Source organism: Streptomyces sp. NPDC001401 (assembly GCF_042895385.1).
Lineage (GTDB): Bacteria > Actinomycetota > Actinomycetes > Streptomycetales > Streptomycetaceae > Streptomyces.
The window spans coordinates 400,482-512,936 of sequence record NZ_JBIAWI010000004.1; the positions used below are offsets into that span (position 1 = coordinate 400,482).

100 protein-coding genes and 2 pseudogenes (1 of these 102 cut by a window edge) are annotated in these 112,455 nt (G+C 70.0%); 41 read left to right on the forward strand and 61 right to left on the reverse strand.

Annotated elements, in window-relative coordinates; all coding sequences use genetic code 11:
* Positions 1–144: 144 nt before the first annotated feature.
* Positions 145–1,299 (reverse strand): cystathionine gamma-synthase, encoded by a 1,155-nt coding sequence (locus ACFY10_RS17125; RefSeq protein WP_390665930.1) that lies wholly within the window; start codon positions 1,297–1,299, stop codon positions 145–147.
* Positions 1,300–1,462: 163 nt separating this feature from the next.
* On the opposite strand from ACFY10_RS17125, the gene ACFY10_RS17130 reads away from it, so the two are divergent.
* Positions 1,463–2,581 carry a hypothetical protein gene (locus ACFY10_RS17130; protein ID WP_390665931.1) on the forward strand — a complete coding sequence of 373 codons (1,119 nt, stop codon included), beginning with the start codon at positions 1,463–1,465 and terminating at the stop codon, positions 2,579–2,581.
* Positions 2,582–2,621: 40 nt separating this feature from the next.
* On the opposite strand, the gene msrA is transcribed toward ACFY10_RS17130, so the two are convergent.
* Both msrA and ACFY10_RS17140 read right to left on the reverse strand, forming a co-directional pair.
* A complete protein-coding gene (gene msrA / locus ACFY10_RS17135; protein ID WP_384159226.1) occupies positions 2,622–3,134 on the reverse strand; it encodes a peptide-methionine (S)-S-oxide reductase MsrA in 513 nt (170 codons plus the stop codon).
* Between the two features lie 124 nt (positions 3,135–3,258).
* Complete coding sequence (locus ACFY10_RS17140) at positions 3,259–4,716, reverse strand: FG-GAP-like repeat-containing protein (protein ID WP_390665932.1); 1,458 nt, start codon at positions 4,714–4,716, stop codon at positions 3,259–3,261.
* A 173-nt stretch (positions 4,717–4,889) separates the two neighbouring features.
* On the opposite strand from ACFY10_RS17140, the gene ACFY10_RS17145 reads away from it, so the two are divergent.
* The gene (locus ACFY10_RS17145; RefSeq protein ID WP_390665933.1) at positions 4,890–5,996 is read left to right on the forward strand and encodes a serine hydrolase domain-containing protein; all 1,107 of its coding nucleotides are present in this window, start codon (positions 4,890–4,892) and stop codon (positions 5,994–5,996) included.
* Positions 5,997–6,051: 55 nt separating this feature from the next.
* Here ACFY10_RS17145 and ACFY10_RS17150 read toward each other — a convergent pair whose 3' ends face one another.
* A complete protein-coding gene (locus tag ACFY10_RS17150; protein ID WP_390665934.1) occupies positions 6,052–6,813 on the reverse strand; it encodes an SDR family oxidoreductase in 762 nt (253 codons plus the stop codon).
* Positions 6,814–6,989: 176 nt separating this feature from the next.
* Here ACFY10_RS17150 and ACFY10_RS17155 point away from each other — a divergent pair, with 176 nt between their 5' ends.
* The gene (locus tag ACFY10_RS17155; RefSeq protein ID WP_390665935.1) at positions 6,990–7,736 is read left to right on the forward strand and encodes a Type 1 glutamine amidotransferase-like domain-containing protein; all 747 of its coding nucleotides are present in this window, start codon (positions 6,990–6,992) and stop codon (positions 7,734–7,736) included.
* Positions 7,737–7,766: 30 nt separating this feature from the next.
* Here ACFY10_RS17155 and ACFY10_RS17160 read toward each other — a convergent pair whose 3' ends face one another.
* A complete protein-coding gene (locus ACFY10_RS17160) occupies positions 7,767–8,150 on the reverse strand; it encodes a VOC family protein (protein WP_390665936.1) in 384 nt (127 codons plus the stop codon).
* A 148-nt stretch (positions 8,151–8,298) separates the two neighbouring features.
* On the opposite strand from ACFY10_RS17160, the pseudogene ACFY10_RS17165 reads away from it, so the two are divergent.
* Positions 8,299–8,437 (forward strand): annotated as a pseudogene (locus ACFY10_RS17165) (iron chelate uptake ABC transporter family permease subunit); the annotation flags it as partial.
* Between the two features lie 48 nt (positions 8,438–8,485).
* On the opposite strand, the gene ACFY10_RS17170 reads toward ACFY10_RS17165, so the two are convergent.
* Positions 8,486–9,526 carry an NAD(P)-dependent alcohol dehydrogenase gene (locus ACFY10_RS17170; protein WP_390665937.1) on the reverse strand — a complete coding sequence of 347 codons (1,041 nt, stop codon included), beginning with the start codon at positions 9,524–9,526 and terminating at the stop codon, positions 8,486–8,488.
* Between the two features lie 171 nt (positions 9,527–9,697).
* Between ACFY10_RS17170 and ACFY10_RS17175 the strand changes: the two genes are divergently transcribed.
* Positions 9,698–10,609: a helix-turn-helix domain-containing protein gene (locus tag ACFY10_RS17175; protein WP_390665938.1), complete on the forward strand. Its 912-nt coding sequence runs from the start codon at positions 9,698–9,700 to the stop codon at positions 10,607–10,609.
* 150 nt (positions 10,610–10,759) lie between these two features.
* Here the strand turns inward: ACFY10_RS17175 and ACFY10_RS17180 are convergent, their stop codons facing one another.
* The 6 genes from ACFY10_RS17180 to ACFY10_RS17205 all read right to left on the reverse strand — a co-directional run bounded on the left by ACFY10_RS17180 (position 10,760) and on the right by ACFY10_RS17205 (position 19,488).
* Positions 10,760–11,530, reverse strand: a complete 771-nt coding sequence (locus ACFY10_RS17180) for a group II truncated hemoglobin (protein ID WP_390665939.1) — start codon at positions 11,528–11,530, stop codon at positions 10,760–10,762.
* Between the two features lie 80 nt (positions 11,531–11,610).
* Positions 11,611–14,844 (reverse strand): S8 family peptidase, encoded by a 3,234-nt coding sequence (locus tag ACFY10_RS17185; RefSeq protein ID WP_390665940.1) that lies wholly within the window; start codon positions 14,842–14,844, stop codon positions 11,611–11,613.
* A gap of 272 nt (positions 14,845–15,116) precedes the next feature.
* Entirely contained in the window at positions 15,117–15,800 is a 684-nt protein-coding gene (locus tag ACFY10_RS17190) for an ABC transporter ATP-binding protein (protein ID WP_390665941.1), read from the reverse strand.
* 245 nt (positions 15,801–16,045) lie between these two features.
* Positions 16,046–17,506 carry an ABC transporter permease gene (locus tag ACFY10_RS17195; protein ID WP_390665942.1) on the reverse strand — a complete coding sequence of 487 codons (1,461 nt, stop codon included), beginning with the start codon at positions 17,504–17,506 and terminating at the stop codon, positions 16,046–16,048.
* 147 nt (positions 17,507–17,653) lie between these two features.
* Positions 17,654–18,919: an Ig-like domain-containing protein gene (locus ACFY10_RS17200; RefSeq protein ID WP_390665943.1), complete on the reverse strand. Its 1,266-nt coding sequence runs from the start codon at positions 18,917–18,919 to the stop codon at positions 17,654–17,656.
* A 215-nt stretch (positions 18,920–19,134) separates the two neighbouring features.
* The gene (locus tag ACFY10_RS17205) at positions 19,135–19,488 is read right to left on the reverse strand and encodes a hypothetical protein (protein ID WP_390665944.1); all 354 of its coding nucleotides are present in this window, start codon (positions 19,486–19,488) and stop codon (positions 19,135–19,137) included.
* A gap of 109 nt (positions 19,489–19,597) precedes the next feature.
* Here ACFY10_RS17205 and ACFY10_RS17210 point away from each other — a divergent pair, with 109 nt between their 5' ends.
* A complete protein-coding gene (locus ACFY10_RS17210; RefSeq protein ID WP_390665945.1) occupies positions 19,598–19,912 on the forward strand; it encodes a hypothetical protein in 315 nt (104 codons plus the stop codon).
* Between the two features lie 66 nt (positions 19,913–19,978).
* Here ACFY10_RS17210 and hutH read toward each other — a convergent pair whose 3' ends face one another.
* The 3 genes from hutH to ACFY10_RS17225 form a co-directional block, all read right to left on the reverse strand.
* Positions 19,979–21,517 (reverse strand): histidine ammonia-lyase, encoded by a 1,539-nt coding sequence (gene hutH / locus ACFY10_RS17215; RefSeq protein WP_390666182.1) that lies wholly within the window; start codon positions 21,515–21,517, stop codon positions 19,979–19,981.
* Positions 21,518–21,698: 181 nt separating this feature from the next.
* Positions 21,699–22,847, reverse strand: a complete 1,149-nt coding sequence (locus ACFY10_RS17220) for a diguanylate cyclase domain-containing protein (RefSeq protein ID WP_390665946.1) — start codon at positions 22,845–22,847, stop codon at positions 21,699–21,701.
* 169 nt (positions 22,848–23,016) lie between these two features.
* Positions 23,017–23,826 carry an enoyl-CoA hydratase/isomerase family protein gene (locus tag ACFY10_RS17225; RefSeq protein WP_390665947.1) on the reverse strand — a complete coding sequence of 270 codons (810 nt, stop codon included), beginning with the start codon at positions 23,824–23,826 and terminating at the stop codon, positions 23,017–23,019.
* Positions 23,827–24,002: 176 nt separating this feature from the next.
* Here ACFY10_RS17225 and ACFY10_RS17230 point away from each other — a divergent pair, with 176 nt between their 5' ends.
* Positions 24,003–24,569 carry a hypothetical protein gene (locus ACFY10_RS17230; RefSeq protein ID WP_390665948.1) on the forward strand — a complete coding sequence of 189 codons (567 nt, stop codon included), beginning with the start codon at positions 24,003–24,005 and terminating at the stop codon, positions 24,567–24,569.
* A 109-nt stretch (positions 24,570–24,678) separates the two neighbouring features.
* Here ACFY10_RS17230 and ACFY10_RS17235 read toward each other — a convergent pair whose 3' ends face one another.
* Positions 24,679–25,794, reverse strand: a complete 1,116-nt coding sequence (locus tag ACFY10_RS17235) for an adenylate/guanylate cyclase domain-containing protein (protein WP_390665949.1) — start codon at positions 25,792–25,794, stop codon at positions 24,679–24,681.
* 157 nt (positions 25,795–25,951) lie between these two features.
* Complete coding sequence (locus ACFY10_RS17240) at positions 25,952–26,812, reverse strand: biotin--[acetyl-CoA-carboxylase] ligase (RefSeq protein WP_390665950.1); 861 nt, start codon at positions 26,810–26,812, stop codon at positions 25,952–25,954.
* A 111-nt stretch (positions 26,813–26,923) separates the two neighbouring features.
* On the opposite strand from ACFY10_RS17240, the gene ACFY10_RS17245 reads away from it, so the two are divergent.
* From ACFY10_RS17245 to ACFY10_RS17260, 4 genes are all read left to right on the forward strand, one after another.
* Entirely contained in the window at positions 26,924–28,516 is a 1,593-nt protein-coding gene (locus ACFY10_RS17245; RefSeq protein ID WP_390665951.1) for an acyl-CoA carboxylase subunit beta, read from the forward strand.
* An 8-nt stretch (positions 28,517–28,524) separates the two neighbouring features.
* Positions 28,525–28,734, forward strand: coding sequence for an acyl-CoA carboxylase epsilon subunit (locus ACFY10_RS17250; protein WP_030929882.1), 210 nt, complete (start codon positions 28,525–28,527; stop codon positions 28,732–28,734).
* 163 nt (positions 28,735–28,897) lie between these two features.
* On the forward strand, positions 28,898–29,026 hold the full coding sequence (gene mmpB / locus ACFY10_RS17255; RefSeq protein ID WP_390665952.1) for a morphogenic membrane protein MmpB: 129 nt from the start codon (positions 28,898–28,900) through the stop codon (positions 29,024–29,026).
* A gap of 31 nt (positions 29,027–29,057) precedes the next feature.
* The gene (locus tag ACFY10_RS17260) at positions 29,058–29,678 is read left to right on the forward strand and encodes a Maf family protein (protein ID WP_390665953.1); all 621 of its coding nucleotides are present in this window, start codon (positions 29,058–29,060) and stop codon (positions 29,676–29,678) included.
* Here ACFY10_RS17260 and ACFY10_RS17265 read toward each other — a convergent pair.
* A complete protein-coding gene (locus tag ACFY10_RS17265) occupies positions 29,647–30,150 on the reverse strand; it encodes a hypothetical protein (RefSeq protein ID WP_390665954.1) in 504 nt (167 codons plus the stop codon). The genes ACFY10_RS17260 and ACFY10_RS17265 overlap by 32 nt on opposite strands.
* A 384-nt stretch (positions 30,151–30,534) precedes the next feature.
* Here ACFY10_RS17265 and ACFY10_RS17270 point away from each other — a divergent pair, with 384 nt between their 5' ends.
* On the forward strand, positions 30,535–32,307 hold the full coding sequence (locus ACFY10_RS17270; RefSeq protein ID WP_390665955.1) for an acetyl/propionyl/methylcrotonyl-CoA carboxylase subunit alpha: 1,773 nt from the start codon (positions 30,535–30,537) through the stop codon (positions 32,305–32,307).
* A 119-nt stretch (positions 32,308–32,426) separates the two neighbouring features.
* On the opposite strand, the gene ACFY10_RS17275 is transcribed toward ACFY10_RS17270, so the two are convergent.
* Both ACFY10_RS17275 and ACFY10_RS17280 read right to left on the reverse strand, forming a co-directional pair.
* Positions 32,427–33,131: a hypothetical protein gene (locus ACFY10_RS17275; RefSeq protein ID WP_390665956.1), complete on the reverse strand. Its 705-nt coding sequence runs from the start codon at positions 33,129–33,131 to the stop codon at positions 32,427–32,429.
* A 130-nt stretch (positions 33,132–33,261) separates the two neighbouring features.
* The gene (locus ACFY10_RS17280; protein WP_390665957.1) at positions 33,262–34,251 is read right to left on the reverse strand and encodes a helix-turn-helix transcriptional regulator; all 990 of its coding nucleotides are present in this window, start codon (positions 34,249–34,251) and stop codon (positions 33,262–33,264) included.
* Positions 34,252–34,380: 129 nt separating this feature from the next.
* Between ACFY10_RS17280 and ACFY10_RS17285 the strand changes: the two genes are divergently transcribed.
* Positions 34,381–35,001: a TetR/AcrR family transcriptional regulator gene (locus tag ACFY10_RS17285; RefSeq protein ID WP_390665958.1), complete on the forward strand. Its 621-nt coding sequence runs from the start codon at positions 34,381–34,383 to the stop codon at positions 34,999–35,001.
* A gap of 101 nt (positions 35,002–35,102) precedes the next feature.
* Here ACFY10_RS17285 and ACFY10_RS17290 read toward each other — a convergent pair whose 3' ends face one another.
* Positions 35,103–36,053: a DeoR/GlpR family DNA-binding transcription regulator gene (locus ACFY10_RS17290; RefSeq protein ID WP_390665959.1), complete on the reverse strand. Its 951-nt coding sequence runs from the start codon at positions 36,051–36,053 to the stop codon at positions 35,103–35,105.
* 166 nt (positions 36,054–36,219) lie between these two features.
* Entirely contained in the window at positions 36,220–37,668 is a 1,449-nt protein-coding gene (locus tag ACFY10_RS17295) for an NAD(P)H-quinone dehydrogenase (protein WP_390665960.1), read from the reverse strand.
* Positions 37,669–37,774: 106 nt separating this feature from the next.
* Between ACFY10_RS17295 and ACFY10_RS17300 the strand changes: the two genes are divergently transcribed.
* From ACFY10_RS17300 to ACFY10_RS17315, 4 genes are all read left to right on the forward strand, one after another.
* Entirely contained in the window at positions 37,775–38,212 is a 438-nt protein-coding gene (locus ACFY10_RS17300) for a gamma-glutamylcyclotransferase (protein WP_390665961.1), read from the forward strand.
* 143 nt (positions 38,213–38,355) lie between these two features.
* A complete protein-coding gene (locus ACFY10_RS17305) occupies positions 38,356–39,180 on the forward strand; it encodes a purine-nucleoside phosphorylase (RefSeq protein ID WP_390665962.1) in 825 nt (274 codons plus the stop codon).
* A 366-nt stretch (positions 39,181–39,546) separates the two neighbouring features.
* A complete protein-coding gene (locus tag ACFY10_RS17310) occupies positions 39,547–41,187 on the forward strand; it encodes a phospho-sugar mutase (RefSeq protein WP_390665963.1) in 1,641 nt (546 codons plus the stop codon).
* A gap of 180 nt (positions 41,188–41,367) precedes the next feature.
* Positions 41,368–42,549, forward strand: a complete 1,182-nt coding sequence (locus tag ACFY10_RS17315) for a hypothetical protein (protein ID WP_390665964.1) — start codon at positions 41,368–41,370, stop codon at positions 42,547–42,549.
* A 152-nt stretch (positions 42,550–42,701) separates the two neighbouring features.
* Here ACFY10_RS17315 and ACFY10_RS17320 read toward each other — a convergent pair whose 3' ends face one another.
* On the reverse strand, positions 42,702–42,827 hold the full coding sequence (locus tag ACFY10_RS17320; protein ID WP_390665965.1) for a hypothetical protein: 126 nt from the start codon (positions 42,825–42,827) through the stop codon (positions 42,702–42,704).
* A 124-nt stretch (positions 42,828–42,951) separates the two neighbouring features.
* Complete coding sequence (locus ACFY10_RS17325; protein WP_390665966.1) at positions 42,952–43,662, reverse strand: PH domain-containing protein; 711 nt, start codon at positions 43,660–43,662, stop codon at positions 42,952–42,954.
* 113 nt (positions 43,663–43,775) lie between these two features.
* Between ACFY10_RS17325 and deoC the strand changes: the two genes are divergently transcribed.
* Genes deoC through ACFY10_RS17340 form a run of 3 tightly spaced genes read left to right on the forward strand, consistent with a single transcriptional unit; the run spans position 43,776 to position 47,064 of the window.
* The gene (gene deoC / locus ACFY10_RS17330; protein WP_390665967.1) at positions 43,776–44,735 is read left to right on the forward strand and encodes a deoxyribose-phosphate aldolase; all 960 of its coding nucleotides are present in this window, start codon (positions 43,776–43,778) and stop codon (positions 44,733–44,735) included.
* 6 nt (positions 44,736–44,741) lie between these two features.
* Positions 44,742–46,172, forward strand: coding sequence for an aldehyde dehydrogenase family protein (locus ACFY10_RS17335; protein ID WP_390665968.1), 1,431 nt, complete (start codon positions 44,742–44,744; stop codon positions 46,170–46,172).
* Entirely contained in the window at positions 46,165–47,064 is a 900-nt protein-coding gene (locus ACFY10_RS17340; protein ID WP_390665969.1) for an aldehyde dehydrogenase family protein, read from the forward strand. Before ACFY10_RS17335 ends, ACFY10_RS17340 begins: the two co-directional genes overlap by 8 nt.
* 87 nt (positions 47,065–47,151) lie before the next feature.
* On the opposite strand, the gene ACFY10_RS17345 is transcribed toward ACFY10_RS17340, so the two are convergent.
* Entirely contained in the window at positions 47,152–47,553 is a 402-nt protein-coding gene (locus ACFY10_RS17345; RefSeq protein ID WP_390665970.1) for a hypothetical protein, read from the reverse strand.
* 127 nt (positions 47,554–47,680) lie between these two features.
* On the opposite strand from ACFY10_RS17345, the gene ACFY10_RS17350 reads away from it, so the two are divergent.
* Positions 47,681–48,316, forward strand: a complete 636-nt coding sequence (locus ACFY10_RS17350; protein WP_390665971.1) for a uridine kinase — start codon at positions 47,681–47,683, stop codon at positions 48,314–48,316.
* 170 nt (positions 48,317–48,486) lie between these two features.
* On the opposite strand, the gene ACFY10_RS17355 is transcribed toward ACFY10_RS17350, so the two are convergent.
* The gene (locus tag ACFY10_RS17355) at positions 48,487–49,239 is read right to left on the reverse strand and encodes a SigE family RNA polymerase sigma factor (RefSeq protein WP_390665972.1); all 753 of its coding nucleotides are present in this window, start codon (positions 49,237–49,239) and stop codon (positions 48,487–48,489) included.
* A gap of 254 nt (positions 49,240–49,493) precedes the next feature.
* Between ACFY10_RS17355 and afsQ1 the strand changes: the two genes are divergently transcribed.
* From afsQ1 to ACFY10_RS17380, 5 genes are all read left to right on the forward strand, one after another.
* Entirely contained in the window at positions 49,494–50,171 is a 678-nt protein-coding gene (gene afsQ1, locus ACFY10_RS17360; protein ID WP_390665973.1) for a two-component system response regulator AfsQ1, read from the forward strand.
* Positions 50,168–51,751: an ATP-binding protein gene (locus tag ACFY10_RS17365; protein WP_390665974.1), complete on the forward strand. Its 1,584-nt coding sequence runs from the start codon at positions 50,168–50,170 to the stop codon at positions 51,749–51,751. Before afsQ1 ends, ACFY10_RS17365 begins: the two co-directional genes overlap by 4 nt.
* On the forward strand, positions 51,748–52,368 hold the full coding sequence (locus tag ACFY10_RS17370; RefSeq protein ID WP_390665975.1) for a hypothetical protein: 621 nt from the start codon (positions 51,748–51,750) through the stop codon (positions 52,366–52,368). The genes ACFY10_RS17365 and ACFY10_RS17370 overlap by 4 nt, the downstream gene beginning before the upstream one ends.
* 256 nt (positions 52,369–52,624) lie before the next feature.
* Positions 52,625–53,128 carry a VanZ family protein gene (locus tag ACFY10_RS17375; protein ID WP_390665976.1) on the forward strand — a complete coding sequence of 168 codons (504 nt, stop codon included), beginning with the start codon at positions 52,625–52,627 and terminating at the stop codon, positions 53,126–53,128.
* A gap of 95 nt (positions 53,129–53,223) precedes the next feature.
* Positions 53,224–53,427: a PspC domain-containing protein gene (locus ACFY10_RS17380; protein ID WP_030929945.1), complete on the forward strand. Its 204-nt coding sequence runs from the start codon at positions 53,224–53,226 to the stop codon at positions 53,425–53,427.
* A gap of 77 nt (positions 53,428–53,504) precedes the next feature.
* On the opposite strand, the gene ACFY10_RS17385 is transcribed toward ACFY10_RS17380, so the two are convergent.
* Positions 53,505–53,846 carry an ATP-binding protein gene (locus tag ACFY10_RS17385; RefSeq protein WP_390665977.1) on the reverse strand — a complete coding sequence of 114 codons (342 nt, stop codon included), beginning with the start codon at positions 53,844–53,846 and terminating at the stop codon, positions 53,505–53,507.
* Positions 53,847–53,986: 140 nt separating this feature from the next.
* Positions 53,987–55,144, reverse strand: coding sequence for an adenosine deaminase (locus tag ACFY10_RS17390; RefSeq protein ID WP_390665978.1), 1,158 nt, complete (start codon positions 55,142–55,144; stop codon positions 53,987–53,989).
* A gap of 113 nt (positions 55,145–55,257) precedes the next feature.
* Between ACFY10_RS17390 and ACFY10_RS17395 the strand changes: the two genes are divergently transcribed.
* The gene (locus ACFY10_RS17395) at positions 55,258–56,019 is read left to right on the forward strand and encodes an alpha/beta hydrolase (RefSeq protein ID WP_390665979.1); all 762 of its coding nucleotides are present in this window, start codon (positions 55,258–55,260) and stop codon (positions 56,017–56,019) included.
* A gap of 112 nt (positions 56,020–56,131) precedes the next feature.
* On the opposite strand, the gene ACFY10_RS17400 is transcribed toward ACFY10_RS17395, so the two are convergent.
* Complete coding sequence (locus ACFY10_RS17400; protein ID WP_390665980.1) at positions 56,132–57,094, reverse strand: LysR substrate-binding domain-containing protein; 963 nt, start codon at positions 57,092–57,094, stop codon at positions 56,132–56,134.
* Positions 57,095–57,157: 63 nt separating this feature from the next.
* Between ACFY10_RS17400 and ACFY10_RS17405 the strand changes: the two genes are divergently transcribed.
* Together ACFY10_RS17405 and ACFY10_RS17410 are read left to right on the forward strand one after the other, a co-directional pair.
* Positions 57,158–58,462 (forward strand): MFS transporter, encoded by a 1,305-nt coding sequence (locus ACFY10_RS17405; protein WP_390665981.1) that lies wholly within the window; start codon positions 57,158–57,160, stop codon positions 58,460–58,462.
* A 174-nt stretch (positions 58,463–58,636) separates the two neighbouring features.
* A complete protein-coding gene (locus ACFY10_RS17410; protein ID WP_390665982.1) occupies positions 58,637–59,659 on the forward strand; it encodes a sigma-70 family RNA polymerase sigma factor in 1,023 nt (340 codons plus the stop codon).
* On the opposite strand, the gene ACFY10_RS17415 is transcribed toward ACFY10_RS17410, so the two are convergent.
* Complete coding sequence (locus tag ACFY10_RS17415; protein ID WP_390665983.1) at positions 59,543–59,929, reverse strand: STAS domain-containing protein; 387 nt, start codon at positions 59,927–59,929, stop codon at positions 59,543–59,545. The two genes, ACFY10_RS17410 and ACFY10_RS17415, sit on opposite strands and share 117 nt — an antisense overlap.
* Before the next feature lie 147 nt (positions 59,930–60,076).
* Between ACFY10_RS17415 and ACFY10_RS17420 the strand changes: the two genes are divergently transcribed.
* Complete coding sequence (locus ACFY10_RS17420) at positions 60,077–60,997, forward strand: AEC family transporter (RefSeq protein WP_390665984.1); 921 nt, start codon at positions 60,077–60,079, stop codon at positions 60,995–60,997.
* 1 nt (position 60,998) lies between these two features.
* Here the strand turns inward: ACFY10_RS17420 and ACFY10_RS17425 are convergent, their stop codons facing one another.
* The 9 genes from ACFY10_RS17425 to ACFY10_RS17465 all read right to left on the reverse strand — a co-directional run bounded on the left by ACFY10_RS17425 (position 60,999) and on the right by ACFY10_RS17465 (position 70,130).
* Complete coding sequence (locus tag ACFY10_RS17425) at positions 60,999–61,463, reverse strand: Uma2 family endonuclease (RefSeq protein ID WP_390665985.1); 465 nt, start codon at positions 61,461–61,463, stop codon at positions 60,999–61,001.
* A complete protein-coding gene (locus tag ACFY10_RS17430) occupies positions 61,460–61,594 on the reverse strand; it encodes a hypothetical protein (protein WP_390665986.1) in 135 nt (44 codons plus the stop codon). Before ACFY10_RS17430 ends, ACFY10_RS17425 begins: the two co-directional genes overlap by 4 nt.
* A 67-nt stretch (positions 61,595–61,661) precedes the next feature.
* Positions 61,662–62,939 (reverse strand): thymidine phosphorylase, encoded by a 1,278-nt coding sequence (locus tag ACFY10_RS17435; protein ID WP_390666183.1) that lies wholly within the window; start codon positions 62,937–62,939, stop codon positions 61,662–61,664.
* An 87-nt stretch (positions 62,940–63,026) separates the two neighbouring features.
* Entirely contained in the window at positions 63,027–63,428 is a 402-nt protein-coding gene (locus ACFY10_RS17440; protein ID WP_390665987.1) for a cytidine deaminase, read from the reverse strand.
* Positions 63,425–64,711, reverse strand: a complete 1,287-nt coding sequence (locus ACFY10_RS17445) for an ABC transporter permease (RefSeq protein ID WP_390665988.1) — start codon at positions 64,709–64,711, stop codon at positions 63,425–63,427. Before ACFY10_RS17445 ends, ACFY10_RS17440 begins: the two co-directional genes overlap by 4 nt.
* Entirely contained in the window at positions 64,711–65,835 is a 1,125-nt protein-coding gene (locus ACFY10_RS17450; RefSeq protein ID WP_390665989.1) for an ABC transporter permease, read from the reverse strand. The genes ACFY10_RS17445 and ACFY10_RS17450 overlap by 1 nt, the downstream gene beginning before the upstream one ends.
* Complete coding sequence (locus tag ACFY10_RS17455) at positions 65,832–67,367, reverse strand: ABC transporter ATP-binding protein (RefSeq protein ID WP_390666184.1); 1,536 nt, start codon at positions 67,365–67,367, stop codon at positions 65,832–65,834. Before ACFY10_RS17455 ends, ACFY10_RS17450 begins: the two co-directional genes overlap by 4 nt.
* Positions 67,368–67,568: 201 nt before the next feature.
* A complete protein-coding gene (locus tag ACFY10_RS17460; protein WP_390665990.1) occupies positions 67,569–68,621 on the reverse strand; it encodes a BMP family protein in 1,053 nt (350 codons plus the stop codon).
* Between the two features lie 288 nt (positions 68,622–68,909).
* Positions 68,910–70,130 (reverse strand): M20 family metallopeptidase, encoded by a 1,221-nt coding sequence (locus ACFY10_RS17465; RefSeq protein WP_390666185.1) that lies wholly within the window; start codon positions 70,128–70,130, stop codon positions 68,910–68,912.
* A gap of 296 nt (positions 70,131–70,426) precedes the next feature.
* On the opposite strand from ACFY10_RS17465, the gene ACFY10_RS17470 reads away from it, so the two are divergent.
* Together ACFY10_RS17470 and ACFY10_RS17475 are read left to right on the forward strand one after the other, a co-directional pair.
* Entirely contained in the window at positions 70,427–70,699 is a 273-nt protein-coding gene (locus ACFY10_RS17470; RefSeq protein ID WP_390665991.1) for a hypothetical protein, read from the forward strand.
* Between the two features lie 14 nt (positions 70,700–70,713).
* Positions 70,714–71,382, forward strand: coding sequence for a class I SAM-dependent DNA methyltransferase (locus ACFY10_RS17475; protein ID WP_390665992.1), 669 nt, complete (start codon positions 70,714–70,716; stop codon positions 71,380–71,382).
* A 27-nt stretch (positions 71,383–71,409) separates the two neighbouring features.
* Here the strand turns inward: ACFY10_RS17475 and ACFY10_RS17480 are convergent, their stop codons facing one another.
* From ACFY10_RS17480 to ACFY10_RS17495, 4 genes are read right to left on the reverse strand one after another with little or no spacing between them, the layout of a single operon-like run.
* On the reverse strand, positions 71,410–72,477 hold the full coding sequence (locus tag ACFY10_RS17480; protein ID WP_390665993.1) for a hypothetical protein: 1,068 nt from the start codon (positions 72,475–72,477) through the stop codon (positions 71,410–71,412).
* A 32-nt stretch (positions 72,478–72,509) separates the two neighbouring features.
* Positions 72,510–73,445 carry an N-acetylneuraminate synthase family protein gene (locus ACFY10_RS17485; RefSeq protein ID WP_390665994.1) on the reverse strand — a complete coding sequence of 312 codons (936 nt, stop codon included), beginning with the start codon at positions 73,443–73,445 and terminating at the stop codon, positions 72,510–72,512.
* A gap of 14 nt (positions 73,446–73,459) precedes the next feature.
* On the reverse strand, positions 73,460–74,725 hold the full coding sequence (locus ACFY10_RS17490) for a cytidylyltransferase domain-containing protein (protein ID WP_390665995.1): 1,266 nt from the start codon (positions 74,723–74,725) through the stop codon (positions 73,460–73,462).
* A gap of 32 nt (positions 74,726–74,757) precedes the next feature.
* A complete protein-coding gene (locus ACFY10_RS17495) occupies positions 74,758–76,104 on the reverse strand; it encodes a DUF6716 putative glycosyltransferase (RefSeq protein ID WP_390665996.1) in 1,347 nt (448 codons plus the stop codon).
* 198 nt (positions 76,105–76,302) lie between these two features.
* Here ACFY10_RS17495 and ACFY10_RS17500 point away from each other — a divergent pair, with 198 nt between their 5' ends.
* The 3 genes from ACFY10_RS17500 to ACFY10_RS17510 all read left to right on the forward strand — a co-directional run bounded on the left by ACFY10_RS17500 (position 76,303) and on the right by ACFY10_RS17510 (position 79,988).
* A complete protein-coding gene (locus ACFY10_RS17500; RefSeq protein ID WP_390665997.1) occupies positions 76,303–77,289 on the forward strand; it encodes a glycosyltransferase family 2 protein in 987 nt (328 codons plus the stop codon).
* Positions 77,289–78,620 carry an alpha-2,8-polysialyltransferase family protein gene (locus ACFY10_RS17505; protein WP_390665998.1) on the forward strand — a complete coding sequence of 444 codons (1,332 nt, stop codon included), beginning with the start codon at positions 77,289–77,291 and terminating at the stop codon, positions 78,618–78,620. Before ACFY10_RS17500 ends, ACFY10_RS17505 begins: the two co-directional genes overlap by 1 nt.
* Positions 78,621–78,857: 237 nt before the next feature.
* Positions 78,858–79,988 carry an acyltransferase family protein gene (locus ACFY10_RS17510; protein WP_390665999.1) on the forward strand — a complete coding sequence of 377 codons (1,131 nt, stop codon included), beginning with the start codon at positions 78,858–78,860 and terminating at the stop codon, positions 79,986–79,988.
* Positions 79,989–80,017: 29 nt separating this feature from the next.
* Here the strand turns inward: ACFY10_RS17510 and ACFY10_RS17515 are convergent, their stop codons facing one another.
* Entirely contained in the window at positions 80,018–80,668 is a 651-nt protein-coding gene (locus ACFY10_RS17515) for a TetR/AcrR family transcriptional regulator C-terminal domain-containing protein (protein WP_390666000.1), read from the reverse strand.
* Positions 80,669–80,740: 72 nt separating this feature from the next.
* Here ACFY10_RS17515 and ACFY10_RS17520 point away from each other — a divergent pair, with 72 nt between their 5' ends.
* Positions 80,741–82,171 carry an FAD-dependent oxidoreductase gene (locus tag ACFY10_RS17520; protein ID WP_390666001.1) on the forward strand — a complete coding sequence of 477 codons (1,431 nt, stop codon included), beginning with the start codon at positions 80,741–80,743 and terminating at the stop codon, positions 82,169–82,171.
* 116 nt (positions 82,172–82,287) lie between these two features.
* Here ACFY10_RS17520 and ACFY10_RS17525 read toward each other — a convergent pair whose 3' ends face one another.
* Positions 82,288–83,868: a methylmalonyl-CoA mutase gene (locus tag ACFY10_RS17525; protein WP_390666002.1), complete on the reverse strand. Its 1,581-nt coding sequence runs from the start codon at positions 83,866–83,868 to the stop codon at positions 82,288–82,290.
* Between the two features lie 276 nt (positions 83,869–84,144).
* Here ACFY10_RS17525 and ACFY10_RS17530 point away from each other — a divergent pair, with 276 nt between their 5' ends.
* Positions 84,145–84,969, forward strand: coding sequence for a L,D-transpeptidase family protein (locus ACFY10_RS17530; protein ID WP_390666003.1), 825 nt, complete (start codon positions 84,145–84,147; stop codon positions 84,967–84,969).
* 206 nt (positions 84,970–85,175) lie between these two features.
* On the opposite strand, the gene ACFY10_RS17535 is transcribed toward ACFY10_RS17530, so the two are convergent.
* The 9 genes from ACFY10_RS17535 to ACFY10_RS17575 form a co-directional block, all read right to left on the reverse strand.
* Positions 85,176–86,201: a hypothetical protein gene (locus tag ACFY10_RS17535; protein WP_390666004.1), complete on the reverse strand. Its 1,026-nt coding sequence runs from the start codon at positions 86,199–86,201 to the stop codon at positions 85,176–85,178.
* Positions 86,201–86,863: an RNA polymerase sigma factor gene (locus ACFY10_RS17540; protein WP_390666186.1), complete on the reverse strand. Its 663-nt coding sequence runs from the start codon at positions 86,861–86,863 to the stop codon at positions 86,201–86,203. Before ACFY10_RS17540 ends, ACFY10_RS17535 begins: the two co-directional genes overlap by 1 nt.
* Positions 86,864–87,250: 387 nt before the next feature.
* Complete coding sequence (locus ACFY10_RS17545; RefSeq protein ID WP_390666005.1) at positions 87,251–88,090, reverse strand: helix-turn-helix transcriptional regulator; 840 nt, start codon at positions 88,088–88,090, stop codon at positions 87,251–87,253.
* A gap of 73 nt (positions 88,091–88,163) precedes the next feature.
* The gene (locus ACFY10_RS17550) at positions 88,164–88,913 is read right to left on the reverse strand and encodes an SDR family oxidoreductase (RefSeq protein WP_390666006.1); all 750 of its coding nucleotides are present in this window, start codon (positions 88,911–88,913) and stop codon (positions 88,164–88,166) included.
* A 245-nt stretch (positions 88,914–89,158) separates the two neighbouring features.
* Positions 89,159–89,962, reverse strand: a complete 804-nt coding sequence (locus ACFY10_RS17555; protein WP_390666007.1) for a hypothetical protein — start codon at positions 89,960–89,962, stop codon at positions 89,159–89,161.
* A 78-nt stretch (positions 89,963–90,040) separates the two neighbouring features.
* A complete protein-coding gene (locus ACFY10_RS17560) occupies positions 90,041–90,658 on the reverse strand; it encodes an RNA polymerase sigma factor (RefSeq protein WP_390666008.1) in 618 nt (205 codons plus the stop codon).
* Between the two features lie 158 nt (positions 90,659–90,816).
* A complete protein-coding gene (locus ACFY10_RS17565) occupies positions 90,817–91,707 on the reverse strand; it encodes a L,D-transpeptidase family protein (RefSeq protein WP_390666009.1) in 891 nt (296 codons plus the stop codon).
* Positions 91,708–91,828: 121 nt separating this feature from the next.
* A complete protein-coding gene (locus ACFY10_RS17570; protein WP_390666010.1) occupies positions 91,829–92,260 on the reverse strand; it encodes a hypothetical protein in 432 nt (143 codons plus the stop codon).
* Between the two features lie 613 nt (positions 92,261–92,873).
* Complete coding sequence (locus tag ACFY10_RS17575) at positions 92,874–93,563, reverse strand: hypothetical protein (RefSeq protein WP_390666011.1); 690 nt, start codon at positions 93,561–93,563, stop codon at positions 92,874–92,876.
* A gap of 473 nt (positions 93,564–94,036) precedes the next feature.
* Between ACFY10_RS17575 and ACFY10_RS17580 the strand changes: the two are divergent.
* Positions 94,037–94,231 (forward strand): annotated as a pseudogene (locus ACFY10_RS17580) (IS5/IS1182 family transposase); the annotation flags it as partial.
* Here the strand turns inward: ACFY10_RS17580 and ACFY10_RS17585 are convergent.
* Positions 94,203–95,123, reverse strand: coding sequence for a hypothetical protein (locus ACFY10_RS17585; RefSeq protein WP_390666194.1), 921 nt, complete (start codon positions 95,121–95,123; stop codon positions 94,203–94,205). The pseudogene ACFY10_RS17580 and the gene ACFY10_RS17585 overlap by 29 nt on opposite strands.
* 140 nt (positions 95,124–95,263) lie before the next feature.
* Positions 95,264–103,957 (reverse strand): DNRLRE domain-containing protein, encoded by an 8,694-nt coding sequence (locus tag ACFY10_RS17590; protein ID WP_390666012.1) that lies wholly within the window; start codon positions 103,955–103,957, stop codon positions 95,264–95,266.
* Positions 103,958–104,290: 333 nt separating this feature from the next.
* Between ACFY10_RS17590 and ACFY10_RS17595 the strand changes: the two genes are divergently transcribed.
* The gene (locus ACFY10_RS17595) at positions 104,291–104,740 is read left to right on the forward strand and encodes a hypothetical protein (RefSeq protein WP_390666013.1); all 450 of its coding nucleotides are present in this window, start codon (positions 104,291–104,293) and stop codon (positions 104,738–104,740) included.
* Positions 104,741–104,865: 125 nt separating this feature from the next.
* Entirely contained in the window at positions 104,866–107,130 is a 2,265-nt protein-coding gene (locus ACFY10_RS17600) for an N-acetylmuramoyl-L-alanine amidase (protein ID WP_390666014.1), read from the forward strand.
* Positions 107,131–107,134: 4 nt separating this feature from the next.
* Here ACFY10_RS17600 and ACFY10_RS17605 read toward each other — a convergent pair whose 3' ends face one another.
* A complete protein-coding gene (locus tag ACFY10_RS17605) occupies positions 107,135–108,607 on the reverse strand; it encodes an MFS transporter (protein ID WP_390666015.1) in 1,473 nt (490 codons plus the stop codon).
* A 51-nt stretch (positions 108,608–108,658) separates the two neighbouring features.
* Positions 108,659–109,054: a hypothetical protein gene (locus ACFY10_RS17610; RefSeq protein WP_390666016.1), complete on the reverse strand. Its 396-nt coding sequence runs from the start codon at positions 109,052–109,054 to the stop codon at positions 108,659–108,661.
* A 131-nt stretch (positions 109,055–109,185) separates the two neighbouring features.
* On the opposite strand from ACFY10_RS17610, the gene ACFY10_RS17615 reads away from it, so the two are divergent.
* On the forward strand, positions 109,186–109,716 hold the full coding sequence (locus tag ACFY10_RS17615) for a DUF1877 family protein (RefSeq protein WP_390666017.1): 531 nt from the start codon (positions 109,186–109,188) through the stop codon (positions 109,714–109,716).
* A 112-nt stretch (positions 109,717–109,828) separates the two neighbouring features.
* On the opposite strand, the gene ACFY10_RS17620 is transcribed toward ACFY10_RS17615, so the two are convergent.
* The 3 genes from ACFY10_RS17620 to ACFY10_RS17630 all read right to left on the reverse strand — a co-directional run.
* Positions 109,829–110,395 carry a hypothetical protein gene (locus tag ACFY10_RS17620; protein ID WP_390666018.1) on the reverse strand — a complete coding sequence of 189 codons (567 nt, stop codon included), beginning with the start codon at positions 110,393–110,395 and terminating at the stop codon, positions 109,829–109,831.
* 96 nt (positions 110,396–110,491) lie between these two features.
* Positions 110,492–110,995: a hypothetical protein gene (locus tag ACFY10_RS17625; protein ID WP_390666019.1), complete on the reverse strand. Its 504-nt coding sequence runs from the start codon at positions 110,993–110,995 to the stop codon at positions 110,492–110,494.
* Positions 110,996–111,109: 114 nt separating this feature from the next.
* A protein-coding gene (locus ACFY10_RS17630) for a glycoside hydrolase family 20 protein (protein WP_390666187.1) crosses the window boundary here: on the reverse strand, positions 111,110–112,455 show its 3' portion. The gene runs 262 nt beyond the window's last position; the window shows 1,346 of its 1,608 coding nt (coding positions 263–1,608); its start codon lies off the right edge, out of view; its stop codon occupies positions 111,110–111,112.

Sequence of the window (112,455 nt, forward strand, 5' to 3'; positions counted from 1 at the left end):
GGGCGGGGTGGGCCCCTCCCCGCCCGCCGGGGGGGGCCCCCCCCCCCCCCACCCAACCCCCGCCTACGGGGGGTGGCCCCCCCCCCCGCCCCCCCCGGCGCGCCCCCCCCCCCCCCCCCACCCCGGTGTGAGCACTGCGGTCGGCTAGCCGAGCGCCTGCTGCAGGTCCTCCAGGAGGTCGTCGACGTTCTCGATGCCCACGGAGAGGCGCACGAGATCGGCGGGCACCTCGAGGGCCGAGCCGGCCACGGACGCGTGCGTCATGCGCCCGGGGTGCTCGATCAGCGACTCGACACCGCCCAGGGACTCGCCGAGCGTGAACACCTTGGCACGGTTGCAGACCTCGACGGCCGCCTCCTCGCCGCCCTCGACCTGGAAGGAGACCATGCCGCCGAACGCCTTCATCTGCTTGGCGGCGACCTCGTGGCCGGGGTGCTCGGGCAGGCCCGGGTACAGGACGCGCGTCACGCGTGCGTGCCGGGTGAGCATGTCGGCGACCTTGGTGGCGTTCTCGCTGTGCCGGTCCATGCGCACCGACAGCGTCTTGGCGCCCCGCAGCACCAGCCAGGAGTCGAAGGGCCCGGCGACCGCGCCCATCGCGTTCTGGTGGTACGCCAGCTCCTCGCCGAGCCCCTCGTCGGCGACGACCAGCGCACCGCCGACGACGTCGGAGTGGCCGCCCATGTACTTGGTCAGTGAGTGCACGACGACGTCCGCGCCGAGCGCCAGCGGCTGCTGCAGGTACGGCGTGGCGAAGGTGTTGTCGACGACGAGCTTCGCGCCCGCGTCCCGCGCGATCTGGGCGACCGCGGCGATGTCGGTGATGCCGAGCAGCGGGTTGGAGGGGGTCTCCACCCACACGGCCTTGGTCTTCGGGGTGATGGCGGCCCGTACGGAGGACGGATCGCTGGTGTCGGCGACCGACCACTCCACCCCCCACCGGGCGACGACCTTCGCGAACAGACGGAACGTGCCGCCGTACGCGTCGTTGGGGATGACCACGTGGTCGCCGGGGCTGAGCAGCGTACGCAACAGGCAGTCCTCGGCCGCCAGTCCGGACGCGAACGCAAGACCGCGACGGCCGCCCTCGAGGGCTGCGAGGTTCTCTTCCAGGGCGGTCCTGGTGGGGTTGGCGCTACGGCTGTACTCGTAGCCGCCGCGCAGGCCGCCGACGCCGTCCTGCTTGTAGGTCGAGACCTGGTAGATCGGCGGGACGACCGCGCCGGTGAGGGGATCGGCGGTGTTGCCCACGTGGATCGCGAGGGTCTCGAAGTGCTGACTGATGTGCCTGTCGCTCATGGGTACCGAGCGTAGTGCGCTCGCGCGGCGGGCGTCGGACGGCGGGGCGCGGAAGGCCGTACTGCCGGGTTTTCCCTCGGTTTCCGGCCGCGGGCCACCGGAGTTTTCCACAGGCCGGCGCCCGGGTTCGCCAATTGTCAGCGGCGTCTGGAACGCTTGTGGCATGGAATTTCTCTGGGTCCTGATCGCGATCGTCATGCTGGGCTTCGTGCTGCTCCCGGTCATGCGGCGCAGGCGGGGCATGATCGAGCAGGTCCCGGCCGGCCACCCGGACGCCGCCGACCCCGCGAACTACGGATTCGTGCGGGAGGAGGAGCTGGACGTCCGCATGCCCGGCCCCGACCAGGACCTGCTGGACGTCCTGGACCTGGTGCAGCGCACTCAGGACCACCGCGCGGCCTCGCAGCTGCTGGCCGGCACGGAGGCGGAGGGCGAGCTGCGCTGGCAGCGCGTGCAGGCCTTCGCGGGCGCGGCGTCGCTGGAGCTGCAGCGGCGGCCCGGCGGAGTCAGCGAGACGCCGGGCGGGCAGTGGCTGCGGGTGTGGCGGGCCGAGCAGCCCAAGGACGCGGGCGGCGCGGCGGTGCATGCGGAGTTCCTGGTCCAGCAGGCGTGGCGGACGTCGACGCCGGGCACGGACGAGTTCCGGATCATCATGGAGGAGGCGAAGGCGGCGTGCGGCGATGCGGCGCTGCTCGCCCCCGGTGACCCGGTCCCGTACATCATCGAGCTGTCGGTGGCCCGCGGACTGGCGTACCCCCAGCCGGAGTTCGAGCAGCTCTGGCTGAAGATCCTCGATCGCGCCCCGGCCCACATGGGCGCGCATCTGGCCGCCCTGCACTACTGGTGCGAGAAGTGGCACGGCTCGCGCGAGCTGGCGAACTCCTTCGCGGAAGCGGCGGCCGCGCGCGCACCCCGGGGTTCCCTCCTCGCCGCCACGCCCCTGTTCGCGGTCTTCGAGCACCTCCCCGAGGTGAACCTGGTCAGCAGCTTCTACCAGAGCGAGGTCGTGACGAAGGCGATCCACGGAGCGATGCACGCCGTCCACTCGGCCCGCCCCGACGACCCGATGCTGGCGCACGTACGCCATCTGCTGGTCTTCTTCCTGGTCCGCGCGGAGCGCTGGGCGGAGGCCATGAACCAGCTCATACACATCGACGGCCATGTCGGGGCCCTCCCCTGGACCCTGTCCGCCGACCCGGCGGCGGAGTTCGCGGTCTACCGGGCGCTGGCCGTGGCGGGCTACGAGGCGAACGGCGGGAGCCCGGCGACGCTGCCGCACTGAGCGGGCGTAAGGGAGATCCCGCCGCCGGGCCGCGTCGCGGTCAGCCCTCCGCGCGGGCGGGCAGCCGCCATCCCGGGCGCGGGAAGTGGCAGGTGTAGCCGTCCGGGTAGCGCTGCAGGTAGTCCTGGTGCTCGGGCTCGGCCTCCCAGAAGGGGCCGACCGGCTCCACCTCGGTGACGACCTTGCCCGGCCACAGTCCGGAGGCGTCCACATCCGCGATCGTGTCCTCGGCGATCCGCTTCTGCTCGTCGTCCACGTAGTAGATCGCCGAGCGGTAGCTGAGGCCGATGTCGTTGCCCTGGCGGTTCTTGGTGCTCGGGTCGTGGATCTGGAAGAAGAACTCCAGGAGCGCGCGGTAGTCGGTCTTCGCGGGGTCGAAAAGGATCTCGATGGCCTCCGCGTGTGTGCCGTGGTTGCGGTACGTCGCGTTCGGCACGTCACCCCCGGTGTATCCGACCCGGGTCGCCGTCACCCCCGGAAGGCGCCGGATCAGCTCCTCCATCCCCCAGAAGCATCCGCCCGCCAGCACGGCCCTCTGCGTCTGCGCAGCCATTACGGCCCCTCCAATTTCTGTCAGCTCGGTCGCTCGGGCTACTCGGCTCGCACACCACCGGAACCCATGCCCACTGTGCAACGCGTCAGGGTTCCAAGCGATTCCGTGCTGCCTGTCCACGTGCTCAGGAGCCGGACATGGTGTCCCCGAACGCCGGGTCGTCCCCCGAGTTCCCGATGCCCACGGACGACGCGCCGAAGCTCACCGCGCCGGTGGTCGTGACGCCTCCGTTGGAGCCGCGCAGGACCCACACGGCGCCGTCGTCGCTGTTCTCGCCGGCCGCGCCCACCGACAGCTCGGCGTGGCCGTCCTTGTTGTGGTCGGCGAGGTGGATGGCGATGCCGAACAGGTCCGACGACTCGTTGGCGCCCGGGACACCCGCGGTGCCCTGGTTGAAGGACTGGGCGCCGGTCCCCGTCAGGCCGGAGGCGCCGCCGCGCAGCACCCACACGCTGCCTGTCTGGTCCGCGGAGCCGATGGTCTCGAAGTCCGCGCCGACGGCGAGATCCGGGTAGCCGTCACCGTTGACGTCGCCCGCTGCGAGTGCGCGTCCGAACGAGTCGTTGGACTCGTCCGCTCCCGGCACACCCGCGGTGTCCTGGCTGAAGGCGGCGCTGCGAGCGGTGTCGATGCCCGCCGTACCGCCGTAGAACACGGTGACGTAGCCGCCCTTGGCCGTCTGGTCGAAGATGTCGAGGAAGTCGGTGCCGACGACCAGGTCGTCGTGCCCGTCGCGGTCGAAGTCACCCACCGTGAGCGCGCCCGCGTACCCCGGGCCCGCCTCGGTCTGCAGCGTGGGCCCGCTCGAGGCGCCCCGGTAGACGAAGTTGCCCGCTGAGGACCCCACCACCAGGTCGTCCACCCGGTCGTTGTCGAAGTCCCCGGCGGCCAGCTGGACGGCGCCCCTGGGGTACGCGCCGGACTCGATCTGCGCGTCGAAGCGCAGCTTCCCGGCCGCGCCGCCGGACTTGGTGAAGCCGCCCTTGAAGATCCACACGTCCTTGCCGGTGGAACCGACCGCCAGGTCGGCCTTCCCGTCACCGGTGAAGTCGCCGACCGCGAGGGACTGGCCGAACCGGTCGTGGCCCGATGCGTTCGGGTCGCCGATCGTCGTGCCGCCCGACAGGCCGGACGAGCTGCCCCACAGGATCGTGACCGAACCGCCGTCGACGTCGCCGCCGACGTCCTCCAGCGGTGTGCCCACGACGAGATCGCCGTAGCCGTCGTTGTTGAGGTCGCCGTGCGCGAGTTCGGTGCCGAAGCGGTCGGAGGTCTCCGAGTCGCCCGGCACACCGGAGGAACTCTGCGACGTGGTCTTGTGGCGCGCGGCGCTGATACCGCTCGACGAGCCGTAGTTGACGACCACGGCGCCCGCCTTCGCCTTCCCGCCCGCGACAGCACCCGGGGCGCCGATCGCCAGATCGCGGTAGCCGTCACCGTTGAAGTCATCGGCGAGGCCCGACGCGGCGGCACTCGCGCCACCGGGCAGCGTGACGAGCAGGCCACCGGCCAGGGCAGCCGCGACGGCGGTGGCGCCCAGCACGACGGGACGCCGGGAGCGCTTGTGACGGGACGGGGACATGGATTCCTCTCCTAGGACATGCGTGCGGGCTCAGAGACGACCTCTGGTGAGCCTGAAGGGTTGTACGGGAAAGGAGAGGCTTCGGTGCCTCCGTACCCTGCGGCGGACGAGCAGAAGCGGACGGCCGCAAATTCAGTTGCCCCCCGGCATGCCGATGCGGGCTAATGCCACGCATGGCTGACATTCAGGGCTCGTACGACGGTCTGTTCGCCGCAGTGCCCAATGCGCTGGCGGAGTTGCTGGACGGCGGAGACACGGGCGGTTCGGTTGCCGTCTTCGTGGACGGCGAGCCGGTGGTGGACGTGTGGGGCGGGTTCGCCGACGCGCAGCGCACCGTCCCGTGGGAACGGGACACGATCGTCAACGTCTTCTCCGTCACCAAGACCATGACGGCGCTGTGCGCGCTCGTCCTGGCCGACCGTGGCGAGCTCGACCTGGACGCGCCCGTGGCCCGGTACTGGCCGGAGTTCGCCGCGGCGGGCAAGGAGGGGGTCCTGGTCCGGCATCTGCTCTCGCACACCGCGGGTCTGCCCGACTGGGACGGACCGGTCGAGGAGATCTACGACTGGCCGTCCGCCACGGCGCGGCTCGTCGCGCAGGCTCCGCAGTGGGAGCCGGGCAGCGCGGCCGGGTACCACTCGCTCACCCAGGGGTTCCTCGTGGGCGAGGTGGTGTGGCGGGTCAGCGGGCGGAGCGTGGGCGAGTTCTTCGCCGACGAAATCGCCGGGCGGCTGGGCGCGGACTTCCGCATCGGGCTGGCCGCCGAGCACGACCGGCGCGTGGCGCTCGCGGTGCCGCCGCCGGGACGGGACGAGGAGTACACGGCGGGTGCGTCCGGCGGGGGTTCGGCCCCCGCCGCCGGGACTGCCATCCGGGTCCGGGACGCCAACAGCGTCGCCTGGCGCCGTGCCCAGATCCCCGCGGCGAGCGGATTCGGCAACGCCCGCTCGGTCGCCCTCGTGCAGTCGGCGATGGCCTGCGGAGGGACGGTGGGCGGAGTGCGGCTGCTGTCCCGGGCGGGGTGCGACCGCGCCTGGGAGGAGCAGTTCAGCGGCGACGACCGGGTGCTGGGCATGCCGATCCGCTGGGGCCTGGGCTACGGGCTGTTCGGCAACACCTACGGGTGGGGCGGCTGGGGCGGCTCGCTGGTGATGATCGAACCCGAGGCCCGGATGGTGGTGGCGTACGTGACGAACCAGATGCGCGAACCGGCCGACGACAACCGGGGGTTGGAGATCGTCATGTCCGCCTACGACGGCCTCATGGGGCTGCGGGCTTAATGGAACCAATGGAGCCGATGGAGCCGATGGAGCTGATGGAGCTGATCAGAACGGATCACAGTCGCTCCGCCAGGAACTCCTCCCACGTCCGCTTCCCGACCTCCGCCCCCTCCAGCGTGAGGTTCTCCCCCGCCCGGTAGGCCCGCCCCGCCTTCCCCGGGATACGGACGGGCAGCTTCGGACGGGGGCGCCTGCCGCGGAGTTCGAGGTACGGGCGGGCCAGGGCGGGGATGTCGTAGAGCTTCGGACCCGCCATGTCCGGGACCAGGCCCGCAGGCTCACCCAGGGCCGACTCCACCAGCCGGGCGGCGACTTCACGGGAGTCGACCGGCTGCAGGCGGAGGCCGCCCGGGGCCGGGAGGACGGGGAGCTTGGTCATCTTCTCCACCATCGTCAGGGCGAGGTCGTGGAACTGGGCCGCGCGCAGCGTCGTCCACGGGATGCCCGAGTCCGCGATGGCCCGCTCCGAGTCCAGCTTGGTGCGCAGCCAGGCCAGCGGGACGCGGTCCGCGCCGATGACCGAGATGTAGATCAGGTGGCGTACGCCCGACGCCTGCGCCGCCCGTACCAGGTTGCGGGTCGCCACGTCGTCGCCCTTCTGGCCGCCCGCGAGGTGCAGGACGGTCTCCGTACCGGATACGGCGGCCTCGATGCCCTCGCCCTTCAGGAGGTCGCCGGTGACGTACTCGACGCCGCCCGCGGCGGGACGAGCCCTCCGGCTCAGCACGCGTACCTCGCGGCCGGCCGCCTGCAGGAGTGGGACCACGTGGCTGCCCAGGGTGCCTGTACCGCCGGTGACCAGGATGGGGGTCGTCATGATGCACTGCTCCAAAACTCGTGGCGCCCGGAGTCGGGAGTCCGTAGCGTCTGCCGTCTTGTGATCTGTCGTGCTGTGATCTGTCGTGCTGTGATCTGTCGTGGTGTGCCTTCGCTGCTCTGACGCCGTGCGGCGCGGCGATGTGACAGGCGGGCGGGGTGAATGTGGGGGCAGTGATGGGCAGTCGTGGGTTCCTGATCGGCGGCGGCTGGGACGCGGCGGCCGCGCGTGCCGTCTACGGGCCGTTCCTCCGGGCGGCCGCGGGGCCGCGCATCGGCTGCGTCGTGCTCGACGAGGGGGACGGCGGCGAGCAGTTCGGCCGGTACGACGCCGCATTGCGGAAGGTCGCCGACTGCAGCCCCGTGCCGCTGCTCGTGCCGCTCGGCGGGGCGTTCGATCCCGGCGCTGTGCCGGGCCTGGACGGGGTTCTGGTCTGTGGTGGGCTGACGCCCGCGTATCAGGAGGCGTTCGCGGGGTGCCTGGACCAACTGCGGTCCTCTCTCGCCGAGTTGGGCATTCCGTACGCCGGTTTCTCGGCCGGGGCCGCGGTCGCCGCGCGGCACGCTGTCGTCGGAGGGTGGCTCGACGACGGCGTTCCCGTGTGCCACGAGGACACCGCCGAGGACCTGGCGGAGGTCGAGGTGCGGGCCGGGCTCGGGCTGGTGCCGTTCGCCGTGGATGTCCACGCCGCACAGTGGGGGACCTTGCCGCGCATGATCGCCGCGGTCACGAAGCACGGGCTCCCGCACGGCGTCGCCATCGACGAGAACACGGTGGTGGAGGTCGGCGCGGACGGACGCGCCCGGGTCTCCGGGCTCGGGCGGGCGCATTCCGTGCAACCGTCCGTCGACGGGAGTGTTCTCGTACGGTCCTACGGAGCCGGTGAGTTCATCCCCGCCGTGCCCGACGCCCCCGCCGAGTGAACCGACGTCCCCGCCGAGGGAACCGCCCGGTCAACTCCCGCTGCCGTACGGCCTGGTGATGATCTCCAGGTTGTGGCCGTTGGGGTCGTCGAAGTACGCGCCCCGCCCGCCGTCGTTGTGGTTGATCTCGCCGCTGCGGTGGTGGTAGGGGTCCGCCCAGTAGGTCAGCCCTGCGTCCTGGATGCGGGCGAAGATGGCGTCGAAGTCGTCCTCGGACACCAGGAACGCGTAGTGCTGCGGCGTGATGTCGCCGGATGTCTCCATGTAGTCGAGGGTCACGCCGTTCGGGATCTCGAGGGGGACGAAGGGGCCCCACGGCGGGCTCGCCTCCAGTCCCAGGATGTCGGCGAGGAACTGGGCCGATGCCTTCTTGTCGTGCGCGGCGACGATGGTGTGGTTCAGCTGCACGTTCATCGTGTGGGCCTCCTCATTCCCAACATACTCCGGAGGACAGCTAAGGTAAGGCTTGCCTTAGGAGAGCGATCGGAGCAACAGCTATGCGTGCAGTGGGAATGAAGGCCGTGCTGGCCACGACCGTCGCCGGAGGGCTGCTCGTCGGCTGCTCGTCCTCGTCGCCGCCGATCTCGCCGCCCGCACCCTGCTCCCCCCCCCCGCTGGAGATCCCGGTCGGCGCGCTCACCGCGCTCGTCGGCGGGCCGTATCTGCTGTGGCTGCTCGGGAGGCGTGCGGGGACACGATGAGGGCCCCGGAGCAGTGCGGCTCCAGGGCCCTCGGTCATGGGGTCGGCGTCAGATCGTCGCCGTGTCGATCACGAAGCGGTACCGGACGTCCGAGTTCACGACCCGCTCGTAGGCGTCGTTGATCTCGTCCGCGCGGATCAGCTCGATTTCCGCACCCAGGGTGTGCTCGGCGCAGAAGTCGAGCATCTCCTGGGTCTCGGCGATACCGCCGATCGCCGAACCGGCCAGGGTCTTGTTCCCGCCGATCAGCGAGAAGAGGTTCAGCGCGATGGGCTCCTCGGGGGCGCCCACGTTCACGAGCGCGCCGCCGGTCTTCAGCAGGCTCAGGTACGCACCGAAGTCGAGCGGTGCCGAGACCGTGGAGAGGATGACGTCGAAGGTGCCCGCCAGTTCCTGGAAGGTCTTCTCGTCGCTGGTCGCGTAGTAGTGGTCGGCGCCCAGCTTCAGGCCGTCGTCCTTCTTGCGCAGGGACTGGGAGAGGACCGTGACCTCGGCGCCCAGCGCGTGCGCGATCTTGACGCCCATGTGGCCGAGGCCGCCCAGGCCGATCACGGCGACCTTCTTGCCCGGGCCGGCACCCCAGTGCTTGAGCGGGGAGTACGTGGTGATGCCCGCGCAGAGCAGCGGAGCGGCCACGTCGAGGGAGAGGCCGTCGGGGATGCGGACGGTGAAGTTCTCGTCGACGACGACCTTCTCGGAGTAGCCGCCGTAGGTGGGCTCGCCGTCCTTGCCGACGGAGTTGTACGTGCCGACGTTCCCGCCGGTGCAGTGCTGCTCCTGGCCGGCCTTGCAGTTCTCGCACTCGCGGCAGGAGTCGACGAGGCACCCGACGCCGACCCGGTCGCCGACCTTGAACTTGGTCACACCCGAGCCGACCGCCTCGACGACACCGGCGATCTCGTGGCCCGGGACCATCGGGAAGATGGCCTCTCCCCAGCCCTCCCGCGCCTGGTGGATGTCGGAGTGGCAGATACCGGCGAACTTGATGTCGATCAGGACGTCGAACTCACCGACCTCGCGGCGCTCAATGGTGGTGCGCTCCAGCGGAGCCTTCGCGGCGGGGGCGGCGTACGCGGCGACAGTGGTCATGCCGAGGGGTCTCCTAGCAGTGGTGATGCGCCCGGCTGCCTTCTGACCGGGCATGTCGTTCAGCATGCCGGACCGCATGGCCCTCACCCAGCCCACGCTTCTGCGTACGTCCGCTGTGCCTACCACTGGCGGGGTCAGGATGGTGTGCGTACGACCGTGAATACTGGACGTATGGACGAACAGCCCCATGCCGTACACGAGCCCGCCGGGGCTCTGGACCGGCGTGCCGAGCTCAGCGAGTTCCTGCGCACCCGGCGTGCCCGGCTGAAGCCGGAGGACGTGGGACTGCCGGACTTCGGCCGGCACCGGCGGGTGCCCGGGCTGCGCCGCGAGGAGCTGGCGCAGCTGGCGGGTGTCTCGGTGGCGTACTACACGCGGCTGGAGCAGGGCAACGGGCGGAACGTGTCGGCGGAGGTGCTCGACTCCATCGCACGGGCGCTAAGGCTGACCGATGCCGAGCATGCGCACCTCACGCACCTCGCGAAGCCGAAGCAGCACAAGAAGAAGCCGGCCGCGCGGACGCAGCAGGTGCGGGGGTCGCTGCTGCAGCTGCTGGACACGTTGGACTCGGTGCCGGCGTACATCGGGGGCCGCTACTCGGACATCCTCGCCTGGAACCGGATGGCCGCGGCCGTCTTCGGCGACTGGGGGGAGCTGGCGCCGCAGGAGCGGAACTGGGCACGGCTGGTGTTCCTGAACCCCGCGTACCGCGAGCTGTTCGTGGCCTGGGAGGAGAAGGCGTCCGACATCGTCGCCCTGCTGCGCATGCAGGCGGGCTGCTATCCGGACGATCCCCGGCTGTCGGCCCTGGTCGGTGAACTCTCCGTCAAGAGCGAGGAGTTCAGGCGGCTGTGGGCCACGCACGACGTCAAGGAGAAGGGCCACGGCGTCAAACACCTGCGGCATCCTCTGGTCGGCGACCTGAGCCTGAACTTCGAGTCGTTCCCCCTGCCCGACGGCAACGACCAGGGCCTGGTCGTGTACCACGCCGAGCCGGGGTCTTCCACGGCGGAGGCGTTGCGGTTGCTGGCGAGCTGGGGCGCTGACGCGACGCGGGCGGGGCATTCGGCACCGTCGGGTTGAGCGGCACCCGGCGTGGGTGCGACCGCCCCTGGGGGCTGCCGCCCCCAGACCCCCGCTTCGGCCTGAACGGCCTCGTCCTCAAACGCCGGACGGGCGGAGATGCCGTGACCGGCGCCGAGAAAAGTCCCTCAACCCCGATACGAAAGTCCTTCATCCCCGATACGGCGGCATCATCCCCCACCCCCACCGCGGCACCGGCTGCTCCGCCGGCAGCTTCGCGTCCGGGCTCGAGAAGTACACGGCGAGCCTCGTCCCCCACTCCACATACGCCAGGAACGCCGACCGGAACTCGGCATCCGTCGGCAGCCCTGCCTCGTCCGCCGCGTCCTGGATCAGGTTCACCCAGCGGCGGCGCTGTGGCTCGGTGATGTGCTTGCCGAAGTGTTTGGCGACCATGTGGCCGTGGCCGCCCTGGGTGAGGGAGTAGGTGTGCGGGCCGCCGAAGACCTCGCCGAGCCAGAGGGCGACATGCTCGGCATGGTCGGGGGCCAGGTCGGCGAAGAGGGGGGCCAGCAGGTCGTCCTTCAGCACCTTGTCGTAGAAGACGGACGTCAGCCGCGAGAAGGCCTCGCCCCCGCCCGCCCAGTCGTAGAGCGTCGGCACCGAGGACCCCGTACCCCGTACCGTCGTCGGCTTGTAGTGGCGCATCTCCTCGATGTTCTCCACGTACGGGCGGATCTCCGCGAGGAAGTCGGTAAACAGCTCCGACTTGCGGAAGCCCTCCACGTGGTCCTCGGTCGACGTCCAGGTGATGCGCAGGACGTAGTGCTCGAAGTCCTCCTCGCACCGCGCGAGTTCGTAGTCCACGCACTGCGGGGCCGCCGCCAGTTGGACCGCGGCGCGGGTGTAGGCGGCGAGGAACTCCGCCGAGCGGTCTTCCGGGATGCGGTAGCGGATGTACTCGACGGTCTGTGTGGTCATGGGCCCACGGAAACACGAACCGCCCGCCGGAAGCTGTACTTCCGGCGGGCGGTTCACTCAGCGCTCAGCGAACCTGCGGCTCACTTCGCGTAGTACGCGTTGTAGATCGAGATCGTCGACTTGTTGTTCTTCTTGTCGGTGATCTTGGCGTGGAAGGAGATGGCCTGTCCCTTCTCCGGGTTCTTCACCTTGATCTTGCCGCCCACGACGTCGACCTGCTTCCAGGTCTGGCCGTAGTCGTACGACACGTACACCGACAGCGACTTGAGGTTTGCGCCCTTGGCGGAGCCCTCGACGGTGACCGGGATGGAGACCGTCTTGCCGGCCTCCACCTTGTTGTCCAGGCCCGTGGCCGCGTGGAAGCGGACCGTGGACGCGGGCAGTGTGGCCATGTCGGACGGCTTCTTCGAGCGGAACGTCCAGCTCGCGTCGATGCGGGTGGAGGCCTCCGCGACCTTGACGCTGCGCTTCACGGACGTGGTCAGCTTGTAGTCGGCCTCGCCCGATGGGACCTTGAACTCCTTGGCGCCGAACAGCGGGTCGTCGTTGGAGCCGACCTTGGTGCCGTTGCGGTACAGGGTCGTGGTGACCGCTGTGAAGTCCGAGAAGCCCGTGTGCCCTGCCCCGTCGGTGAACAGCGGCAGGGAGCCGTAGATGCTGTTGCCGTCGCGGAAGATCCCGAAGTACGTGTTCAGGTGCGGGCCGAAGACCGCCGTGTTGAAGGTCTTCGTGTACGTCTGGCCCGCCTTGAAGGTCTGCGGGTCGCCGAGCGTGTAGAACGCCTCCGGGATCGGGAGACCGTCCGCGTCATGGCCCTTGTACTGCTCGAAGTCCCACGTCCACTGGATCTTGTCGGAGGTCGAGAGGTACAGGGTGCGGGTGCCCGGCAGCTTCTGCTCCACGCCGCCCGCGAAGACGACGTCCTCGGGGAACACCCCCACGGGCAGAAGGGCGCCGGTCTTTCCGGGGGCTCCCGAACCGAGGTTGTTCTTCACCGTGGCGAGCTCGCCCGCCTTGAAGTGGCGGAGCTTGTCGCCGACAACGTGCTTGACCTTGGCGGTGGTCGCCACGTCGTACTCGGCGTCGTCTCCCTTGGCCCACTGCCCGCTCCAGGTCTGGCTCAGGCCGGTGGAGACGTCGGGGCCGAGCGCTGCCATGCGGATGTTCGCGAAGGAGTCCGTGCTGAACCCGAGGGGGATTCCCACAGGCCCGTAGAGGTAGTCGACCGACGCGGACACCGGCTTGGCCGACGCGTCCGGCACCGTGATGTCGGCCGCCTTGGTCTTACGGGCGTCGATCGTCACCGTGGTGTTCTTGGTGACGCTCAGCTTGGGCTGGACCACCCAGTCGAGACCGCCCTCGAACTTCACGAAGTCCTTGGCGATCCAGGCGTCCAGCAGGTAGGTGCCCTTGGGCAGGCGCATCGTCGTCGTACCGGAGTCCGAGACGGTCACCGGGTAGAGGCGGCCGTTGGCCAGGCCCGAGTAGCCGAGCAGGATGTCGTTGTAGTTGCCGGTCGGCTTCCCGTCACGGTCGATGTGCTTGAACGTGACGCTGTACGACTGGATCTCGCGCTGTACGCCCGCGGCCGTCCGCACGCTCTGGCCGCCGCCCGTCGCCGTCACGTACGCGGAGTACGCGCCGTCGAGCGTGCCGCCCAGCTTGGTGTTGACCGTCAGGTTCACGGAGGCCTTGCCGCCCGCCGGGACGGTCACCTTCGTCGCGCCGAGCTTGAAGAAGCCGGCCGGAGCCGCCTGGCCCTTGGGGTTCGTGCCCGCCGCGGCCAGGTTCAGCGTGACGTCCTTCGTACCGAGGTTGCGGTACGTGACCTGCTTGGTGACCGGCTTGTCGTCCGTGTGCGGCCACTGCTGCACACCGAAGCCCACCGACACCGGGTCGGCGATCACCGTCTGCTTGATGGCCTTGTCGACGGCGATACGGCCCGCGCCCTGCTGGAACGCCGAGTACTTGCCGCCCTTCGCGGAACCGGTCAGCGCGCCCTTGAGCTCGGAGAACTTCCAGTCCGGGTGCTCCTGCTTCAGGATCGCCGCGGCGCCCGCGACATGCGGGGTCGCCATCGACGTACCCGAAATCGTCAGGTAGCCGGGCGGGTTCTCGCCGACCTCCTGGTCGATGACGCTGCCCTTGGCCGCGGCGGCCGTGATGTCCACGCCGGGGGCGGTGACATCCGGCTTGATGGCGCCGTCGACGGTCGGGCCGGTCGAGGAGAAGTCGGCCAGCTTGTCCTTGTCGTCGACCGCGCCGACGGTGAGCGCGTCCTCGGCGCTGCCGGGCGAACCGACCGACTCCGGGCCGGAGTTGCCCGCGGCGATCGCGAACAGGACGCCCTTCTCCTCGGACAGCTTGTTGACCTCGGCCTCGAGCGGGTCGATACCAGGCGCGTCCTGGGCGCCGAGGCTCAGGTTGACGACGTCGGCGCCCTGCTCGGCCGCCCACTCCATGCCGGCGAGGATCCCGGAGTCGTCACCGGAGCCGGTGTCGTCGAGGACCTTGCCGTTGAGGATCTTGGCGCCGGGCGCGACGCCCTTGTACTTGCCGTGCGACTTGGCGCCGGTGCCCGCCGCGATGGACGCGACGTGCGTGCCGTGGCCGAAGTGGTCGGTGGCGTCGGCGGCGGTGGAGAAGTTCTTGGACTCGATGACCTGGGTCTTCAGGTCCGGGTGAGTGGCGTCGACTCCCGTGTCCAGTACGGCGATCTTGACGCCCTTGCCGTCGTAGCCGGCGGCCCACGCCTTCGGTGCGCCGATCTGCGGGACGGACTTGTCGAGGCTGGCCCTGCGGGTGCCGTCGAGCCAGACGTGCGCGATGCCGGAGGCGGTCCGGTCACCGTTGGTGACGGCGTCCCACAGCTCGGGCGTCTCCTTCTGAGGGGTCTGAACGGCGTCCGCGTTGAGGGACTTGAGAGTACGGCGGACAGTGCCCGCGTCCCGGACGTCGGCCTTCGCGCCGGTTGCCGCGCCCTGGTAGCCGACGATGACCTTCAGGCCCTTGGCCTGGGACCTGCGGGTCGCGGACTTGTTGAGCTCGGTGACGTCGAACAGCCGCTGGTCGAGTTTGCCGGTGGCGACCAGCCGGGCCGCGTCCGCCGGCACCACGAGCGTGTGCCCGCCGGCCTTGCGGAACTGAACGGGTATGTGCTCGCGCCCCTTAGCCCGCTCCAGGCCGACGACACGGCCCTTGGCGTCGACGATCACACGGTCGCCGGTGATCAGGGTGATGCGGTGCTTGGACGTGAGCTGAGTCTGCGAAGCAGTCGACGACTGCTCCGCCTTCGCGGACGCCGGGCTGGTCATGCCCGCCGCCAGGGCCACGGCGGCAGCCGTGGCAACGGTTGCCGCGCATGCTCTTTTCACTTGTCTGCGCAAGTCTCCCCCTGGAGATGAAGTACCGGGCGTTTTCCCCTGTCACCCGGCCGGGGGCGGTCCCGCACACATGAACGCGTGCACCCCCCGGGACACGCAGTATGCCGGGGGGTGATCAGGCACCTCAAGAGATGAGAAGAAGGTAAGAGACGAGACGGAGGACTGTTACGGGCTCGCCCCAAGGCCGTTACCGTTCCGCGCAGTTACGCGCCCGCGTTCTCCTTGACGGTGAGCTTGCCCTTGCGGATCGTCGCCAGCCGCGGGGCCTTCTTCGCGATCGCGGAGTCGTGGGTGACCATGATGAACGTCAGCCCCAGCTCCTTCCACATCCGCTCCAGCACCTCCATGATCTCGTCGCGCATCGACTCGTCGAGATTTCCGGTGGGTTCGTCGGCGAGCAGTACCTTCGGCTGCTTGACGAGTGCTCTGGCTATGGCCACGCGCTGCTGCTGTCCTCCGGACATCTCGCCGGGGAGGTGTCCCAGCCGCTCGCCGAGACCGACCGAGGTCAGCGCCTCGGCTGCCCGCCCCCGTCGCTCCTTGGTCTTCACCCCGAGGGGTACGAGGGCGGTCTCGACGTTCTCCTGGGCGGTGAGCGTCGGGATGAGGTTGAAGGACTGGAAGACGAAGCCGATGTTCTCGCTGCGGACCTTTGTGAGTCTGGCTTCGGAGAGCTTGGCCAAGTCTGTGCCGTCGAGGACGACTTCACCTGAGGTGGGGCGGTCGAGACCGCCGAGCATCTGGAGGAGGGTGGACTTGCCGCCGCCGGTGGGGCCCTGGATGACGAGACGGTCGCCGTCGGCGATGGCGAGGTCGACTCCGTCGAGGGCGTCGACTGTGTCCTTGCCTCGGGTGTAGCGCTTGGTGACGTTTCTGAGTTCGTACATGGTGGTCTCCTGGGAGGGTTCGGGGGTGGTACGCGTCGTGGTTGGCTGCGGGTGAGTGGGGGCTGGTCGCGCTCACGCGGCGGAGCCGCATATCGATACAGCCCCGCGCCCCTTAAAAGCTGCGTAGCTGCCGCAGCCGCCCTAGCTGCGGGCAGTCGTGCCGCTAGGGGCGGCACGGGTGGGCGCAGCGGCACCCCGCAAGCGCGGGCGAGCGACACCCACCCCTGAGCCCCAGCCGACATCAGCTACTCGACGCGCCTCAGCGCATCAGCCGGACGCAGTCGCGACGCCCGCCAGCCGCCAAAGGCACCGGCAATCAGACCGCCGGCCACCGCGAGAACAACCGCCAGCGCAATGGTCGTCACACTCACCGGCGCAGTCAGCGCAACCTCAAGCGTCTTCGCCGCCTGGCGGCCGGGCCCGCCGAAGCCTCCGCCCCCACCAGGGCCACCCGCGTTGCCGCCCCCACCGCCCAACTGCGCCTGCAGCGTAGGGCTGATGGCAGTGACGACGTACGCACCCGCGAGACCGAGCGCGATCCCCAGGGCCCCGCCCACCAGACCGTTGACGACGGCCTCGCCGACGACCTGCCGGGTCACCCGCCCCGACTTCCACCCCAGCGCCTTCAGCGTGCCGAACTCCCGCACCCGCCGCGAGACGGCCGAAGACGTCAGCAGACCCGCCACCAGGAACGCCGCCACCAGCACGGCGATCGACAGCCACTTGCCGACGTTGGTGGCGAGGGACGACGCCGTGGACAGCGACCCGGAGACCGTCTTCGCAAGGTCGGTGGACGTCGTGACCGTCGTACCCGAGACGTTCTTCTGGATGGTCGACTTCACGGAGTCGATCTGCTGGGAGTCGGTCGCCTTGACGTAGACGGTGGTGACCTTGTTCTTCTCGCCGGCCAGCGTCTGCGCCTGCTGCAGCGGGATGTACAGGTTGGCCGCCGCGTCACCGCTGTCCGCGGTCGCGATACCGATCACCTTGTACTTGACGCTCTTGATGGTGACGGTCGAACCGACCTTGTACTTCTTCTCCTTGGCGTACGCGGAGTCGGCCACGACGACCTTGGCGTTCGTCTCGCTCGTCTTGAAGGTACGGCCGCTGGTGATCTTCGACGAGGTCAGCGGGCCGAGCGCGGTCTTCGTGACGTCGGTGCCGTACACCGTGTACTGGTTGATGTCGAAGTTGGCGCCGCCGCCCTGCACTTCGCCCTGCGGCTGCCCGGTGCCGCCTGCCGCGCCACGACCGCCCTGGCTGCCCCCGGAGTTCTGGTTCTGCTGGAACTGCCCGCGGGTGAACTGCCCGTTGACCTTGACCACGTTGAGGCTCAGCCCGCCCACCGCGGACGAGACGCCCTTCTGGCCGCCGACCTTGGTGACGGTCGAGGAGGCCAGGGTCGTGAAGCCCTGGACCATGACCCGGTCGCTGCTCTGCGTCGAGTCGTCTCCGTTGTTGCGCGCGTCGAACTGGAAGCGCGGACGCTGCGAGTTGCTCGCCGTCGGCGTCGCGGCCTTGGTGACCGTCATGTCCGTACCCAGCCCGTAGAGCGACTGGAGGACCTTGTCCTGCGCCCTGCCCATGCCGGACGACACGGAGCTGACGACGATGACGAGCGCGATGCCCAGGGCAAGACCGGAGGCGACGACGAGGGCCGCCTTTCTGCGGCGGCGCAGTTCGCGCCTCAGGTAGGTGAAGAACATGCGCCGCAAGCTAGGGACGCCCCGTGATGACTCGATAAGGCCGACATAAGAGATGCATGAGAAGGCTGTGCGCACGCCCGGAAAGGCCCAAGAAACACCGCTGCCGCCCCTGGGGGCGGCATCGGAAAGCTGTGAGTTTGCCGGCGGTCAGACGGCCGAACCGGCCTTCCAGTCCGCCCAGCTGAGGTTCCAGCCGTTGAGGCCGTTGTCCGGCTGGACCGTCTTGTCGCCGGTGTTGGAGATGACCACGACGTCACCGATGATCGAGTGGGTGTACATCCAGTAGGCCGGCGTGCCGGTGTCGTTGGCACCCTTGGTGTCCGACAGGCCCACACAGCCGTGGCTGGTGTTCACGGAGCCGAAGATGGACTTCGCACCCCAGTAGTTGCCGTGCAGGAAGGTGCCGGAGTTGGTGAGCCGGATGGCGTGCGGCACGTCCTTGATGTCGTACTCGGCCTTGCCGTCGTTGTCCGTGAAGCCCACGGTCGTGCCGTTCATGCGCGTCTGCTTGTACTTCTCGGACATCACCATGACGCCGTTGTACGTCTTGTGCTCCGGTGAACCGGACGAGATCGGGATGGTCTTGATCGTCTTGCCGTCCTGCGTGACCTTCATCTGCTTGGTCTTCGCGTCGACGTACGAGACCTGGTTGCGGCCGATGTGGAAGGTGACCGTCTTCTGCTGCACGCCGTAGAGACCGGAGGAGCCCTCGACACCGTCGAGCGCGAGCTTCAGCGTGACGGTGGAGTTCTCCTTCCAGTAGTCCTGGGGGCGGAAGTCGAGGCGGTTGGCGCCGAACCAGTGTCCGACGACCTCCTGGCCGCTGCTGGAGGAGACCGTGATGCCCTTCTGGACGGCGGCCTTGTTGGTGATCGCCTTGTCGAAGTTGATCGACACCGGCATGCCCACGCCGACGGTGGAACCGTCCTCCGGCGTGAAGCTGCCTATGAAGCTGTGGGCCGGGGCGACCGTGGTGAAGGAGGCGTTCTCGTGCGCGACGCGGCCGGCGGAGTCCTTGGCGGCCGCTGCGACCTTGTAGGTGGTCGACCGCTCCAGCTGGGCGTTCGGCTTCCAGCTGGTCTTGTCGGCGGAGAGCGTGCCGGCGACGGCGGTACCGCTCTCGGTCGTCATGGTCACGCCCGTGAGCGTGCCCTTGCTGACGGTGACCGCCGCGGAGTTGTTGATGGAGGCGTTGTCGGAGCCGTCCTTGGGCGTGATCTTGATATCGGCCTCGGACGCCTTCTTGGCCGCCGCCTCGTCGGCCTTGGCCTGCGAGGTGTCGTTGTTCCCGCCGGAGGCCTTGCTGTCGCTGCCGCCGGAACAGGCCGAGAGCACCAGAACCCCGCCGAGCAGTGCGGACGCGGCCGCCAGGCCCTTGCGCCGCTTACTGTTCGTCATCACACGCTTCTCCATCGTTGCCGTATCCCCAAAAAACCCCGAGAGTCCCCGTTAACGAACTTCAACGCTACGACCGGTTCGTCCCGTTCCACATATCCCGTAGGTGTGGGGCACGCCACGTCCGCCGGGGCGGGTGGTGCCGATGGTGCAGATGTCGGCCAGTGCGCGGCTTGAGACGAAGAAACCCCGGACGGCAGTTGCCGGCCGGGGTCACGATTTTCCCAAGCCGCTCAGGAGACGCCGTCGGCCCCCTCGTGTTCGTCGTCTTCGTCGACATCATCCTCGTCCAGGTCCCAGTCCGGCGAATCGGGGTCGTAGTCGATGGGCTCGCTCGACCAGGAGGCCTGCGCGAGTTCGACCCCCGGCACCTCGCTCACCAGGTCGAACGGGTCGACGAGATACGCGAGGGCCTCCGCCGTGTCTTCCGTCACAGCGCCCTCGGCGTGCACCCGCTCGTCGGACGGCAGGTCGGTGTCCTCGGCGAGGCGCCGCAGCGCCGCCTTGGTCACCGCGCCGGAGTCCTCGACTTCGAGGACGAGTTCCACCCGGAGGCGGACAAAACGTGATGTCTCTTCAGTGTTCATGCCCGGAGCGTAAGGCCCAGGGCTCCCGTGACTTTCCTGTGACCCGCGCCTTTCACTAACATCGCTCCACACGGCCAATTCGCCAGCGCCACAAGGGGATCGATATTCCGTGTCATCCGCTCGTCGTCCGTTGCTGACCGCCACCGCCGCAGGCACCGTCCTGTGCGCCCTGTGGTTCGTTCCCTCCGCCAAGGCGACCGGGGAAGAACCGGCGAGAACAGCGTCCTCGGCGACCCCGGCGTCGCAGGTCACAGCGCAGGCGCGGGCCGTCTCGGAGACGACGGACACCTCCGGCACCCAGACCCAACTCGCCGACACGGGAAGCCCCGACACCACTCCCTACGTCATCGGCGGCACCCTCTTCCTCGGGATCGGCGCCGGGTTCGTGACGTATTCGGTGCGCCGGGAACGCCTCGGTTTCTGACGACGTGGGAGAGGGCCGCCGCCCAAGGGGGGAGATCGGCGACGGCCCTCGTACACACAAGAGCGGTCAGGCGAGCGGTCCCGTCACACGCTCCACCGCGGCCACCAGACGCCCGTCGCGCACGAACGCGTCCGCGGCGGCGAGGTCGGGCGCGAGGAACCGGTCCGGACCAGGACCTTCGACTCCCGCCGCCCGTACGGCCGCAATGGCCGCCTGCGAGGCGGGCGCCGGGGCCAGGCCCTCGCGCAGTTCGATCGCACGGGTGGCGGCGTACAGCTCGATGGCGACCACGCGCGTGAGGTTGTCGACGGCGGTGCGCAGCTTGCGGGCGGCGGACCAGCCCATGGAGACGTGGTCCTCCTGCATGGCGGAGGAGGGGATCGAGTCCGCGGACGCCGGTACGGCCAGCCTCTTCATCTCGCTCACCAGCGCGGCCTGCGTGTACTGGGCGATCATGAGCCCGGAGTCGACACCGGGGTCGTCGGCCAGGAACGGCGGCAGGCCGTGGCTGCGGTTCTTGTCGAGCAGCCGGTCGGTGCGCCGCTCGGCGATCGAGGCCAGGTCGGCGGCGGCAATGGCGAGGAAGTCCAGGACGTACGCCACCGGGGCGCCGTGGAAGTTGCCGTTGGACTCGACGCGCCCGTCGGGCAGTACGACCGGGTTGTCCACGGCCGACGCCAGCTCGCGCTCGGCCACCAACCGCGCATGCGCCATGGTGTCCCGTCCGGCACCGGCGACCTGCGGGGCGCAGCGCACGGAGTAGGCGTCCTGGACGCGCGGCGCGTCGTCCTGGTGGTGCCCGGTGAGCTCCGAACCCTTCAGCACGGCAAGCATGTTGGCGGCGGAGGCGCCCTGCCCGGGGTGCGGGCGGATGGCGTGCAGCTCGGGGGCGAGGACCTTGTCCGTCCCGAGGAGCGCCTCCATGGACAGGGCGGCGGTGATGTCGGCCGACTTGTAGAGGGCGTCCAGGTCGGCGAGCGCCATGACCAGCATGCCGAGCATGCCGTCGGTGCCGTTGAGGAGGGCGAGGCCCTCCTTCTCGCGCAGCTCGACGGGGGCGATCCCGTGCTCGGCGAGCAGCTCACCGGCGGGGCGGACGGTCCCGTCCGGCCCTTCCGCCTCCCCCTCACCCATGAGCGTGAGGGCGCAGTGGGACAGGGGCGCGAGGTCGCCGGAGCAGCCGAGGGAGCCGTACTCGTGGACGACCGGGGTGATGCCGGCGTTGAGCACGTCGGCCATGGTCTGCGCGACCTCGGGGCGGACGCCCGTGTGCCCCGAGCAGACGGTCTTGAGCCGCAGGAACATCAGGGCCCGTACGACTTCCCGCTCCACCCGCGGCCCGAGGCCGGCGGCGTGCGAGCGGACGATGTTGCGCTGCAGCTGAGCGCGCAGCTCCTGGCTGATGTGCCGGGTCGCCAGGGCGCCGAAGCCGGTGCTGACGCCGTAGACGGGCTCGGGCTTGGCCGCCAGCGCGTCCACGATCTCGCGGGCCGCGGCGAGCGCCGCCACCGCCTCCGCGGAGAGCTCGACCCGGGCGCCGCCGCGCGCCACGGCGAGAACGTCGGACGCGGACACCCCGGACGTCCCCACCACCACAGTGTGCATATCCATATTCAGGAGCGTACGCAGTGAAGACGAAGATGTCACTACCGGGTCGCAAGTACGCCCCTTACACCACCGGTCGCCGCCCTTACAGCGCCGGTCGGCATATTTCAGCCCGTCCGGCGTTTGAGGACGAGGCCGTTCAGGCCGAAGCGGGGGCCTGGGGGCGGCAGCCCCCAGTACGTCAGCCGGACCGCCCCCGGAACCGCCGCCGCTCCGCAGGACCCTGCAGCGAAGGGGCGTCGGCCAGCCGCATGACCGGGTCGTCGGGCCCCTCCCGCCCGGCCACGACGGGCCTCCCCGCGCGGAGCGCCTTCGCTCGGTACTGGGCGGCGTCCGCCAGCCTGAACAGCCGCCGGGCGGACCGGACGGGCCCGATGGGATCCTCAGTGGAAGCGACCCCGCAGGCGACCCCGTCGCCGAGCTCCAACTCGGCGGCGCGGCGGCAGAGTTCGTCGGCCGCCTTGACGGCCTCGTCGGCGGACGGGCCGACGGAGAGCAGACAGAACTCGTCACCGCCGAGCCGGGCGGCGAGCGTGCCGGGGAGCATCGCGCCGCACAGGGAGAGGACGGAGCCGAAGCGCTCGAGGAGGCGGTCGCCGACGGCGTGCCCCTGGGTGTCGTTGACGCGCTTGAGTCCGTTGAGGTCGCAGACGACGAGGCTGACGACCGTGCCGTCCTCGCGGTGCCGCTCGACGGCCTCGTCCAGCTTCACATCGACGGCACGGCGGTTGGCGAGGCCGGTGAGGGCGTCGGTGTAGGCGAGCCGTCTGGCCTCCTCCAGCCGCTCGGCCTGGGCGATCCCGGCGGCGACGACGGCGGCCAGAACGGTGGCGAAGTCGGCGTCCGCCCGGTCGAAGACGGGTGCACCGGCGGGACGGGCGACGTAGAGCTCCCCCCACGCGCGTCCGTTCAGCACGATCGGGGCGACGACGCAGCAGCCGCGGCCCCGGCGGCGCAGGGCGGCGACGCGCTGGTGGACGTAACCGGGGCGGCCGCCCGCCGCGGGCCCGTGCGCCGTCTCGACCCATGCGTCGGGCTCGCCGCCGCCGGCCCACCGCTCGTGCAGGAACTCGGTGATCTCGGGGAACTGGTGCACGGGGTACGACTCGTCCTCCGGGAACTCCTCCTCCCCCTCGGCCCGCTCCCCCACGTTCGCGAGGACCCGCAGCCGGCCGAGCTCCCGCTCCCACACCGACAACGCGGCGAAGCTCCCGCCCAGTGCCCGGCACGCCCCGGCCGCCGCCGCGCGCCACGCCTCACGCGAGCCGTGGGCTGCGGCCATGCCCTGCGCCAGCGCGACCACGGCTGCGAGCCGCTTGTCCTCACCCATTACTCCAGGTTAGGGAGGTTTCGGCTGATTCGTTCTATTGATACGGCGGTGGGGTGACCGGCCCTGGGGCTCTGCCCCCAGCCCCCCGTGTCGGCCTCAACGGCCTCGTCCTCAAACTCCCCCACTCTCGGCTTCGCTCGAGCGGGGGGACCCCCACGACGAGCTGATTTCACTCACCCGGCCAGTTCGGCCGACGCTTCTCGTTGAACGCCGCCACCCCCTCCGCCCGGTCCCCCGAGAAGGCCACCGACCGCCATGCCGCATCCTCGACCTCCAGACCGGCCCGCAGGTCGAGCCCGTGCCCCAGTCGCAACGCACGCTTTGCGGCCCGCAGGCCGACCGGCGAGTTCGCCGCGATGCGTGCGGCCAGGTCCAGTGCCGCCTCCCGGTCCCGGCCCTCCTCCACCAGCTCGTCCACGAGCCCCAACTCCCGTGCCTCCGCGGCCTGCAGACGCCGCGCGGTGAAGATGAGCTCGGCCGCCCGTGCCGCCCCCACCCGCCGCGGCAGCAGCTGCGTACCGCCACCGCCGGGAATGACGCCCACGGACACCTCCGGCAGCCCCACCACGGCCGTGCGGTCGGCCACGATCAGGTCGCACGACAGCGCCAGCTCGAAGCCCCCGCCCAGGGCGAACCCGTGCACCGCCGCGATCGTCGGCACCGGCAGCTCCAGTACCCCGGTGTAGGCGCCCCGCGCGACCGGCCGCTGCCGGACCAGATCGGCGTCGGTGAAGGAGTTCCGCTCCTTGAGGTCCGCCCCGACGCAGAACGCCCGCTCGTGTGTGGACGTCACCACGACCACCCGTACGTCACGGTCCGCGCCGAGTGCCGCGCACGCCCCGGCGATCGACCGGGCCATCTCGGTCGAGACGGCGTTCATGGCCTTGGGCCGGTCGAGGGCGAGCTCCGCGACATGGCCGACGTCCCCGTCGCCGTGCCGCCGCACCACCACGAACTCCCCGAACCGCTCCTCGCCCATGACACCCTCCGGTTAACGCGGGTTAACAACCTTCGGCCCGATCATCGCAGGGTTTCCTGCCGTTGTCCCCGTTCGGGTGACATCCCGCCCAACTCCCGCCCGACCGCCCACGGGAGCGCATACCGTGCGTCCGCCACGGCGCACAGGGGGCGTGAGCGCAACGGGGAGGGGTCGTGATGACGGTGGCGGAGGAGACATCGGTGAGGCGGGGCCGGCACCGCAGGCCCCGGCCGCGCAAGCTGCTGTTCGCCGTCGGCGGGCTGGCGCTGGCCGCCGGTGCGCTGAGCCTCGTACGGATGGCACCCGATCCGGGGAGCAGCGGGGTCGGGACCGCGGAGGCGGATCCCCGGCAGGATCCGGCTGCCGGTGCCGGTACGGGGGCCGACCGGTCGGACCAGGCCGTCGCCGCCGTCGAGGCCGTACCACGGGTGAGCCCGTCGGCGACCTCCGCGATGGGCGCGGTGAGCGTAACGCCGACGGCGCCTTCGAACCTCGTACCCCTGCAGACCGCGACCACGTCACCGGGCCTTGTGACCGACTCCAGCACCACGACCATCCCGGTCGCGCCGAACACCCCGGCGGCCACTGAGCAGCCGCCCTCGACGACGGCCCCCGCCCCACGGCCGACTCCGACACCCGGCAGGAACACACCCCCACCCGCCTCTCAGCGGGGCGCGACGGACGAGCCCGGTCTGTGCGTACCAGCGATCGGCCTGTGCGTGGGCTCGCTCGCCAGCCGCTGAGGAGCGCCCCAAAGGGGCGCGGGGCTGTATCAATTTGCGGCTACGCCGCGTGGGCGCGACCAGCCACGATGGTGCCGCAGACGATCAAAGAAATATCCCGGCGGGGCGCTCAGCCCCGCCGCGTAAGCAGCCACGGCTCGACCACGCCGAGCCCGCGCACCGGTCGCTGCCACATCGGCTGGAGCGCGAAGCGGTACGTCGGGGGCTCCTCGCCCTCCTTCTCCGCCGCGGCGGCGGCTTCGGCCGCCTCGGCCTCGGAGGCCGGTGCCTCCCCGGTGCGGATGAGCTCCTGGGCGAAGTCGGCGTCGACGAGGACGGCGTCGCGCGGAGCTATCGACGTCAGCCGGGAGGCGAGGTTCACCGTCGTCCCGAAGACGTCGCCCATACGAGTGGTCACCGTGCCGAAGGCGATGCCGACGCGCAGTTCGGGCATCGTCTCGTCGTTCGCCATCGTCTCTATGAGGCGCAGCGCGATCTCGGCGGCGACTCCGCAGTCGTCCGCCGCGTACAGCACCTCGTCGCCCAGCGTCTTGACGAGCCGCCCGCCGTGCGCGGCGACCAGATCCGCGCAGGTCGTCTCGAAGGCCTCGACGAGCTCGCCGAGTTCCTCCTCCTCCATGCGGCGGGTGAGACGGGTGAAGCCGACCAGGTCCGCGAAGCCGACGGCAAGGCGCCGGTCGACCATCTCCTCGTCGTCGGCGGCCTGTACGACCCGGCCGGCCGAGGCGGCGAGCTGGCGCCGCCAGACGTAGACGAGGAACTCCTCCAGCTCGGGCAGGAGCAGTTCGACGATCGGGTACGTCACCTCGGTGCGCGTCATCCCGGGTTCCGGGGGCTCGGTGAGGCCCTCCAGGAAGGAGTCGATCTGCCACTCGGCCAGCCGGGCCGTGGTCTGCCCGGTGGACCGGGCCACCTGCACCGCCATCGCCTCGCTCAGCAGCCCCGCCTCGACAAGGCCGGACAGGCGGCGCAGCGCGAGTACGTCGGCCTCGGTGAGCGCCTTGGCCTGGCCGATGTCGGCGAAGCCCATGGCCCGCCAGAAGCGGGTGGCCAGCTCCACGGAGACGCCTGCGCTGCGGGCCGCCTGGAAGGGGGTGTAGCGCCGCTCGGCGCCGAGGATCAGATGCTCCAGACGCAGGGCGAGGGGGTCCTCGACGGGATCGGCGGCGTGGGGGTCCACCCGGCCGTCCGCGCCCGTGCCGGAGCCCGTGTCGTCGACGGTCACGCCTGCTGCCCTTCCGATCTGCCACGGTCAGGTATCGACCGGCCTCAACTGTACGGCAGGTGTGCCCTACCTCACTCCCGACGTGGGTGAGGCACCCGGCACCGGTGCTTCTCGGCTTCGCTCGAGCGGGGGGACCCCCACGACGGGCTGGATGTACTCACGCCGGCCGCAAGTGAACGATGTCTCCCGCGCCCACCGGCTCCTGTACGCCGTCCTTCGTAGCGATCACCAGCCTTCCGTCCCCGTCGACCGCCACGGCCTCGCCGGTGATCGACCGGTCGCCCGGCAGCTCGGCCCGCACCGTCCGTCCCAGCGTCGCGCAGCCCGCCGCGTACGTCTCCTGCAAGCCGCTGGCCGCCGGATCGCCCCCGGCGTCCCGCCAGCGCCCGTACCACTCCTCCAGGGAGCGCAGCATCGCCCTGAGCAGGGGATCGCGGTCCGTGCTCACTGCTCCCGCCAGCGCCAGCGACCCGGCCCCCGGCACCGGCAGCTCGTTCTCACGCAGCGTGACGTTGATGCCGACCCCGACGACCACTCCGTCGTCCCCGGCCCGCTCGGCGAGGATGCCGCCGGCCTTGCGTTCCTCGCCGCCGATGGAAACGAGCAGGTCGTTGGGCCACTTGAGTGCCGTGTCCACGCCCGCGGAGCGGGACAGCCCCGTCGCCACGGCGACCCCGGTGAGCAGCGGCAGCCAGCCCCAGCGGGCGACCGGCACCTCGGCCGGCTTCAGCAGCACGGAGAAGAAGAGGCCCGAGCGGGCCGGTGCGGTCCACTGGCGGTCCAGGCGGCCCCGCCCCGCGGTCTGCTCCTCCGCGACCAGGACCGAACCCTCGCCCGCCTTGCCCGCCCCGGCCAGGGCGACCAGGTCGGAGTTGGTGGAGCCGGTGCTCTGCACCACCTCCACCTCGCGCCACAGCCCGCCCTCCTGCACGAGCCCGCGCCGCAGCGCGGCGGCATTGAGCGGAGGCCGGTCCAAGTCGGACCAACGGCTGTCGTCTGAAGCATCTCGCGGCGTCATGCAAGCCACCCTAGGTGTGTGAAACGCCGCACTGCTGATTCGTAGCGCCACCACTACTCTACGGATGAGTAACCGTCCCCCCTTTTGAGCAGGCAGGGAGCCGCGATCCCGATGTCCGAGCCGGAAGAGATCGATATCCACACCACCGCGGGCAAGCTCGCGGATCTCCAGCGTCGTATCGAGGAAGCGACGCACGCCGGCTCCGCACGCGCCGTCGAAAAACAGCACGCCAAGGGCAAGTTGACGGCCCGTGAGCGCATCGACCTCCTCCTGGACGAGGGCTCCTTCGTCGAGCTGGACGAGTTCGCCCGGCACCGGTCGACGAACTTCGGGCTGGAGAAGAACCGTCCGTACGGGGACGGCGTGGTGACCGGTTACGGCACCGTCGACGGACGGCCCGTCGCCGTCTTCTCCCAGGACTTCACGGTCTTCGGCGGCGCCCTGGGCGAGGTCTACGGCCAGAAGATCGTCAAGGTCATGGACTTCGCGCTGAAGACCGGCTGTCCGGTCATCGGCATCAACGACTCGGGCGGCGCCCGCATCCAGGAGGGGGTGGCCTCCCTCGGCGCGTACGGCGAGATCTTCCGCCGCAACACGCACGCGAGCGGTGTGATCCCCCAGATCTCGCTGGTTGTCGGCCCGTGCGCGGGCGGCGCGGTCTACTCCCCCGCGATCACCGACTTCACGGTGATGGTCGACCAGACCTCGCACATGTTCATCACCGGGCCGGACGTCATCAAGACGGTCACCGGCGAGGACGTCGGCTTCGAGGAGCTGGGCGGCGCCCGCACCCACAACTCCGCCTCCGGCGTGGCCCATCACATGGCCGGCGACGAGAAGGACGCCATCGAGTACGTCAAGCAGCTGCTGTCGTACCTGCCGTCCAACAACCTCTCCGAGGCCCCCGTCTTCCCCGAGGAGGCGGACCTGGCGATCACCGCCGAGGACCTCGAGCTGGACACGATCGTGCCGGACAGCGCGAACCAGCCGTACGACATGCACACGGTGATTGAGCATGTGCTCGACGACGCCGAGTTCTTCGAGACGCAGGCGCTGTTCGCCCCGAACATCCTCACCGGCTTCGGGCGGGTGGAGGGCCACCCGGTCGGCATCGTCGCCAACCAGCCGATGCAGTTCGCGGGCTGCCTCGACATCGACGCCTCAGAGAAGGCCGCGCGCTTCGTGCGCACCTGCGACGCCTTCAACATCCCGGTCATCACCTTCGTCGACGTGCCGGGCTTCCTGCCCGGCGTCGACCAGGAGCACACGGGCATCATCCGCCGCGGCGCCAAGCTGATCTACGCCTACGCCGAGGCGACGGTCCCGCTGATCACGGTGATCACCCGCAAGGCCTTCGGCGGCGCCTACGACGTCATGGGCTCCAAGCACCTCGGCGCGGACATCAACCTCGCCTGGCCGACCGCCCAGATCGCCGTCATGGGCGCCCAGGGCGCGGTCAACATCCTGCACCGCCGCACCATCGCGGAGGCGGAGGCCGCCGGCGACGTGGAGGCGACCCGCGCCCGCCTGATCCAGGAGTACGAGGACGCCCTCCTCAACCCCTACATCGCGGCCGAGCGCGGCTACATCGACTCGGTGATCATGCCGTCCGACACCCGCCGGCACGTGGTACGCGGCCTGCGTCAGCTCCGCACCAAGCGGGAATCCCTGCCCCCGAAGAAGCACGGCAACATCCCCCTCTAGGAGTCGTTGTGACGATCAAGGTCGTACGGGGCAACCCGACCCCGGAGGAGCTGGCCGCCGCCCTGGCGGTGGTCAGGGCCCGCGCCGCGGCGGAGGCATCGATCCCGCCGGGCGCGGCACGAGACAGGGACTCATGGTCCGACCCGGCCCGCATCGCAAGCCACCGCTTGCCGCAACCGGGTCCGACAGCATGGACCCGCACGTACTGGCCGGGGTAAGCCACGGCTTTTCAGGGGCGCGGGGCTGTACTCGATATGCGGCTCCGCCGCGTGGGCGCGACCAGCCCCCACCGGCCCGCAGACGAACGACTACGTCTGCGGGCCAAAAACTTGAGTACGCGTACTCAGGCGCCCGTCCCCGGCCCAGCCCCACGCTAGTGGCATGCTCTGGTCCGACCCTGAGAACGAGCCCCCCAAGGAACTCCGCGACATGCAGGACATGTTGCGCCGCCTGGGCGTTCTCATGGCACTGGCCATGGTGCTCGCGATGATCGTGATCGGCCTGAAGTGAACGGCGGCGGGCACGCCGATACCCTGGCCCCATGACAGACGCGCCCCGCCGCCGCCTCATCCTCGCCTCCCAGTCCCCCGCCCGACTGAACCTCCTGCGCCAGGCCGGACTGGAACCCGAGGTCGTCGTGAGCGGCGTCGACGAGGACGCCGTAACCGCACCCACACCGGCCGAACTCGCGCTCGCTCTCGCCGAGGCCAAGGCCTCCGTCGTCGCCGCCAGGCCGGACGCACACGACGCCCTGGTGATCGGCTGCGACTCCGTGCTGGAGCTGGACGGCGAGGCCCTGGGCAAGCCCGCGGACGCCGAGGAGGCGACGGCCCGCTGGAAGTCGATGCGCGGCCGGGCGGGCATTCTGCAGACGGGGCACTGCGTCTGGGACACGGCGAACAAGCGGTACGCGTCCGGCACCGCCTCCACCGTCGTCCGCTTCGGCGACCCCACCGACGAGGAGATCGCCGCCTACGTCGCCTCGGGCGAACCCCTCCATGTCGCAGGGGCGTTCACGCTCGACGGCCGCAGCGCGCCGTTCATCGAGGGCATCGACGGCGACCACGGCAACGTGATCGGCATCAGCCTGCCCCTGGTTCGCCGGCTGCTCGCCCAGCTGGGCGTCGGCATCACGGAGTTGTGGGCGCCGGCGGAGAAGTGACGGGGGAGCCCCCTTCGTCCTTGCTGCCGTCGCCGTTCTCGGGCCCGGGTGCCGCCGGGGGGACCGCGTCGGCGGGTTCGGCCGGGCTGTCGTACGTCATCAGCAGCAGCACGATGAGGGCGAGCACGACCACCATGAACAGGAACGCGGTCCAGCCCACCAGCCCCCACACGAACGCCCCCAGCAGCCCGTGCACGACCGCGGCACTGATCAGCAGGATGCGCCCGAAGCCGGCCGGCGGGCGGTTGCGGATCGCCACGAGGAGCGCGACCAGGCCGCACAGCGCGAAGTAGAGGCCGAAGACGACACCGCCGATCTTCGAGGACGCCGACATCATGTCGGGGTCGAGGCCGGCCAGGGACATGTCCTGCCGGTCGACGACGATCCCCAGGAACCAGTTCAGCGCCGCGATGCCGAACGCCTCCACGAAGAGCACGACCGCCACGACCCACGCCACCGGTCTGCGTACCACCGGTCCCCACCCACTTTCGACTGCCGCCCGAGCGGGTCGGCCAAGGCTGTTGTTACCTCAAGTACGTACGAGACATCGCGAACGCTACTAACGGGTAAACCCCGGGACAAGGGTTCAGGTGGTGGCAAAGATTCGTTGGGCCATTCGTAGGGACTCCACAAAGAAACCGAGTGGCCCGCAGCACGCTCTCACAGAGACCTTGACCACATGAGAGAGCTAGGGTTTCCGGGAGGAGTCCTGCGTACCGAGGTGCGACAAGGGATTTCGCGGGTCGAGCAAGCCTCGCATCACGCTCCGTGTGGGCAAGCTCACCACCGGGGACGGGTCGTAGTGCCGTGTAGCCAGTCCCTAAACTCGGCTTGTTTCAAGGAGGGAGCCTCAATCGTGCGCAAGGTGCTCATCGCCAACCGTGGCGAAATCGCTGTCCGCGTGGCCCGGGCCTGTCGGGACGCCGGGATCGCGAGCGTGGCCGTCTACGCGGACCCGGACCGCGACGCTCTGCATGTCCGCGCCGCGGACGAGGCGTTCGCCCTGGGCGGTGACACCCCGGCGACCAGTTACCTGGACATCCAGAAAGTGCTGAACGCGGCGAACGAGTCCGGCGCGGACGCCATCCACCCCGGATACGGCTTCCTCTCCGAGAACGCCGACTTCGCGCAGGCCGTCCTGGACGCGGGCCTGATCTGGATCGGCCCGCCGCCGCAGGCCATCCGCGACCTGGGCGACAAGGTCGCCGCCCGGCACATCGCCCAGCGGGCCGGCGCGCCGCTGGTCGCGGGCACGCCCGACCCGGTGTCCGGCGCCGAGGAGGTCGTCGCCTTCGCCGAGGAGCACGGCCTGCCGATCGCCATCAAGGCGGCCTTCGGCGGTGGCGGCCGCGGCCTGAAGGTCGCCCGCACCCTCGAAGAGGTGCCCGAGCTCTACGAGTCCGCGGTCCGCGAGGCGGTGGCCGCCTTCGGCCGCGGCGAGTGCTTCGTCGAGCGCTACCTGGACAAGCCGCGGCACGTGGAGACCCAGTGCCTGGCCGACCAGCACGGCAACGTGGTCGTGGTCTCCACCCGTGACTGCTCGCTGCAGCGCCGCCACCAGAAGCTGGTCGAGGAGGCCCCGGCGCCGTTCCTTTCGGACGCGCAGGTCGAGGAGCTGTACTCCTCCTCCAAGGCCATCCTCAAGGAGGCCGGCTACGTCGGCGCCGGCACCGTGGAGTTCCTCGTCGGCCTCGACGGCACGATCTCCTTCCTCGAGGTCAACACCCGTCTCCAGGTCGAGCACCCGGTCACCGAGGAGGTCGCCGGTATCGACCTGGTGCGCGAGATGTTCCGCATCGCCGACGGCGAGGAACTCGGCTACGGCGACCCCGAACTGCGCGGCCACTCCTTCGAGTTCCGCATCAACGGCGAGGACCCGGGCCGCAACTTCCTGCCCGCGCCCGGCACGGTCACCGCGTTCGCCCCGCCGTCCGGCCCGGGCGTCCGCCTGGACGCGGGCGTCGAGTCCGGCAGCGTGATCGGCCCGGCCTGGGACTCCCTGCTCGCCAAGCTGATCGTCACCGGCGCCACCCGCGCGCAGGCCCTGCAGCGGGCGGCCCGCGCCCTGGAGGAGTTCCAGGTCGAGGGCATGGCCACGGCGATCCCGTTCCACCGCGCGGTGGTCAAGGACCCGGCCTTCGCCCCCGAACTGACCGGCTCCGCCGAGCCGTTCACGGTCCACACCCGCTGGATCGAGACCGAGTTCGTCAACGAGATCCCCGCCTTCGCCGCCCCGGCCGAAGCCGAGGCCGAGGAGGACTCGGACCGCGAGACGATCGTCGTCGAGGTCGGCGGCAAGCGCCTCGAGGTCTCCCTGCCGTCCTCGCTGGGCATGTCCCTGGCCCGCACCGGCCTCGCCGCCGGCGCCAAGCCCAAGCGCCGCGCCGCCAAGAAGTCCGGCCCGGTCGCCTCGGGCGACACCCTCGCCTCGCCGATGCAGGGCACGATCGTCAAGGTCGCCGTCGAGGAGGGCCAGGAGGTCAAGGAGGGCGACCTGGTCGTCGTACTCGAGGCGATGAAGATGGAACAGCCGCTCAACGCCCACAAGTCCGGCACCATCAAGGGCCTGGGCGCGGAGGTCGGCGCGTCCATCAGCTCCGGCGCCGCGATCTGCGAGATCAAGGACTGACGCAGCAGGGTCGTCCTGTACGACATCCCGAGGCGCCCGGCGGACTGGAGCAGTCAGTCCGCCGGGCGCCTCGTTTTCCCCCGTTCCCCCGATTTCCCCCGTCCCCCGATTCGGTGGTCTCAAGCGGTGACGCGTGCCCAGCCGGTGCCGCGGCGGGCGAGGGCGAGCCCCGCGTAGCCGAAGGCGACGGCCGGCATCAGGAAGGACACGACGGTCAGGGGCCGCAGGCCGCCCGCGTACCCGACGACGTTGAGCGGCATGGACACGATCAGCAGCCAGGCGGCCCAGGCCGGGATCACCCGGCCGCGCAGCAGGGCGACGCCGAGCAGGATCGCGCCGACGACATGGGCGGCGATGAAGTAGAAGAGCGGTGCGTTCACCACGGCGAGCGCGTTGGTGCCGTCCGCGACCTTCACCATCGTGTCCTGGCTCACGCCCTTGTCGAACGCGCCGAGCGCCACGGTGTCGAGCGACGGCGTCGCCGTGATCGCAAGCAGACCCGTGCCGAAGAGCACCGAGCCCCACAGCCCCAGCCTGGCGGAGCGGGCGGCGGCCAGCAGACCGATGCCGACCAGCCCCGGCAGGAACATCACGGTGCCGACCGTCCACAGCCACACGGACAGTTCAGTGATTCCCTGGTGCGTCGCGATGTCCGCGGCGATCTCCTTGCTGGAGCCGCTGGTGCTGTACGGGACGACAAGGGTCGCCAGGGCGAACAGCACCAGCCCCAGCGGGGCCGCGATCCCGGCGAGCAGGCGAGCAGTGCCGGTCCCGGCGGCCGTGCCGTCGGCGACCGTGGGCGTGCGTGACGGTGTGGTGGTCATCGAAGTCCCCCTTGGCGGCCGCCCCCGAGCGGAGCGCCTCAGGCAAGTGAAGCGGCGGGGCGCGGCCGACCACCATCCGTCAATTCTCACGGATCGCGACATATCGCATCAGCCGTACGTCGCCGGCGTATCAGTCGCCGATCAGCCCCAGATCCAGCCCACGGCGCAGCAGCGCCGCCGTGTGCCCCGCCTCCAACTTGCGGTGCAGGGAGGCGATATAGCCCCGCACGGTGACCGGCGACAGCCCCATCCGCCGGGCCGCCTCGGTCGCCGTACGCCCGTCGTGGAGGTGGAGCAGCGTGCGGTGCTCCTGCTCGGTGACCCCGAACCGGCGGGCGATCGCGCGCCGCCGGGCGAGGTCGCGGAGCAGGAGCAGGGCGGGCAGTCCGGGTCCGCCCGGAGGCACGTACCGCACCTCGATGTCCCGCGCGGTGAACGACTCGGCCCGACCCAGCCGCGGATCGTCCCGTACGACGGCCAGCAGCGCGGCGGCGACCGCGTTGAGCGCCTGCGGACGACCGCTCCCGTCGAGGGAGGCGACGCCGCGCCCGTCGCCACCGGCCAGCTCCAGGGCCACGGCGGCCAGCACGCGCAGTTGCTCACGCTCGCGCAACGCCCGTTCCACGAAGCCGAGTTGGAGGTTGGTGAAGCCGAGCAGATCACGCTCGTGCTCGGTGAAGTCCTGCCCCGAGCGCATCAGGGCGTATCCCTCGACCACACCCGTGTCCGAGCCGACCGATGCCACCAGGTGCCGGCGCATCCCGAAGGGCCGGAAGTCCAGGTTGTAGCAGTGCGTCCGCTGCCACTGCCGGTCCCCGGCGACGTCGCTCACCCGCCAGGCCTCCGAGGTCGGGGTCTCCAGCATGATCTCGGTGAGCGGATGGTCGAGGGGATGGTCGAAGATGACCATCGGATCCTCGTGGAAGGACTCCTGCGGCAGCGACAGCGAGAACAGCCCCACCCCGTCGACGGAGAGCCGGTAGCACTGGGCCGCATCGGCACCGATGAGCCCCAGCAGTTCGGGCAGTGCCCGCTCATGCAACTCCTCGACGGAGTCGGACTCTTCAAGACCCTGTACGAGCGTCAACACCTGACGCGCGTCCGCACCGCTGATGTCCATGGCAATCCCCCGGCGCTGCTCTCGCCTGAAACGAAGGTACGGCCTGCGGGCGGCCGGGGAGGCCCGCTCGCGCATCCTCGATGGCATGCTGGAGGCAGACGGGGGCGCACGAGAGGGCAGGTGGGAGGCATGGTGGGCACGACGTCTGCGGGGACTGCGGCGAACGGCGGCACAGAGGTGACGCCGGCGCCCCCGCGCGTCATGCGTGCCGACGCCCGCCGCAACTACGAACGGCTGCTCACCGAGGCCCGCGCCGCCTTCGCCACGCATGGCACGGACGCGTCCCTGGAGGACGTGGCCCGACGCGCGGGCGTCGGCATCGGCACCCTGTACCGCCACTTCCCCAACCGCCACGCCCTGTTGAGCGCAGTCTTCGAGGAAGCAGTGAACGACCTCCTGGACCGCTCGCACGAACTGCTCGGGGCACCGGAGACGTGCACGGCACTGGTGACGTGGCTGCGCGAGATCGTCACACACGCGGGCGAGTACCGGGGCCTGGCCCTGGCCCTCATGTCCGTCACATCCGACGACACCTCGGCACTGGCCAGCTGCAGCGGACCGATTCGGGAAGCGGGCGCCGCACTCCTGGCACGGGCCCAAGAGGCCGGCACAGTCCGCCCCGATGTGGCGATCGGCGACCTCTTGCAACTGACCCACGCGATTGCACTGGCAGCGGAGGAGTCGCCGGGAGACCCCAAACTGGCGGACCGATTGCTGACACTCACGCTACGGGGCTTGAAAGCCGCCTAGGGGCAGCGGGCCCAAGGGGCGCGGGGAACTGCGCGACAAGCCACACACAGCCCGCACCCGCACAACCACAAGAACCCTTACGGCGAATAGGCACCAAAAACCTAACGCCGCCGCAAATCCGCAACCCGAGCCCGCTCCCGCTCCCCCCCGGAGGAATCAAGCACCGCCGCCGCCCGAAGGCCGGAGGCCTGCTGCCCGCGCCGCGGCCCCGGCAGGGCCACGTCCCGGCGCGCCTGGCGCGGGGGGACGGAATCACCGCCCGAATTCCCCGCCGCCCCGGCCACGGCGATCTGCACACCCTGATCGGCAAGAGCCTGCAACTCGGTGCCCGCACGGTCGTCATGGGGCGGCGGCTCGTCCGTCACGAGACGGGTGATCACATCCGTGGGCACGGTCTGGAACATCGTGTCCGTGCCGAGCTTGGTGTGATCGGCAAGGACGACGACTTCCGCAGCCGCCTGCACGAGCGCCCGGTCGACGGACGCCGACAGCATGTTGGACGTGGACAGCCCGCGCTCGGCGGTGAGCCCGCTCCCGGAGAGGAAGGCGCGCGAGACGCGCAACCCCTGCAGGGACTGCTCGGCCCCACTGCCCACCAGCGCGTAGTTGGAACCACGCAAGGTGCCACCGGTCATCACGACTTCGACCCGGTTGGCATGGGCCAACGCCTGGGCGACCAACAGGGAGTTGGTGACGACGGTCAGCCCGGGCACCCGGGCGAGCCGGCGGGCCAGCTCCTGGGTGGTGGTACCCGCCCCGACCACGATGGCCTCGCCCTCTTCCACGAAGTTGGCGGCGAGGTCGGCGATGGCCGTCTTCTCGGCGGTCGCGAGATGTGACTTCTGCGGAAAGCCGGACTCCCGCGTGAACCCGCCCGGCAGTACCGCACCGCCGTGCCGGCGGTCGAGGAGTCCTTCTGCCTCCAGTGCGCGCACGTCCCGCCGTACGGTCACTTCGGAGGTCTGGACGACGCGGGCGAGTTCACGGAGCGACACGGCCCCGTTCGCTCGCACCATTTCGAGGATCAATTGGCGACGTTCTGCAGCGAACACGAAACTGACAGTAACCCCAACGACCGTCTGCTTTCAGCTGTTTGCGCCGAATAGCAGAAGTTGTTCGCACAGGAGGGCGGGAAGTGGTATAGGGCCTACCCGCCCCGCCTATGCCGTACGCATGCTCGACAACTCCCTGTGACCAGCGGGGAGTCGGTTTCGGCCGTCAGACTTCGCTGCCGGTCTTGCGCGTGTGGAGCTGCCGGGCGACCTCCGCGATCGACCCCGAAAGGGAGGGATACACGGTGAACGCGTTCGCGATCTGTTCGACCGTCAGATTGTTGTCGACGGCGATCGAGATCGGATGGATCAGTTCCGATGCGCGCGGGGACACGACCACACCGCCGACGACGATGCCCGTACCCGGGCGGCAGAAGAGCTTCACGAAGCCGTCGCGGATGCCCTGCATCTTGGCGCGCGGGTTGCGCAGCAGGGGCAGTTTGACCACGCGGGCGTCGATCTTGCCCGCGTCGACGTCGGCCTGCGTGTAGCCGACGGTGGCGATCTCGGGGTCGGTGAAGACATTGGACGAGACGGTCTTCAGATTCAGCGGGGCCACCGCGTCGCCGAGGAAGTGGTACATGGCGATACGTCCCTGCATGGCGGCCACCGAGGCGAGGGCGAAGACACCCGTCACGTCACCGGCGGCGTACACGCCGGGGGCGGTCGTCCGCGAGACCTTGTCGGTCCAGATGTGCCCGGACTCGCGCAGCTTGACGCCGGCTTCCTCCAGGCCCATGCCCTCGCTGTTGGGGATGGCGCCGACCGCCATCAGGCAGTGCGTGCCGGTGATGACGCGGCCGTCGGCGAGGGTGACCTCGACCCGGTCGCCGACCCGCTTGGCGGCGGCGGCGCGGGAGCGGGCCATGACGTTCATGCCGCGGCGGCGGAAGACGTCCTCGAGGACGGCGGCGGCGTCCGGGTCCTCACCCGGCAGCACGCGGTCCCGGGACGACACGAGAGTGACCTTGGAGCCGAGGGCCTGATAGGCACCGGCGAACTCGGCACCGGTCACACCCGACCCGACCACGATGAGCTCCTCCGGAAGCTCGTTCAGGTCGTACACCTGCGTCCAGTTGAGGATGCGCTCGCCGTCGGGCTGGGCGTCGGGCACCTCGCGCGGGTGGCCGCCGGTCGCGATGAGCACGGCGTCGGCGACGAGGGTCTCCTCGGTGCCGTCGGCGGCGGAGACGATCACCTTGCGGGAGCCGTCGAGGGCCTGCATGCCCTCCAGCCGGCCGCGGCCGCGCATGACCCGGGCGCCGGCGCGGGTGACGGAGGCGGTGATGTCATGGGACTGGGCAAGGGCGAGCCGCTTCACACGGCGATTGACCTTCCCCAGATCAACCCCCACCACCCGGGCCGCCTGCTCCAGCGGCGGGGTGTCGTCGGCGACGATGATGCCGAGCTCTTCGTACGACGAGTCGAAGGTGGTCATCACCTCGGCCGTAGCGATAAGGGTCTTCGACGGTACGCAGTCGGTCAGCACCGACGCCCCGCCCAGACCGTCGCAGTCGACGACGGTCACCTCCGCGCCGAGCTGCGCGGCCACCAGCGCCGCTTCATAGCCGCCGGGTCCGCCACCGATGATCACGATCCGAGTCACGTACCCCATTGTCCCGCACCGTTCAAGGTGCTACTGCCCGGGGGCGGGGCAATGGGTTGGCAAGGTGCCCTTGATACGTCAGGGGCGAGTGTGCCTGCTGCCGTACTCTCGACGCATGTCGCTCTACGCCGCGTACGCCGGCAACCTCGACGCGCGGCTGATGACCCGCCGCGCCCCGCACTCGCCGATGCGCGCCACGGGCTGGCTGAACGGCTGGCGGCTGACGTTCGGGGGCGAGCACATGGGCTGGGAGGGCGCCCTGGCGACGATCGTCGAGGACCCGTTCTCGCAGGTCTTCGTCGCGCTGTACGACATCGCGCCGCCGGACGAGGAGTCCATGGACCGCTGGGAGGGCGTCGGCCTCGGCGTCTACCGCCGGATGCGGGTGCGGGTGCACACGCTGGACGGCGAGGAGTCGGCGTGGACGTACGTCCTCGACGGCTACGAGGGCGGGCTGCCGTCGGCGCGGTATCTGGGCGAGATCGCCGATGCCGCCGAGTCCGCGGGGGCGCCGCACGACTACGTGATGGAGCTGCGGAAGCGCCCCTGCTGAGCACAGCAGGTTCACAGTTGAACCACAGCGGCCACAAAGGTCCCGTTGTGTCACATCCTTCGTTGGAAACGACAAGACAACGATCGCCAACCCGTGAGCTCTGTCATCTACGCGCGTAGGCCTCGAGCGGCTACTCTCGACGCGTGAACGCATCTCTTCTTCCGGACGACATCCAGGGCGACCCCCACGCCGCCGCCGACGCCGCCGCCGCGCGCCTGCGCGAACTGACCGGCGCCGAGACCCACGACGTCGCCCTCGTGATGGGCTCCGGCTGGGCGCCGGCCGTGGACGCCCTCGGCGCACCCGACGCCGAGTTCCAGGTCACCGAGCTGCCCGGTTTCCCGCCGCCGGCGGTGGAGGGGCACGGCGGCAAGATCCGCTCGTACAAGATCGGCGAGAAGCGGGCCCTGGTCTTCCTGGGCCGTACGCACTACTACGAGGGCCGCGGGGTCGCCGCCGTCGCGCACGGCGTCCGTACCGCCGTCGCCGCCGGCTGCAAGACGATCGTCCTCACCAACGGCTGCGGGGGCCTGCGCGAGGGCATGCGACCCGGCCAGCCGGTCCTGATCAGCGACCACATCAACCTGACGGCGACGTCGCCGATCGTCGGCGCGAACTTCGTAGACCTGACGGACCTCTACTCCCCGCGGCTGCGCGCCCTGTGCAAGGAGATCGACCCCAGCCTGGAGGAGGGCGTCTACGCCCAGTTCCCCGGCCCGCACTACGAGACGCCGGCCGAGATCCGGATGGCCCGGGTGATCGGGGCGGACCTGGTGGGCATGTCGACGGTCCTGGAGGCCATCGCGGCGCGTGAGGCGGGGGCGGAGGTGCTGGGTATTTCTCTCGTCACCAACCTCGCCGCGGGCATGACGGGCGAGCCGTTGAACCACGAGGAGGTTCTGCAGGCGGGTCGTGACTCGGCGACGCGTATGGGCTCGCTGCTGGCACAGGTGCTCGGGCGGCTCTGAACGCTGTAGGGGGTGCCGCGGAATGTCGTAATGCGACTGCGGATCCGTCGTGGCTGGTCGCGCCCACGCGGCGGAGCCGCATATCGGCTGTGACATCAGCCGCTGCCGCGGCGGGGCCCCGCGCCCCTTGGGTGGCTGCAGTCGCCCACGGCGGAAAGGGGACGTGTCGGGGGGTGTCCGCCCGCAGCGGCGGGCGTCCACCGCCGAGCACAGCCCCACCAGACATCAACCGCCCGACCGAGGACGGACACCCCCCGGCGCGGCCCCGACCACAATCGAACCGCAGGCGCTACACGGCCCCCCACCGAACCCGCGGATGCGCCGCAGGCACCCCCCCCTCAGACCACACGAGAGGCTGGACCGACCGTGCACGACGATCTCATCGCCCGGGCCACATCCTGGCTCGCCGAGGACCCCGACCCGGAGACCCGCGACGAGCTTGCCAAGCTCATCGAGGCCGGTGACGTCGCGGAGCTCGCCGAGCGATTCAGCGGCACCCTCCAGTTCGGCACCGCAGGTCTCCGCGGCGAACTCGGCGCCGGGCCCATGCGCATGAACCGTTCGGTCGTCATCCGTGCCGCCGCCGGACTCGCCGCCTACCTCAATGCCAAGGGGCAGCGTGGCGGCCTGGTCGTGGTCGGCTACGACGCCCGGCACAAGTCCGCGGACTTCGCGCGCGACACCGCCGCCGTGATGACGGGCGCGGGCTTCCGGGCCGCGGTACTTCCCCGTCCGCTCCCCACGCCCGTCCTCGCCTACGCGATAAGGCACCTCGGCGCGGTCGCCGGCGTGGAGGTCACCGCCAGCCACAACCCACCCCGCGACAACGGCTACAAGGTCTATCTCGGCGACGGTTCGCAGATCGTGCCGCCGGCCGACGCGGAGATCGCCGCCGAGATCGACGCGATCGCCTCCCTGAACGACGTGCCGCGTCCGGAATCCGGCTGGGAGACCCTCGACGACGGCGTCCTGAACGCCTACCTGGCCCGCACGGACGCGGTGCTCGCCGCCGGTTCCCCCCGCACCGCCCGCACCGTCTACACGGCGATGCACGGCGTCGGCAAGGACACCCTGCTCGCCGCGTTCGCCCGCGCCGGTTTCCCCGCGCCCGTCCTGGTCGCCGAACAGGCCGAGCCGGACCCGGACTTCCCCACCGTCGCCTTCCCCAACCCGGAAGAACCCGGCGCCATGGACCTCGCCTTCGCGAAGGCCCGCGAGACCGACCCGGACCTGATCATCGCCAACGACCCCGACGCGGACCGCTGCGCCGTGGCAGTCAAGGACGACAAGGCAGATGGGGCCTGGCGGATGCTGCGCGGCGACGAGGTCGGGGCCCTGCTCGCCGCCCATCTCGTCAGGCGCGGAGCACGGGGCACCTTCGCCGAGTCGATCGTCTCGTCCTCCCTCCTCGGCCGTATCGCCGAGAAGGCGGGTCTGCCGTACGAGGAGACCCTCACCGGCTTCAAGTGGATCGCCCGCGTCGAGGGCCTGCGCTACGGCTACGAGGAGGCCCTCGGCTACTGCGTCGACCCGGACGGCGTGCGCGACAAGGACGGCATCACCGCCGCGCTGCTCATCACCGAGCTGGCCTCCGAGCTCAAGGAGGAGGGCCGGACCCTGCCGGACCTCCTCGACGACCTCGCCGTGGAGCACGGGCTGCACGCCACCGACCAGCTCTCGGTCCGGGTGGAGGACCTGTCGGTCATCGCCCGCGCCATGGAGCAGCTGCGCGAGCAGCCGCCGACCGAGCTGGCAGGCCTCGCCATCACCAGGGGCGAGGACCTCACCCGGGGCACCGACAGGCTGCCGCCCACCGACGGGCTGCGCTACACGCTCGACGGCGCGCGCGTCATCGTCCGCCCGAGCGGCACGGAGCCCAAGCTGAAGTGCTACCTGGAGGTCGTGGTCCCCGTCGCCGCGCACGCCGGCCTCCCGGCGGCCCATGCCACCGCGAACGACCTCCTCGCGGCGATCAAGCGGGACCTGTCGGCGGCGGCCGGCATCTGAGCCGTATCGCGCGAAGCTGCCGCGCCGCTCGATCTTGAAGGGGTGTCCCCGGCCACTGCCCGGGGACACCCCTTCGAGTGATTTCCCCAGGGCTGTTGACCCGGCCGCCACACGCCGCCCCGGCGCCCGGGCAACGGTGGACCGCAACCGCACCGCCGAGCCAGCCCTGGAGCCGCCGCCGTGTCCACGACCGCATTCCGGCCGACACCCCGAGCGACCACCGCGCCCCCCGGCCGGGAGCCGCGGCCCCATGGTGTGCCGTCCCTGCTGCGCCGCGCGGCCCCCGCTCTCCTCGCCTACCTGGCCGTACGCCTCACGGGCCTGCTGGTCCTCGCCCTCTGGGCCCACCGTCAGCACCACGGCGTCTGGCCGATCCTGGCGATCGAGTGGGACGCCAGGTGGTACCTCGGCATCGCCGACCACGGCTACGCGCACGCGCTCGGCACCGAGTACGACGCGAACAACCTGGCCTTCTTCCCGCTCTACCCGTGCCTGGTGAAGGCGGTCGCGGTGCTCACTCCGGGCAGCCGTGCCTCCACCGGACTGGCCATCGCCGTGCTCGCCTCGCTGCTGGCCGCCTGGGGGGTCTTCGCGGTCGGCGACCGGCTGCACGGCCGCCGGGTGGGCGTCCTGCTGACGACGCTCTGGGCCGCGTATCCGGTCGGGCTGGTGCAGTGGATGGGGTACACCGAGTCCATGTTCACGGCGTTCGCCGCCTGGGCGCTGTACGCCCTGCTGGCCGACCGGCCGCTTCTCGCGGCATCCCTCGCCTCGCTGGCCGGCCTGACCCGCCCCACCGGCATCGCGGTGGCCGCCGCGGTCACGGCCTGGGCGCTGCTCGCCCTCCGCCACCGCCCGCGCGACATCCGCCTGCTCGCGGCCGCCGCCCTCGCCCCGCTCGGCTGGTGTGCGTACGTCGGCTGGGTGGGCCTGCGGCTGGGGCGCTGGGACGGCTACTTCGCCGTACAGCGGCTGTGGCACAACAAGCTGGACGGCGGCGTGGAGACGCTGCGCCGGATCAAGGAGCTCCTGGGGGTCGACCCCCGGCCGCATCTGTTCCTGGTGATGGTGACGTGCACGCTCGTCGCGTCGGTGGTGCTGTTCGGCCTGGCGGTGTGGGACCGCCAGCCGCTGCCCCTGCTGGTCCTCACCGGCGTCCTGCTGGTGATCGTCCTGGGCAGCGGCGGCGTCTACTTCCCGCGCGCCCGCTTCCTCATGCCGGGCTTCCCGCTGCTGCTCCCGGTGGCCCTGCACCTGACCCGCGCCTCCCGCCGCTACCGCACCCTCTTCCTGACGGCAGCGGTGCTCGGCTCGGCGTACCTGAGCGCGAACATGGTCCTGCTGTGGCCGAGCGCGCCCTGATTTCCAGGGCCTGTCCGGCGGATCAGGCCGACTGCCGGGAACGGCGCCTGTCGGCCGCCCCGAGCGGGGTCATGGGGGTCCCCCACGCCTTTGAGGCAGTGGGGGAGCACCTGCCAGAGCCCGCGACGCCGAGCCGATCCGCCGGACGGGCCCTAAGGGAGCAGCAGGAGCGCGGCCGTCCACGCCAGGGCCACGAGGACGGCCTCCGGCCACAGCCGGCGGTTCCGTTCCCGTTCGCCGCACGCGCCGAGCGGGCGGGCGGACGGTTCCTGCCACATCGCGGTGATCTCGGCGGCGACCCGTTCGTAGGGGTGGATCAGACTCAGCCTCCGCTCCAGCCGCGGCAGGCGGAAGCCGAACGCCCGTCCACTCCGTGAAGCCGCCCCGCCGCCCGTCGGCGCGTCAGCCCGTGGCCACCAGAATCGCCAGCAGTACCGCCCCGGCCAGCGCGGGCCCCGCGATCTCGTACGCCCAGCGCACCGTCACCTCGCCCTGCGCCCGCTCCGCCTGCTCATGGTTCTCGAACAGCTCGCGCAGGTCGTCCATGACCTTGTCGCTCTCGGCGCGCGGAGGCCCCTCCGGGAGGGCGCCGCCGCCCAAGGACCCGCCGGGCCCGAAGGGACCGCCCATACCGCCCAAACGGCCCCGTGGACGCCGACCGCTCGCCTCCGCGGTCCGGTCCGCCGTCGCCCTGGCCTCCCGCCGCGCCGCCTTCTTCCGCGCCCGCAGCGAGACGGGGACGGACCACAGCTGGTACTTGCTGCCGGACTTCGCGACGACCTCGTTGGAGTAGCCGGACCGCAGCACGGCGACCTCTCCCCAGGGCACCACGACGATGCGCAGCGGGTTGCGGATGCGCAGCCGCTGCTCGTTGGCGTGGACGGCGGGGCGCAGCGTGAAGGCGACGACCAGCGGCACGATCAGGATCAGCGTGGCGAGCGCCAGCCACGGGGTGCGGCCGTGCCCGGAGACGATCGCGTCAATGCCCAGCCAGCCCGCGATGGCAAGCAGCAGGACGCCGCCGGCGATACCCGCGGGCGACCGGTAGACCCGGTCCTTGAACTCGGGGGCCGAGGGCTGCGGTGCTGGTGACTCGTGGTCCGGGGTCGTCATGGCCCCGATTGTGCCCGACATCCGACACGCTGCTCATACGTGGTGGGCGGGCACTCGACGAGCAACCGGGGGTGTACAGCCGCTACGCGCGTAGATATGCTCGTCTGGTGACCATGCCCACCACTGCAAACACAGCACACGCTCTCGTTGACGTCACCGCGTCCGACAGCACGCTGCGCCGCTTCCTCCACGGGCTGCCCGGCGTCGACGCGGTCGGCCTGGAGGCGCGCGCCGCCTCGCTCGGCACCCGTTCCATCAAGACGACCGCGAAGGCGTACGCCATCGACCTCGCCATCTCGATGGTCGACCTGACGACGCTGGAAGGCGCGGACACCCCGGGCAAGGTCCGGGCGCTCGGCGCCAAGGCGGTCCACCCCGACCCCACGGACCGTACGGCCCCCGCGACCGCGGCCGTCTGCGTCTACCCCGACATGGTGCCCGCCGCGAAGGAGGCCGTCGCCGGCTCCACCGTGAAGGTCGCCTCGGTCGCCACCGCCTTCCCGGCCGGCCGCGCCCCGATCGCCGTGAAGCTGGCCGATGTGCGCGAGGCCGTCAACGCGGGCGCCGACGAGATCGACATGGTCATCGACCGCGGGGCGTTCCTCGCGGGCAACTACTTGAAGGTCTACGACGAGATCGTCGCCGTGAAGGAGGCCTGCGGAGCGGACGCCCGCCTGAAGGTCATCTTCGAGACCGGCGAGCTGTCGACGTACGACAACATCCGGCGCGCGAGCTGGCTCGGCATGCTGGCGGGCGCGGACTTCATCAAGACGTCCACGGGCAAGGTCGCGGTCAACGCCACCCCCGCCAACACCCTGTTGATGCTGGAAGCCGTACGCGACTTCCGCTCGCAGACCGGCATCCAGATCGGCGTGAAGCCGGCCGGCGGCATCCGCACCTCCAAGGACGCGATCAAGTTCCTCGTTCTGGTCAACGAGACCGCGGGCGAGGACTGGCTGGACAACCACTGGTTCCGCTTCGGCGCCTCCTCGCTCCTGAACGACCTGCTGATGCAGCGTCAGAAGCTGGCCACCGGCCGCTACTCCGGCCCCGACTACGTGACGGTGGACTGATCCATCATGGCTTTTGAGTACGCACCCGCACCCGAGTCCCGCGCGATCGTCGACATCGCGCCCTCGTACGGCCTGTTCATCGACGGCGAGTTCACGGAAGCCGCCGACGGCAAGGTCTTCAAGACGGTCTCCCCGAGCACGGAGGAAGTGCTGTCGGAGGTCGCCCAGGCCGGCTCGGAGGACGTCGACCGCGCGGTGAAGGCCGCCCGCAAGGCGTTCGAGAAGTGGTCGGCGCTGCCCGGTGCCGAGCGCGCGAAGTACCTCTTCCGCATCGCCCGGATCATCCAGGAGCGCAGCCGCGAACTGGCCGTCCTGGAAACCCTGGACAACGGCAAGCCCATCAAGGAGACGAGGGACGCGGACCTCCCCCTGGTCGCCGCGCACTTCTTCTACTACGCGGGCTGGGCGGACAAGCTCGACCACGCCGGCTTCGGCACCGACCCGCGCCCGCTCGGCGTGGCGGGCCAGGTCATCCCCTGGAACTTCCCGCTGCTGATGCTGGCGTGGAAGATCGCCCCGGCGCTGGCGACCGGCAACACGGTCGTCCTCAAGCCCGCCGAGACGACCCCGCTCTCCGCCCTGTTCTTCGCGGACATCTGCCGCCAGGCGGGCCTCCCCAAGGGCGTCGTCAACATCCTTCCCGGCTACGGCGACACGGGCGCCGCACTCGTCGCGCACCCGGACGTCAACAAGGTCGCATTCACGGGGTCGACGGCGGTCGGCAAGGAGATCGCCCGCACAGTGGCCGGCTCCCGCAAGAAGCTCACCCTCGAACTGGGCGGCAAGGGCGCCAACATCGTCTTCGACGACGCCCCCATCGACCAGGCCGTCGAGGGCATCGTCAACGGCATCTTCTTCAACCAGGGCCAGGTCTGCTGCGCGGGCAGCCGGCTCCTCGTCCAGGAGTCGATCCAGGACGAACTCCTGGACTCCCTCAAGCGCCGTCTGACCACGCTCCGCCTCGGCGACCCGCTGGACAAGAACACGGACATCGGCGCGATCAACTCCGAGGAACAGCTCTCCCGCATCACCTCGCTGGTCGAACAGGGCGAGGCGGAGGGCGCCGAGCGCTGGTCCCCGGCCTGCGACATCCCGTCCTCCGGCTACTGGTTCGCCCCGACGCTCTTCACGAACGTCACCCAGGCGCACCGGATCGCCCGCGACGAGATCTTCGGCCCGGTGCTGTCGGTCCTGACCTTCCGTACGCCCGACGAGGCGGTCGCCAAGGCCAACAACACGCAGTACGGCCTGTCGGCGGGCATCTGGACCGAGAAGGGGTCCCGGATCCTGGCCGTCGCGAACAAGCTGCGCGCGGGCGTCGTCTGGTCCAACACGTTCAACAAGTTCGACCCGACCTCGCCCTTCGGCGGCTACAAGGAGTCGGGCTTCGGCCGCGAGGGCGGTCGTCACGGCCTGGAGGCGTACCTCGATGTCTGATCGGCTCAGTGTCTTCAAGACCTACAAGCTGTACGTCGGCGGGAAGTTCCCGCGTTCCGAGAGCGGCCGGGTGTACGAGGTGACCGACAAAAAGGGCAACTGGCTGGCGAACGTGCCCCTTTCGTCCCGTAAGGACGCCCGTGACGCGGTGGTCGCCGCGCGCAAGGCGTTCGGGGCGTGGTCGGGCGCGACGGCGTACAACCGCGGCCAGATCCTCTACCGCATCGCGGAGATGCTGGAGGGCCGCCGCGAGCAGTTCGTGCGCGAAGTGGCCGACGCGGAGGGGCTGTCGAAGTCGAAGGCCGCCGTGGTCGTGGACGCGGCGATCGACCGCTGGGTCTGGTACGCGGGCTGGACCGACAAGATCGCCCAGGTGGTCGGCGGCGGAAACCCGGTCGCGGGCCCGTACTTCAACCTGTCCTCCCCCGAGCCGACGGGCGTGGTCACCGTCCTGGCCCCCCAGGAGTCGTCCTTCCTCGGCCTGGTCTCCGTCATCGCCCCGGTGATCGCGACCGGCAACACGGCGATCGTGATCGCCAGCGAGAAGTCCCCGCTCCCGGCCCTCTCCCTTGGCGAGGTCCTGGCCACCTCCGACCTGCCCGGCGGCGTCGTCAACGTCCTCTCCGGCCGTACGGCGGAGATCGCGGCACCGCTGGCCGCGCACCAGGACGTCAACGCGATCGACCTCGCCGGCGCCGGCACCGACGATGGCCTGGCGAAGGAACTGGAGATCGCGGCGGCGGACAACCTGAAGCGCGTTCTCCGTCCACAGCCTGTGGATGAAGTCGACTGGTCGGCGACTCCGGGCACGGACCGCATGACGGCGTTCCTGGAGACGAAGACGGTCTGGCACCCGACGGGGTCACTGGGTGCGTCGGGCTCGTCGTACTGAGCCCTGCTGAAGGCCGAGAGCCGCGTCCTCCCTCCGTCCGGGGAAGACGCGGCTCTCACTCGTCCGCCGGCGGCCCGGCGGTCCGGCTCAGACCAGGTGGCCGCCCAGCAGCATTGCGGCCGTGCCCAGCGCCGCCGGAACCGTACCGACCGGGCTCTCCTGGGCGAGGCCGGCCAGGCCGGAGAGCGGGCCGGCGATGTGCGGGTTGTCCATCGGGGCGACCGTGTTGCGGGTGAGGGCGCCGCGCTTGAGGCCCTGGACGGAGCCGGTGACGGACCGCACCTGGCCGGTCGGCGCCTGCAGGCTCTTCTGCGGGTCGAGCTTGCCGAGCGCGGTGGCCGCGGCGACCGGCGACACGGGCACCTTCACGGCGGCAGTGGAGTCCGCGGACGCCGTCGCCGCGCTCGCACCGAGGGCCGCCGAAACGGTCGCGAGGGCGATCAGGGCGCGCTGGGCGTGGGGCTTGGAGGGGGAAGCGTGTCGTGCCATTGCAGAAGCCACCTTCGAATTCACTGAGTAATCAGGTCGACACGAAGGGTAGTTGAGATGTGATGCGCACTCCAAAGCCGACCCGCGGGGTCGGCAGGGCGTACGGAATACGTCAAACTGGTGTCCCGTGAGCATTCATCTCCCCTCCCCCGCCCGCGTCGTACTGCTCTGCGGCCCCTCGGGCTCGGGCAAGTCCCTTGTCGCCGCCCGCTCCGGCCTCCCAGTGCTGCGCCTCGACGACTTCTACAAGGAGGGCGAGGACCCGACGCTGCCACTCGTGGCGGGAAGCTCCGACATCGACTGGGACCACCCGGACTCCTGGGACACGGAAACGGCCGTCGCCGCGATCGCGGAGCTGTGCCGCACCGGCCGTACGCACGTCCCGGTCTACGACATCTCGCTGAGCGCCCGCACGGGCGAGGAGACCGTCGACATCGGGCGGACCCCGCTGTTCATCGCGGAGGGCATCTTCGCGGCCGAGATCGTCGAGCGCTGCCGGGAGTTGGGGCTGCTGGCCGACGCCCTGTGCCTGAACCGCGGCCCGGTCCGCACCTTCCGCCGCCGCTTCCTGCGCGACCTCAAGGAGGGCCGCAAGTCGGTCCCGTTCCTGCTCCGCCGCGGCTGGCGTCTGATGCGCCAGGAACGCTCGATCATCGCCCGCCAGACCGCCCTCGGCGCCTACGCCTGCGACCGGGACGAGGCCCTGGGCCGGCTGGCCGCGGCCGCGGTGGGCCGCCGCCCGGCGGCGACTCCCACCCCCTGATCGCACACAGAAGCGGGAGCACACACGAAAGCGGGACTGGACGGACCCCCCGGCCCTCCAGTCCCGCTCTCCCCCGTTACCCCGTGGTGCTTCCCCCGTGGATCCCCCGTTGGTCCCCCCGGTTACCGCTCCCCCGTGCTTCCCCCGTTACTTGCTTCCCCCCACAACCCTCAGGCGACGAGCTCCCCGAAGGCGTCCTCCTCGTCACGGCCGAAGCTGAGGACCTCGTCCTCGCGCAGCCGGCGGAGCGACCGCCAGATGCTCGACTTCACCGTGCCGACACTGATGTCGAGGATCTCCGCGATCTCCGGGTCCGTGCGGCCTTCGTAGTAGCGAAGGACCAGCATGGTGCGCTGGAGCTCGGGGAGGCGGGCGAGCGCCTGCCACAGGACCGCGCGCAGTTCGGTGCCGCGCATCGCGTCCGTGTCGCCGGGCGTCTCCGGCAGTTCCTCGGTCGGGTACTCGTTCAGCTTGCGGCGGCGCCACGCGCTGATGTGCAGGTTCGTCATGGTGCGGCGGAGGTAGCCCCCGACCGCGGCCTTGTCGCTGATCCGGTCCCACGCCTTGTACGTCGAGAAGAGGGCGCTCTGGAGCAGGTCCTCGGCCTCGAAGCGGTCGCCGGTCAGGTGGTAGGCGGTGGCGTACAGGGAGGCGCGACGCTCCTGGACGTAGGCGGTGAACTCCGCCTCCGACAGCGAGCGATGCTCCCCCGTGTCCTCCCTGTACGCGCTTCCCCCGTGCGGATCCCCCGTGATCCCCGTGAAGGTGTCAACCACCGTCATGTACGCGGTGTGCTGACGCCCGGTGCCGCGAACGCACCCCCGCCCGTTCACGGCACCGGACTTCTCTGAACCCCGGCCCCCGTTCACGTCGTGCAGGCGCGTGACCACTGCGCTGGTGCTGGTGCTGTGCAGCATGTTCATCTCGCGCCCCCCGTCGTGGACTTCCGGTGTTCGGCTTGCTCAGGCGGTGTATCTCTGTGGTGCTTCCTTGCCTGTGCCGAAAAGCTTGCCCCCGCACCTTCATGGCCGTGTCCGCCGACTGTCACAGACCTGTCACAGGGGTCGGCCGCAGGGAAGACACAGCACGGTCACAGAGAAGAGCGGTACGAGCACGCAGGCGTACAGGTCCGCAGCAGGAGTCGAAACCCCGACCCACCATGGGCCAGAATGAGCGCGTGCCTACCCTGTTGCTGATCGAGGATGACGACGCCATCCGTACGGCCCTGGAGCTGTCTCTTACGCGCCAGGGACACCGGGTTGCCACCGCTGCCACCGGTGAGGACGGTCTGAAGCTCCTGCGCGAGCAGCGGCCGGACCTGATCGTGCTGGATGTGATGCTGCCCGGCATCGACGGGTTCGAGGTGTGCCGGCGCATCCGGCGCACGGACCAGTTGCCGATCATTCTGCTGACCGCGCGGAGTGACGACATCGACGTCGTGGTCGGGCTGGAGTCCGGCGCGGACGACTATGTGGTCAAGCCGATCCAGGGGCGGGTGCTGGACGCCCGGATCCGGGCCGTACTGCGGCGCGGCGAGCGGGAGTCGACCGACGCGGCGAGCTTCGGCAGCCTGGTCATCGACCGCGCGGCCATGACCGTGACCAAGAACGGCGAGGACCTGCAGCTCACGCCCACCGAGCTCAGGCTGCTCCTGGAGCTGAGCCGGCGGCCCGGCCAGGCCCTGTCGCGGCAGCAGCTGCTGCGGCTGGTGTGGGAGCACGACTACCTCGGCGACTCCCGGCTGGTGGACGCGTGCGTCCAGCGGCTGCGTGCGAAGGTGGAAGACGTGCCGTCGTCCCCGACGCTGATCCGTACCGTGCGCGGCGTGGGCTACCGGCTGGACACGCCTCAGTGACCGAAGCGCAAGGGGGGGTTCGCGGCTGGGCCGCGGCCCGCAAGGGACATCTTTCACGGCTGCGTTTCACCAGTCTGCGGCTGCGTCTGGTGGTCGTCTTCGGGCTGGTGGCGCTCACCGCCGCCGTGTCCGCGTCCGGGATCGCGTACTGGCTCAATCGTGAGGCCGTACTCACCCGCACCCAGGACGCGGTGCTCGGCGACTTCAAGCAGGCGATGCAGACCCGGGCGGGCACGCTGCCCCCGCACCCCACGCAGGACGAACTGCAGCACACCGCCGGCCAGATGGCCAACAGCAGCCAGCGCTTCAGCGTGCTGCTCGTCGCGCAGGACCCCGGCGGCAAGACGGTGTACGGCAGTTCGGGCGGCCTCGACGGCTTCTCGCTGCGGGACGTGCCCAAGTCGCTGCGCGCCGCGGTGAACAAGAAGCAGCAGGTCGACTCCGGCAACAAGGACGCGTACCACCTGTACTGGCAGCGCGTCGTCGACCACGGCACGCCCTATCTGGTGGCCGGCACGAGGGTGATCGACGGCGGGGCGACCGGCTACATGCTCAAGTCGCTGGAGCCGGAGGCCAAGGACCTCAACTCCCTCGCCTGGTCGCTGGGGATCGCCACCGGGCTGGCGCTGGTCGGCTCGGCGCTGCTCGCGCAGGCCGCCGCCTCGACCGTGCTGAAGCCGGTGCAGCGTCTCGGGGCAGCCGCGCGCAGGCTCGGCGAGGGCAAGCTGGACACCCGGCTCAGAGTGTCGGGGACCGACGAACTCGCGGATCTGTCACGGACGTTCAACTACGCGGCCGAGGCCCTGGAGAAACGGGTCGAGGACATGGCCGCGCGGGACGAGGCGTCCCGGCGCTTCGTCGCGGACATGAGCCATGAACTCCGTACGCCGCTCACCGCGATCACCGCCGTGACCGAGATCCTGGAGGAGGAGCTGGAGGCGGAGTCCGGGTCGATGGACCCGATGATCGAGCCTGCCGTACGGCTCGTCGTCAGCGAGACCCGGCGGCTCAACGACCTCGTCGAGAACCTCATGGAGGTCACCCGCTTCGACGCGGGCACCGCCCGGCTGGTCCTGGACGACGTCGACCTCGCCGACCAGATCACCGCCTGCATCGACGCCCGGGCCTGGCTGGACGCGGTGGACCTGGACGCCGAGCGCGGCATCCACGCCCGCGTCGATCCGCGCCGCCTGGACGTGATCCTCGCCAACCTGATCGGCAACGCGCTCAAGCACGGCGGGTCGCCGGTGCGGGTGTCGGTGCGGCCGTCGGACGCGGACAGCGGAGAGGGAGCCCAGATCGTCATCGCCGTACGCGACCACGGGCCCGGCATCCCCGAGGACGTCCTGCCGCACGTCTTCGACCGCTTCTACAAGGCGAGCGCGTCCCGCCCGCGCTCCGAGGGCAGCGGCCTCGGCCTCTCCATCGCCCTGGAGAACGCCCACATCCACGGCGGCGAGATCACTGCCGCCAACTCCCCCGACGGGGGTGCGGTGTTCACGCTGCGGCTGCCGCGGGACGCGTCGGCGCTGACGGAGGAATCCGAGAAGGACACGGGGAAGAACGGGAACGCCTCATGACCGTACGACGCCTGCCGGCGCTCCGCCTCCTTGCCGTCCCTGCCCTCCTGGCCGCCCTGCTCACCGGGTGCGGCATCCGGTCCACCGAGGTGCCGACGGACTTCGGGGCGGCGCCCTCCCGGGTGCAGTGCTCGCTGGCCGAGCCGGACGTCTCGACACAGGCCTCGCGCGGGCTGCCGGTGCAGGTGTTCCTGCTGTGCAGCTCGTCATTGGTCGCCGTGGACCGGACGGTACGGGTCCCGGACGGCTCCCCGGACTCGCAGCGGCGGGTGCTGGTGGCGCAGGGGTTGCTCGACCAGCTTGCGGCAACGCCCTCGGCCGCCGAGAAGGAGGCCGGGTACACCACGGACGTACGCGGCGGCATGACCGTGAGCGGCCCCCGCTCCGGCGACCCCGAGGACGCGCTCCGGCTGAGCAACCCGCCCGGTGACCTCACGTCCTTCGCGCTGGCCCAGGTCGTCTGCACGTTCTCCGACTCGGCGGCGGCCGAGGGCGACGGCTCGGTCATCCTCGGCGGCCCCGGCAAGGAGCCCCTGCGGCGCTACGAGTGCACGGACGAGGTCCGCTCCCGCCCGGGCACCGAGCAGCCGCCGTCGAGCGAGGTCACGGGCGGCTGACGTACGGGTGTGGCGGAAGCCTCACAGAGGTACCTCTGGACAAGCCGGAACCGATCCTGCCGCGGGCCGCGTCTAGGGGGTCGTGCAGCGTCAAGGCGGAACCGGTGAAGCCCGGTGGAGCACCACGCCCCCGAAGGGGCGCGGGGCTGCGACATATGCGGCTCCGCCGCGTGGGCGCGACCAGCCACAGACGGCCCGCGGATTCCGAACCGGCCTTCAAGCGGAGCGTGCCCGCAGTGCCGCGATCCGCATCCGTGTGACAGGGGGTGTCCTCCTCGTCGCACACCTCGCGTTCGTCGCCTGGCTCACGCTGCGCCCGCTGGATGTGCCCTGGGTGATGCCCCCCAACCTGCATCCGTTCGCCGGGATACGGGCCGACCTGGCCCTGGGACGGCCGGAGGCGGCCCGCCGCATCGGTGAGGGCGTCGGCCTCCTCGCGCCGCTCGGCGTACTGCTCCCGATGGCGCACGGCAGGCTCTGGGCCTTCCCGCTCGCCTCCTTCGTCCGTACGGTCGCCGCGGGCGCGCTGGTCTCCCTGGGCATCCTGCTGCTGCAGACCGGAGTGCCCGGCCGGGTACCGGACGTCGACTCGCTGCTCCTGAACACCGTGGGCGTGGCGCTCGCCCATCTCGCGGTCGTCCCCGCGGCCCGTTCCTGGCTCCGCCGCAGGTCCGAGCGGAACGAACGGGCGGCCGTCCGCCAGGAGGAAGCGGTTCAGGGTCGAACCCCGACGTTTCCCAGGGTCGGGATCGCACCGTAGAGCGACGCTTTGCCCCCTTCGTCTCCGTAGCGTGGAAGGCAGATGAGGCAGCCGCCAAGAGGCCGCCTAAACCGTCGCTCACGAAGGAGCCGCACATGTCCGCCCTCGTCCGCCCCACCCACGGCCGCATGATCGGCGGCGTGTGCGCCGGTCTGGCGCGGCGCTTCGGTACCTCCGCGACCACGATGCGCGTGATCTTCCTGCTCTCCTGTCTGCTGCCGGGCCCGCAGTTCCTGCTCTACATAGCGTTGTGGATCCTGCTGCCCTCGGAGGAGAAGGCGGCCCGCACCGCCTGGTGAGCCCCTTGTCGTACGTACGCCGATGGGGCGCACCCCGTGCCCAGGGGTGCGCCCCATCGGCGCATTCGGGAGGCGGCTCAGCCGATCGGCATACCGTTCACGGGCAGGCCGCGCGTGGGCACCGGCAGACCGCCGAGCAGCCCGGCGACCGGCGCGGACGGGCCGTCGGCGATCGCACGGGCGGACGGCTGCACGGAGGACAGACCGCGTTCGAGGGCGGGCTTGCCCTGGGCCACCGCCGCCTGGGCGCCCGGCAGCGCCTGGGAGACGTTCTGCGCCGGGAGCGCACTGGTGACGGAGCCCAGCGTCCCGGTGGCGTCCGGAACCGCCGGGGCCGCGTTCGCGGCGCCCGCGCCCGTGGCGGCGAAGGCGGCACCGAGAGCGGCGACACCGAGGGTCTTGGCAGCAGACTGCTTCATAAAATGCGTCCTCGAAATGGGGTTGGGGGAATGTGAGCGGTGTCCACGACCGTAAACACGGGCACCCGCCCGTCGCAAACATCGAAATGCGAACGGGTTGTGAATACCCGTCCGCATTCCACACACCCCGATATCCCCTGTTACCCCTCCGAGGCCACAGAACCGCTGGTGGAAGCGGTCTGCTGGAACAGCCATTCGGACTTCAACTCGGCATATCCGGGCTTGATCACGTCATTGATCATCGCCAGTCGTTCATCGAAAGGAATGAACGCTGATTTCATCGCATTGACGGAGAACCACTGCATGTCGTCGAGCGAATAACCGAAGGCGTCGACTAGGTGCTCGAATTCCCGGGTCATACTCGTGCCGGACATGAGTCGATTGTCCGTATTCACGGTCGCACGGAAGTGCAGTCGGCGCAGCAGCCCGATCGGGTGTTCGGCATAAGACTCCGCCGCCCCGGTCTGGAGGTTGGAGCTGGGGCACAGTTCGAGCGGGATGCGCTTGTCCCGTACGTACGAGGCGAGCCGCCCGAGCTTCACCGAACCGTCGGCATGCACCTGGATGTCGTCGATGATGCGCACGCCGTGCCCGAGCCGGTCGGCGCCGCACCACTGCAGTGCCTGCCAGATGGACGGCAGCCCGAAGGCCTCACCGGCATGGATGGTGAAGTGGTTGTTCTCGCGCTTCAGATACTCGAAGGCGTCGAGGTGCCGGGTGGGCGGGTAACCGGCCTCGGCGCCGGCGATGTCGAACCCCACCACCCCCAAGTCCCGGTACCTGTTGGCGAGTTCGGCGATCTCCAGGGCGCGGGCGGCATGCCGCATCGCGGTGAGCAGGGCCCCGACACGGATCCGGTGACCGCTCTCCCGCGCGAGCCGCTCCCCTTCCCGGAAGCCCTCGTTGACGGCCTCCACGACCTCCTCGAGGCTGAGCCCGCCCTCCAGATGCTGCTCGGGGGCGTACCGCACCTCGGCGTACACGACCCCGTCCTCGGCGAGGTCCTCGGCGCACTCGCGCGCGACCCGCACCAGCGCGTCCCGCGTCTGCATCACGCCGACGGTGTGGGAGAAGGTCTCCAAGTACCGCTCCAGCGAACCGGAGTCGGCGGCCTCCCGGAACCAGACACCCAGCCTGGCGGGGTCGGTCTCGGGGAGGCGCTCATAGCCCGAGTCACGGGCGAGTTCGACGATCGTCCCCGGGCGGAGGCCGCCGTCGAGGTGGTCGTGCAGCAGAACCTTCGGCGCCCGGCGGATCTGGTCCGGCGTCGGGGTGTTCGAGATGGTCTGGCTCGTCATTTCCGCACTCTAACTCCTACGCGCGTAGATCGCTCGCTGTACAACTCCGTCGATACGTAACGGTGACCGCAAGGACGGGGCACGTACACCCACGCTTCTGACACTGTTCTGTCATGGCACACCAAGCGACGCCGGTTCGACGGGCCCGGCTGGGGAGGGCACTCGGCCCGGAGCCGACGGCGGTCAGCGGAGTGGTCCTGCTGCTCCCCGGCGGCGACGAGGAGTCGGCCCGCAGACCGTCCCCCATGCTGGCGACCGCCTCCGTACGCGCCCTGGGCCGCCGCCTGGCCCGCGCCGGGCGGGCGGAGGGCCTGGCCACGCATGTCGTCCACTACCGCTACCGCGGCTGGAACGGCAGCGAGGCGCATCTGGCACAGGACGCCTCCTGGGCCGCGGACGAAGCCGTACGGCGGTACGGGGACGTCCCTGTCTGCCTCGCCGGCCTCGGCATGGGCGGCCGGGCCGCACTGCGCGCGGGCGGGCACGAGGCCGTCAACTCCGTACTGGCGATGGCGCCTTGGCTGCCCGAGGAGGACGTCGCGGCTTCGCCTGAACCGGTGAAGCAGTTGGCGGGGCGGCGGGTGCTGATCGTGCACGGCACGAATGACGATGTCTCCGACCCCGAGCTCTCCTTCCGGCTGGCGGCGCGGGCGAAGAAGGCGAACCGGGATGTGTGCCGGTTCGAAGTGCACTCCGACGGTCATGGGTTGCATCAGTACCGGAGTGAAGTGCAGGCGTTGGCCGAGGATTTCGTGATGGGGGCGTTGTTCGGGCGTTCCTTTTCGCGGCCGGTGGAGGATGCGTTGGCGGCTCCGCCGCCGTTGGGGTTGCGGATGCCCTTGGCTGCGGGGTTTGGTAAGTCGTTGCGCCGGTAGCGCCGTTGGGGTGCTTGGTTCGTTGGCGGGTGCGGGTTCGTTGTGGTTGCTCGCGCCCACGCGGCGGAGCCGCAAATCGATACAGCCCCGCGCCCCTTTAAAGCCGCTGCTCTCAGGCCGGTAGCAAGTTGCCCCTTCTTGAGAGTAGGAACCTCTTGAAGGCTGCCACTGGGGGTGTGTCCGGGTGGCCGTCCAGCCAAGCCACGCCGATTTCGCGTGCCGCACGTGGGGCTGTGACCGTGAGTTCCACAACTCCTGGGCGGGGGAAGGCCGGTGGGGGAAGGAGGGCGACTCCGAGGCCGGCCGCTACGAGACCCCTCAGGGTCTCCGCCTCCTCGCCCTCGAAGGCGATGCGAGGCTTGAAGCCGGCCTGCCTGCAGAGGTCGTCCGTGATGAGGCGCATGCCGTAGCCGGGTTCGAGGGTGACGAAGGTTTCGTCGGCCGCTTCGGCGAGGCGGATGCGTCTGCGGGTGGCCAGGGGGTGGTCCGTGGGGACGACCAGGCGGAGTTTCTGTTCGTCGAGGCGGCGGGCCACGAGGCCGGGGGCATCGGGGACCGGTGAGGTCAGGCAGAGGTCGAGTTCGCCCGCGCGCAGCTTCTCCAGCATCGCCTCGCCGTAGTTCTGGACGAGGCTGAAACGGACGCGGGGGTGGTCGACGCGGAAGGCCTGGATGAGGCCCGGGACCGTTTCCGCGCCCATGGTGTGCAGGAAGCCGAAGGCGACCTTGCCGGTGGCCGGGTCGGCGTCGGCGCGGACCTCGTCGGCGGCGCGCTCGATCTCGGCGAGGGCGCGTTCGACGGAGCCGAGGAAGGTGCGGCCGGCGGGGGTGAGCGAGACGGTGCGGCCGCGGCGGGCGAACAGGTCGACGCCCAGATCCTGTTCGAGCCGGACCATGGCCCGGGAGAGGGTGGACTGCGGGACCTGCATCTCCTGGGCGGCGCGCGTGACGTGCTCGGTACGGGCGACGCCGGCGAAGTGGGCGAGGCGCGGAGCGAGCAGCGAGACGATGTCCTCGGTGTCTTTTGTGTCACTGGACGGTGACAGACGAGCTTGTGACCTCTGCTGATGCACCATGGGAACGATTATGGCGATTCCATGCATTGGACGGATGAGCGGGGGCGTACGTAGCTTCGAGGCATGTCTCCCGCCAGTACCGGGGCGTCCACCGTCGTGGGCGCCGCATCCGCTGTCCCTGTTGTCGATGTTGCCGATTCCCGTATGGCCCCGGGTGGGTCCGGCTACCGCCGGATGAGCTTCGCCCTCTTCCTCGCGGGTGTCGCGACCTTCGCGCTGCTCTACTCCACACAGGCCCTGCTGCCGCTGATCTCGGGCGAGTTCGGGGTGGCGCCGAGTGAGGCGAGCTGGACGGTGGCGGCGGCGACCGGTGGTCTGGCGGTGTTCGTCCTTCCGATGAGCGCGCTGTCGGAACGGTTCGGGCGTCGTACGGTGATGACGGGCTCGCTGGTGGTCGCGGTGGCGGTGGGGCTCCTGGTCCCGTTCGCGCCGTCGCTGGGCGTGCTGGTCGTGCTGCGGGCGCTGCAGGGGGCGGCGTTGGCCGGGCTTCCGGCGTCGGCGACCGCGTATCTGGCCGAGGAGGTCCGGCCGAAGGCGCTGGTCACGGCGATCGGGCTGTTCGTCGCGGGCAACAGTGTCGGCGGGATGAGCGGCCGGGTCATCACCGGATGGGTCGCGCAGGAGTGGGGCTGGCGGGTCGCGGTCGGCGTGATCGGGGCGATTGCGGTGGCGTGTGCGGTCGCGTTCCGGCTGCTGCTGCCTGCGCCGCGGCACTTCGTCGCCGGCTCGCTGCGGCCGCGGGTCCTGGCGCGGACGGTGCGCGAGCATCTCGCCGACCCGCTGCTGTGCCGGCTGTACGCGATCGGTGCGCTGTTCATGACGGTGTTCGGCGGTGTCTACACGGTGATCGGCTACCGCCTGACGGAGGCGCCGTTCTCGCTGCCGCAGGGCGTCATCGGGTCGATCTTCCTGGTGTACCTGGTGGGTACGGTGTCGGCGTCGACGGCAGGACGGCTGGTGGGTCGTCTGGGCCGCCGTGGGGCCCTGTACCTGGCGGGCGGTACGACGGCGACGGGACTGGTCCTGTCCCTCGCGGGATCTCTCGTACCGGTGCTGCTGGGGCTGGTGCTGATCACCGCGGGGTTCTTCGCGGGGCACGCGGTCGCCTCGTCGGCGGTGAGCAAGACGGCGACGAGGGGTCGTGCACAGGCTTCCGCCCTGTACCAGTCGGCGTACTACATCGGGTCCAGCGCGGGCAGCACGATCGGAGCCATGGCCTTCCACGCAGGCGGCTGGACCGGAACGGTCGGGGTCGGCCTGCTGGCGATACTGGGGGTCGTGACGATCACGGTGTTCGGGACGCGGGCGGCGCGGGTCGCTGAGCGACGGCAGCGCCGGTTCGCATCACTCAGCCCGTCCGGCGTTTGAGGACGAGGCCGTTCAGGCCGATCGGGGGTCCGGGGGCGGAGCCCCCTGGGGACGGCAACCCCCACCCACCTGCACATTCACCCACTCGGCACGCCATTGTCAGTGCCCTGCGCTAGCTTCGAACGTGCTGGGCGCAAAGGCGCGCGACAGGAATGCCACAGGGGTGGGTGGACGATGAGCGACGGTACGGCGACCACGACGACAGACCTCGACGTCAGGCTCGAGAAGCACCGGGTCGAGCTGACCGGCTACTGCTACCGCATGCTCGGCTCCTCCTTCGAGGCCGAGGACGCGGTACAGGACACGATGGTCCGCGCCTGGCGCAGTTACGAGAAGTTCGAGGGCCGCTCCAGCCTCCGCTCCTGGCTGTACCGCATCGCGACGAACGTCTGCCTGGACATGCTGACCGCCGGCAACAAGCGCGCCCGCCCGATGGACCTGAACGAGTCGACGCCGCTCGCCCAGGCCGCCCTCTCCCCCCGCCCCGACAACACCTGGCTCGAGCCGATGCCGGACGCCCGCGTGCTGCCGACCGTCGAGGACCCCGCGGAGGCCGCCGTCGCCAAGGAGTCCGTGCGGCTCGCCTTCATGGCCGCGCTGCAGCAGCTGCCCGCCAAGCAGCGCGCGGTGCTGATCCTCCGCGAGGTGCTGGCCTGGAAGGCGAGCGAGGTCGCCGAGCTGCTCGACACGTCGGTGGCGTCGGTGAACAGCGCACTTCAGCGGGCCCGGGCCACGCTCGCCGAGCGGGAGGGCGAGAAGGCCGCCGGTGCGGCCGTCTCCGACCCGCTGGACCCGGAGCAGCAGAAGCTGCTCGACCGCTACGTCGCGGCCTTCGAGGGCTACGACATGACGGCGCTCACGGCGTTGCTGCACGAGGACGCCGTAATGACGATGCCGCCGTTCGACCTGTGGCTGACGGGCCATGACGACATCACCGGCTTCATGACGACGCTCGGCTCCGCCTGCGAGGGCTCGCGACTGGTTCCGGTGCAGGTCAACGGACTGCCGGGGTTCGCCCAGTACAAGCCGGACCCGGAGGAGGGCGGCTACGCCCCGTGGGCGGTGCAGGTGCTGGAGATATCAGACGGCCGGCTCACCGGGTTCCACTTCTTCCTCGACACGAAGCGGTGGTTCCCGCTGTTCGGCCTGCCCCTCCACCTCGATGCGGAGTCCGACCAGGTCGAGAAGCGCGTGTAGGGAGGGCGCGGGGTCACGGAGGCGGATACGGCCTCCCGCCCGCCGGGCGGCCAGCTCCAGCCGTGCCAGCAGGTCCACGGCGCCCAGCCCCGGCGGCCCGATCGCAGCGACGTCGACCACCACGGCCCCGGCCCCGGTGGACTCCAGCAGCTCGCGCACGTCCTCGCACAGCCCCGTCACCTCGTCACGGGTGACGGGGCCGGGCAGCACGAGTACGGCGGGTGTCATGGCGTCCACGAGCGGTAGACCGGACTGACAGGCGGAACTCATCGCGGCACACCCGACTACCGGGCGTGTCCACCGATCGGGATCACATTGACCCGCTCCCCACCTTCCCAAGAGGGTTGGGTGTATGCCCCAAGCATCAGCACCGCCCTGGATACCCGACGGCCTCCTCCACCCCGTCAAGGAGGCGCCGTGCAGGGCGTGTTGACGGGTTTCGCGGTCATCGCGGTCGTCATCGGAGTGGGCTATGTCATCGGACGGCAGGGGTATCTCGGCGAACACGGCCGCGAGGTCCTGACCAAGCTGGCCTTCCATGTGGCCTCCCCCGCGCTCCTCTTCACGACGCTCGCGAAGGCCGACCTGTCGGTGATCTTCTCCAGCCGGCTCCTGGTGACGGCGATGAGCACGGCCGCGGCGGCCGGGGTCTTCGTCGCGGTCGGTGTCGTACGGGGCTGGGGCATCGGGCGCACCACGATCGGCGCGCTGTGCTCCAGTTACGTCAACTCCGGCAACCTGGGCATCCCCATCGCGGTGTACGTGCTGGGCGACGCCTCGCTCGTGGCGCCGGTCCTGCTCTTCCAGATCATCGCGCTGACCCCGATCGCCCTGACGATCCTCGACCTGTCCGGCAAGGGTAAGAAGGGCCCGCTGTGGCTACGGCTCCTGACTCCCCTGCGCAACCCGATCGCGGTGGGCTCGCTGGCGGGCGTCGCGGTCGCCGCGACCGGGCTGCGGGTGCCGGACCCGGTCATGGACCCGCTGACCCTGATCGGCAACATGTCGGTCCCGGCGGTCCTGCTGGCCTTCGGCATCTCCCTGTGCGGCAGCACGATGCCGGGCCGGGGCGCCGATCGGAACCCCGTCCTGCTGTCGGTCGCCCTGAAGGCCGTGGGCCAGCCGGTGGCAGCCTGGGCACTGGCGGTGGGGGTGTTCGGCCTGCACGGCCACCAACTCCTGGACGTGGTGGTGACGTCGGCGCTCCCGGCGGCGCAGAACCTGTACACGTACGCGAGTCGGTATCGGGTGGCGGAAGGGTTGGCGCGGGACTCGATCCTGCTGTCGACGGTCCTGTCCGTGCCGGTACTGGTGGTGGTCGCCGCGTTGCTGGGGTGACTCAGGGGGTGGGGAACGAACTGGTGTCGACGGCGAGTTCGAAGGGGTGCGGCAGCTCGACCGGGACGCCGAACTTGCCTGCGCGCAGGATCCGATAGACGCCGTCGTTCGGTTCCCCGTACAGCGTGATCGTCGGGCCACCCGGTGCCAGACCGTCGATCAGGAGGTGGAGCAGGATACCGGCCTCGGCATAGCCTGCGGCTTTGTGGATCCGGTCATTGGTCGCAGTGGCCAACGAGGTGATTTCCACGACGAGTTCGGCCTTGCCCGCCGGGATGTAGTAGCCGTCTCCCTTCAGCACCTCCTCCGGCACCACGGCAAGGTCGGGCATGTAGAGGCCCAGTCGGGACGGCACAGCCATGCCCAGCCGCTGATAGATCCCCCAGTCCTCTGGGATCACCTCGTAGAGGCGCCGCTGCACACACTCGGCAATTCCGTGGTGCGCGTTGGCGGACGAGGGTGTCACGGTGACGAGCCCTTGGACGATCTCCACCTTGCAGCCCTGGGAACATCCGTCTGCTGCCAGACCCAGACCAGTTCGTCCCACTCGTTGTCGGCCTTGATGTAGTCACCGTCGAGCACGTCCATGGCGCCCATCCAACATGCCGAACGGGACCGGTGGCGGTCCACCGATCCCGTTCACTCGAATGGGAAACTCCCCTGGTCAGGCGATACGTTCCAGCACGACGGGCGACGCCGAGAACTCCGCCCCCGCCGCCCCGATGTCGTAAGAACCCTCCATCGCCTGCAGCGCGTACTCGAAGCGCTCGGGGGTGTCGGTGTGCAGGGTCAGCAGGGGCTGGCCCTCCGTCACCGTGTCGCCCGGCTTGGCGTGCAGCTCGATGCCCGCGCCCGCCTGCACCGGGTCCTCCTTGCGGGCGCGGCCCGCGCCCAGACGCCAGGCGCCGACGCCGATGTCGTAGGCGTCGAGGCGGGTCAGGACGCCGGAGGAGGGGGCCTTGATGACGTGCTGCTCGCGGGCCACCGGCAGCTCCGCGTCCGGGTCGCCGCCCTGGGCCGCGATCATGCGGCGCCAGACGTCCATCGCGGAGCCGTCGGCCAGGGCCTTCGCCGGGTCGGCGTCCTTCACGCCGGCCGCGTCGAGCATTTCGCGGGCCAGGGCGATGGTCAGTTCCACCACGTCCGCCGGACCGCCGCCCGCCAGCACCTCGACCGACTCGCGGACCTCCAGGGCGTTGCCCGCCGTCAGGCCCAGCGGGGTCGACATGTCGGTCAGCAGCGCGACCGTCTTCACGCCGTGGTCCGTGCCCAGGCCCACCATCGTGGAGGCGAGTTCCCGTGCGTCCTCGATGGTCTTCATGAAGGCGCCCGTGCCCACCTTCACGTCCAGGACCAGGGAGCCCGTGCCCTCGGCGATCTTCTTCGACATGATCGAGGAGGCGATCAGCGGGATCGCCTCGACCGTGCCGGTCACGTCACGGAGGGCGTACAGCTTCTTGTCCGCGGGAGCCAGGCCGTCGCCCGCCGCGCAGATCACCGCGCCGGTGGTGTCGAGGACGTTCAGCATCTCCTCGTTCGACAGCAGCGCGCGCCAGCCGGGGATCGACTCCAGCTTGTCCAGCGTGCCGCCGGTGTGGCCGAGGCCGCGGCCCGAGAGCTGGGGTACGGCCGCGCCGCAGGCCGCGACCAGGGGCGCCAGCGGCAGCGTGATCTTGTCGCCGACGCCGCCCGTCGAGTGCTTGTCGGCCGTGGGGCGGGACAGGGACGAGAAGTCCATGCGCTCGCCGGAGGCGATCATCGCGGCCGTCCAGCGGGCGATCTCGCGGCGGTTCATGCCGTTGAGGAGGATGGCCATGGCGAGCGCGGACATCTGCTCGTCGGCGACCTCCCCGCGGGTGTACGCGTCGATCACCCAGTCGATCTGCTCGTCGCTGAGCTCACCGCGGTCCCGCTTGGTGCGGATGACGGAGATGGCGTCCATGGCCATGGCGTGCGTTCCTTCCGAGGTTCATGGAAGTGTGCGGCCCCTCCGAGCCAGTGTGCTCAACTCGGAGGGGCCGTACGGGAGTTACTTGGTGAGGTGCTCCGGGCCGAAGGCCTGGGGGAGCATCTGCGAGAGCGGGAGGATTCCCGCCGGGGTCTCCAGAAGCAGGTCGGGGCCCCCGAACTCGTAGAGCAGCTGGCGGCAGCGGCCGCACGGGACCAGGATCTCGCCCCGGCCGTCGACGCACGTGAAGTGCGTCAGGCGGCCGCCGCCCGTGCGCTGCAGCTCCGAGACCAGCCCGCACTCGGCGCACAGGCCGAGGCCGTAGGAGGCGTTCTCGACGTTGCAGCCGGAGACCGTGCGGCCGTCGTCGACCAGGGCGGCGACCCCGACGGGGAAGCCCGAGTAGGGGGCGTACGCATGGGACATGGCCTCGCGGGCCAGGTCCCGGAGCGCCTCCCAGTCGACGGCGGCCGGCGGGGTCACTTGCCCTGGCCCTTCCGGTAACGCATGCCGTCCGCCTTCGGCATCCGCAGGCGCTGCGCGGACAGCGACAGCACCAGCAGGGTGACGACGTACGGGGTGGCGCCCACGAAGTCGCTCGGGACCTCGTCGGTGACCAGGTACCAGACCAGGACACCCGCGCCCACCATGAGGCTGATCCCGCCCTGCCAGTGCGCCTTCTTGTACAGCTTCCAGCCGGCCAGGCCCACCAGGAGCACGACCAGCAGGAGCAGCAGCGCGTGGACGGTCTCGCCGCCGTTGCGCAGCTGCAGCGCGTCGGAGTAGCCGAACAGGCCCGCGCCCATCGCGAGGCCGCCCGGCCGCCAGTTGCCGAAGATCATGGCGGCGAGACCGATGTAACCGCGTCCGCCGGTCTGGTTCTCCAGGTAGGTGTGCGAGGTGACCAGGGCGAGGAAGGCGCCGCCGAGGCCCGCGAGGCCGCCGGAGACGGCCACGGCCGCGTACTTGTACTTGTAGACGTTGACGCCGAGGGACTCCGCGGCGATCGGGTTCTCACCGCAGGAGCGCAGGCGCAGACCGAACGGGGTGCGCCACAGCAGCCACCAGCTGCCGACGAAGAGCAGGACGGCGATGACGGTCACCACGGACAGGTTGGTGACCAGGCCGCCGAGGATGCCCGCGATGTCGGAGATCAGGAACCAGTGGTGCTTCTCGATCGACTGCAGCGCGTCCGACAGTCCCGGTACGTCGAAGTTGGGCAGCGAGTCCACCGGCGGGGACTGCTTGGGGTTGCCGCCCGCGTCGGCCGCCTTGCCGTTGGTGAAGAAGAGCTTGGCTAGGTACTGGGTGATGCCGAGTGCGAGCAGGTTGACCGCGACACCGGAGACGATGTGGTCGACGCCGAAGGTGATGGTCGCTACGGCGTGCACCAGGCCGCCGAGGACGCCGAAGGCGATGCCCATCAGCAGGCCGAGCCACGGGTTGGACTGCCAGCCGATCCAGCCGGCGCCGAAGGTGCCGAGGATCATCATGCCCTCGAGGCCGATGTTGACCACACCGGACCGCTCGGACCACAGACCCGCGAGACCGGCGAGACCGATGGGCACGGCGAGGCCGAGGGCGGCGGAGACCTGGCCCTCGGAGGTGAGCTGGTTGGAGCCGGTGATGACGCGGACCGCGGCGACGAGCAGCAGCGCGCCGGCGACGATCATGAGGATCTGGCCGATGGAGCGGCCCGAGCGGGCGCGTTCGGTGTCCGCCTTGGGAGCCGCGGGGGGCGGCGTGTCGGTCATCGTGGCAGTCATCACGCCACCTCCTGCTTCTGGGTCGGGGCGGCCTGGGCGGCGAGCTCGGCGCCGACCCGCTGCTGCTGGCGCCTGAGGCCGTAGCGGCGTACGAGTTCGTAGGCGATGACGACGCTCAGGACGATGACGCCCTGGATGACGCCGAGGATCTCCTTGTCGTAGCCCTGGAACTCCAGGTGGTTGGTGGTGCGCTCCAGGAAGCCCCACAGCAGTGCGCCGAGGGCGATGCCGACCGGGTTGTTGCGGCCGAGCAGCGCGATGGCGATGCCGGTGAAGCCGATGCCCGTCGGGAAGTCGTTGCTGAACTGGTGGCTGTCGTTGAGCAGGGTCGGCATACCGATCAGACCGGCCACCGCACCCGAGATGAGCATGCTGGTGGCGACCATCTTCTTGACGGAGACACCGCTCGCGGTGGCCGCGCTCTCGGACTGGCCGACGGTGCGCAGGTCGAAGCCGAAGCGGGTGCGCCCGAGCACGAACCAGTACGCGATGCCGATGATCACGGCGATGACGATGAAGCCCCACAGCACGCCCGCCGGGCCGGTGTCGATGCTGAAGAAGTACGAGGACTCCGGCAGCGGCTTGGTGGAGATGACCGTGCCGCCGCTCTGCAGCTCGGCGAGCTTCCCCGGCTGCAGCAGGTAGGCGATGATCGCGGTCGCGATCGAGTTCAGCATGATGGTCGAGATGACCTCGCTGACGCCACGGGTCACCTTGAGAACACCCGCGATGCCGGCCCACAGGGCACCGGTCGCCATGGCGCACAGGATGATCAGCGGGATGGCGATCCAGCCGGGAACGGTCAGCGCGCCGCCGAGGACGGCGGCGAAGAACGCGGCGATGCGGTACTGGCCGTCGACGCCGATGTTGAACAGGTTCATGCGGAAGCCGATGGCCACCGCGACACCCGCGAGGTAGTACGTCGTCGCCTTGTTGAGGATGTAGACCTGGCTGTCGCTTGCGGTGCCGTAGGTCAGCATGTCGCTGAAGGCGGAGCCCGGGTTCTTGCCGGTGGCGAGGATGACCAGGGCGGTGACGACGACCGCTGCGACGATCGCCAGCAGCGGCGCCGCGATGCCGAGGAGCAGCCGCTCCTTGTCGATGCGTTGGGTCAGCTTGTTCATCGGGCGTCGTCCTCGTCGTCCTCTGTGTGCTCCAGGTGGCCGGTGGCCGCGCCCGTCATGGCGGAGCCCAGCTCCTCGGGAGTGATCGTGGCGGGGTCGGCGTCTGCGACCAGGCGGCCGCGGTACATCACCCGCAGGGTGTCGGACAGGCCGATGAGCTCGTCCAGGTCGGCGGAGATCAGCAGCACGGCCAGGCCCTCTCGGCGGGCCTCGCGGATGTGGTCCCAGATCGCGGCCTGTGCGCCGACGTCCACGCCACGCGTGGGGTGGGCGGCGATGAGCAGCTTGGGCTCGTGGCTCATCTCCCGGCCGACGATCAGCTTCTGCTGGTTGCCGCCGGACAGCGAGGCGGCCGTGACGTCGATGCCGGGGGTCCGGACGTCGTACGCCTCGATGATGCGCTCGGTGTCGGTGCGGGCGGCCTTGATGTCGAGGAGCTGGCCGCGGGAGTTGGGCCGCTCGGTGACATGGCCGAGGATGCGGTTCTCCCACAGCGGGGCCTCGAGGAGCAGGCCGTGGCGGTGGCGGTCCTCGGGGATGTAGCCGACGCCGGCCTCTCGGCGGCGGCGGGTGGGGGCGTGGGAGATGTCGGTGCCGTCGAGGGAGATGACGCCCGCGTCGGGGTCGCGGATGCCCATGATCGCCTCGACCAGCTCGGACTGGCCGTTGCCCTCCACGCCGGCGATGCCGAGGACCTCGCCCTTGTGGATGGTGAAGGAGATCTCGTCGAGGATGATGCGCTCGATGCCGTCGAGGTCGACCTGGCTCAGGTGCACCTTGTCGACCTTGAGCAGCGGGACGTCCGTGACCGTCGACTCCTGGGTCTCCGGCGTGGGCAGTTCGCTGCCGACCATCAGCTCGGCGAGCTGCTTGGGGGTGGTGCCGGCCGGCTCGACCGTGCCGACGGTGGTGCCGCGGCGGATGACGGTGATCTCGTCGGCCACGGAGAGGACTTCGCCCAGCTTGTGGGAGATGAAGATGACGGTGAGGCCCTCGGCCTTGAGCTCGCGCAGGTTGTCGAAGAGGGCCTCGACCTCCTGCGGCACGAGCACGGCGGTGGGCTCGTCGAGGATGAGGGTCTTGGCTCCGCGGTAGAGGACCTTGAGGATCTCCACGCGCTGGCGGTCGGCGACGCCGAGCTCCTCCAGGAGGACGTCGGGCCGGACGTTCAGGCCGTACGCGTCCGAGATCTCCTTGATCTTCGTACGGGCCTTGCCGCCGATGCCGTACAGCTTCTCCGCGCCCAGGACGACGTTCTCCAGGACGGTGAGGTTGTCGGCGAGCATGAAGTGCTGGTGCACCATGCCGATGCCGCGGGCAATGGCGTCGGCGGGGTTGTGGAAGGTGACCGTCTCGCCGTTCACGGTGATGGTGCCCTCGTCCGGCTGCTGCATGCCGTAGAGGATCTTCATCAGGGTGGACTTGCCGGCGCCGTTCTCACCGCAGAGGGCGTGGACGGTTCCGGTACGGACGGTGATGTCGATGTCCTTGTTGGCGACGACGCCGGGAAATCGCTTGGTGATGCCGCGCAGTTCGACGGCAGCGGGAGGGCTGGACGCGTTGATGGCGCACTCTCCTCGGGGAAAAGGGGCTGCGTAGGGGAGGGCAGGCGTCGGCGACGCTAGCGCGGCAACTCCATGCTACACGCGTAGAGTTGACACATTGTTATGGCTCGACGAGGGGGTTGACGAGCGCCCCCTCGCCGAGCCGAGGTTTCGGCGGGAACCGTCAGGTCAGCTGGTCTTGACCTTGACGGTGCCGTCGACGATCTTCTTCTTCGCGGCATCGAGCTGGGTCTTGATGTCGTCGATGAAACCACCGCTGGTGGCCAGGCCGACACCGCCCTTGGCGAGCGAGTAGATCTGGTTGCCGGTCAGCGGCTTGCCGTCGTGCACGGACTTGATGAAGTCGTAGACGCCGACGTCGACGTTCTTGACCATCGAGGTCAGGATCGAGTTCTTGTACTTGGCCAGACCCGGGATGTTGTACTGGTCCGAGTCCACGCCGATGGCCCAGGCGCCCTTGACGCCGTTGACGGCCTCGATCGAGCCGTTGCCGGAGGAGCCGGCGGCGGCGTAGATCACGTCGGCGCCGTTGTCGAGCTGGCCGGACGCGGCCTCCTTGCCCTTGTCGGGGCTGGAGAAGCCGGACAGGTCGGAGCCGTGGGTCAGGTACTGGACGTCGACCTTGACGCTGGACTTGGTGTCCTTGACGCCCTGGACGTAGCCCGCCGCGAACTTCTTGATCAGCGGGGTGTCGACGCCGCCGATGAAGCCGACGTGGTTCTTCTTGGTCTTCAGCGCCGCGGCGACACCGGCCAGGTAGGAGCCCTGCTCCTCGGTGAAGGTGATGCTGTCGACGTTCTTGGCGGTGGCGACAGAGTCGATGAGACCGAAGTTGACCTTCGGGTACTCCTTGGCGACCTTGTCGATCGAGGTGGCGTAGGAGAAGCCGACGGCGACGATCGGGTTGTAGCCCGCCTCCGCCAGGTCGGTCAGGCGCTGCTCGCGGTCCGCCTCGGTGTCGGAGGTCTTGGCGGTGAGCTCCTTGATGGAACCGCCGAACTCCTTCTCGGCCTTGTCGGCACCGCGCGCGGCGGAGTCGTTGAAGGAACGGTCACCACGGCCACCGACGTCGTAGGCGAGACCGATCTTGATGCCCTTGCTGCTGCCCGAGGAGGAGGACGAGCTGCCAGTGTCGGACGAGGTGCTGCCACACGCGGTGGCAGTCATTGCGAGAGCTGCGGTGGCGATACACGCAGCGGAAAGCTTGGCTACCCGGCGCACGGGAGGCTCCTTCACCTGACCTGAGCGCCTTGTCGGCGCTTCATGTGAGCACCATGCCAGTGCTCGGGCCCGGACGCCCCTGCGGCGTCGGCTTCGCGGCATCGTAACGCGCGTAGATGTCAGAAAAACACCCCTCTCGAAGCCGTTATCGATTCGAGGCAAACAGCGTCTGAACTCAGGCTCTTCCGGCCTCACACACCGGGATTTCGATGAGTGCACGATTGGCTTACGAGCATGTTGCGCCGCGCGGCGGAACGGCCCCCGAGGGGGCCGTTCGGCACGCTCGGATCACTTCCCCGCGTCCAGCAGGGCCGCCGCCGTGAACAGCTCGACACCGACCGTGATCGCGGACTCGTCCGCGTCGAAGTCGCCCTGGTGCAGGTCGCGCACCGTGCGCTCGCCCGGGGTGCGGACGCCGAGGCGGGCCATGGCGCCGGGGACGTGCTCCAGGTACCAGGAGAAGTCCTCGCCGCCGAGGCTCTGCTCGGTGTCCTCGACGGACTGGGCGCCGCGGCGGGCGGTCATGGCGTCGCGCAGCAGGTCGGTCACGTCCGGGTCGTTGACCACGGGCGGGACACCGCGCACGTAGTTGATCTCCGACTTGGCGCCGTGCAGGTTGGCGACCTCGTCGATGGCGGCGACCACGAGGTCCGGCGCCTGCCGCCAGGCCTCGATGTCGAGGCAGCGCACGGTCCCGGAGAGCTCGGCGTGCTGCGGGATGACGTTCGGGGCGTGCCCGGACTCGATGCGGCCCCAGGTGATGGCGAGGCCGCTGCGGGTGTCCACGCGCCGGCCGGCCAGGGCGGGCACGTCGATCGCGACGCGGGCCGCGGCGGTGACCAGGTCGGTGGTGAGGTGCGGGCGGGCGGTGTGTCCGCCGGGCCCGTCCAGGGCGACCTCGAGCCGGTCGCAGGCGGAGGTGATGGCGCCCTGCCGCAGACCGATGCGCCCGGCGTCCACCTTGGGGTCGCAGTGCACGGCGATCATCCGCCCCACCCCCTCCAGCACCCCGCACTCGATGGCGTCGGCGGCGCCGCCGGGCAGCACTTCCTCGGCGGGCTGGAAGAGCAGCCGTACGGGCCGCGGGAGCTTCCCCTGCTTGTGCAGTTCGGCCAGGACCAGCCCTGCGCCCAGCACCACGGTCGTGTGCACGTCGTGCCCGCAGGCGTGCGCCCGGTCCGGCACGGTCGACCGGTACGCGCACTCGGTCTTCGTGTCCGGGATGGGCAGGCCGTCGATGTCGGCGCGCAGGCCCAGCATGGGCCGCCCACCGTCCCACTCCCCGATGTCACAGATGAGCCCGGTACCGGTGGCGAGCACGCGCGGTTCAAGACCCGCAGCCTCGAGCCGCGCCTTGATCGCCGCGGTCGTACGGAACTCCTGGTTGCCGAGCTCGGGGTGCATGTGCAAGTCGCGCCGGAAGGCTACGAGTTCGGCACGCAGCGCCTCGGGCAGCGTGCCGGGAAGCACGGCTTCCCCGGGTTGGTCGGCCTCGGGCTCTAGGGACATCAGTTGCTTCACCCTCTGAAGGGTAGGACGCCGGGGTGGCCAACTGACCCTCGATCAACAAAAGTTCAACCCGTAAGGGGAAGAAAAATTGGCCGCTCGACGCATGGGCGTGGGTGGAGATGGGTAAACCTGTCTTTTCTCTACGCATACCACGCCCGACACCTCCCCGGTGGTTCTGTTCCGCCTGTCGGGACCACACTGTGGAACAAACGGGCCCGGATCCCGGAATCATCACCACCGCGCGACGTTTCCGCCACGCAGCGCACACGGCGGCCGGTCGTGGGCACCCTGCCTCCATGGAGGCGTGCGGCTGCGGTGAGGACCAGATCCCCTGGATGCTGGCGAGATTCGGGTTCCTCGGGATGGCGATCCTGGTCCTGGGGGGCCTGGTCGTGATGACCCTGGCGGGCTGGCTGCTGGTGCTGGCGGTGTCGCTGTACCAGCGGTGGCGGTACCCGCCACGGTCGGCCGAGCTCGGGGAGAGGTCTGGGGAAAGGTCCGGGGAGACGTTCGAGGAGACTTCGCGGGACTCTCTCGGCGGTTTCACCTGGACGACGGACGACCGCTAGTAGGGTGCGGGCCCGTGAGCTCCGCGATACCGGGCAGCCCGGATTTCCTGCATGCCACCCGATCCTCGTACGACGCGATCGCCCGCCCGTACACCGAGCAGTTCGCCGACTGGCTCAGCGACAGACCGCTGGACCTCGCCCTGGTCACCGCCTTCGCCGAGCTCGTCCGTGCGGCCGGTACGGCTCCTGTGGCCGACGTCGGCAGCGGACCCGGCCATGTCACCGCCCGGCTCGATGCGCTCGGCGTGCCGACGTTCGGGGTCGATGTGTCGCCCGGCATGGTGGCGCTGGCCCGGGAGGCGCATCCCGGACTGCGGTTCCACGTGGGCTCGATGACCTCGCTGGACCTGCCTGACGAGACGCTGGGCGGCGTGCTCGCCCTCTACTCGATCATCCACGTCCCGGACGACCACCTGCCTGCGGTCTTCGCCGAGTTCCACCGCGTCCTGGTCCCCGGCGGCCATGTCCTGCTCTGCTTCCAGAGCGGCGACGAGGACGGCAGCATGCACCTGACGGAGCGGTTCGGGCAGGAGATCTCGCTCGACTACTACTTCCGTACGCCGGACTCCGTCGCCGAGCAGCTGGTCAAGGCGGGCCTGCGGCTGCACGCCCGCGTCCTGCGCGAGCCGGACGGCGAGGAGAAGCAGCCGCGGGCGTTCCTGCTGGCGCGGAAGGACGGCTGAGGACGGACGACTGAGGCCCGCCCCGGTTCACGCCGCGGTGACCGCCGACAGACGCGTGACGTCCCGCGCCGTCCCCGTAACCCCCGACAAGAACCCCTGCGCCCGCGGTGAGGCGTTCTCCGTCAGCCAGCCAGGGTCGATGTCGCAGACCGCGACCCGGACCTCCGTGCCTGTCAGGGCGAGGGGCAGGGTGTGGACGACGGTGGAGGGGAAGCTCAGGATCGTGCGGCCGATCGGGCCGCGGCGGGCGATCAGTTCCAGGGGGAGGTCGGGGCGGACGATCTCCAGGCCCGTCTCGGCGGCCAGCCGGTGGAGCTTGTCCGTGCTCTCGCGGCGGTGCGCGAAGTAGCGGGTGGCGCCGTGGGTCTTCGCCAGGGTGCGGACGGCTTCCAGGTAGCGGTCGCCGTCCACCACGCCGGTCTCCACCAGTGAGGTGCCCACCATGTCGGCGCCCTTGGTGATGCGGGGCGGGCCGAAGCGGAAGCGGGTCCAGGAGAAGTCGTTGGTGTGGACGGTCACGCCGGGCGGGATCTCGTCCATGGGCATGGAGGAGAAGATCGCCACCCTGCGCCTGGCGCTCGGGGTGAGGCGGCGGCGAGCCTTGGAGGACACCGGCGCGAAGATCAGGTCGCGTGCGCTCGGGCGTCCGCCCTTGCGGTGCCAGCGGACAAGACGTTCACCGCGGGCCAGCTGGGCGACGAACTCCATCGTGGCCGTGCCGTCGTCGACGACGACCAGGTCGCGGGCCTTGGTGATGGTCAGCAGGAGTTGTACGTAGCGGGAGAAGGGGTCGCCCAGGACGATGCGGTCGGCCCTGCGGAGCATGCCGGTCAGGCCGCCGATGGTCTGGAAGGGGGCCGCGGGGCCGCCCCGGGCCTCCTCCCAGCGGACCGTGTGGCCCTCGTCGCGGGCGAGTTCGGCCATGCGGCGCAGCTGGCCGCGGGTCATGGGGTCGGTCGGGGACAGAACGACGAGGGTGAGCGTCGCGCCGGGCGCCTGGGCATGCGCCCACTCCAGCACGTTCAGAAGCTGTACCGGGCTCTCGACGAACGCGAGAGTGGAGGTGCTGCCGGCGGATCCGGCGCGGCGGCTCATCGACGTATGACCGTCCCCTAAGTGATGGTGACTCAGACCGAGACCGGCTCGCCCGCGGCCGCGGCGATCTCCGCCTCGGCGACGACGCCCGTGACGCGGCGCAGCTTCTTCATCGGGCCGAGCTCGGACTCGTAGACCTTCTTGACGCCGTCGCCGAGGGAGGCCTCGATGGTGCGGATGTCGCGGACGAGGCGGGTGAGGCCCTGCGGCTCGACGGAGGCGGCCTGGTCGGAGCCCCACATCGCGCGGTCCAGGGTGATGTGGCGCTCGACGAAGGTGGCGCCGAGGGCGACCGCGGCGAGGGTGGTCTGCAGGCCGGTCTCGTGGCCGGAGTAGCCGATCGGGACGTTCGGGTACTCGTCCTGCAGGGTGTTGATGACGCGGAGGTTGAGCTCCTCGGCCTTGGCCGGGTACGTCGAAGTGGCGTGGCAGAGCAGGATGTTGTCGCTGCCCAGGACCTCGACCGCGTGGCGGATCTGCTTCGGGGTCGACATGCCGGAGGACAGGATGACCGTGCGGCCGGTGGCGCGCAGGGCGCGCAGCAGCTCGTCGTCGGTCAGGGAGGCGGAGGCGACCTTGTGGGCGGGGACGTCGAACTTCTCCAGGAAGGCGACGGCCTCGGTGTCCCACGGGGAGGCGAACCAGTCGATGTTCTTGGTCTTGGCGTACTCGTCGATCTGGCGGTACTCGTCCTCGCCGAACTCCACGCGGTGGCGGTAGTCGATGTAGGTCATCCGACCCCAGGGGGTGTCGCGCTCGATGTCCCACTGGTCGCGCGGGGTGCAGATCTCGGGGGTGCGCTTCTGGAACTTGACCGCGTCGCAGCCGGCCTCGGCGGCGGCGTCGATCAGCTTGAAGGCGTTCTCGAGCTCGCCGTTGTGGTTGATGCCGATCTCGCCGACGACGTAGACGGGCTGACCCGGGCCGGCGGTCTTCGAACCGAACTGGCGCAGACGGGAGTTGCTCATGACAGGAACGTTCCTTACTTGTCGAGGGAGTCGAGAGAGGGGCCGAGGATCCAGCTGGCGATCTCTCGGATCGCGCCGTCGCCACCGGGGACGGTGGTGACCGCACGGGCGGCGCCGCGTACCACGTCGTGGGCGCTCGCGACCGCCACGGGCCAGCCCACGAGGGCGAAGCACGGGAGGTCGTTGACGTCGTTGCCGACGTAGAGCACGCGCTCGGGCGCGATGCCCTGCTCCTCGCACCACTGCTTCAGTGCGAGGTCTTTCCGGTCGATGCCGTGGAGGACCGGGATCTGCAGCTTCCGGGCTCTGGCGGCGACGACCGGGTTCTGCTCCGTGGAGAGGATCAGCATCTTCAGCGCGCTCTTGCGCAGCGCCGCGATACCGAGGCCGTCCCCGCGGTGCACGGAGACGAACTCCTTTCCATCGGCGTCGATCAGCACCCTGTCGTCGGTCTGGGTGCCGTCGAAGTCGAGTACGACCGCGTCGACGTCGTCTGCGGTCGGCAGCGAACCGGGGCGGTCCGCGTCGAAGAGGGGCGCAAGCGCGCGGGCCCGCGCGAGGTCGTGCGGGTCGTCGATCTCCAGCACGCGGGCGGGGTCCGTGCGGACCAGCTCCGTGCGGCCGAAGAAGCGGTGCTGATGCTTGCGGAAGCCGGGGGCGGCCATCGCGTAGGCGGCGCCGGTCTCCAGGAGGTCCTGGGGGCGGTCCTGGCGGCGGGGGCGGAAGGACTTGTCGTGGTTGACGCCGTAGCCGCCGCCGGTGGCCGCGTCGGCCTCCGCGACGGTGCCCGCGGTGACCTCGTCCTCGGCGTCGCGCCAGATGAAGCCGTGGAAGGGGGCCACGGTGACGGCCGTGTCGGCGCCGTTCTCGACGACCGCGGACGCCACTCCGTCGATGTCCTCGCGGATGATGAACGGGCTGGTGCACTGCACGAACACCACCACGTCGACGGCCGCGCCGTGCAGGGCCTCGTGAGCGTCCATGGCGTGCAGGACGGCGGCCTCGGAGGTCGCCGTGTCCCCGGCGATGGCGGCGGGGCGCAGCACGACCTCGGCGCCGGCCTCGCGCGCCGCCGCGGCGATGGCCTGGTCGTCGGTGGACACCACGACGTCGGTCACCAGGCGGGTCGCCCGGCACTCGCGCACCGCCCGCGCCACCAGCGGCACACCGCCGACGGGGGCGAGGTTCTTCGCGGGCACGCCCTTGGAGCCGCCGCGCGCGGGGATCACCGCGAGCACCCGGCGCACCGAAGCGCCTTGGCCCGCTTCCGGGTTGGACATGGGTTCAGCTCCTTGAAGAGGGGTCGTGCGGCTCACAGCTCGCCCATCCGGCGGATGACGGGCGCGACCCGCTGCACGCCGTGCCGGTAGGCACCGCGCGCCGCCCGGCGCACTATCTGCCGGACCGGGCCCGGCTCCCTGTCGGCGGCGGGGGCGCCGGGCAGCGGGCTGCCGTCGGGGCCGAGGTGGTGGCGGGCGAGGATGCCGGGCAGATAGCCGGGCGCCGTCGCGGGCGTGTAGTACGGGGTCAGCGGCGCGGGGCCGCCGGGGCGGTCGAGCAGCTTGGCGATGCGCTCGCGGGCCGCGTCGAAGGCGGTGGCGTAGGAGCCGTCCGCTGCGACGCCCTGCCGGGCCACCCACTCCTCGTCGGCGGTCGGCCGGTGCCCGGCGTCCAGCTGGTCCCAGGAGGCGAGGCATCCGGAGCCCACGAAGTGGTGGTTGCCGAGCACCTCGCGTACGCCCAGGTCGGTCAGGACGACCGTCGGGATACGGCGGTGCAGGGACTCCAGCGCGGCCGTCGAGCTGATGGTGACCAGCAGGTCGGTGCGGTCGAGGACCTCGCCCATGTTCCCGTACACCAGGCGGAAGTTGGCCGGCGGATCGAGCCGCTGGACCAGCTTCTGGTAGGGCTGCTCCTCGATGTGGGTGGTGTGCTCGCCCGGCCTGGAGCGCAGCTTCAGCAGCACCTCGCGCTCGGGGTGCAGCCGGGCGTGCTGGACCAGCCGGTTCAGCAGGTACATCCGGTCCTTGCGGCTGTCCGGGACGGACGGCTGCACGGCGAACACCACGGTGTACGGGTCGTGTTCACCTTCGTAGGCCGCTCCGCCGAGGAACGGGAGTGCCACCTCGGTCACCGACGAGGAGTCGGCGCCCACCCCCTCGTACACGGCCCTGAAACGCTCCGCGTCCTGGCGGGAGTTGGCGAGGACGAGGTCCGCGCCGTGCCGCAGGAGGAGGCCGTCGGCGAGCTTCTCGTAGACGACGCCGACGTAGCCGGTGACGACGACGGGACGCCGCTCGCTGCCCTCCCACACACGCGCCAGGCCGTGCAGCATCGCCTGTACGCCGCCGCCGACGAGTGCGAGCACGACGACGTCGTACGACTCCTCGGCCATGGCGCGCAGGAACTCTACGGCGGTGACCTCCCTGAGGGAGTCGGCGCGCACACCGACCTCCGCCAGCTGGCGGGCGGTCGGCGTCGCCCGCCCGCGCAGCAGGAATCCGCTCAGCTCGAGACCGACTTGCGCGTCCTCGCGGGGTGCGGCTTCCATGGACGGGCCCGGGGCGATACGAGCCGCGGTCAGCGCACCCCATTTCCAGCGGGTGTCGGAGTCCGCGAGTACGGCGATTCGCGTGGGCTTCGAGGTACTTGGTGGCACGACGAAGACGCTAGGAAGCAATTCCGAGGCGCGGCCCAACCGCACCTCAACAAAAAGTTAACAACACCCCGCCGAAAGCCGAACTGGCCCGCCAAACCCCCGGAGCTACAGTCGATGCACCGTTCCGACACATTGAGTTCACCCTCTGTACGGGCGCCGGAAAGTTACGCCGCCGAACCGCCTCCTACGCTTTCGCATGTGCCAAAGCTTTCCGTGATCGTGCCGTTCTACAACGTGCAGCAATACGCCCCGGACACCCTCAGAAGCCTTCGCCTGAACGCGCAACGGGATTTCGAGTTCGTACTGGTCGACGACCATTCGAAGGACGAAACTCCGGCGATTCTCGAACGCGCGGTCGAGGAGCTCTCCGACGTGGCGCAGGTGCGGTATATCCGCCATGAGAAGAACGGGGGACTCGCCACTGCCCGCAACACCGGCCTGGACGCGGCGCAGGGCGAGTACCTGACGTTCCTGGACGGCGACGACTGGCTGGCTCCCGGCTACTTCGCCGAACTGGTGGCGGCCATCGAGGGGTTGGGCGTCGACTTCGTCCGCACCGACCATGTGCAGGCGACCGCCCGCGCGCGCTCCGTGAGCAGGGTTCCCTACGGGCGCCGCTGGGAGGCGCTGAACCCGCGCGAGGCGATCCTGCCCGCCGACCGTTCGACCTCCGTGGACTACGCCTTCGCGTGGGCCGGCGCCTATCACCGCCGGCTCCTGGACAAGGGGCTGCTGCACTTCACCGACGGGCTGCGCACGGCCGAGGACCGGCCGTGGATCTGGAAGCTGCACCGCGAGGCGGAGTCGTTCGCCGTGGTGAGCCTGCTCGGCGTCTTCTACCGGCGCGGGGTCGCCTCCTCCCTGACGCAGATCGGCGACGTCCGCCAGCTCGACTTCATCCGCGCCTTCGACCAGGTCATCGAGGAGACGGCCAAGGACCCGGACGCGGACCAGCTGCTGCCGAAGGCGGTGCGCACGTACTGCGCGATCATCGCCCACCATGTCTCGGACGAGGAGAAATGGGAGCCGTCCGTGTACCGGGAGCTGCGGGCGAGGAGCGCGGCCGCCATCAAGCGCCTGCCGCAGGACATGCTCGGCGACGTACTCGAAACGATGGACATGCACCGCTCCTCCAAGCTGCGGCGGCTGCGGCGCCGGATCACGACAGCGAAGGCGGCTGCCTGATGCCCCGTACCACCCGCATCTACTGCGTCTCGACCCTGTACGGCGCCGCCACCGTGGCCGCCGCGATCGACTCCGACTGCTTCGAGGCGGAGGACCGCAGCCTGCTGCTGGTCTTCAACAACTCGGCGACGCCGGAGATCACCCCGCCGGTCGACGAGATGCCGGGCTTCGAGCCGCTGCGCCACCACTTCGACTCCGTACTGTCGTGGAACGAGGCCATCCGCCCCTTCCACCCCGGTGCCTGGACCCCGCGCCAGGACGACGTCCCGCTCTTCGAGCGCTATCTGCGGCTCCTGTGGGACCTGGGTGACGACCGCGTGGAGCTGGTCCTGGAGTCCATCCAGGTCACCCCGGCGCTGACCGTGGCCCAGCTGTTCACCGACGCGCCCGTCGACGTCTACGCCGACGGCCTGATGAGCTACGGCCCCACCCGCAACAAGATCGACCCGCTGGTCGGCACGCGCGTGCGGCGCCTGCTCCATCTGGATCTGGTGCCGGGTCTGACCCCGAGACTGCTGACCGAGTTCGACGTACCGGCGGAACTCGTACCGACCGAGGCGTTCCTGAAGGTGATGGGCGAACTCACCTCCTCCGTCGAGGACTTGCCCGTCCTGCCCGACAACTCGGCGCTGCTGCTCGGGCAGTACCTGTCCGCGCTGGGCATCCTCTCCCCCGAGGAGGAGGAGGACCTGCATGTGCGGATGATGCGCGGGGCGGTCGAACGCGGGCACCGTTCGATCGTCTTCAAGCCGCATCCCACCGCACCGGCCCGCTACAGCCGCGCGCTGGAGACGGAGGCCGCCGAGCTCGGCGTCGACCTCACCGTCCTGGACCTGCCCGTACTCGCCGAGGTGCTGTTCGAGAAGTCGCCGCCCGGCCTGGTCGTCGGCTGCTTCTCCACGGCCCTGTTCACCGCGTCCGCGTTCTACGGCCTCCCGGTCGCCCGGATCGGCACCGAGCCGCTCCTGGACCGCCTCACGCCCTATCAGAACAGCAACCGGGTCCCGGTCGTCCTCGCCGACGCGCTGCTGCCGGACCTGGAGGGCGGCAAGGGCGAGAAGACGCTGCCCGAAAGCACCCTGGACGGCCTGCTCGGCACGCTCAGCTACACCATGCAGCCCCAGATCTACCCGCACCTGCGTACGGAGGCGGAACGCCACCTCTCCAAGCACCTCACCCCGCGCACCAAGCGCTACTTCAGGCGCAAGCGCCTCACCGCGCTCGGCCTGCCGGGCGGCATCCCGGAGCGCCTGGCGTTCCTCCCCCGCAACTCCACCGCCCGCCGGGTGGTCCGCCGGGCGCGGGCGCTGAAGAAGGCCATTGAGCGATAAGGGCCGCAGGGCGACAAGGAGAGACGGGCCCCCACCGGAGTGGGGGCCCGCCGTCGGTCAACTCCCCACTGCGACGTGGGGGAATTCTGAGTGAACTCAAGAAGCCAAAACGACGCTCAGGTGAACTCCCCGGGACCACGCGACAAATCGTCGACTTCCCAGCCATGGCATCACTGTGAATCGGACTAATGTGCTGTGAGGCACCCGTGAGAGTGAACGCCCAGCGAGGGGAATTCAGTGACCAGCACGACCGTCCGGCCCGTGCCCGACGCGCCGGTGCACCAAGGGCCGGCACGGACGCAGCCCCGCGAAACCCGGCTCCGCGCCCTGGACGGACTGCGACTGATCGCCGCGCTGATGGTGGCGGCGTATCACTACGGCGGCCGCGGCGGCGAGGTCACCGGAGCCTGGGGAAGTTCCGCCAAGCACCAATTCCCCACGCTGCACAGCTATTTCTCCTACGGCTGCCTCGGTGTCCAGGTCTTCTTCGTGATCAGCGGATTCGTGATCTGCATGAGCGGCTGGGGCCGGCCCCTGAAGTCGTTCTTCGCCTCCCGTGCCTCCCGTCTGCTGCCGGCCTACTGGGCGGCGATCCTCATCGTGTCGGCGGTGTTCGCGCTGCCGATGGTCGCCTACAAGGCCCTGTCGCCGAGCGACACACTGGTGAACCTGACGATGCTTCAGCAACCGCTGGGCGTGGACCGGGTGCTGGGGGTGTGCTGGACGCTCTGGGCGGAGATCCGCTTCTACGCGCTGTTCGCGCTGTGCGTCGTACTGCCCGGGGCGACCCGTCGCCGAGTGATCCTGTTCTGCGCGGGCTGGACGCTGGCGGCGGCGATCGCGCAGGGCGCGCACATGCCACTGCTCGACATCGTACTGATACCCGAGTACGCGCCCTTCTTCATCGGCGGTGTCGGGCTCTACCTCGTCCACCGCGACCGGCGCGACGTCTACGCCTGGGGCATCGTGGCCGTGAGCTTCCTGATCGGGCAGCACTACGCGGTGCGCAGCCTGTGGAACGCGTCGGACCCGAACGCCTTCGCCCACCGCTCCTCGCTCGGCATCACCCTCATCGTCGCATTCGGCTTCGTCGCGGTCGCCGCGATCGCCCTGGGCTGTCTGAACTGGGCGAACTGGCGCTGGCTGACCGTGGCCGGGGCGCTGACGTACCCGTTCTACCTGGTCCACGAGCACCTGGGCTGGGTCGTGATCCACGCCCTGCACATCGGCCTCGGCCTGCCGTCGGCGGCGACCTTCGCCCTGACGGTCGCGTCGATGCTGCTGCTGGCCTGGCTGCTGAACCGCTACGTCGAGAAGCAGCTGACGCCGCGGCTGCGGGCGGCACTGTCCGGGCCGCGCCGAGGCTGACGTCTGTTCACCGGACTCCGGCGCGACGCTCAGGCGCTGCCGTACCGCGCCTCGATCCCCGCAACGACCAGCTCCAGCCCTTCCTCGAAGTGCCGGTCGTAGTCCTCGAAGAGCTCCGCGCCGACGGCGGCCGAGAGCGGGAACTCCGCGAGCAGCCGGGCCCGTTCGGCCACGTCATAGCCCTCGCGGCGTTCGTCGGGCAGCGGCCGGACGCCCTGTTCCTCGGTGACGAAACCGATGGTGAACGCGTACGCGGTCTGGTTGGCCCGGACGGCCTCGGCGAGGGTGAACCCCGCGGCCGTGAACAGCCGTAGGTTCTCCTCCATCTCCCGGGCGTGGTCCGTTCCGGTGAAGCGCGCACCGCTGTAGACCTTGGCGCCGTCGCGGTAGCCGAGCAGTGCGTCCCGCAGCCCGCGGTACGTCTTGGCCATCCGCTCCTGCCAGGTGTCACCGGGATCGAGGGCGATCCCGGCGACCATGCGGCGGTACATCTCCGTCGCCATCTCGTCGAGCAGCGCCTGCTTGTCCTTGAAGTGCCAGTACAGGGCGGGCGCCTTGACGTCCAGTTCCCTGGCGATGGTCCGCAGGGACAGGCCGTCCAGGCCCACCTCGTTCAGCAGCCTCAGGGCGGTGTCCGCGACCCGCTTGCGGTCGAGGGGCGCGCGTCGTTCCGTACTCACGCTTGACAGCTTAACAGCGTTAAGGGCACTCTCGGAGCCAAGGGAACTTAACAGCGTTAAGGAGAGTGGATCATGAGCCTTGCCGCAGATGCAGTGATCGATGTCGTGATCGTGGGGGCGGGCCCGACCGGCCTGGCCCTCGGGGTCGACCTCGCCCGGCGGGGAGTGGACGCGCTGGTCGTGGAGAAGGCGGACGGGCTGTTCCCGGGCTCGCGCGGCAAGGGCCTCCAGCCGCGCACCATGGAGGTCCTGGAGGACCTCGGGGTACTGGACGCGATCCTCGCGGCCGGCGGGCGCTACCCGGTCGGGATGCTCTGGCAGGACGGCAAGCGGGTCGGCGAGCACCGGATGTTCGACGCGGACGAGGTGAAGGAGGCGGCCGGGGACTCGGCCTTCACCGAGCCCTGGATGGTGCCGCAGTGGCGGACGCAGCAGATCCTGTTCGCGCGGCTGGAGGAGCTGGGAGGGCGGGTGGAGTTCGGCCGGGAGGTCGTCGGGCTCGACCAGGACGAGGACGACGTGAGCGTGCGCTTCGCGTCCGGGCCGGACCTTCGCGCCCGGTACGTCGTCGCCGCCGACGGCGGACGCTCGGCCGTGCGGCGCACGCTGGGCATCGGCATGACCGGCGACACTGTCGACCCCAACCCGGTCCTGGTCTCGGACGTCCGGATCACCGGCCTGGACCGCGACAACTGGCACATCTTCCCGCCGCACGGGGACAGCGACGGCTACCTCTCCATCTGCCCGCTCGCCGGTACGGAGGACTTCCAGCTGGTCGCCCAGTTCCCGGAGGGGACCCCGGTGGACCTCTCCCTGGACGGCATCCGCAAGGTCGCCGCCGCGCGCTCGCATCTCGCCCCGGAGGACGTGACGGAGGTCCGCTGGGCCTCGGAGTTCCGCCCGCGCGCGGCCCTCGCGGACCGCTTCCGGGCCGGGCGCGTCTTCCTCGCCGGGGACGCGGCGCACGTTCACTCCCCCGCCGGCGGCCAGGGCCTCAACACCAGCGTGCAGGACGCCTACAACCTCGGCTGGAAGCTGGGTGCGGTGTTGCACGGCGGGGCGCCGGCCGCTCTCCTCGACACCTACGAGGAGGAGCGGCGGCCCATCGCCGACCGGATGCTGGGGATCTCCACCGGCGTGCACCGGGGCGAGGTGCGGCGCGGGGCGGCGACGGTCCAACTTGGGTTGGGGTACCGGGAGTCGTCGCTCACGCAGGAGACGCGGACGGCCGCGGGTGCGGTGCGGGCGGGCGACCGGGCGCCGGACGCGACGGTGGGCGGTGTACGCCTCTTCGAGGCGTTCCGGGGGCCGCATTGGACGTTGGTGGCGCTGGGCGTGGAGGCACCCGGCCTGGGTGTGGCGTCCGTGCGGATTGTCCAGGGCTCCGCCCTGGAGCCGTACGGGGAGGGGCTGTTCCTCGTACGGCCGGACGGGTACGTCGGGTGGGCGGGGGATTCGGCTACGGGGCTGCGGGGTTATGTCGCGGGGCTGGGACTCCGCTGACAGTGCCGCGATGGGTCGTCGATCGACTGCCGCGCCGTCGTGGCTGGTCGCGCCCACGCGGCGGAGCCGCAAATCGATACAGCCCCGCGCCCCTTCAGGGGCGCTCCCCCCGGGGGTCAGAACGCGTCCGAGGGGACATAGGTCCCCCAGATCTCCCGCAGCGCGTTGCACACCTCGCCCACCGTTGCGCGGGCCCGTAGGGCGTCCTTCATCGGGTACAGGACGTTGTCCTCGCCCTCGGCGGCCTTCTTGAGGGCGGCCAGGGCGGAGTCGACTGCCGGCTGGTCCCGCTCGGCGCGGAGCTTGGCGAGGCGTTCCGCCTGCTGGGCCTCGATGGCCGGGTCGACGCGGAGCGGCTCGTACGGCTCCTCCTCGTCCAGCTGGAAGCGGTTGACGCCGACCACGACCCGCTCGCCGGAGTCGGTCTCCTGGGCGATGCGGTAGGCGCTGCGCTCGATCTCGGACTTCTGGAAGCCGTGCTCGATCGCGTTGACCGCGCCGCCCAGCTCCTCCACCTTGGCCATCAGCTCGACGGCGGCCGCCTCCACGTCGTCCGTCATCTTCTCGATGACGTACGAGCCCGCGAAGGGGTCGACGGTCGCCGTCACGTCCGTCTCGTACGCCAGCACCTGCTGGGTACGGAGGGCGAGGCGGGCGCTCTTGTCCGTGGGCAGCGCGATCGCCTCGTCGAAGGAGTTCGTGTGGAGGGACTGCGTACCGCCCAGGACCGCGCCCAGGCCCTGGACGGCGACCCGGACCAGGTTCACCTCCGGCTGCTGGGCCGTGAGCTGGACGCCCGCCGTCTGCGTGTGGAAGCGCAGCATCAGCGACTTCGGGTTCTTCGCGCCGAACTCCTCCTTCATCACGCGGGCCCAAATACGCCTGGCCGCACGGAACTTGGCGACCTCTTCGAGGATCGTCGTACGGGCCACGAAGAAGAAGGAGAGACGGGGCGCGAAGTCGTCGACGTCCATGCCGGCGGCGACCGCCGTGCGGACGTACTCGATGCCGTCGGCCAGCGTGAAGGCGATCTCCTGCGCGGGGGAGGCTCCCGCCTCGGCCATGTGGTAGCCGGAGATCGAGATCGTGTTCCACTTCGGGATCTCGGCCTTGCAGTACTTGAAGATGTCGGCGATCAGACGGAGGGAGGGCTTCGGCGGGAAGATGTACGTTCCGCGCGCGATGTACTCCTTCAGCACGTCGTTCTGGATCGTGCCGGTGAGCTGGGAGGCGGGGACGCCCTGCTCCTCGCCGACCAGCTGGTACATGAGCAGCAGCAGGGCCGCCGGTGCGTTGATCGTCATCGAGGTCGAGACCTTGTCCAGCGGGATCCCGCCGAACAGCACCCGCATGTCCTCGACCGAGTCGATGGCCACGCCGACCTTGCCGACCTCGCCGTGTGCGATGGGGGCGTCGGAGTCGTGGCCCATCTGGGTCGGCAGGTCGAAGGCGACCGACAGACCCATCGTGCCGTTGGCGATGAGCTGCTTGTAGCGGGCGTTGGACTCCACCGCCGTACCGAAACCGGCGTACTGGCGCATGGTCCAGGGGCGGCCCGTGTACATCGACGGGTAGACGCCGCGGGTGAAGGGATACGCACCGGGCTCGCCCAGCTTCTCCGCCGGGTCCCAGCCCGCAAGTTCCGCAGGCCCGTAGACCGGTTCGATGGGCAGTCCGGACTCCGACTCACGCGCCATTGGTGTGATGCCTCCCGCTGAGCAATTACGTCGATTGCTCGATTCTCTTGCCGGTTACTCGCCAGTACAGACCGACCCTCCTGCGGACTGTAGCGGTGTGCGTGCAGTCGGTGGAGGGGAGCACGCTGGGACCTTCCTCACAGCAGTTTTGCGGTCCCCGTCACAACCATGCCCCGCCGTTCGCAACCAGTCATCCGCGGGCAGCATCTCAGGTGACACGCGGGTCTGTCGGTTCCATCGGTGAGGACTACGGGGGTCTCAGTGCGTATCACAGGCATGGGGAGCTCGATCGCCGCTGCAGCGGCACTCGCGGCCCTGGTCACCGTGTGCGGCTGCACCGTGCAGGGCACGGACGGCAAGGGCCACTCGCCCGTGCACATCCAGCTGCCGGGCAGCAAGGCCCCCGCCGCCCCCTCCACCAGGGCCGGCTCCGACGACAGGCCGAGCGCGTCCCCCTCGGCAGCGGGCCCCGCCGTCCTGTGGTCCCGCGGCGACTCCGGCGACGACGTCCGCGAACTCCAGGCCCGGCTGCGCCAGGTCGCCTGGCTCTACGACGGTCCGACCGGCACGTACGACGACCTGACCGAGAACGCGGTCAAGGGGTTCCAGGGCAAGCGCGGGCTGCCGAAGACCGGGGAGACGGACACCGTCACCTGGCAGCGGCTGCTGAAGATGACACACGAGCCCGGGAAGTGGGAGCTGTACCTGATGGGCGGCCAGCCCGCCGGTCCGGCCGATCCGCGGTGTCTGACCGGGCGGGTGCTGTGCATCGACAAGACGACCCGCACCCTGCGCTGGATGATCGACGGACGGACGGTGTCGACGATGTCGGTCCGCTTCGGCGCGACGGGCACACCCACCCGCGAGGGCGTCTTCCACGTGTACTGGAAGTCCCGCCACCACTGGTCGACGCTCTACGACTCGCCCATGCCGTACGCGATGTTCTTCAGCGGCGGCCAGGCCGTGCACTACTCGTACGACTTCGCGGCCCGCGGTTACGCCGGCGGCTCGCACGGCTGCGTCAATGTCCGGGACGAGGCGGCGATCTCCGACCTGTACGCGCAGGTGAGGAACGGCGACAAGGTCGTCGTGTACCGGTGAGGCCGGGCGGCCTGAGACGAGTGGGGCGCGGGCGGGACCGGGGGAACGTGTCCCGCCCGCGCCAAGGTGCACGAGCCGTGGGTACGGGGGGAACCCCGGCTCTGTGCGACGGCCGATGACCAGTCGGCTCACTCAGTACTGCGCGGGCAGGGCCGAAAACGTTACTGGGGGGACAAAGAAAATTTCGCGAGCCACAAAACTGCAGGTCAGAGCGTGCTGTACGTCGGCGTCGGCCTCGGGGCCGGCGTCGTCAGCAGCTGCCTCGGCAGGAGGGGCGGGAGAGGGGAAGGGGTGACGGTGGGGCCGCCGGGGGCTATGTGGTGGCCGTCGCCGTCACCGCCCTGGTCGCCCTGATCGCCGCCCTTGCCGTTCTGGTTGCCCTGGTCGCCCTTGCCCTTGCCGTCCTTGCCGTCCTTGTCGTCGCCGCCGCGGGACGTGCCTTCGGTGTCGCTGAGGACGGTCTTGCAGTACTTCCAGACGCGGGCCGCGCCGGAGCCGCCCGCCGCGCCCTCCAGGGCCCGCTTGCGGTCGCCGGTGAGCCGCTTGCCGTCGCGCACATCACGGCAGGCCGACGGGGCCCCCAGCCACCAGCCGCCGCCGGTGGCCCGCCCGTCGTCGGTGCCGGAGCCCGGCTTGGCCGACTTGCCGTCGCCCGCCGAGCTGTGCGGGGTCGTCGGGTCGATGGAGGGGGAGGCGGAACCGTCGGGGGTGGGGTCGCCCAGGGCGCTGTTCTGCGAGGGCGACACGAGCGGGCGGTCCGGGCTCACACCGGCCGAGACCGAGGCGACGGGGCCGGGCTCGTCGTTGCCGAACGGCGTCGGGAGCACTCCGGTCGTCGCCGCGAACGCAACGCCGCCGACCATGCCGGCGGCCAGTACGGCCGTCAGCCCGAAGCGCGCGGGCCGGCCCCAGCGGGAGCGCCGGGGGTCCGGGGCGGAGCCGCCTATGCGGACGAGCCCGGCATCGGAGGTCCGGGGGTGGGCACGGTACCGGCCGGCGGCGGCCTCCTCGGCGCGCGCGCCGGACCGAGCCGCGCGGAAGGCGGCCAGCGCGGCGGCCTCGCCGGGCAGTTCGGCGCTGCTCAGCGGGGACTCGACGACCAGCCCCTCAAGGGTCTTCGCGAGTCGTTCGGCCTCGTCCCGGGAGGCGGCATCGACGGCTTCGAGTGACTCTCCGCGCAGCAAAAGCTCCGCTGTTTCGCGGTCCAGCCACCTGCCCTGCTCGTCGGCCATCACATGTCCTTCTGCGTTCGCGCAACGCTTTGCGTCACACTCGCGGACGTCACCGCCCGACCCCGCGGTCCTCTCTGGGGCGGCAGCCCGTCCAGGCCGACCGTCGATTCCGGATCCTCGCCGAGCAGTTCCGCGAGCCGCTTCAGACCGCGGTGCGCCGCCGTGCGTACGGCACCCGGGCGCTTGCCCAGCGTCTCGGCGGCGGTCTTGGCGTCGAGGCCCACGACCACGCGCAGCACGACCGCTTCGGCCTGGTCCTGCGGCAGCCGGGCGATCAGCGAGAGCGTGTGGTCGGTGGCCAGGGACTCGATGGCCTCGCCGGCGGTGTCGGACTCGGCGGCCCTGCCGGTCAGCTCCGTCTCGTCACCGCCGATCGCGGGGCGGCGGCCGCGCATCCGTATGTGATCGAGCGCACGGTTGCGGGCTATCCGGGCGGCCCAGCCGCGGAAGCGGTCCGCGTCGCCGCTGAACCGGTCCAGATCACGGGCGATCTGCAGCCAGGCCTCGGACGCGACGTCCTCGGCGTCCGGGTCGCCGACCAGTGTCCGGACGTATCCGAGCAGGCGTGGGTGCACCGCCCGGTACACAGTCCGGAACGCGGTCTCGCTCCCGTCCTGTGCCGCAAGCACCGCGGCGGTCAGCTCCGCGTCGTCCCCCAGCACCCGATGGATCCTCGTTCGATGGTCTGCGATGGTCATACGTCTTCCCACGCCCGGCGCGAAAGGCACGTTACGACCTGAAACCGCTGCTCGTCCATGTCCGTACAACATGCAACCACCTGCAATGGGGCGAGCTGTACCCGGGGTGTGACAGAAACCGCACTCACGGCGCTGAAGAAAGTACGGGCCGCCGCGCGGCCCGACCGCGCGACGGCCGGGGCCTCTCCTGTGGGGGGTGGCGGCCCCGGCCGTTGCTTCGGTTTGGGGGCTCTGACCTGCGACGATGCGCAGCATCGGTGACGCCACCCACCGACAGGTACGCGGTCACCTCGTCCGGATCGGCCACAGTGCCGAGTCCGTAGCGACCTCGGCAGATGGGCCTGCGCCTCGTCAGGTGGTGAGCTGCTGCTGCCCTATGACCGAGAGCAGTTCCAGCTTGCTGTGGCTTTCCGTGCCGGGGCGGGTGGTCAGCACCACCAGGGTCTGGGCGCGGTTCTCGGTGAAGAGGACCTGGCCGTCGACGTCGATGCGGCCGAGTTCGGGATGGAGGATGGTCTTGCCCTCGTCGTAGCGCTGGGCGACCTCCTGGAGTTCCCACAGGCGGACGAACTCGGGGCTGTGTTCCTGGAGTTCGGCGAGGATCCGGGCGGCCCGGGGGATGTCACTGCCGGCGGTCAGCGCGACCCGCAGGCGCGCCGCCTGGGCGCGGCCGTGGCGTTCGTGGTCCTCCTCGGGGTACACCAGGCGCTCGGCGGGGTCCATGAACCAGCGGTAGTAGGCGCTGCGGGCCAGGCCGGTGTGGCGGGTCTGGTCGCCGAGCAGGGCGATGGCCAGCGGGTTCATCGCGAGGGTGTCGGCCATGTCGGTGAGCACCAGGGCCGGGGAGTCGTCCAGGCGGTCCAGCACGCGCATCAGCGTCGGGCTGACGTGCTCGGAGCGGTGGAAGCGGGCCGGGGCGTTGTGGCCGATGAGGACGAAGAGGTGGTCGCGCTCGTCCAGGGTCAGCCGCAGCGCCCGGGCGAGGGCGGTGGTGATCTGGACGGAGGGCTGCGGGGCGCGCTGCTGTTCCAGGCGGGCGTAGTAGTCGGTGGACATGCCGGCGAGCTGGGCGACCTCCTCGCGGCGCAGCCCCTGGGTACGCCTGCGCGCCCCCTCGGCAAGCCCGACGTCACGCGGGCGCAGTGCCTCACGCCGGTGGCGCAGGAATTCCGCCAGTTCCTTCTTGTCCATGCCCACCATCCTCACCGCTCCCCGCCCGGCTATCCAGAGACCGCCGATCCATGGCTGAGCACGGATCCTTCGCTCAGACGCCGCTGAGGATGGCGAGGACGTTGTCGTAGGAGCCGTTGGCCTCCGCGTCGCGCACGAACCGGGCACGCTCCACGACGAGCTCCTTCGCGTCGGGCTTGTCGCGCAGGATCCCGAGGGTCTCGTCGAGAAACTCGTCCAGCGGCATGGAGTTCTCGTCGTCCTGCTGGCCCAGCAGGGTCGTGCGCACGCCCGGCGGGGCCACCTCGATCACCTGGACGCCGGCGTCGGCCTGCGCGAGCTGTACGCGCAGGCTCTCGGAGAAGGAGTGCAGCGCGGCCTTGGTCGCGTTGTAGGTGGGGGTGATCGGCAGCGGCACGAACGCCAGCGCCGAGGTGACGTTCACGACGGCCGCGTCGTCCTTGCCCACCAGCAGCGGCAGGAAGGCGTACGTCACCCGGATCGTGCCGAGCAGGTTGACCGTGACGTGGTCCTCGGCGACCGGCAGCGAGGCCGGGTCGAGGAGGTTCTCCCGCAGCATGATGCCTGCGTTGTTGACCAGGACGTTCAGGTCGGGGTAGCTCGCCGCCACGGTCTCGCGGACCCGGGTGATCGAGTCGGGGTCCGTGACGTCGAGGACGAGCGCGTCGATGCCCGGGTGCTCGGCCGTGATCTCGTCGAGCAGTTCCTTGCGCCGGCCGGCGACGATCACCTTGTTGCCGGCCTCGTGCAGACGCAGGGCCAGGCCGAGCCCGATGCCGGAGGTGCCGCCGGTGATCAGGATCGTGTTGCCGGTCATCTTCATGGGGGTCTCTCTCCTTCGCTACGGCGGGCCGGTGAGCGCCCGCAGCCTCGACCGTAGGAGCGCCCGCGAAGGCGCGGGAGAGGAAGGTTTATCCATGGATCAGCGGTCCCTGCGTGGTGGGGACAGCCCTGGACGTGCCCACGCCCAGCAGCCGACGATCGCCACCGCACCTTGGTCGGGCGAAGAAGAACCACCGCCGGGTGCCCGTCGACCCGCCCAGCTTGCTCTTGATCAGTTGCTCTTGATCAGTTGCCCTTGCCGGTGGTCTTGTCGGCCTTCTGGCCGTTGCCGGAGGCGCTGCCCGAGGTGTCGGTTCCACCCGAGCCACCCGAGCCGCCCGAGCCGTTCGAGTTGCTCGGGTTCTCCGTACTGCCGCCCTTACCAGCGTTGTCGGACTTGCCGCTGTTGCCCGGGTTGCCGGTGGCGGTCGCCTGCGCCAGCTGGGCGGCGCAGTACGCGGCGACGTTCTTCTCGCCGCCGGCGGCCGTGATCAGCCGCTGCCAGGCCGTGGAGTCCAGCGCGTTGCCGTTGCCCTTGACGTTCTCGTACGCCCGGCAGTGGGCCTCGGTGTCCTTCGCCGTGTCCGGACGCTCCCGCGTGCCGGAGGCGCCGGGCGTGCCGGAGGCGGACGACCCGCCGGCGGTGTTGCCGGAGGCTCCGGCCGAGGGGTGCTGCTGGCTGCTGCCGTGGTCGTCGTCCGACGAGCCCACCGAGCCGATCGCCGCGACCGCGACGCCGCCCAGGGTGAGACTCGCCAGTGCCATCGTCAGGGTGGCCTTCAGCGAGCGGCGCATACGGCGCTGCTCGCGCGGCCGCCAGTCGTCCCGGCGCCGGGTCCGCGCCCGGTGCACTCCGGCGGCCCGGGCGGCCCGGAACGCGGCCACCGCCCGCTGCTCGCCCTCGGCGTCGAGTGCGTTCTCGCGCATGGCGGCGGCGAGCAGGATCTCCAGCACCGGACCGGCGGGCCCGACCTCGGCGCCGGCCGTCATGCCGTCGGGGTGCACGCGCCGACGGCTGCGGGCGCTGCCGTCGCTCTGCCGTTCACCCATGTCCGTATCCATCCCTGTCCGACGGCCGGCCGTCGTGGCCGTTCCTGCCGTCCTTGACGTTCATGCCGTCGTTGTCGTTCATTTCGACTCCCCCAGCGTCCGGGGATCCTCATTCGTCACACCTGCGGCGCCGAGCCGGGTCGCGAGGCGCTTCAGCCCCCGGTGCGCGGCCGTGCGCACCGCGCCGGGGCGCTTGCCGAGGACGCGGGCCGCGGCGGGGCCGTCGAGGCCGACGACGACGCGCAGCAGCACGGCCTCGGCCTGGTCGCGGGGCAGGCTGCGGACCAGTTCCAGGGCGCGCTCGGTGGAGAGCGCCTCCAGTGCCTGGTCGTGGGTGCTGTGCGGGCCGGGCAGTTCCAGTACGTCCTGCTCGAGCGCCGACGACCGGGGCCGTACCTTCTGCCGCCGCAGATGGTCCAGGGCGCGGTGCCTGGCGATGGTCGCCGTCCAGCCGCGGAAGCCGGCCCCGTCGCCCTTGAACCGCGCCAGGTCCCGGGCGACCTCGAGCCAGGCGTCCGAGGCCACGTCCTCGGCGTCGCCGCCGACGATCCCGCGGAGATAGCCGAGCAGGCCGGGCTGCACGAGCCGGTACGCGACCGCGAAGGCGGCCTCGTCGCCTTCCTGGGCCCGCGCGACGGCCGCCCCCAGCTCCCCGTCGTACGCCTGCCCGCGGCGGGGTTCCCGTCCCTGGCCCAACACAGTCCTCGTTCGTGCGAGTGCGAAGCGGGCTCTGCCGAGCCCGCACTGCGCGACACGTCCGGCCGTGTGCACGCCCCCACGATCTTCAGCGTCAGCAGTCACAGAAGTGTCACAGTCCAGCGGATGTGACGGGTGCGCCGTCCGCACGGCGCTCATCAGCCGATCGCGATGCGCGGATGGGCGCCTGGCTTGATCCAGGCCATGATCTGCTCCATCGTCGCGCGCGGCACCGACACACAACCGGCCGTCGCGCCTTGCCCGTTGATGTGCAGGAAGATCCCGGCGCCGCGGCCGGGCGTGGCGGGCCACCGGTTGAAGTTGATGACGAGCGCCTTGGCGTACTGCACCGGATGGTCGACGAGATGCTCGCTGCCCCTGTCCCCGCTCTCGGTGAGCGGAAAGTCGGCACCGGCGGCGGTGTGCATCGAGTTGTAGAACTTCGACTCCGGGTCCTCAACCCACCAGTGGGTGGAGTTCACCACCGTGTACGGCATGCCCGTCCCGCCCGCCTCGACCCCGAACCCCTCGGTGATCGTGTACGTCCCGGAGGGCGTGGTGTACGTGTTCTGCCGCCGGGTCGCCCCGTCGACGACACCGTTGGACCCGACCCGCCCGGCCGCCGTACTGAACTGCGCCTTCCAGCCGGAGGATCCCTTGGCCCAGGCGGTGACGGTGGCGTAGGAGCCGCTGGACTTGACGGTGATGAGCTGGGTGGCGTCGCCGGGGTAGGCCGGGACAGGGAAGTTGGGGGTGGTGGGCGTCGGGGTCTTCTGCTGGGTGCTCCCGGCCGTTGCGGCGGAGGAGGAAGCACTGGGATGTGCAGAGGCGCTCTTCTTCGCCTTCGCGCTCGGGGAGGCGGAGGACGATGCGGACGGGGATGCCGACTTGGACGCGCCGGGCGTACCGGAGGCGGCCGACGACACCTCGGCCACCGCACTCTCGGCCCCGGCCTGCGCCGCCTCCGCGCCGTCCGGCCGCTGATGCCCACACGCCGATGCGAGCAACAGGGCGCCGGTGACGGCGGTTGCGGCAGAACACGTACGCACACGGGCACGGGAACGGAAAGCGGGCAGCACGAAATAACCCTTCGACGGGTGCGAGACATGGAAATGGATAAAAATGGGTGAAAGGAAATGAGTGCGAACTATTCGTGGCTCTGACGGGCCGTCAGGCCACGGCGCGCCGCGCCCGCCCGTGCAGCATCAGATAGAAGGTCTGCAGGGACTCCTCGGGCCCGCCCACCTCAAAACGGTTGTGGACCTTGCCGACGGGGTTCCAGACCCGCCCGTCCGGCATCCGTACGCCGACCGGCTGGCCGAAGTAGGTGCACTGGTCGGCGTCGAAGTCCACCCACACCGCCCCCGCACGGCGCACGAGCACCTCACCGACGTACGCGCCGAGCTCGAACAGCGTCTCGCGGGCCCGCTCCCGGTCGGCCCCGCCCTTGCGCAACCCGTCGACCAGGAAGTCGACGACGCGCAGGCTGGCCACGGAGTAGTCCAGCGGCAGCCGGTTGCGCGCGGTGACGCGCGCGACAAATGCCGCAGCACACGACCGCATCTCACCCGCGCACGGAATTCGTTCGTCCACTGTGCTCATGGGACCCCACCCCTTCGCTCGGCCGGCGGGGGCCCTTCTGCTCCCCCGCTCGACCAGCGGATGCGACACCAGGAACATCACGGGTCACAGGCGTGTCGATCAACACACAGGAAAGTCACAGGGGTTGTACAACCTTTTCGGCTTTCGTACGTCGGTGAAGGCGGCGCCAGGCAGCACGGACGACTGCCGCGCCTCGTACGGCGGCCGCGACGGGCGTGTCGACCACCTCGTCATCCGTCACGGGGTCACGCCCTCCGGCAGGCGGATGTTTCCGTCGAACACTCCCCTGCCCTTGCAGCACGAGCCCCTCCTTCCCCCTCACGGCGAAGGTCCACCCGCTCTTGGCAGCCATGGCGTCCCGGGCCCGCGCAAGGAATCCTCCGGCGTCCTGGGCGCGCTCCTTCTCGGCGTCGGGAGTCGCGGCAACCACCGGATCCGTGGAATCCGATGAATGCGCCGACTCCCCCGTCCCGCCGTCCGCGGAGCAGCCGACCAGCACAACGCAAAGCGGAACACCGGCCAACGCCATGCGTCCGAAGTGGGTTCTCATTTTGTCCGGGCTCGCGCTGTCGGACGGCGGCCCGGCACCTGCCCGAGAGAACCTGACGAAGCGCTACTTGGCCCCGACGACCGCGATGTCGTGCGGCGACCGCGGATCGATTTCGTAGTGGGTGCCGAACTGGCTGCTGAAACCGACGACCCGCACCGTCTGCCCCGGCTTCAGACCGGAGACGTCGATCCCCGTTTGCACGTTGACGAAGACCAGCACGGGGCCCGAACCGTCGTCGACAGACAGCTTGTACCCATAGGGGAGGTCGCTCGTCGGCCCTTGAATGATCCTGCCTACGATCTTGACGAGCCGCCCCTCGGTGACCTCTCCGACCGCAGCGGTGCCGACCCGATGCGGTTTCACCGCCGGGCCCCCGGGACCGAGTTCGACATCGGAAGGGTCGGCCGGCACCAGGGTCAGCAGTCCGGAGCTGTCCCGGAGCGTGCCGGTGATGCGTGCGTGCTCACACGGGTGCGCATGTACGTCGCTCTGCAGGCTGACGTAGATGCCGGCGGTCTTGTCCTGGAGTCCGAACCCCTTGTCGCCGAAGCTGGATTCAAAGGCTCCGGAGGGAGTCGTCACCGAGCCGTCCACGGTGACCACGGTCCCGACCGGCAGGCTGCGAGCCTGGGCAATCGAGATCGTCTTCGCTTGCGGCACTGCGAATGCCGCACCGGTCGCCGGCGCGGGCGCCAGCATCAGGGCCAGCAGGGGTGCGAAGAGCAGCGTGAGAAGCCGACGGGCCAGGCCCATGAATGCACTGTCCTTTCCGAAAAATGACAACAGGCGTCGAACGGCCTTTGCGGACCGCCGCCCTTCACCAACCGACACGGCCGGCACCATTGCGATCCGCCTGGCTGCCGGGCCGATGTCGCAACCGTGTCCAATGGGCTCCGCCCGCGTTCTTGGGAACACACTTCCCAGCGAGGTTCCCGTGGCCCGTCCCCGACACCGTAACCTGCCCAAACCCTCCGACGGCGCCAGGGCAAGACCTTCCTTCTCCAGCCGCTTGTCCAGTCGCTCGCCGAGGCCACCGGCGGGTTCTGTTTCGCGGCGGCCGAGGCTTCCGAGACGGAATCACTGCGTAGGCTCGGCGCGGCCATCGCCGACCACACCGGGGCCCAGGCCCCGTACCGCCTCGAGCACTGGGACGACGCATGTCTCCTGGCTCATCTACGCCCGAAGGCGTGAACCGAACTCGCCGTGGCGGAAGCTGGGTTGCTTCGTGGTTCTCACGGGCAACGCCGGGACGGACCCACGACCTGACCGCCGTCCGCACCCCCCACTACGGCCACCGCGGACTGCCCGAGCACTACGAGCAGTACAACCGCGACCACACCCGCCTGTGTGCATCCGGCGAACGCGCCTTCGCCCGGCTCAAGTCCTGGCAGGTCAGGACTTTGCGTTGCGCGCGTCTTCGTACACCACATGGAGGGGTGGATCGGTCGGGAGGGGTTCGAAACGCTGGGGCGTGCCGGGGCGGAGCGCCGGCGACACCGCCGCCCAGACCGCTCGGGCTTGGTCGTCGTTGTATGCCGCGAAGTCCGGGCCGGCCTGTAGCCAGATCGATCCGCCGGCCAGTTCGTCAACTTCGTGGAAGGCTCCGGAATCAAGCAACGCCTGTTTCCCGCCCACAGCGGTGGAAAGCTCCTTCGGGCACACCGTGACCCAGCTGTAGCCACGAAGGTACTGCCGGCTCTCGGATACCGTCTGCTTCGGAAGAAGCCAGGGCGGGCCCAGCACTGTCTCCAGTGGCGTCTTTCCCAGAGTGTAAAGGTGAGTGATGTGACCGAATGACGGGTCCAGCGTGTTCGCCTGGGTCTTCATAAAGCGCAGGAAGGCCCTCTGGAATACGGGTTCGCGCAGGGAATCCTCGGGAATGTTACAGCCGAGACGCACCCACGATTCCGCCTTTTCCAGGCGCTCGACCGTGAGCCGGGCCAGCCGAAGGCGAGGCTGTCCGTCGGCCCCCAGCCTGGAGATTCCGACTTCAGCCGAGAAGGGGCCACTGGAGACCTTGCGGTAGAACCAGTCGAGGTTCTTCTCAGAAATAACCCTGGCCGAATCGCGAAGATTGCGCCCGACCCGCTCGGTCACCCCGCAGAAGCCCCACCATGACTCCGGAGGGCCGAGCGGACCTCCACGCATCCCCTTCGGGTCGAGCGGAGGCCCGCCGAGAATGGCCGCCAACTCATCGGGGAAGAGGTCACGCAGCGCGCCCTCGAACCACTCCCTCATGCTGCTCGAGTACTCGGCCTCAGAACGAAATTCGACATCGATCTCGCCTCGCACCACGAATCCACCCTCGGCCACGCAACACCTCACTATTGGTTACAATTTTTCATCCTTCGAGTCAGCGGACGAGAGTGTAGCAGACCATAAAATCATCCAACAGCGTTGCCCCCTCGCCGTCGGTAAAACTTGACGACGAGGGGGCAAACTCTAGGAATAACCTACGGCACTATCGGAATCGGCATCGGGCCGGGTCCCACGGGACTGGTCGGAGTGAATGGGTTGTTCGACCAATCATGGAGTTCGACGTTCCTATGCCACCAATCCCCGAAGGAATTCAGCATCCCTGACAGGGACGATCCGCCGTCGGCCACAGTGGCTGCCGGAACAAGGTCCGGCTTCGGCTGGTACAGCGGACGAGTCTTGACCCACTCCGGACGTTTGCCGCTGATCGGGATCGGAGTCGGCGACGGCAGGGCCGACGGCGAGGGAGTCGCGGTCACACGTGGCGTGGGTACCGGATCATCGTCGTCCTCGCTCACGTCGTAGGTGATGATGCCTCCCGTCGTGGATCTGGCTGTGATCATCTTGTTGGGATTGCTGAGGCTCGGCGTGGGACCGAGTTCGGGAACGATGTCGGCGCCCGCCACAACGATTCGGTTGTCCCCGGAAGCCGCCAGCATCTCCTGAAGCTTCTCGATGTACCTCGCCAGCTGAGCGGGACCTGCTTTCTCTGCTGGGCCGCCGGCCTGCTTCACCTCCCAGACCTCGACCCGGTCCTTGCCCCAGCGGACGATGTCGGCCCAGCCGTACTCGCCGTTCCCCTTGGCCGATCCTTCATCGATCCGCACTTCGTTGTCGAAGTCATCGCCCGGGTAATGGGACTTGAGCCAGGTGGTCGCCATCACGACTGCCGTGTCGTGGTTCCCGCTGAGGTCCTTGTACCACGGGTCTTCGGCTTCGGCTCCTTGGTTCCGGCCGACCGTGGTGGCATTGCAGCCCTCGACGCCGTCACACATGGCATCAACCGACGTATGACCATCGAGTTCAATGCCCGAAACCGGATTTCCGCCCGTGAAGGCATAGCGGTTCCCGGTGAAGGGGTCTGCGCCGAGGCTCATGTCTGCGAGGGCGCCGTTGTACATGTCCCGGGTGGTGAACCGGTTGAGCCCCGGGTCGTAGTTCCGGAAGCCCATGTCGTAGGTACCGGACTGGGCGTCCCACCGCTTGGCGTTGAACCGATAGGGGTTGTAGGCCTCCTTCGTCGGGTTGGCCGGGTCCGGCTTGTCGATGCCGGTGAACTCGGAGGTGTCGTCCTTGCCGTAGGCGGTGTATCCGTACGTCGCCTTGGTGTCGCCGTTGTTGTCCGTGAGGGTTTCGACGTCGGTGTGGCCGTTGTAGCCGAAGTAGCCGTCCTCGGTCGTGCCGTCGCCGTTGTACTTGATCTGCGACAGGCGCTGGCCCCACGGGCTGTACTGGTAGGACTTGGTCATCGTGCCGGCGACCTTCTCGTCCAGCACCTCGGACGAGAGGCCCAGGTACTCGAAGTCCGTCGTCTTGCCGTCCGCCGTCTTGGAGGCGGTGCGGTCGAGCGGGTCGTAGGTGTACGTGGTCGACTTCAACGCGCCCGTGGAGTCCGCTTGCTGGGACTCGATGACGTGGTCGAAGCCGTCGTACACGCTCCGCGAGATGATCTTTCCGCCGGAGGTGACCGATTCCTGGCGGCCGAACGGGTCGTAGTTGTGGTTCGCCGTCGCGCCGCCGACGATGGTGGCGCTCAGCAGGCGGTTGCGGTCGTAGGTGTAGTTGGTCGTGGTGTTGTTGACGGTCTGGCTGACGACGTTGGCGTTGTTGTCATGAACGTAGGTTTCCGTCCCTGCGCCGTTGCCGGTCTTGACCGCCTTCGTCAGCCGGTCGGCCGGGTCGTAGCTGTAGTCCGTCGTCGACGACAGGTACGCCGCGTGGTTGTCGGCGTTCATCTTCTGCGCGACGTCCTGCGCCTTGTTCCCGTTGGGGTCGTAGGCGTAGGTGTGCGAGTCGACGAGGGTGCCGTTCGCCTTCTTCTCCGTCGTGGACTTGAGGGCCGCGTCCAGGTAGTAGGTGTAGTCGACGGTGTTGCCGTTGCCCTTGGTCTCCTGGAGCTTCTGGCTGCGGTCGGTGTACGTGTACGACGTCACCTTGGGTGAGGCGTCGGTCGCCGTCTTGCCGACCGAGACGGTCTTCACCAGTTCGCGCAGGTCGTAGGTGTACTTGGAGAACTGGTCGGGGTGTGTGATCGTGTCCGGCTGGCCGTTGGCGTCGTAGGTGTACGACGTCGACTTCTTCTCCGTACCGAGCAGTGACTCGGTGACCTTCTGGACCTGGTTGAGGCCCGTGTAGGCGACCGTGTAGGCGTCGATCTTCGCGCCGGACGACGTGTCGTCGATCTTGGTCAGGTTGGCGTTGGCGTCGTACGTGTAGGCGAAGGTCTTCTTCTCGGTGTCGACATCGGTGGTGGTGTCACGCACCAGCTTCACCGCGTCCGCGACGACCGTGCCGGCGCTGTTCTGGAACAGCTGCAGCTTGGCCGCGTTGCCCTGGGTGAAGGAGTACGAGCCCAGCGACACCCAGGTGCCCTGGTTCGCGGTCGCGCTCTGGTCGATCGTCTTGTCGACCGTGCCGGTCGCGTGCGTGAGCGTGTACTTTGCCGTGGTCGCGGCGCCCGTGACCTTCGGGAACTTCACGTACGCGGCGTACGTGCCGTCCTTGGGGATGTTGAGCGTCCAGGTGAAGGCGTCCGTGCCCGTGCCCGCCGCGTGGGACTCGTGGTTGTAACCCTGCTGGCCGGTGATGTCTCCCTTCGTCCAGGTGCCGGTGGAGGAGGTGTTCTGGGTGTCGGAGTTGTCGGCCAGGACCACCGCGCTGCCGACCGGCACACCGTCGTCCGAACGCGACTTGAGTTTGCCGTCCGGGTAGTACGACCACGACATGGTGCGGTTCGAGGAACCGCCCGCCGACGTGAGCGTCCGGGCCGTCTGCTCACCCAGCTCGTTGTAGTCGTAGCTGGTGGTGATGTCCCACGGATCCGTGGCCGACTTCGCCCAGCCGTTGTCGAAGTAGCCGTAGGTTGTGTCGTTGCGGACCGTCTGGCCCTCCGACGGCGGCAGCGAGGTCTTGGAGACCCTGCCCACCGCGTCGTAGAACGTCTGGGTGTAGACGTTCGGGTTGTTGTAGCGGGTATCGCTCGAGCTCGGGTCGTAGGGCTGGAACTGCTTGACCGGCCGGTTCAACGCGTCGTACTCGGTGCGCGCGGTGAAGTCGTCCACCGTGCCCGTCGCCGTGCCCCGCGGTGTGTTCACCTTGGTGGTGTTGCCGACCTGGTCGTACTCGTACTTGGTCGTGTTGTAGGTGATCGGCGCGGTGCCCGAGTGCGGGACCTGGACCTGGGTGGCCTTGCCGCGCTCGTCGTACGTGATGAGCGTGGTGTTGTTCTCCGGATCCGTTGCGGAGACGGCCAGGCCGTCCTTGTCGTAGGTCTTCTTCGTCGTCTTGCCGGCCGCGTCCGTGACTGACGTGACCCGGTGGTCCAGGTCGTAGGCCGTCTTGGCGGTGTAGTCGGTGGTGTCCGTCGTCGCGTTCTTCTTCGGGTCGATGACCGTGCTGACGTTGCCGACGTCGTCGTACTCGTAGCTGATCTTGTCGCCGGCGGCGTTCACCACCGACGTGAGCTGGTAGATCGGGTCGTAGGTGTTCGTCGTGACGTAGTCCGTCGGATCCGACGTCGTCAGCGTGCCCTTGGGCTCCGTCGTCGTCTTGAGGTTGCCGACCTTGTCGTAGGTGTAGGACGTCGTCCGGTCATCCGAGGTGGCCGTGTCCTTGGGCGCCGTCGCCGAGCTGACCTCGTCCGCCGCGTCGTACACCGCCGTCGACACCGCGCCGTTGGGCGCCGTCGACTGGGTGACGTTGTCGTTCGCGTCGTACACCGGCGCCGGGGTCGTGATCAGCACGCCCGCCGCCTGGTCCTTGGGCACCGTCTTGACCAGCGGACGCCCGAACGTGTCGTACGTCTGCGTGGTCACCTTCTGGTTGGCGTCGGTGACCTGCGTGACCTGGCCGCGCTCGTCGTACACGAACGACGTGGACTTGCTCAGCGCGTCGGTGATCGTGGCCGGGTAGCCTGTCGGGCCGAAGCCGCTGTAGGTGGTCGCGTTGGTGTTCGCGTCGGTGGCCTTGGTCAGCTCGCCGTAGGCGTCGTAGGTGTACGACGTGGTGTAGTCACCGGCAACCGTGGTGGTCGCCACCCCCTTGGGGTCGGTGACCGCGGTCAGGTTGCCGAAGCTGTCGTAGCCGAACTGCCAGGCCCGCCCCTCCGGGGAGGTCTTGCGGAACAGGTCTGCCGAGAAGCCGTCCGCACGCGTCTGGTACTCGTACTTCGAGGCGTTCGCCGGCCACTTGGTGGTGTCGGAAACGCAGGTGGCCGTCTGGTCCGGCACGCCCGCCTTGTTGTTCTCCGCGTCGCGCTGCCAGAGCGGGTAGCCCGTCTTCTGGTCGTAGCAGTACGCGGTCTTGGCTCCGTTGTCCTCCTCCAGGTACGTGACGTTGTTGTCCGCGTCCCAGCTCATCTTCGACGTCTGGGACTTGGCGTTGGTTGTCTGGACCGGGCGGCCGAAGTCGTCCGTCACGTACTTCGTGGCGTGCGTCTCCGCATCCGTGATCGTGGTGTCGGTGAACTTCGTGTTCGCGGTGTCGGCCGCGTAGGCGAAGCCGGTGTCACCGTTCAGACGGTCCGTGATCGTCTTCGTCCACCAGTGGTACTTCGGGTCGTCACCCGTCTGCGGCGCGTAGTACGCCAGCTTGGTGTCGTGGCCGCGCGGGTCCGTGGCCGTCACCAGCTTGACGTTCTTGTTGCCCTGGGTGGCGTCGTAGGTGAACTTGAAGTTCTTCGGCTGGCTGGAGCCGTCGCCGTCGGTGAACTGACCGAGCAGGCCCTGCACCGTGTAGAAGAAGGAGACCTTGCGGCCCGAGATGTCCGTGACGGACTTCACGTGGTCGTAGATGTCCGGGTCGGTCAGGCTCGTGCCCGTGACCTTGGCGCCCGTACCGTCGATGTAGCTGTAGGACGCGTCGCCCTTCTTGTAGTAGTCGAGCGTCAGGGACTGCCGGCCCGCCGGGTCGGTGACGTAGGCGAGGAACTTCGCTGCCTTGCCCTGGGTCTTGTGCTGCTCGTAGGTGTACGTCTGCGTGTTGCCGTTCTTGTCGACGACAGACGTCAGGTAGCCGTCGCAGCCGAAGTAGAACCGCGTGCCGTCCGGGCGCAGCAGCGTCCACGCGTCCGGGATCGGGTCCTTGTCCGGAGTGCAGTCCAGGCCCGCCTTGGCCGTGATGCGGTAGTGGACGCCTGCCGGGGCCTTCCACGACCCGTCCGGCTGCTTGGTGAAGACGTGCGTGGTGCCGTCACCGTCCGGCAGGCGGATCTCCGTCGCGTTCTGAACCGGGTTGGGGTGGAAGTCCAGTGCCGCGCCGAGCCGGATGGGCCCGCCCAGCTGTGCCGACCAGCCCGCGCCCGCGCCACCTGTGGTGTTGTCGGTGTCCAGCGAGTTGTACGCGAAGCGGGCGAAGGTCGTCAGGCCGCGGCCGGGGTTGCTGAACGCGTTGTACGACCACACGGTGTTGCCGGAGGCCAGGTTGTTCATCACCGTCGAGCCGGCGCCCGTGTTCTTGCCCGTGTAGCTGTAGAACTTCTCCAGGCCGAGCGAGTCGGACGTCGGGTCCTCCACCGCCACGTTCTGCTTCAGCGTCGGAATGCCGCCGGTGCCGGCCGACAGCCAGCTGCCGTCAGAGACCTTCTTGACGTCCCACCCGAGCACGTACTGGGTGCGCTTGCTGCCCGAGTCCGAGTTGATCGGCGTCTTGACCTGCGCCTGGATCGTCGCCGACTGGCCCGGCGAGAGCGCCGGGATGGCGGTGGAGAGCTGGTTGCCGCCATTCGTCACGTCCGTGCCGTCCGGCAGCTTCCAGGTGTACGACAGCACCCGCTCACCGCTCGCCCAGGCGCTCGACGTGGTGTTGGTGACGGTGAAGTCCACCGTGTACTGGGAGTTGGGGGTCATGCGGGCGGGGGTCTGCGGTGCGTAGTACGTGTCGTCCGTCGTCGAGTCGACGTAGATCACGCGCAGCAGCGGACCGAGCTGTGGGTCTGCGGCCTCCGACGCGAGGAACAGGGTGCGTTCCTGCGGGCCGGTGGTCGTTTCGTCCTTCAGCTTGACCAGGGCGCCGTGGTTGGAGGCAGGCGTCTTGATCCAGCCCTGGGTCAGCGACGTCGCGTCCCACCAGTGGCGGCCCACCTCCGAAACCTGGGCCACGGTGTCGGACACCGTGCCGGAGTAGTCGCCGCCCGCCGTCGTCCACGCCGTGCCGGTCGCGGCGTTGTTCCAGGTGGCCTGCGTTTCGTTGAAGTCCTTGTTCAGGCCGTGGAGTTCGTAGATCGCACCGTTGGTGCCGGTGGTCGTCTCCGCGCCCCACATGAACAGCCGCGACTCCAGCACGGTGGCCGTGGTCGGGATGTCCGACGTGGTGAACTTCAGGGCGGCGCGCGCCTTGCCGTACGTGGTGGAGTTGTTGCCCACCTCCAGCCACTTCTGGCCGACGCCGAAGGAGGAGATGGTGTCCTCGTTCGTGGTCGGCTGGCCGGAGGACAGGGTGGTGTCCGTGACGCCGGAGGTGCCCTGGATCAGGCGCATGGTGCGGCCGGCCTTCGGGACGCCGACGATGCGGGTCGGGGAGCCGAGCAGCTGGCCGTTCTTGGTCTTCACCGCGAGCTGGTAGTAGTACGACCGGCCGATCTCCACCGAGGAGGAGTCCGGGGTCGGGGTCGCGGTGGTGTCCGTGTAGGCCGTCGCCGACTTGTCGATCGGCGCGACCAGGGTGGCCGCGGACGGCGTGAACACCTGCTGCGTGGAGCGGTGCAGCTGGTACTCGGCGATGTCGTAGCCGGAGTCGCCGGTGGTGTTCGTGTACGCCTTCCAGCTCAGCTCCGGGCCGGTTGAGTGCACGACGGTCGGCGAGTCGAGGGCGGTGCCGACCTTGCCGTACGTCACCGTCAGGCGCGGGATCGTCGCCGTCTCGCCGCCGTAGTCGCCGTCACCGGACTCGTAGCGGGGGCCGCCGGTCGGGGCGGTGGACGACTCGTCCGCGGCCTTCAGCACGAAGCCGTTGTTGGTCGACGTGCCATCCAGCCACTGCTGGACGGTGTCCGTCACCGGGAACTTGTGCCACTGGTTGTACTCGCCGACGTTCTTCACGATCGACGCCGGGTTCACCCAGCGCACCGCGTCCGCGACGACCGCGGTGGACGTGGAGGCGGGGCCGTCGCCGAGGACGACCTTGCCGGTCGTGCCCGCGGAGAAGTTGATCTGCGAGCCGCCGTTCAGGGACGACCACACGCCGCCGGTGCCCGACTGCTGGTTCACGGTGTAGGTGGTGGTGGCGTCCTTGCCGGTCACCGTGTAGGGCGCGTTGGTGGCCCGGTCGGAGCCCGCGACGTAGTGCGCGTCGACGCGGTAGGAGGCGGTCTCCGGGAGCTTGGGCTGCCAGGTGTACGTGTCGCCGGCGACCGAGTCCTTGTTGGAGCGGTAGTCGGAGCCGATGCCGGACGAGGAGCTCGTGGAGGGCCAGCTGCCGACGGACGCCGTGGTGCCCGAGTCGCCGTCGTCCACCTGGACGGTGGTGCCGGACAGCTCGCCGACCAGGGAGCTGGTGTTGGACCAGGTCGCCGTCGACTCGTCCCACGCGCCGGTCGCCCGGTAGGCGCCGATGGTGACATCGTTGGCGTTGGTGGTGTGCGCCTGGTCGAAGTACATCTCCAGGCGGGCCGAGTCGATCTTCGTGCCCGAGGGGATCTCGCTCAGCGGGAACTTGATCAGCGAGCGAGCGGTGCCCGTGTCGGTCTTGCCCGCCGACAGCTTCCAGGTCGTGTTGAAGTTCGTCGACGCCTGGTCCGACAGGACCATCGTGTCCTGGGAGTCGGTGGGCGAGGGCGCGATGGTGATCGTCGGGTCGATGACGACCGGGTACTGGCGCTCCTTGGCCGCGAGCCACTTCGCGTCCGGAGTGACCGTCAGCTTCCAGGACTTGCCGTCCCGGGTGAGCTTCTGGGTGACCTTGGTGCTGTAGGTCTTCCCGAAGACCGACTTGTCGGCCTTCTTCGCGTCCGTCATGTACGGGGCGGGGATGACGAGTTCGGGCGTGTGCGGCAGCTCGCCGTACAGGGCGATCGAACCGTCCTTGCGGGCCTTCGGGGTGAGACCGTGCGTGTCCAGCGTGAAGGTGAACTTCAGCGGGGTGTCGGGGCGTTCGGAGAGGGTGATGTTCTCCTTCACCCGGCCGGGGCCGACGGCGTACTGCAGGTCGGCGCCCTGCGTCGCGTCCTTGTATGTGACGGTGGAGCCCTTGGCCGTCGGCTTCAGGTCGCGGCCGGCGCCGTCCAGGCCGAGGCTGACGGAGCGGCCGTCGGGCGACTGGAAGCGGACCAGCCGGTCGCTGTCGCCGCCGAACCAACTGCGGCCGTTGTTCGTCGTGTTGGAGAACTCGTAGCCCTTGGTCTTCGATGTGCGCACCAAGGTGTCGATGGGCTTCCAGGACTTGGTCTTCTTGTCCCGGTACGAGGTCGGCAGCGCGGACAGCTCCGCCTGCACCTGGCCGTCCGACAACTGCCAGAAGCGGGCGCTCGCCGTGCGCCTGCTCTTCAGCTCCTTGACCCGGTGGGCCTTGGGCGCCTTCTTGCCCTTCGGCAGCTTCTGCCGGTCGGCCACGTCCAGGTCGTCGTGGGACGGCGGCTTGTCGAGCTTCGGGCCGTCGTCGTCGGAGAACCAGCCCTTGACCGTGTCGACGATTCCCTTGCCGCCACCTCCCTCGGAATCCGAGGCGGCGTAGGCCATCTGCGGCAATGCAGTTGTCACTACCGCAGACACGACAAGGCAGGAGATTGCTCTCCCGTATCGGACTTTCACGTCCAATGCCCTTTCGTAGGCGGCGCCCCCGGAATGCGGGCACGCCGAACTTCCGGACGGGGGTCCCGGCCGGATTCTGTGAAGTTGCTTTGTGGCGGCCCGAGTTGTAATCAGCCAGGTGCGGCGGTGTCAACAGGGGGCAGTAATCGGACAGTTGACGGTTCGCCCGTTTCTTCCGCCCGCTGGCCTGTGCGTCTCCTGTGCGCTATAAACCCGGCTTCGTAATGCCTTCGAATGCCTCCGAGCCGAAAGCCGAAGCCGATGCCATCGACCGAAAAGGAATCCACCGCAGGCCTGGACCGGCGTGCGCTCGGCATCGCCGCGGTCGTGGTCGCCGCCTGCGGCGGACTCGTGCTGTACGGCGTCCTTGACACTCCGGACGCGCCGAAGAAGCCCGGCGTGGCGACGACCGCCGTCACCTACGAGGTGACCGGCAAGGGCAAGGCGGACATCAGCTATGAGTCGGGCGGCAAGCAGGCCTCGACGGCCCGTGCGGCACAGCTGCCGTGGAAGAAGACGGTGCGGGTGCCCGTCGACCACTCCCCGCTCGTCGCCATCACGCTCGGCGAGAAGGGCGGCCGGGCCGGCTGCTCCCTCGCAGTCGACGGCAGGCACGTACAGGCCGCCTCCGCCTACGGGCGGTACGGGCGCGCCACCTGCCAGGGCGAGGCGGCCTCGCCCGAGGCCACGGCGGCGGCGACCGCCGAGTGATGTTTGGCCAAAGCAGGACGCTGTGTGTAAGTGCCACCTGCAGTGACAGGTGTGGCAGTCATGGTCTTTTTCTAGGGGTGGGGTAGTTGAGTCCTCGCGGTACGCGTGCGTACAGACCGCTGAGCATGAAGAGACGGGCGTGGCTGACGGTCGGGGCGGTGGTCCTGGGCGGCGGTGGCGTGGTGACGTACGCCGTCGCCAGTCCGTCCTTGGGCCACGGGACCGAGGGACAGGCCAAGCGGCCGGTGAAGGTCTACGACCTCGCGCTGAAGAGCACCGCGGACGGCAAGCGGGAGCTGCCGCGCACGGAGACCAAGCAGTTCTCGATGCTGGGCGTCTCCTGGACCGGCGCCACCAAGCGGCTGCACGGCACGGCACAGGTGCGCACCCGCGACGCCGGGACCGGCAAGTGGACCGGCTGGCAGGACCTCGAGGCGAACGTCGACCCGCTGGAGGACCCGGAGGCCGGTGCCGATGCGCGCGGCGCGTCCGAGCCGCTGTGGGTCGGCCCCTCCGACGGGGTCGAGGTCCAGGTCGTCCACAAGGACGGCTCCACCAGTTCCGGGCTTCCCAAGGGGCTCCAGGTCAACCTGGTCGACCCCGGGGTGGCGACCGCCGCCGAGCAGAAGCAGGCCGAGCCGGCCGCGTTCGTGGCGGACGTGACCCCCAGCGACAGCGCGTCGCCCACCGACTCCGTGACGCCCACCGACTCGGCGTCCCCGAGCGACAGCGCCACCGCCTCGCCGACGGACAGCGCCTCGGCGTCCCCGAGCGACTCGGCCTCCGCGTCCGCCTCCGCCTCGGCCTCCCCCTCGACGTCGACCAGCGCGTCCCCGAGCCCGACTGCCACCACGCCCACCGCCCCGCCGTCCACCGTGCCCGAGCCGCCGATCGTCTCGCGGTCCGGCTGGGGTGCGGACGAGTCGCTGAGCCCCGACCCGTCGGAGTACAACGCCGATGTGAAGGCCGTCTTCGTCCACCACACGGACGGCACGAACGACTACTCGTGCTCCGACTCCGCGGCAATTGTGCGGGGCATCTACGCGTATCACACGCAGACCAACGGCTGGAACGACATCGGCTACAACTTCCTGGTCGACAAGTGCGGCACGATCTTCGAGGGCCGCAAGGGCGGCGTCGACCTCCCGGTGCTCGGCGCACACACCTACGGCTGGAACCGCGAGTCGGCCGGCATCGCGGTGCTCGGTGACTACACCACCACCGGCGCCACCAACGCGGCCCTGGAGTCGGTCGCGCGCATCGCGGCCTGGAAGCTCGGCCAGTACAACGCCGACCCCTCCACCACCGTGCAGCTCAAGGCGGGCGCGACCCAGACCAACTACTTCGGCACCAGCTTCACCGCCGGCAGCAGCTACACCTTCAACCGGATCTCCGGCCACCGGGACGGCTACAACACCCAGTGCCCCGGCAGCTCCCTCTACGCCCAGCTGCCGACGGTCCGCGCCTGGGCGTCCGGCCCGGTGCAGGGACTGAAGGTCACCTCACTGTCCGGCGCGGGCCTGTCCGGCTCGACGTACTACACCAAGGGCGCCGTCACGGCGAAGTGGTCGACGACCACGCCCGGTTCGCTGATCTCCAAGTTCGAGCTGCTGGTGGACGGCAAGGTCGCCGCCACCGCCTCCGGCACGTCCACCTCCGTCGGCGCGACGCTCGCCCCGGGCACCCACACCGTTGCCGTGCGGGCCGTGCACCAGTCCGGCAAGACCGCGACGACCGCCGCGCTGAACGTCGTCGCGGAGACGACCGCACCGACCTTCACCACCGCGCCGAAGCTCTCCCTGCGCACCGGCACGGTCAACACCACCGCCGTCCCGGTCACCCTCGGCTGGAAGGCGGCCGACAACGCCGCCCTGAAGTCGGTGAGCCTGCTGACCCCGACGACGGCCTCCTTCGGCCCGACCACCACCGGCTCCAGCCGCACCGCCAACTCCGGCACGGCGAGCACCTGGTCGATGAAGGCGTACGACTACGCGGGCAACACCGGTACGTCCTCCGCCTCCTTCACCCCGGTGATCCTGCAGGAGACCTCGGCCGTCAAGTCCGGTACCTGGACGGCCCGTTCCTCCACCAGCTACCTCGGCGGCAAGTCGTACTCCAGCGGTTCGAAGGGCGCGAGCCTGAGCTGGACCTTCACCGGCCGCTCCGCCTCCTGGGTGGTCAGCCGTGCATCGACCTCCGGTCAGGCGTACGTCTATGTCGACGGCGTCAAGGTCAGCACCGTCGACCTGATGTCGTCGACCACGCAGTACCGCCAGGCGATCTGGACGAAGACCTGGTCCAGCAGCGCCAAGCACACCGTGAAGATCGTGGTGGTCGGCACCAGCGGCCGTCCGACGGTCACGACGGACGGCCTCGTCTACATCAAGTAGCCGCTCACGAGGCCGTGTCCACCGGTTCGGGCGTCCGCTCCTGCGCAGTCTGCGGGGTGGGCGCCCGGTCCGCGTTCACGACCACTCCCGCGATGGTCGCGGCCAGCAGCAGCGAGCCCATCGCCCACCAGGTGGCGACGTTGAAGCCGTGCACGGTCGCCTCCGCCTGCAGCGACCTCGGGTTGACCCCCGGGCCCGCATGCGCCGTCAGATACCGCGCCGTCACCGTCGCGGCGATGGTGTTCAGCAGCGCCGTACCGATCGAACCGCCCACCTGCTGGGCGGTGTTGAAGGTGGCGGAGGCCGCGCCCGAGTCACGCGGCGCGACGCTCCCGGTGGCCAGCGAGACGGACGTCATCATCGCCGTACCCATGCCGAGCCCGAGCATCAGCATGCCGGGCAGGATGTGCGAGGCGTAGGCCGGTTCGGTGCCCACCTGGGCGATGATCGCGAGCGCGCCGGCCGCCACCAGCAGCCCCGGCACCATCAGCATCCGCGGCGGCACCTTGTTCAGCCCGCGGGCCGCGATCTGGGTCGAGCCGACGATCATCCCGGCGGTGATGGGCAGATAGGCGACACCCGTCTTGACCGGCGAGTATCCGAGAACACCCTGCATGTAGTAGGTGAGGAACAGGAACACGCCGAACATGCCGATGGTCACGAGCAGCGTCGTGAGGAAGGCGCCGACCCGCTGACGGTCCTTCACCACGGACATCGGCAGCAGCGGCACCCGGGCCCGCGTCTGCCACAGCCCGAACGCCGCGAGGAGTACGACCCCGCCCGCGAGCAGCGTCAGCACCAGCCCGTCGTGCCAACTCCTGGACTCCGCCTCGGAGAAGCCGTAGACGAGCGAGAGCATTCCGGCCGAGCCGAACAGCGCGCCGGGCACGTCGAGATGGCCACCGGGATGGCGTTCGCCGGGCGCGAGCAGTGCCAGCGCGCCGAAGAAGGCGACCAGGGCGATGGGGACATTGACGTACAGGCACCAGCGCCAGTTCAGGTACTGGGTGAGGAAGCCGCCCGCGAGCAGGCCGACCGCCGCGCCCGCGCCGATGATGGCGCCGAAGATGCCGAACGCCTTCCCGCGATCCTTCGGGTCGGTGAACGTCGTCGCGAGCAGCGACAGCGCGGACGGCGCGAGCAGCGCGGCGAACACGCCCTGCAGGGCCCGCGCGCCGAACAGCATCCCGGAGTTGACGGCGGCCCCGCCCAGTGCGGAGGCGGCGGCGAAGCCGAGCAGGCCGATCACGAAGGTGTTCCTGCGGCCGACCAGGTCGGCGACCCGGCCGCCGAGCAGCAGCAGCCCGCCGAAGGCCAGGGTGTACGCGGTGATGACCCACTGCCGGTTCCCGTCCGACATGTGCAGCGCGGCCTGCGCGGACGGCAGGGCGATGTTCACGATGGTCATGTCGAGGACGACCATCAACTGGGCGAGTGCGATGACGACCAGGGCCCACCAACGACGGTTGTCAGCCATGACCCCATCGTGCGCCCGCCCCCTGCATTTTGGGAACGCCAGCGTCTCTTATTACGGTGTTTTTGCCGCGCGGGCCGCGTCCCGGCACAGCAGCCGCAGCGATCCGTCCCCGTGAAAACAGCGGCGGGCCTCGTCGATCGGGTCCCACATCCGGCCGTCCGGGGTGCGTATCCAGTGGTCGCCGCCGGTCGTCCACCACTCGGCGCCGGCCTGACGGACCATCACTTCACCGGCGTAGGCCCCGAAGCCGCGCAACACGCTCTCCACCGCGGCGTACGGCGCCCCCTCCTGCCGTATCCCCTCGATCATCCGGTCGACGCGCCACAGGCTCTGCGCCGAGTAGTCGAGGCGCAGCCGCGCTCCCTCGCGCATCGCCGCGACCGCGTCCGCCGCCCACCGCACGGGCTTCGTCGCCGCGTTCGGCCTGGTCTCGTGGAAGGTAGTCACATACACAGGAGCGGCGCCGGCGGGCCATCCGTCACGTGATTTCCGGGGCGTTCCCGAGACCGGCGCAGTACCGCCCCACGGCCACCGCAGGACAGGCACAGGACTCCCTCAGGTGGGAGCTTTGCCCGGGAGTGACGCTTCGCCCCTTCCGTGCGCTCCTCTCACTGATGAGCCTGTACTTCCATCTCCGCGCGGTGCCGCCCTCGGCCCTGCGCAACAGCGCGAACTGGCTGCAACGGCTGTTCGAGGACGACTGGGACACCGTGCGCCGACGGATCGACCGGCACCGGGAGGAGATGCTGGACCACCACTACGTCGACCACGACGTCCTCTACGCGGGAGCACCCCCGCACCAGACCAAGGAGGGACCACGGGCCCATGTGGTCCTCGGCGGCCGCGCGGTCTTCCCCCACACCCTCGAAGAACCGCCCTTCCTGCTCCTGACCGCGGCACAGGCGGCCCGAGTGGCCGCATTCCTCGCGTCGACCGACATCGAGGTTCTGTGGCGCCTGGCCCGCGACGAACTGCTCCCCCGCTACGGCGGCCCCGAGGCGGAACAGGAAACGCACACCCTCGTCGCATCGACCCACCGAGACCTGACGGCCTTCTACACGCGCACGGCAGAGTACGGAGATGCGGTGGTGAAGTGGCTACTGCGCTGAAGACTCCAGGGCGCGGCCTTTTGGGGCGCGGGGCTGTGTCGATATGCGGCTCCGCCGCGTGGGCGCGACCAGCCACAACAAACCCGCACCCGCCAAACAACCCGTGGCGGCACTATCCGAGGCGAGCCCTCCGCGAGACAACTGCCCGCAGCACCCGCCGCCCCTCGGTCGACACCTCCAGCGCCCGGCGCAACCCACCCGCACCATGCCCGGCAAGCAGCTCCAAAACGGTCACCTGCCGCCGCAACTCCGCAGCAACAAGCGGTGACATCCCCTCCGTACGCCCCTCCCGACGCGAGTCGACCGAGGACACCGAATCGTCCATGGGGTCCAGCAGCCGATGTATCTGCAGCGCAGCGACGGAGCAGCCATCGGCCCACACCCGTATCTCCGCGGCGGACCGATCGACGGGCGCGGCGGCCAACATCCGACGCGCCAGCAGCGCGGCCTCGTCCTCGAGGGACTCGTCGTACTCCTCGGCCCCGGCGAGCTTCAGTCGCGCATGCTCCAGCCGCGCACCCCACTCACCGACGTCGCCGGAGTCCGCGAGGCTGGCCCACAAAGGCCGCAGAATCTCGTCGTCACCGCCCAGGAGCGGGACACACCGATCCAAACAAGCCAACCCGCTCGCGGCCAGTCCGCGTTCGTCGGCCTGAGCGATCAGTTCCACCAGGCTCATCCACGCCTCCTTCTGCGGGTCCCGTAAAAGGCCCAGCAGGGCTCTTCCCTTACGGAGCCCGCACTTCCCCTTACTGCGTGCGACGCCCCGGGAGTGTCACAGCGGTACCACGCCCAGCCGGTCCAGCATCTGAAAAAAGAGGTTTTCGGCCAACGGATCGGCGTCAGCAGTCAGAACTTCGAGCAACGGCCCGGCGTCCACGTCGTGCCCGGCTTCGGCGGCCCAGGCGACCGCCCGGTCGGCGGCGTCACGGGGTTCGAGGAAGTAGTCCTCGATCGTGAGCCCCTCGTTCGCGGCACCGAGATACCCGGCCATCGCGGCCCGCGCGAGACACGTCGTCCACGCCCCGCTCTCGGGCGCCGCCGCCTCCACGACCACACAGTCGCTGTCCATGACGTACCCGAAGAGCGCGGGCGCCCCGGTCTCCCCGGCGAGGACGTTCATGTTCCCCACCTCGCCCTCCCCGTTCGGGTAGTCCCAGACCTGCCACCCGCCGGGCGCCTCGGCCCGCAGCTCCATGCCCTTCGCCCCCGCCAGCGCGTCGAGCTCGGCAAGCGGCCGCTCACTGCGGCCCACGACCAAATACCCCCAGTACCCCATCCCGGCCCCCCACGGCTGTGTCTGCTTCGGCTCGCGCCGAATACACCACAGTCGTACGACAGTTCGCAGCCGTATCGGCCAAGAAGCCCCGGCCGTTCGGGCGTCCGGGCGTGCTCAGCCCAGCTTTCCGGCCAGCGCCTTGAACTGCGTCCACGACAGCCCCGGCCGCCCCGGATCCCACAGCTTCTGCACCGTCGCCCGCAGCGGCATCCGGATCCCGGCCGCGACCTGGTCCTGCGTCTGCGAGCCCGCGAGATCGCACCACACGGCGAAGGACCCGCCGAGGATCTGCCCGTCGTACCGCGACGGGACCGCCTGCGTGCCGCGCACGACGAGCGGGGTCCACTGCTCGTAGATCCGCTGTCCGGTCGGATAGAAGAACCTGTTCGGCTGCCCGAGGACGTAGTACAGGAACTCGTCGTTGTAGTTGATGACCTTGCGCCCGGCGCTCAGATACTCCACCGGCTGCCGCGCCCCGTACTCCTTGCCGGTCCAGTACGCGACCTGCAGATCCTTGGCGGGCTGCACGGACGTCCCCCGGAAGAACCCGTCGTTCCACACCCGCATGGTCCGGCCGTGGGCCCGGATCGTGTCGGCCCGGTCGTTGAGCCATCCCGTGGTCAGATCGGAGACGGTCCCCCCGGACCCGTACTTGTTCACAGCGGCGGCGGCCAGCTGGGGATAGGAGGCGGCCGGGTTGGACACCATCAGTGCCCGGTACTCGTCACCGCCGAGATTCCACTGACTGCCGGGGAACAGGCCGGCGTACTCGTTGAGCAGATCGTCGACGATGTTGGCGGCCGCCGGCTTGGAGATGTCGACGGCCCCGCTCGCCGCCACCCCCTGCGCGTTGCGCAGCTGCAGCTCGGGATGAGCGGCGATGACGGCCCCCAGATGCCCGGGCGAGTCGATCTCGGGCACGACGGTGATGTGCCGACCGGCGGCGAGATCGACGATCCGCTTCACCTCGGCCTTGGTCAGATGCTGCCGCGACACGATCTCGGGATGCGTGTCGGACTCGATCCGGAACCCCTGGTCGTCGGAGAAGTGCAGCCCCAGCTGGTTGAACTTCAGGTCCCCGAGCTCCCGCACCCGGTCCTCGATCCAGCCGGCGGTGAAGTGCTTGCGCGCGATGTCCAGCATGAACCCGCGCACCGCCTTGGCCGGCTGGTCCCGCACGATCCCCTCGGGCGCCGTACCCCCGCCGTGCACCTCCTGCTTGAGCGTCCGCGTGCCGTAGAACACACCGGCATCCGTCGGCCCGCTGATGTTCACCCGCCCACCGCGCACGGTCATCGTGTACGACTCCGGGTTCGCCCCCGCGCCGTCGTTCAGCGCCAGCCGCACGTCCCCGGCCCGCACGTCGTTCTTCTCGCCCGCGTACGTCAGCCCCAGCTCACCGGCGATCAGGCGCCCCTCGTCGGCCAGATCGGCGTCGTCCACGACGACGCGCTCGCCAC

What these genes read in the sequence shown, in the direction of transcription:
- ACFY10_RS17125 (WP_390665930.1), bottom strand. Translation starts at nt 1,299, where the DNA reads ATGAGCGACAGGCACATCAGTCAGCACTTCGAGACCCTCGCGATCCAC.
- ACFY10_RS17130 (WP_390665931.1), top strand. Translation starts at nt 1,463, where the DNA reads ATGGAATTTCTCTGGGTCCTGATCGCGATCGTCATGCTGGGCTTCGTG.
- msrA (WP_384159226.1), bottom strand. Translation starts at nt 3,134, where the DNA reads ATGGCTGCGCAGACGCAGAGGGCCGTGCTGGCGGGCGGATGCTTCTGG.
- ACFY10_RS17140 (WP_390665932.1), bottom strand. Translation starts at nt 4,716, where the DNA reads ATGTCCCCGTCCCGTCACAAGCGCTCCCGGCGTCCCGTCGTGCTGGGC.
- ACFY10_RS17145 (WP_390665933.1), top strand. Translation starts at nt 4,890, where the DNA reads ATGGCTGACATTCAGGGCTCGTACGACGGTCTGTTCGCCGCAGTGCCC.
- ACFY10_RS17150 (WP_390665934.1), bottom strand. Translation starts at nt 6,813, where the DNA reads ATGACGACCCCCATCCTGGTCACCGGCGGTACAGGCACCCTGGGCAGC.
- ACFY10_RS17155 (WP_390665935.1), top strand. Translation starts at nt 6,990, where the DNA reads ATGGGCAGTCGTGGGTTCCTGATCGGCGGCGGCTGGGACGCGGCGGCC.
- ACFY10_RS17160 (WP_390665936.1), bottom strand. Translation starts at nt 8,150, where the DNA reads ATGAACGTGCAGCTGAACCACACCATCGTCGCCGCGCACGACAAGAAG.
- ACFY10_RS17170 (WP_390665937.1), bottom strand. Translation starts at nt 9,526, where the DNA reads ATGACCACTGTCGCCGCGTACGCCGCCCCCGCCGCGAAGGCTCCGCTG.
- ACFY10_RS17175 (WP_390665938.1), top strand. Translation starts at nt 9,698, where the DNA reads ATGGACGAACAGCCCCATGCCGTACACGAGCCCGCCGGGGCTCTGGAC.
- ACFY10_RS17180 (WP_390665939.1), bottom strand. Translation starts at nt 11,530, where the DNA reads ATGACCACACAGACCGTCGAGTACATCCGCTACCGCATCCCGGAAGAC.
- ACFY10_RS17185 (WP_390665940.1), bottom strand. Translation starts at nt 14,844, where the DNA reads ATGACCAGCCCGGCGTCCGCGAAGGCGGAGCAGTCGTCGACTGCTTCG.
- ACFY10_RS17190 (WP_390665941.1), bottom strand. Translation starts at nt 15,800, where the DNA reads ATGTACGAACTCAGAAACGTCACCAAGCGCTACACCCGAGGCAAGGAC.
- ACFY10_RS17195 (WP_390665942.1), bottom strand. Translation starts at nt 17,506, where the DNA reads ATGTTCTTCACCTACCTGAGGCGCGAACTGCGCCGCCGCAGAAAGGCG.
- ACFY10_RS17200 (WP_390665943.1), bottom strand. Translation starts at nt 18,919, where the DNA reads ATGGAGAAGCGTGTGATGACGAACAGTAAGCGGCGCAAGGGCCTGGCG.
- ACFY10_RS17205 (WP_390665944.1), bottom strand. Translation starts at nt 19,488, where the DNA reads ATGAACACTGAAGAGACATCACGTTTTGTCCGCCTCCGGGTGGAACTC.
- hutH (WP_390666182.1), bottom strand. Translation starts at nt 21,517, where the DNA reads ATGCACACTGTGGTGGTGGGGACGTCCGGGGTGTCCGCGTCCGACGTT.
- ACFY10_RS17220 (WP_390665946.1), bottom strand. Translation starts at nt 22,847, where the DNA reads ATGGGTGAGGACAAGCGGCTCGCAGCCGTGGTCGCGCTGGCGCAGGGC.
- ACFY10_RS17225 (WP_390665947.1), bottom strand. Translation starts at nt 23,826, where the DNA reads ATGGGCGAGGAGCGGTTCGGGGAGTTCGTGGTGGTGCGGCGGCACGGC.
- ACFY10_RS17230 (WP_390665948.1), top strand. Translation starts at nt 24,003, where the DNA reads ATGACGGTGGCGGAGGAGACATCGGTGAGGCGGGGCCGGCACCGCAGG.
- ACFY10_RS17240 (WP_390665950.1), bottom strand. Translation starts at nt 26,812, where the DNA reads ATGACGCCGCGAGATGCTTCAGACGACAGCCGTTGGTCCGACTTGGAC.
- ACFY10_RS17245 (WP_390665951.1), top strand. Translation starts at nt 26,924, where the DNA reads ATGTCCGAGCCGGAAGAGATCGATATCCACACCACCGCGGGCAAGCTC.
- mmpB (WP_390665952.1), top strand. Translation starts at nt 28,898, where the DNA reads ATGCTCTGGTCCGACCCTGAGAACGAGCCCCCCAAGGAACTCCGCGAC.
- ACFY10_RS17260 (WP_390665953.1), top strand. Translation starts at nt 29,058, where the DNA reads ATGACAGACGCGCCCCGCCGCCGCCTCATCCTCGCCTCCCAGTCCCCC.
- ACFY10_RS17275 (WP_390665956.1), bottom strand. Translation starts at nt 33,131, where the DNA reads ATGACCACCACACCGTCACGCACGCCCACGGTCGCCGACGGCACGGCC.
- ACFY10_RS17280 (WP_390665957.1), bottom strand. Translation starts at nt 34,251, where the DNA reads ATGGACATCAGCGGTGCGGACGCGCGTCAGGTGTTGACGCTCGTACAG.
- ACFY10_RS17285 (WP_390665958.1), top strand. Translation starts at nt 34,381, where the DNA reads ATGGTGGGCACGACGTCTGCGGGGACTGCGGCGAACGGCGGCACAGAG.
- ACFY10_RS17295 (WP_390665960.1), bottom strand. Translation starts at nt 37,668, where the DNA reads ATGGGGTACGTGACTCGGATCGTGATCATCGGTGGCGGACCCGGCGGC.
- ACFY10_RS17300 (WP_390665961.1), top strand. Translation starts at nt 37,775, where the DNA reads ATGTCGCTCTACGCCGCGTACGCCGGCAACCTCGACGCGCGGCTGATG.
- ACFY10_RS17320 (WP_390665965.1), bottom strand. Translation starts at nt 42,827, where the DNA reads ATGTGGCAGGAACCGTCCGCCCGCCCGCTCGGCGCGTGCGGCGAACGG.
- ACFY10_RS17325 (WP_390665966.1), bottom strand. Translation starts at nt 43,662, where the DNA reads ATGACGACCCCGGACCACGAGTCACCAGCACCGCAGCCCTCGGCCCCC.
- deoC (WP_390665967.1), top strand. Translation starts at nt 43,776, where the DNA reads ATGCCCACCACTGCAAACACAGCACACGCTCTCGTTGACGTCACCGCG.
- ACFY10_RS17335 (WP_390665968.1), top strand. Translation starts at nt 44,742, where the DNA reads ATGGCTTTTGAGTACGCACCCGCACCCGAGTCCCGCGCGATCGTCGAC.
- ACFY10_RS17340 (WP_390665969.1), top strand. Translation starts at nt 46,165, where the DNA reads ATGTCTGATCGGCTCAGTGTCTTCAAGACCTACAAGCTGTACGTCGGC.
- ACFY10_RS17345 (WP_390665970.1), bottom strand. Translation starts at nt 47,553, where the DNA reads ATGGCACGACACGCTTCCCCCTCCAAGCCCCACGCCCAGCGCGCCCTG.
- ACFY10_RS17355 (WP_390665972.1), bottom strand. Translation starts at nt 49,239, where the DNA reads ATGAACATGCTGCACAGCACCAGCACCAGCGCAGTGGTCACGCGCCTG.
- ACFY10_RS17370 (WP_390665975.1), top strand. Translation starts at nt 51,748, where the DNA reads ATGACCGTACGACGCCTGCCGGCGCTCCGCCTCCTTGCCGTCCCTGCC.
- ACFY10_RS17380 (WP_030929945.1), top strand. Translation starts at nt 53,224, where the DNA reads ATGTCCGCCCTCGTCCGCCCCACCCACGGCCGCATGATCGGCGGCGTG.
- ACFY10_RS17385 (WP_390665977.1), bottom strand. Translation starts at nt 53,846, where the DNA reads ATGAAGCAGTCTGCTGCCAAGACCCTCGGTGTCGCCGCTCTCGGTGCC.
- ACFY10_RS17390 (WP_390665978.1), bottom strand. Translation starts at nt 55,144, where the DNA reads ATGACGAGCCAGACCATCTCGAACACCCCGACGCCGGACCAGATCCGC.
- ACFY10_RS17395 (WP_390665979.1), top strand. Translation starts at nt 55,258, where the DNA reads ATGGCACACCAAGCGACGCCGGTTCGACGGGCCCGGCTGGGGAGGGCA.
- ACFY10_RS17400 (WP_390665980.1), bottom strand. Translation starts at nt 57,094, where the DNA reads ATGGTGCATCAGCAGAGGTCACAAGCTCGTCTGTCACCGTCCAGTGAC.
- ACFY10_RS17405 (WP_390665981.1), top strand. Translation starts at nt 57,158, where the DNA reads ATGTCTCCCGCCAGTACCGGGGCGTCCACCGTCGTGGGCGCCGCATCC.
- ACFY10_RS17410 (WP_390665982.1), top strand. Translation starts at nt 58,637, where the DNA reads ATGAGCGACGGTACGGCGACCACGACGACAGACCTCGACGTCAGGCTC.
- ACFY10_RS17415 (WP_390665983.1), bottom strand. Translation starts at nt 59,929, where the DNA reads ATGAGTTCCGCCTGTCAGTCCGGTCTACCGCTCGTGGACGCCATGACA.
- ACFY10_RS17430 (WP_390665986.1), bottom strand. Translation starts at nt 61,594, where the DNA reads ATGGGCGCCATGGACGTGCTCGACGGTGACTACATCAAGGCCGACAAC.
- ACFY10_RS17435 (WP_390666183.1), bottom strand. Translation starts at nt 62,939, where the DNA reads ATGGACGCCATCTCCGTCATCCGCACCAAGCGGGACCGCGGTGAGCTC.
- ACFY10_RS17445 (WP_390665988.1), bottom strand. Translation starts at nt 64,711, where the DNA reads ATGACTGCCACGATGACCGACACGCCGCCCCCCGCGGCTCCCAAGGCG.
- ACFY10_RS17450 (WP_390665989.1), bottom strand. Translation starts at nt 65,835, where the DNA reads ATGAACAAGCTGACCCAACGCATCGACAAGGAGCGGCTGCTCCTCGGC.
- ACFY10_RS17465 (WP_390666185.1), bottom strand. Translation starts at nt 70,130, where the DNA reads ATGTCCCTAGAGCCCGAGGCCGACCAACCCGGGGAAGCCGTGCTTCCC.
- ACFY10_RS17470 (WP_390665991.1), top strand. Translation starts at nt 70,427, where the DNA reads ATGGAGGCGTGCGGCTGCGGTGAGGACCAGATCCCCTGGATGCTGGCG.
- ACFY10_RS17480 (WP_390665993.1), bottom strand. Translation starts at nt 72,477, where the DNA reads ATGAGCCGCCGCGCCGGATCCGCCGGCAGCACCTCCACTCTCGCGTTC.
- ACFY10_RS17485 (WP_390665994.1), bottom strand. Translation starts at nt 73,445, where the DNA reads ATGAGCAACTCCCGTCTGCGCCAGTTCGGTTCGAAGACCGCCGGCCCG.
- ACFY10_RS17490 (WP_390665995.1), bottom strand. Translation starts at nt 74,725, where the DNA reads ATGTCCAACCCGGAAGCGGGCCAAGGCGCTTCGGTGCGCCGGGTGCTC.
- ACFY10_RS17505 (WP_390665998.1), top strand. Translation starts at nt 77,289, where the DNA reads ATGCCCCGTACCACCCGCATCTACTGCGTCTCGACCCTGTACGGCGCC.
- ACFY10_RS17520 (WP_390666001.1), top strand. Translation starts at nt 80,741, where the DNA reads ATGAGCCTTGCCGCAGATGCAGTGATCGATGTCGTGATCGTGGGGGCG.
- ACFY10_RS17525 (WP_390666002.1), bottom strand. Translation starts at nt 83,868, where the DNA reads ATGGCGCGTGAGTCGGAGTCCGGACTGCCCATCGAACCGGTCTACGGG.
- ACFY10_RS17530 (WP_390666003.1), top strand. Translation starts at nt 84,145, where the DNA reads ATGGGGAGCTCGATCGCCGCTGCAGCGGCACTCGCGGCCCTGGTCACC.
- ACFY10_RS17535 (WP_390666004.1), bottom strand. Translation starts at nt 86,201, where the DNA reads ATGGCCGACGAGCAGGGCAGGTGGCTGGACCGCGAAACAGCGGAGCTT.
- ACFY10_RS17545 (WP_390666005.1), bottom strand. Translation starts at nt 88,090, where the DNA reads ATGGACAAGAAGGAACTGGCGGAATTCCTGCGCCACCGGCGTGAGGCA.
- ACFY10_RS17550 (WP_390666006.1), bottom strand. Translation starts at nt 88,913, where the DNA reads ATGAAGATGACCGGCAACACGATCCTGATCACCGGCGGCACCTCCGGC.
- ACFY10_RS17555 (WP_390666007.1), bottom strand. Translation starts at nt 89,962, where the DNA reads ATGGGTGAACGGCAGAGCGACGGCAGCGCCCGCAGCCGTCGGCGCGTG.
- ACFY10_RS17570 (WP_390666010.1), bottom strand. Translation starts at nt 92,260, where the DNA reads ATGAGCACAGTGGACGAACGAATTCCGTGCGCGGGTGAGATGCGGTCG.
- ACFY10_RS17575 (WP_390666011.1), bottom strand. Translation starts at nt 93,563, where the DNA reads ATGGGCCTGGCCCGTCGGCTTCTCACGCTGCTCTTCGCACCCCTGCTG.
- ACFY10_RS17590 (WP_390666012.1), bottom strand. Translation starts at nt 103,957, where the DNA reads ATGGCCTACGCCGCCTCGGATTCCGAGGGAGGTGGCGGCAAGGGAATC.
- ACFY10_RS17595 (WP_390666013.1), top strand. Translation starts at nt 104,291, where the DNA reads ATGCCATCGACCGAAAAGGAATCCACCGCAGGCCTGGACCGGCGTGCG.
- ACFY10_RS17600 (WP_390666014.1), top strand. Translation starts at nt 104,866, where the DNA reads ATGAAGAGACGGGCGTGGCTGACGGTCGGGGCGGTGGTCCTGGGCGGC.
- ACFY10_RS17605 (WP_390666015.1), bottom strand. Translation starts at nt 108,607, where the DNA reads ATGGCTGACAACCGTCGTTGGTGGGCCCTGGTCGTCATCGCACTCGCC.
- ACFY10_RS17620 (WP_390666018.1), bottom strand. Translation starts at nt 110,395, where the DNA reads ATGAGCCTGGTGGAACTGATCGCTCAGGCCGACGAACGCGGACTGGCC.
- ACFY10_RS17625 (WP_390666019.1), bottom strand. Translation starts at nt 110,995, where the DNA reads ATGGGGTACTGGGGGTATTTGGTCGTGGGCCGCAGTGAGCGGCCGCTT.